Here is a 115277-nt window from a genome sequence, read left to right as displayed (position 1 = left end):
AATGAACAGTAACGCTGGCCATGAGAAAACCTCAAAGCGATGATTATACATCAATTCAACTAATTGGATACATCACCTGTTGTTTCGTCAATTGCTCTTTTTCCTATTTCAGGGAATATATGATTTTCTAAATCTTTAAGGACTTTTTTAGCGTGTGGCTCACTCCATCCACGCTTTCTGGTATGCCACTCTCTGGAAACCTCTTCTAAAGAGGTTATTTTAGGCTTTATGACATGTAGGGGATCAATCCCTTTGGACAATTCAAGCAAATACGTGTCTCTGGCGCTTCTGGCTTCCACCAGGGTCATGGTCGGATAGATGCCTAAAGCCCGTGTTGTTTCTTTGCTGTTAATCACTTTGCGAAAGCGTAAGTACTTCGAGCCATTGGGAAGACGGCAAGATATAACCCATTTCCATCGCTAAGTTTCTTAATCTTATTGTGGGTTTGATCTGGCTTGGCATTTCGTACCGTGAGATCGGTAAGCTTCATTTAGTGGCCCTCTTTGACGGGTACAAATATCTATCGAACCGATTACACCCGTTTTTGTACCCGTGACAACGTGGGCTTTAGCCGTTTTTAATGGGTGCTTGTGGAATGGTGATTGATAGTTAACTTGATGAGTTTTATTAGATTTTGGTATTTAGTGGGATGCTGCGGGAAGTCGTCTTGGTGTCCCCTGCAGGAATCGAACCTGCAATTAGCCCTTAGGAGGGGCTCGTTATATCCATTTAACTAAGGAGACCTTGCGCGTTAGTGTTTTACTTCGTTTCTAACCGTGCCGATTTTACCGCATTTACTGGGTTTCTATCAATCACTTCTAATGTCAGTGTACTCACATTGTTTCAGTTTATTCCGCTTTGCTGTCACTTTGTTCATTTACCTTTGCGTACAGATTGAGTACATATTTAAAAAAACAACTGTGTACATCTCATAATATGGCTCTCAGCGACACTAAACTAAGAAACATTAACGGGAAACCCTATGACGGTCCAAGAGAAATCACGGACTCAGAAGGACTTGCCGCTAGAGTTACTCCATCCGGCACCATTGCCTTTCAATACCGATAACGGTAAAATTGACGGGCAGAGGCTATACGGCGTTTACACTCCCGCCAGTCATCTTGTAGTATTCCCTGTGAAGACCAAACGGACGATGACACAAGGAATGTATCACGATGGCCGCACTACAGTTCCCCTGCACCATATTCACCACGCAAAACCGGATGGACGACTACGGCGCTAAAGATATGCGCTGTGGGGATTTAACCGAAGCACAGTTAAAAACGCATTTTTATCTGCTGGATGTTTCCACCAGAGCCAATCCTTATACTCTGACCAGAATCACCCCCTTTACTCAGCCACAATCGATGTTTTATGGTTCACGTGAAGAAGGGGAGAAAATGACCCGTCAGCAATGCGCCAGTATCCTTTTTGATGAATTCCGTCAGTTATCGCGCCTGTTCTCGATTTATGGGCCATACCGCCACCTGATCGAACAGATGATTACGCATATGCAAAATGGCAATGGTTCACCCTTTCGCAGTATGTACTTGGACCGGGCGTTGAAGGAGCATATTCTGAATGACCGTTCAGAGAAAAACAGTACGCGCATTTTGTTAGAAAAAACATTTAAAGAAAAAATAGACTGGTCAAACAATGTCTACCCTGCTGAAAACAAAGTCCTATTAAGAGACGCGATACTTGATGGCAAACTCCCTAAGTTTGACCGTTTTCAGGATAACTTCAACGGCATGGGAATAACGGTGCATGACACCTGGGCAACGCATATTACGATTAAATCGCTCCAGATTGATAATGACCGCTACCGGGCAGTGGTGCATTACAAAGTACAAGATCACTTTGGCCTTGATGTTGACGATATTTCAAAATTTAAGTTCAACCAGTTCCGCTTTTTCCGTATCTGGTTTGTACTCCAGCGTTACAATCAGTTTGGTTTCAGGCCATTTATGACCAATATAGAAGCCACTGTAGAGATTACCGGGGGGCGTAATGAAAACAAAAAATAAGAAAACGCTTTGTGCCCTTTTATTGGTTGCAGTGGGGATTTTCAGCTACAGCCTCTGGCTACCGTTGCGTCCGGTAGACATTATCGCGGTACACCATAGAGGACATGGTTCCAGTGCTGTGTTGGTAAAAAATTTTCCGTTTACTGATAAAGGTAAAATGAGCTGGTGGTTAAAAAACAAGGATGTATTGAAGGATAAACATAAAATACCCTCTCCTGCTTCAGATGGGTCTTTCGTAGTTGTATTTTGGGATTTTGGCGATGGTTATAAAGAAACAGATGGATATGACAATCTTTGTTTCAACGATATGAAACCACCGATGAATTGTATAGAAAAAAACTCTCTCCTTATGGTGAGGAACAGTGAAAATACAGGGAGTTATTTTGTTCTGGATAGTGGAACATACCGTATGAATAATAAAGGGGATATAGTAAAGAACAAATCGGATTAGATCCGCTTCCCTCGCGTAGAGACTGCAATAAAATTATCCGTGCGACCTAACCTTGCATCAGTAAAGCGGAAGTAGCTAAATATTCAGGAGGCTAGGGGCAACCCCTACACATTAACAAAAATCACTCCCTTCAATCAGCCTCAATCTATGTTTTATAGCTCCCGTGGAGAGGGCGAGTACCGTAGAAATCACTGGAGGGCGCAATGACAGTAAAAAATAAAAAAATCTTGATTCTGGTTTTCCTGACTGGCTGTGTTCTGCTGGGTTACTGGCTTTGGCTATCACTGCGCCCAGTAGCGGTTGTTGCAGTTCATGACAACGGTAATTATAGCTATGTTTTAGTCAGGAATTTCCCGCTGACAGATAGAGAAAAAGGGGAGCTAAAGGGGGCGATAATGGATGGTAAACTCCCTAAATTTGACCGCTTTCAGGATAACTTTAACGGCATGGGTATCACTGTCCACGACACTTGGGCAACACACATTACTCTTAAATCGCTTCAGGTTGATCATGACCGTTACCGAGCGGTGGTGCATTACAAAGTCCAGGATCACTTTGGCCTTGATGTTGACGATATTTCAAAATTCAAGTTCAACCAGTTCCGCTTCTTTCGTATCTGGTTTGTGCTCCAGCGATATAATCAGTTTGGTTTTAAGCCCTTTATGACCAATATGGAAGCCACCATAAAAATTACTGGAGACCGCAAGTGAGAGTAAAAAATAAGAAAACTATGGCTTTACTCTTTCTGGCTGGCTGTGTAGTGCTAGGCTACTGGCTTGGGTTGTGTCTGCGCCCAGTTGAAATCGTCGCTGTTCATGAGGATGGTAATCATGCTTCTGTTTTAGTTAAAACCTTCCCATTTACGGATAAAGGAAAAATAAGCTGGTGGCTAGAAAATAAAAATAGGCTGAAAGAAAAATATAATATCCCTAAACCATCACCATCCGGGAACTTTACTATTATCTTCTGGAATTTTGGGGATGGATATAAAGAGGAAAGAAAATATGACAGACGTTGTTTTGATGATATCAAAACAAAAGTAAATTGCATTGAAAAGAATGCCGTATTTGCTGTCAGACAGTATCATGATGATGATGTTATTTTTGCTACTTACGAGGGTAGATACTCGTTAAAAAAAAATAGCGACATTATCAAAGTCGAATCCGATTAAAACCGCTTCCCTCGCGTAAGGACAGCAATAAAATCATCCGTTTTCCCAACCTTGCACCTGCCATTAGGAAGTAGCAGAATGCTCAGGAGGCTACCAATATAGCGAGTTACCGCTGTTCATAGCCAGATTATTGTAGAGTTTTTGGCTTAAGATGGATTTACCGATGCTGATTTCAGGGATAGCATTGTGAAGACTAAACGGACAATGACACAAGGAATGTATCACGATGGCCGCACTACAGTTCCCCTGTACGATATTCACCACGCAAAACCGGATGGACGACTACTGCGCTAAAGATATGCGCTACGGTGATCTGACCGAAGCACAGTTAACATCCCAATACCGACTGGATTACCTTTATGACCGAGTTGATCCTTACACCCTGACCCGACGTTCTTCAATGGTTCGCCCGCAGTCCATGTTCTGCTGTAATCTTCGTGGCCAAGGTGAAAAGATTACACGCCAGCAGTGCGCGGCAATCATGTTTGATGAGTTCCGCCAGCTCTCCCGCCTTTTTTCGGTATATGGATCTTATCGCCATCTGATCGAAAAGATGATCACTCACATGCAGAACGGCAAGGGAACCCCCTTCCGTGATTTGTCGCTGGATCGGGCTTTAAAGGAACAGATTTTTAATGATAAGACAAAAAACAGTACACTTTTACGAATAAGGGACACGCTTAAAAAACAAATAATACGGGAAGACAAGAATTACCCGATAAAAGATAAGGATGAATTACGAAAAACTATTCTCGAAGGCAAGCTGCCTAAATTTGACAGATTTCAGGATAATTTCAATGGCATGGGCATTACCGTTCATGGTATTTGGGCAACGCATATCAGTATAAAGTCACTGCACATCGATAATGACCGTTACCGGGCAGTAGTGCATTACAAGGTGCAGGATCACTTTGGTCTGGATAGCGATGACATTCTTAAAACAAAATTCAGCCAGTTCCATTTCTTCCGCATCTGGTTTGTTCTCCAACGGTACACTCAGTTTGGCTTTAAACCTTTTATGACCAACATAGCAGCCACCATAAAAATTACAGGAGCTCACAAATGAGAGTGAAAAATAAGAAAACTATTGTTCCGCTCTTTCTGGCTGGCTGCGTGTTACTTGGCTATTGGCTTTGGTTGTCTCTGCGTCCAGTAGAGATTATCGCTATTCACCACAGAAGTAGTGGTTTCAGTGATGTTTTAGTCACTAGCTTCCCGCCGACTGATAAAGGAAAAATTAACTGGTGGTTAAAAAATAAGGATAGACTAAAAGACAAATATGGTATTCCCAAACCTGATTCAGATGGCTACTTTTATGTCACCTTCTGGATGTTTGGAGAAGGATATAAAAAAGAAGGAAAATATGACAGGCTTTGTTTTGATGATATGAAGAAAAAAGTAAACTGCATAGAAAAGGATGCTGTTTTTTCTGTAGATAAAAGCAGAAATATGGGCGTAATGTTCACCGTATACGATGGTGATAATTATCGCCTAGACCATAATGGCGATATTATAAAAGTCGCATCCGATTAGGTTTCCCCCTCTCGGAGAGACAGCAATAAAATAATCCCCCACTCTCCTACCTTACAATCCGCAAAGCGGAGGAAGCATGACCAACATGACAGCCATCATAGAAATCACTGAAGGGCGCAATGACAGTAAAAAATAAAAAAATCTTGATTCTGGTTTTCCTGACTGGCTGTGTACTGCTGGGTTACTGGCTTTGGCTATCACTTCGCCCAGTAGAGGTTGTTGCGGTTCATGACAACGGTAATCATAGCTATGTTTTAGTCAGGAATTTCCCGCTGACAGATAAGGGGAAAATAAACTGGTGGCTCAAAAACAAAGATATACTGGAAGAAAAATATGATATCCCTAAACCATCGTCCTCTGGATATTTTACTGTTATTTTTTGGGATTTTGGCGATGGTTATAAAGAAGAAGGCAAATATGACAGGCTTTGTTTTGATGATATGAAGACAAAAGTAAACTGCATAGAAAAGGATGCTGTTTTTTCTGTAGATGAAAGCAGAAATATGGGCGTAATGTTCACCGTATACGATGGTGATAATTATCGCCTAGACCATAATGGCGATATTATAAAAGTCGCATCCGATTAGGTTTCCCCCTCTCGGAGAGACAGCAATAAAATAATCCCCCGCTCTCCTACCTTACAATCCGCAAAGCGGAGGAAGCAAAATGCATAAGAGGCAGTCTGAAAGATGCCACATGGCATATTGACGATGGACTAAGAGCGGAGAGCGTCCGCCTTACCCTCTGCCCGGAATCGGTAAAAATTGACGAGCAGAGGCTATACCGCGTTTACATTCCCGCCAGTCATCTTGTAGTATTCCCTGTGAAGACCAAACGGGCGATGACACAAGGAATGTATCACGATGGCCGCACTACAGTTCCCCTGTACGATATTCACCACGCAAAACCGGATGGACGACTACGGTGCTAAAGATATGCGCTGCGGCGATCTGACCGAAGCACAGTTAACATCCCAATACCGACTGAATTACCTTTCTGACCGAGTTGATCCTTACACCCTGACCCGGCATTCTTCAATGGATTGCCCGCAGTCCATGTTCTGCTGTAATCTTCGTAGCCAAGGTGAAAAGATTACTCGCCAGCAGTGCGCTGCAATCATGTTTGATGAGTTCCGCCAGCTCTCCCGCCTTTTTTCGGTATATGGACCTTATCGCCATCTGATCGAAAAGATGATCACTCACATGCAGAACGGCAACGGAACCCCCTTCCGTGATGTGTCGCTGGATCGGGCTTTAAAGGAACAGATTCTTAATGATAAGACAAAAAACAGTACACTTTTACGAATAAGGGACACGCTTAAAAAATACATAATATGGGAAGACAAGAATTATCCGACAAAAGATAAGGATGAATTACGAAAAACTATTCTCGAAGGGAAGCTACCTAAATTCGACAGATTTCAGGATAATTTCAATGGCATGGGCATTACCGTTCATGATACCTGGGCAACGCATATAACCATAAGATCACTACAGATTGAAAATGACAGATATCGAGCAGTAGTGCATTACAAGGTACAGGATCACTTTGGCCTCGACAGCGACGATATACTGAAAAAAAAATTTAGCCAGTTCCATTTCTTCCGCATCTGGTTTGTACTCCAGCGATACAATCAGTTCGGTTTTAAACCTTTTATGACCAACATGGAAGCCACTGTAGAGATTACCGGGGGCCGCGATGAAAGCAAAAACTAAAAAAGCGCTTTATGCTCTGTTACTGATTGGCTGCGCCCTGCTGGGCGTCTTCCTGTGGCTGTCGTTACGTTCGGTAGAGGTTGTAGCGGTTCATGAGGATGGAGAGTTTAGCTCTGTTCTTGTAAGAAAATTTCCTTTTACTGATCGGGGGAAAATAAGCTGGTGGCTCAAAAACAAGGATATTTTGAAAGTAAAATATAATATCCCAAATCCTACAAATGACGGTTTTTTCTCCATAGTATTTTGGGAATTTGGTGATGGCTACAAAGAAGAAGGAAAATATGACAGGCGTTACTTTGAAGATATGAAACCACCTAAAAATTGTATAGAAAAAAACAGAGTTTTCTCTGTTAGTGACAGTAAAAACATGGGACTTTCTTTTACTACTCATGATGAAATATATCGCATGAGGAAAAACGGGAAGATAGTAAAAGACGAGTCTGATTGAGTTTGCCGCCCTCCCGTAACCGCTTTCAGGATAACTTTAACGGCATGGGTATAACCCTGCAAGAGATGGTTTCTTCTCTATGACATTTTGGTTATTTGGTGATGGATATAAAGAAGAAGAAAAATATGACAGATAGTGTTTTGATGATATAAAAACCAAGAAAAAATGCATTGAAAAAGACGCTGTTTTTTCTGTCAGCAACAGCAAAAGCAGGGGAACTATACTTACAGTATATGATGGATCGTATCATTTAAAAAATAATGGAGAGATAATTAAGCTTAAACGTGAATAAAACCATTTATCTCGCGTAGATGACAGTAATAAAACCATCTTTCCTAGAGATAATAGTCATAAAAATCTGCTTCTTATTTAGTGCGAATACACTACATTTATAATAAATCACCCCTAAAAATAAAACCTATTATTAGGTTTACATAGAAACTCTATGAGCACTCTTCGTTATTTTAACCCCACTCAGTAACAACTCCTCACATAAAGGAAAATCACTCAGTTGCCATAGGCTAAATATCGTTCCATCAACTCTCTCTATCATCCGTAAAACATTCAATAACACTTGAATAATAATGGATTAGCCCTTTCTACAAAACGAGCTACCTCCCCTCTTACAAGTTCCATTGGAAAAAAGCATTCCTTACTGACGTCGGCAGCGTTCCGAGCATTTTTTGACTTCATCCCAGCATTTTTCCCATTTTTTTCGCCAAGTAAATGGCCGACCACAGACTATACATATCTTAGTCGGAAGCTCATTTTTTTCATCAAAATTCCTCGTTGGTATTTAGGACTGCTCATTATTTTAGTCGATTTTTGAATGGTTCATTTATTGCAAGCGTTTAATAGGCACCCTACAGGAGGCTAATCTCCTAATATTCATTAACCTTATACCTTACTTAAGAAGTTTAAAGCATAACGACTATGATTTACGGCAGCCATAAACTATGTAATAGTCATTAACTTCGGGGTACAAACAACATTGATGAGAGGTTTATTCTATGAAAAGTAATCGCTCACTTAATTCGTTGATAGGTCGAGCCACAATAGACTTGCTGAAAGACAGCCAGGCAATATCGAAAAATGACATTTTATGCTATCTCTCTCGACAGTGCGACGCATTACAAATAAGTCACGTTGAGTTTTACAATATTCGTAATATATTAAACCATATTGATATGCATTGACGAACACTCTCTAGGGCTCAATAACTAAAGTTAAAGCAAATACCTCTTATAAATAGGTCATTTATTTACCCAAAGATGAATAATAAATGACCACTAATGTTGACTATTTTGACCCCTTACCGAAGTACTCGCTGGCAAGCTTAGACATCATAATGGTATCGTGATAGCGACCTTTCTTAAATGCTGCTTGTCTCTGTGTCCCTTCAATAACAAATCCTAACCGCTTATAAAGCGCAATGGCAGCTTGATTATCGGCGAAAACACTCAATTCAACACGCTGGGCAGCTAACCAATTAAATGCGTAATCCAATCCAAATTCAATTAATTGCCGTGCAATACCGCGACGAGTGAAGTGACCGTCAACGGCAATACCGAAGGAAACGACATGTTTGAGTCTAATAACCTTCTCAGTAAATAACGTAATATTCCCCACCACCAGTCCATCCAATTCAGCCACGAAGCCGATATGTCCGACATTAGGGTAATTAATAATTTTTTGTTCCCACAGTTCAACGGAGGGACAAGGCAATTGTAATGTATTTTGCTGAGTATCCGGCTGGCCGTAAATTTCGGCTAACCGTGCAGCGTCTTCCCGAGTCACTGCACGAATGTTAACGTTCATATAAGATCCTCTTAAGAAAATCTAATCTATATCAGAGCGTTAACTTTCACACAATAGCCGTGAGCGATAATGACTTTATCGAGAGAAAGCTGAGAGCGAAATTAATTTTTCATCATAAAAACATACTTAGCAACCATTCGGCGTTTCAGGATCAATATCATAGGCTTTTTGCACTAAAGGATGACGTGAGGCCTCTGTAGTCACTTCACGAGCCCATACCTCTTGCATCTGTTGTTGCGTACCCTCAATAATCTCTGCAGGAACAACGTTACGATATTGAGTAATCTCGCCACTTACCACACGCGCGATAATGTCTGATACTTGAAAAGGATGAAACTGTTCATGAGGAAATGCAATATCTTCGTAGTCAAATACGGTATCGATTTTGTCCTCTGGCCACCAATGCGTCCACGCTTCGAACATTCTGTCATTAAAGCCCGTTAGTATCGGCCCAGGGTTGACCGTCGCCACTTGTACGCCAAACTCTTGTAATTCACTATTCAATGCTTCGGCGAACCCTTCTAAAGCATGTTTGGAAGCAGAATAAGCCCCAGCAAAAGGATCTGTTGTGAGGCCTGCTACGGATGAGATAAAAACTATTTTACCCTGCTTTTTCTCGACAAACTGACGGGCAAAAAGCTGAGTAAGTAAGATAGTCCCAAACACGTTAACTTCAAACTGACGACGTAATTTATCTTCGGGCAAATCGACAACAGCTCCTCCTTCAGAGATGCCTGCATTGTTGACCAATACGTCAATTGACCATTGCGCGGCACGTAAGCGATCGTTCTCGTCACTGATATCCAACTTTTCGACTTGAAGGGTCAATCCTAGCGCATGCGCTTCATTTTTTAGGGGTTGAATTTGAGCAACGATTTCTGTGGTAGCGATAACATCGTAACCCTTCTTCGCCAGTAGAAAGGCGGTTTCTCGGCCAAATCCACTGCCTGCACCGGTAATTAATACAGTTTTATTGCTCATATTTTATCCTAATAAAGACCAGTTCGACGCTGTCATGAGTTCAGATTGACAGCCGTTCGATAGGTGTCCGAAATACTTCTAAGGCTAGTGTACCCTCGACTATTGCGCAACTAGCCGCACAAAGTGGCTTTGTCAGCTACACTTTAACAGTGGCAAACTATCTGTTCAGTTATTCTGTAAAATTTTTAATACTTATCACCAAAATGGGAAAAGAGATGAAAATAAAAAGCTATGCTGCTCCTGCTGCCGGTAAACCCTTAGAATTTTATGAATACGACGCAGCACCACTCGGTGAAGAAGAAGTTGAAGTAACAGTCGATTATTGTGGACTGTGTCACTCAGATTTATCGATGATCGACAATGAATGGGGCATTTCAAGCTATCCGCTTGTCGCAGGCCATGAAGTATCCGGACGCGTTTCTGCCTTGGGCGAAAACGCAAAAAATAAAGGTCTTAAAATTGGCCAAGCTGTCGGAATAGGTTGGTCAGCGAAAAGCTGCTTGCATTGTGATGCCTGTATTAGAGGTAATCACTCTAACTGCGAGTCCGGTGCTACACCGACCATTTTAAATCGTGGTGGTTTCGCTGAAAAAATCAGGGCTGATTGGCAGTGGGTGATCCCTTTACCAGAAGATTTGGACCCTACACTTGCAGGTCCGCTGTTATGTGGTGGTATCACCGTATTCAAACCCCTATTAATGAGCCAAGTCAATGCCATGAGTCGTGTCGGTGTGATTGGCATTGGAGGGCTAGGACACCTTGCCGTTAAGTTACTCAAAGCATTAGGGGCAGAGGTTGTAGCCTTCAGTTCAAATCCTAGCAAGAAAGAGTCTATCCTTGAGTTAGGGGCTGATGAAGTGGTTAATAGCCGCGATGCTGAAGCATTGAAAGCACAGGCAGGACGTTTCGATTTGATCATTAGTACTGTCGCGGTGGACCTCGATTGGAAACCCTATTTTGATGCGTTGGCACCAGAAGGTAAGTTCCATACTGTGGGTGCAGTGATGAAGCCTATCCAAGTCGCTGCCTTTGATTTAATTGCTGGGGATAAATCGATTGGCGGGTCATCAACCGGTTCTCCAGGTGAATTGCGTTCACTGCTCAAACTTGCGGCGCGTAAGAAAATCACTCCGAAAATTGAATCTTTCCCAATGTCTAAAATTAACGATGCGTTGGATCATCTGCGTGAGGGTAAAGCGAATTTTCGTGTCGTCCTAAAAGCAGATTTCTAATATTCTGCGACGGGGAGGGAACCCTCCTCGTTTCTTAATCAGTACATCTGCCTCACTACATTAAACACGCTTATCAATTAAATTTTCTTTTTCACAACATAAGTTACTTGAATTTTACCTTACTTATGTCCACATTAGCCTCTGTCCTTAACTCTTTGCTAGTGGTAGATGACTGTGAAAATTGAGCCGATTACTCTTGAACAATGTTTAGATCTCCGCCAACACGTTTTGTGGCCGGACCGTCCTCGTGAATCGTTACGCTTAGCGGAAGACAATGATGATACGGCTCGGCATTTCGGCTTATTCGTTCAGGATAAGTTAATCAGCTGTGTTTCATTATTTATGACCTACGACGACTGCTGGGTGATCCGAAAATTCGCCACGTTAGAAGAGTATCAATCTCGCGGTTATGGTACCCAGCTTTTACAACAAACCTTGGCGATTGTTGACCAAGCGGGAATTAAAAAAGTGAGCCTGGATAGTCGCCGTACCGCTATCCGTTTCTATCAAAAATCAGGCTTTCAGATTTGTAGCGAACCCTTCATCAAAGATGGCGTTGAATTCGTTAAAATGCAGCGCTATACCGATTTAAGCTTACAATAAAAAAAGACTCACACTGTGTATAACGCCGATCAGTTAAGGATCGGTTGAACACTCCTCACGCAATGAGAAATCCGGAACAGACTCTGTTTTCGGATTTTTTATGTACATTTCGCAAGCGCTTAAACCGCAATATCCCTTACCCAAAATCGTTAATCGTCTTAATATTTTGCTACAGGTAAATCGTTTTTTTGTTGCGCCAAGCGCTGTTATACAAGCTAAACAGCGCTTGGGATTAGCCGTGGTTAAGCGTGTCTTCGAACAAATCAGCCAACCAGAACACAGTACCACAATGGGCAGGGCTAACTTGGCTAACCGTCGATGGTGTCATTTGGCGAACATAGAATTAGAGTTCAGATGATAAAATGGCGGCAATGTTAAGAGGTGTATCGGCCGCTTTACATAACGCTAATGATAACGAATATGCTCGGTGAATTATCCTGCGCTTCACAGGGACTACTACAAAAGCTTAAGCGCGAGACGAAAGGAGTTTTACTGCCAACAGGACGAGAACGAAGTTATCCGAGGATAGTGAAAGAAAAACCCTCGAAATATCCTACCGTAAAACGAAAAAATGCCAGTCAGTATTAACTGACTGGTATTACTCACACTATGAGTCCTTTTTTAACGGGTCATCCCTGCACTATGCATCAATAGCCAGAGGATAGCCGCTACCACACCCAGTGCCGCAATGCTAGCCAGCCAAAGTAACAGTAGCCAACGTAGTTGCGCGATTTTGCCAGAGGGCGTCGTTCCCTCTGACGTTTGCGCTGGACGCTTCTTCGCCAACTCAGTGATACCCTTCATCAGCAGAAATTTTCCCACGGAACACGTAGTAGCTCCAGAATGTATACATCAGTATCACTGGGATAATCAATAAACCACCGATTAGCATAAAGCCTTGGCTTTGTGGTGGTGAAGCCGCCTGCCAAATAGAGATCGACGGTGGAATAATATTCGGCCATAAGCTGATCCCAAGTCCCGTAAAGCCTAAGAAAATTAAGCCTAAGGTCAGTAGGAATGGCGCATAATCTGCACGGCGTTTCACCGCACGTAGGATACCGAAGCCACATATCACCACTAAAACAGGAACGGGTAAGAACCAGTAGAGATTTGGACGGGTAAACCAACGCTCCGAGATTGCATTATGAGCCAGCGGTGTCCACATACTGATGATCGCAATCACAATCAGTAACGCAATAGTAAGCGGCTTGGTTAACTGTGACATCTTGTCATGTAATGCATGTTGGGTCTTCATAATTAGCCAGCTACTGCCTAGCAGAGCATAGGCCAACACCAGCCCAACGCCACAGAATAGAGGGAACGGCGATAACCATCCCATCACGTCACCGGTAAATACACGACCCGTTACTTGGATACCATTGAGAAGGGTACCGACCGAGATACCTTGCATAAAGGTTGCTAGGAAAGAACCACCAATAAAGGCTTTGTCCCAGAATGGTCGGTGATGTTCCGTCGCTTTGAAACGGAATTCAAAGGCCACCCCACGGAAAATTAAGCCAAACAGCATTAAAGTGATGGGGATTGATAAAGCATCAGCAATCACAGCGTAAGCTAAAGGGAATGCACCATAGAGTGCTGCTCCCCCGAGAATTAGCCAGGTTTCATTACCATCCCATACCGGTGCGACAGTGTTCACCATCATGTCGCGTTCGATAGGGTCTTTAATGAATGGAAAGATTAAGCCAATCCCAAGATCGAAGCCATCCATCACGATATACATCAAAATGGCAAAAATAATGATGGTGAACCAAATAATTGAGAGATCGATACCCATGTTATTTTTTCTCCTCTGGTTTCTTAGAGGCATCTACCGCAGATAATGGACGAGCCGGCGTGTGGTGTTGACCTGGACCACCATGGATCTCTTCTCTGCCCTCACCCTCTACAGGGCCTTTCTTGATCAGGCGAATCAGATAAACATAACCAATCCCAAACACCGATGCGTAGACCACGATAAAAGCAATCAGACTGAAAGTCATTTGCAGAGCACTATGGGGAGAAACAGCATCACGTGTACGCATTACACCGTATACCACCCAAGGTTGACGACCAATTTCTGTTGTAAACCAACCTGCTAACATGGCCAGTAACCCAGAAGGCCCCATAATTAAGGTGAACCACAAGAATGGACGAGAGTCATACAGACGTTTCTTGTAACGCATCCATAGGCTAGCAACCCCTAAAAGGATCATTAGCATGCCAAGCCCCGCCATGACACGGAATGACCAGAAAACAATCGTCGAGTTAGGACGGTCTTCTTTGGGGAAAGTTTTCAGTGCAGGCACTTGCTTATCAAGACTATGTGTCAGGATTAAACTGCCTAAATAAGGAATTTCCAGCGCATATTTAGTTTTTTCCTGCTGCATATCTGGCACGCCGAAAAGAATTAGCGGAGTTGGCTCGCCAGGACGGTTTTCCCAGTGACCTTCAATCGCCGCAATTTTCGCTGGCTGGTGCTCAAGCGTGTTTAGACCATGAGCGTCGCCTAAAAATGCTTGGATAGGTGAAACGATTAATGCCATCCATAATGACATTGATAACATTTTCTTAATGGCCGGAGTTTTGTTACCGCGTAATAAATGCCAAGCCGCTGAAGCCCCAACGAAGAATGCCGTCGCCAAGAATGCTGCGGTACTCATATGCAGCAAGCGGAACGGGAACGAGGGGTTAAAGACAATTTGCATCCAGCTTTCAGGAATTACAACACCATTTTGAATGCTAAACCCTTGAGGTGTCTGCATCCAACTATTCGATGCTAAGATCCAGAAGGTTGAAAGAATGGTACCGAGTGCCACCATGCAGGTTGCAAAGAAGTGCAAGCCAGGCCCTACGCGATTCCAACCAAATAGCATCACCCCAAGAAATCCAGCTTCAAGGAAGAAAGCGGTTAGTACTTCATAGGTTAACATTGGGCCAGTGATACTCCCCGCGAATTGGGAAAATCCACTCCAGTTAGTCCCAAACTCATAGGCCATTACCAGACCTGAAACGACACCCATACCGAAGTTAACCGCGAAGGCCTTGATCCAAAAATGGTATAAATCGCGATAGGTTTCGTTTTTCGTTTTTAACCACAACCCTTCCAGCACGGCGAGAAAACTCGCTAGCCCGATCGTGATTGCCGGAAACAAAATATGGAAAGATACAGTAAACGCAAACTGTAATCTTGCCAGATGAAATGCATCAAGCCCGAACATTGCCACCTCTTACATTACAATTAAAAGACAATTAATGAAATTACTTAACAGATAATAAAATCATTTAACATATTGATTTTTATCAAACTATTTTACGCTTATCGTCTGATATGAACAGAATTAATAATGATTAATTAAGCGTTTTTAGTGGACTAACTGTTATCTATGGGCGAGCAGTAAATGGAAGGTAATTAAAGTGTAGCGGGAAAAGGAAGAAATAGAAGCTTGATAATCCATAATGTTAATTAAGTGTGAATGGCATCTACATTTAGCCAGCACCTAGCTGGCTATGAGGTCTACTTTTTAATCTGGTAATTACATTGAAACCAACGAGTGGTGTAACCGGGTAATGCACCCGCTTCCTCTGGCAAGGGATCAACTTTATCAAATCCGTCTTGCGCGCACCGATGCATGATATACGTATTGAGCGCGGCACGATTGAGCTTATGAGATTGATAACGATATTGATAAGTATGAGCGATGTTGTCATGATCGATTTGTGTAAAGCCACCCGCTTGCTGCTTCGCACATCCGACCATTAAGGTGCATACACTGAACGCTATTCCTGCCCAGACTACCTTATTGTACGACATAGATTACCTTTAATATCGAGTAGGCTCTTTAGATTTATCTACTATAACCGAGTCAACTCTACGAATTGACCTATTTTAGTGTGATACGACAATTATCAGGAGATTCTGAAGAGAAGTTACCCCATTACCATCTGACGAATAAGGTTGGCGGCTTCAGGCCGAGGTAATTTAAGGATTGTCCGGTAAAGATCAATCGACATCACACATAATTTTTGATGGTCGGTCGCTAAATCTTCAGGTTGATTAAGTTGCTGTAATTGATTGCCCCATTGAGGATAAAGCCTCTTTACCACTTCATTCAATGCATTGTGTGCAGCATTGATATCGCGCGGCCGGTCGCTGTCTTGGCTATGAAGAAAGAGTGCCTCCAAGGCTTCTTGATCAGCACGATTCATTTGTGGGCTGAGTAGCGTGCCAATATTCACACCTCCAGAAACTTGCGGATAAAGAAATCGATAACAGCTTTCTGCAGAGATCTTGTTTAACGCTTGCATCTCTTGAACAGCGACAACAATGTAGCCTATTACAGCGTCATCATCTGCCTTAACAATTCTGAGATTCACTAATTCAGTGAGCTGTCCGCGCACCTCGCCAACCGCTTGTTCTAAGGTGTGCCCTTCCGCTATTGAATGCATAAAGGACTCATTAACTTCATGCCAAAGCTGCGGCTCTTGGTGTTTAAGCAGTCGATAGCCTGGTAATGCTGCGAATTTGTCTAAGGCGTGTTGCTGGGCAAGCTGGTGCTGATCGGTAGAGGAAGAATGAAAGCGATAACCGATGATACCCAGTATCACTACGATGATAAGAATAAGAGTGGGTTTACGCACAAATAGTATCCGTCAAATCTCACTACTCCCCATGTACTATGTGTAGTGGGTCGTCTTAGAGGAAGCTTAATGGTCGATAAGCGTATCGAACTGGATAAATAACCGGTGTTATTACTTCAGTCCCTATGATTTTAGAATATAGCTGAATTTCTCGCGCGGTTAAGCCAGAAATTGTTAATCTTCGCTACAAACTCTTGGGTGTCTCCGTCGCTACGCATTATTTTGCCCTTCACTCAAATCAATTAGTACCGGACAGCTGGCTGTTTCGAGTACCGTGGCACTAACGGAACCTTTAAAAATTCGATTGAAGGGTGAAAGGTGTCTACGCCCCATGATAATCATCATGGCGGAAAGTTTTGTCGCTTGCTCTACTATAACTTGTGCCGGGTCACCACGACAGAGGAGGCCGCGAGCTGTGATTCCAGCTTGTTGAAAGGGCACCAATGCGGCGCGGACAGTCATTTCTGCACAGTTCAACGAATCTTTAGGCTGTCCACGTTGTTCTACAGTGGGGTCGATCGCACACTCAATACTCATCACCTCGCCTTCCACACTGCCTTCAGTGGGAACACAGCAAATAATGACGACTGAGGCATTTCGCAGCATAGCTTCTCGCAGCGTCAGTTGGCTAATCGTTGTGGAGAGAGTGTTTTGGTGGTCAATCGCCATTACGAGTGTATTCATCACATCATCCCTCAGTGGAAGAAATTTTACTCTACAGCTTTTCTAAATAATGTCTCAAGTCATTTAAGTAAAAAAGTACGTTAAAGGTAACTTGTTTAATGTCAGTAGAGCGTGAACGATGTTAACTCTCAGTAAGGAAATCTATCTTTTTACGTTAATTCAACGTACATTACGCGGGATCAAAATCGTGATACAAATCACGTAATACAATAGCTATGAGCTGTAACCAAGGTATTCAGCGTAATAAAATGATAATAGAGGATATCTTATGAAGTATGCATTGATGGGAATTTCTTTTTTTGTTGTGCTATGGCTAGGAACTTTCGTTCTTTTGCTTAAATAATAACAGGGCGTAAGCCCTGTTATGCCTTCGGTCTATAATACCGTTCCGAGCGTTTGACGCAAATGTGCCCCTGCCCCGAGTAGGCCAGGTTGTTCGTGAGTGATCATGTAGACTGGGATATCTTTCACATAATCACGGAATCGCCCTTTATCCTCAAAAGCAGCGCGAAAGCCAGAGGCTTTAAAGAACTCAAGGAAGCGCGGAACAATCCCACCTGCAATATAGACCCCACCGAAAGTGCCTAAGGTTAAGGCTAGGTTTCCACCAAAGCGTCCCATGATGACGCAGAAAAGTGATAACGCACGGCGGCAATCGATACAGCTATCTTCTAATGCGCGTTCACTTACTTCTCGTGGTTTTAACTCTTCAGGTTCACGATGATCAGCTTTAACGATACCGCGATAAAGATTGACTAATCCTGCACCAGAAAGTACGCGTTCCGCGGAGACGTGTCCCATCTCTTCGCGTAAGACTTCAAGAATTTGATCTTCTTCTTCACTATTGGGCGCGAAATCAACATGCCCACCTTCACCCGGTAAAGGTACCCAACGCTTATCCACGTGAACTAAGTGGCTGACACCAAGCCCAGTTCCAGCACCATAAATAGCGATAGGTTTATCGGCAATGGGTTCATCCCCTCCGAATTTCAATACGTCATTATCCCCCAACATCGGGATAGCCATTGAAACCGCCGTAAAGTCATTAATCACTTCAAAGTGTTCAAAGTGTAAATTATCTTTCATAGCTTGGATTGAAAAAGCCCAAGGATGGTTGGTCATCGCAATCCAATCGCCCTTCACTGGGCAAGCAATCGCGATACAGGCATCAACAACTTCAATATGTTGTTGGTCCAAATAGTGCCGGATAACCGCTTCGAGGCTCGGATAGTCTGATGTTGGAAAAGTATCAATCTGCGATATTAATCCGTTAGCCACATCACAAAGTGCTAACCGTGCATTGGTGCCACCCACATCGCCGACTAATGCATATTTAGTCATTATTTTAATGCTCCACTCGGGATAATTCATGTCAGGTAGCTTGGGCTACCTAAGCTAAGTTTGCAGTGAGCTCCATAACACTCGTGCAGGACAAGTGCGAACGATTGGACTCAATGATTATTAAAGAGGATAGCTATTCTTATAGCCCAAAAAAGTCGCCGAATAATAATCCGAAATTAAGACAAACAACAATCAGAATGATCCCCCATGCTGCTAACTTAATCCAGCGGGTATTAACGAGATCACCCATAATTTCAGTTCGGTTAGTAAACATCAACAATGGGATCAGAGCAAGTGCAATCCCAAAACTTAGGATAACCTGACTCAATACCAATATTTTTGTTGCATCCATTCCTGCCAAAATTACCACAAAAGAAGGCAGCATAGTAATGGCACGACGTAACCATAATGGAATACTAAAGTGAACAAAACCTTGCATCACAACCTGACCGGCTAGCGTACCCACTACGGTTGAGGAGAGTCCCGCTACGACTAAACTCAATCCAAAGACGACAGTGGCTGCATTACCTAACAGCGGTTTTAACGTCATGTAGGCTTGATCGAGCTCACTGATCCCCGTATGACCATTGAAGTGGAAAACGGCTGCGGCAGTCGCCATCATCGCTAAATTGACAAAACCTGCGATAGTCATCGCTATAGCAACATCCAGTTTCGTTGCGGCATAACGCTGCGCTTTATTTTTATCATCGCCCCGCTGCGTTAACGCTGAATGGAGATAAATAACATGTGGCATGATGGTCGCACCCAATACCCCTGCGGCCAAATAGAGTGCATTGGTATCTGGAAGTTTTGGAACCGCCATCCCCACCAGCAACCCACGTGGATCGGGTTGTGAGAAAAACAGCTCGGCAATATAGGCCCCTGCGACAAATAGTAGCATCAGCCCAATTAACCATTCTAATGGCTTTGGACCTCGGCTCTGTAACAGTAAAATGAGATATGTTGCAAAACCGGTAATCAACGCTCCTTCAAGCAAACTAACGCCGAACAACAACTTAAAGCCAAGCGCCGCACCAATGAATTCGGCCAGATCGGTTGCCATGGCAATGATCTCTGCTTGCACCCAGTAGAACCAAACTAAGGGTTTAGGAAAACGATCACGAATATGTTCAGCGAGATTTTTACCCGTCGCAATGCCTAACTTCGCTGAGAGTAGCTGGATCAACATCGCCATTATATTGGCCCAAACCACTACCCATAACAGTTGATAACCATAACTGGCACCTGCTTGGATGTTGGTGGCAAAGTTGCCGGGATCAATATAGCCGATGGCAGCAATGAAAGCTGGGCCCAATAACGACATCTTGGCTTTGCGTTGAGTCATAATAGACGTTGTCGTTTTGTGGCGATTAGACATAAATGAGTCCTGTTTAACATGATGTCCAACTCTAGGCGATCCCTTCAGTGAAAAGAAATCGGTATAAGTAATCACTCTGATAGCATTTACACTAAAGTATAGCAAAGGCTATACTTTGTAATAAGGTACCTGTTCATTTGCTCATCAGCAACCGTTTTATGACTTGATAGCACCCTAAATCGCTTAGCTGTGACTTATCATTGCCTAGCCGGTAACAAAACAGCTGATAGCGACGTATTTACAGAAAAAAATATGAGATCCATTGCTTATAATAAGCAACTTTACTCGTGTTTAGCCCGACTCTGCCCTAGAATAGGGCCCTACGATCTATCCCTTTAGTTTTAAGGCACTATGCATGTCACAAGCACTTCATTTTGTACTCGCTCTGATAGTTATAGCCGTTCTAGCGCTGATTGTAAGTAGAGACCGTAAAAGTATCGCTTATCGCTATATTTTACAGCTTTTGGTGATCGAGCTTGTTTTGGCTTGGTTTTTCCTCAACTCGAACGTGGGGTTGGGTGTAGTTCAAGGCTTTTCAAACTTTTTCTCCTTGCTCCTGAAATACGCAGCAGAAGGCACAAATTTTGTTTTCGGTGGCTTAAACGATAAAGGAATGGCTTTCTTTTTCCTGAACGTGCTGTGCCCTATTGTCTTTATTTCAGCGCTAATCGGTATTTTGCAGCATTTCAAAATTCTACCCATCGTCATCAGATTTATTGGGACAGTGCTCTCAAAAATTAACGGTATGGGCAAATTGGAATCGTTCAACGCTGTCAGCTCGCTGATCCTTGGACAATCCGAGAATTTCATCGCTTATAAAGATATTCTTGGTAAAATGTCAGAACGCCGCATGTACACTATGGCAGCAACCGCAATGTCTACTGTCTCGATGTCAATCGTTGGCGCCTACATGACAATGTTGCAACCGAAATACGTCGTAGCAGCCTTAATTCTAAACATGTTCAGTACCTTTATCGTATTATCCCTCATCAACCCTTACTCCGCTAAGCAAGAAGAAGATCTTTCGCTAAAAAACACTCACGAAGGACAAAGTTTCTTTGAGATGCTGGGCGAATATATTCTTGCAGGCTTTAAAGTGGCGATGATTGTCGCAGCAATGCTGATCGGATTTATTGCATTGATTTCCGCGATTAATGCCCTCTTTACGGCTATTTTTGGAATAAGCTTCCAAAATATTTTAGGCTATATTTTCTATCCCTTAGCTTGGGTGATCGGTGTACCCACTAATGAGGCATTACGCGTGGGAAGCATAATGGCGACAAAATTAATGTCTAATGAGTTTGTCGCGATGATCGACTTACAAAAAATGGCGGGACAATTGTCGCCACGCTCTGAGGGAATACTCTCCGTCTTCTTGGTCTCATTCGCCAATTTCTCATCCATCGGGATAATCAGTGGTGCAATTAAGGGATTAAATGAGAAACAAGGCAATGTCGTGTCCGGCTTCGGTCTAAAGCTTATCTATGGATCCACACTGGTAAGCTTACTTTCCGCGGCGATTGTCGGTGTAGTACTTTAAGCCTCTGTTCATACAAGCGACTGATTGAGCCGCTTGTATGAACTCCCCCTACCTTTCTGATCATCCACTCGCATAGAGTAACGCAAAAATATATTGTCCTAACGCAAACACGGTATGGGCAATAATCATCATCAATAATGCATTACCTTGATTCGGAATTTTTCTACCGCAGAACCCAACGCCCATCGCTGGCATAAATAACATTAGGCCTGCAAAGGTACTCAGTACGATACCCACTAAGATGATCGGTAGTAGTGTCGGGGATTGGATAAAGGGTGTTCCCCACGCAAGAACCAGTATCACTGCATAAGCAATACCCACCAAATAATGGAACGACCAGCCGCTTATTTTTTCAATTAGGGAGGGCGATTGAACATTTTGTTGAGTCGCTACCCATTCACCTTGCCTAAGGCCCATTAACCAACGGCCCACCATTCCCCAATTGGTTGGCGTTATCCCCTTCATTTTGAAGAGCAGTACCCCCCATATATCCAAAACTAATGTTGAACCAATCCCTACCATGAGACTAAAGCCAATCATTTTATTCATTTGAAACCACTTAATTGCTATTCATTCGCTTCAGCCTAGCATAGATATCGCTCACCATCAGGGCTGTTCACTTTACTACGCGCAGATATTCCTCCCATAAAGGTTAAAAAAAGAGCCCATCAATGATGAGCTCTCGGTTATCGAAAATTGATAGGGAAATCGATTATGACGATTTATCGTTACTAAGCTGTTCAGCTAATTTCGCTCTTAGGGCCTCAGTTTCATCTTTCCCTTCCGCAATAAAATCAGGATCAATCTCTTCGGCATTGTCTTGATTTTCTCGTCCAGACAGTAAATTCCAGCATGCAATAAATAAAGCAGCAATTAGTGGTCCAATCACAAACCCATTGATTCCGAAAAGTTCCATTCCCCCCAATGTTGAAATCAACACCAGGTAGTCAGGCATTCTCGTCTCTTTACCCACCAACAGCGGACGCAGGAAGTTATCAACTAAACCGACGACCACGACAAAGAATGCAATGAGGAATAATCCCTTCCAAGCCGGTCCTAGCACGAGGAAATAGATTGCAACAGGTGCCCAAATAATGGCGGACCCGACTGCTGGGATTAATGATAAGAAAGCCATTAATGCTCCCCAAAGCACACTACCCTCAACACCCAAGAACCAGAAGGCAATTCCCCCTAAAGCACCCTGTACAATGGCGACTACAACAGTGCCTTTGACGGTCGCTTTCGATACCGCAGCAAACTTTAATAACAGATGATGCTTAGCATGCTGAGTTAGCGGTACGGCATCCAGTAACAAGCTGACTAAATAAGAGCCATCCTTTAGGGTAAAAAATAGCAGATAGAGCATGATACCGAAGCCAACCGTAAAACTGAACGTTCCCTGCCCGATCATCAGTGCGCTATTGGCAAGCGTATGGCTACCTTGCATTGCCAATGCTGAGACTTTCTGTTGCAGAGTATTCACATCGGTCAATCCATAACGCTCTAGGAAGTTCTGAGCAAATGTCGGCAGATGCTGAATCAGCTGAGTAATGTCCCCCGCAAAATTTCCGCGGTTTTGAGCAACACTTTGATAAAGTTGATTACCTTCGTATGCCAGTGAAGTGGTCACTATGACTAAAGGAATAAAGACAATAAGGCAGATGACAACCAGAGTAAGGAAAGAGGCAAGCGTGTTCCTATCCCCCAACCATGCTCGTAAACGAGTTTTTAACGGATAAAACAGTACGGCTAGGATAATTGCCCAAAAAATAGACGAATAGTAGGCTTTCAGGACAAAGCAAAATGCGACAGTGGTTAATAACAATAATAAAATGAAGAAACCTTCATTGATTCCCTTAAGCTTCATGGCGTAATCTCAATTGACAAATAAAAATTCAGATATGTGTCGTAAAGCCGTCAATGGCTTACCGCGTCATTATTGCCTAATACGTAATAAATTTCACTTAACTGAACAAATAAATATGTTTAAGGGATGAAATTGAAAGGTAATTGATTAAGAATTGGTGGAGATAAGCGGGATCGAACCGCTGACCTCTTGCATGCCATGCAAGCGCTCTCCCAGCTGAGCTATACCCCCACATCTAGGAATTCATTGTTCAAACTCGAGGAGTTTGGTGGAGCTAAGCGGGATCGAACCGCTGACCTCTTGCATGCCATGCAAGCGCTCTCCCAGCTGAGCTATAGCCCCTTCAATGAAGGTGTCAGTGTTACTGACGCCGAAATAATAGGTAACTCGTTGATAACTGTCAACGCCATTTTTAACTTCCAGGTGCAACCGCTGAAAATTCCAGCAAAATGATGTTAAAGCCACCATCCACAAATTTTATTGACCTTTTCCAATTGATTAGCGGCGATAATTAGAAAAAGTATGAGTAAACGCATAATCTCTATGATTAGCGCTTTTATTTTATCCCACTTCACGTTATTTTCATAATTACGAGTTAACGTTAAACAATCAACTAGAAGGAACTGATTGTGAATAAGGAATGGATGACACCTGAAGAACTTGCGCAGGAAACGGGTTACTCGCGTCAAACGATTAATAAATGGATTAAACGCGAAGGATGGACCACGGTTGCAAAGCCGGGTGTACAAGGCGGTAAGGCACGATTGGTGCATATTGATCAGCAGGTAACCGAATTTCTGAAATCAGTGCGGCACGCTGCCGAACCGAGAAGTCATTACACTGTCCGTAAAGATCAATTGACTCAGATCTTACTCAGTTCACTCCAACAAATGAGCCCTGATGAAAAAGCGCAGCTAACCTCTCTCTTATTAAGAGAAGGTATCAGCGGTATTCTTAATCGATTAGGCATCACTTCGTAAGTGGTACCGGCAGCACACACTGCCGGTACTCATACTATTAGGCTTGGTTTTCGCGTTCGCTAATAAAGGCGAGAGCTTGGGCGATTCTTTTTACGCTACGTTGTTGGCCAATAGCCTCAACGGTGACATCTAGGGCAGGTGATTGCCCTGCTCCCGTCACTGCCACACGTAACGGCATACCCACTTTACCCATGCCTACTTCAAGCTCAGTAGCGGTTTGCTCAATGGCGTTATGGATCGCTTCGGTAGTCCACTCCGTCAGTGCCGCTAACTTCTCAGAAATAAGCTCAAGCGGCTGGCGAGCCACTGAGCGTAGATGCTTCTTCGCCGCGTCAGCGTCGAATTCGCTAAAGTCTTCGTAGAAATAACGACAAGTTTCTGCCATCTCTTTCAGCGTTTTACAACGGTCACCCAACAGCGTGACTAATTTTGCAAGTTCTGGGCCAGTACGAGTATCGATCTGTTGTTGATCAATATGCCACTGAAGTTGCGTTGCCACATATTCAGGGGCCAGCGTGGTGATATAATGATGGTTTAACCACAGTAACTTTTCAGTGTTAAACGCACTCGCCGATTTGCTCACCGCATCCAGTTGGAAAAGCTTGACCATCTCATCAATAGAGAAAATTTCTTGATCGCCATGTGCCCACCCCATTCTTACCAGGTAGTTCAAGAGCGCTTCAGGTAAGAAGCCATCATCGCGATACTGCATCACGCCGACTGCCCCATGACGCTTAGACAGTTTCTTGCCATCGTCACCTAAAATCATCGAGACGTGTGCATAAATTGGGACTTCAGCGCCAATGGCTTTAAGAATATTAATTTGACGAGGAGTATTGTTGATATGGTCTTCACCACGGATCACGTGAGTGATACCCATATCCCAATCGTCAATAACCACACAGAAGTTATAAGTTGGGGAACCATCGGTACGGCGAATAATGAGATCGTCAAGTTCTTGGTTACTGAATTCGATAGGTCCACGGATTTGGTCATCAAAAATGACCGATCCTTCTTGTGGATTACGAAAACGCACGACATGGGGTTCATCAGAGGTATGACCATGCTCAGTATCACGACAACATCCGTCATAACGCGGTTTTTCACCGGCTTCCATTTGCTGTTCACGCAGTGCCTCTAAGCGCTCGCGCGAGCAGTAACAACGGTAAGCGGTGTTCGCATCAAGCATCTGGTCAATCACTTGGTTATAGCGATCAAAACGTTTGGTCTGATAGTAAGGGCCTTCATCCCAATTTAAGCTCAGCCAGTTCATCCCGTCCATGATAGCTTCGATCGCTTCCGGCGTTGACCGCTCAAGGTCGGTATCCTCGATACGCAGAACAAAGTCACCTTGATTATGGCGGGCGTAAAGCCAAGAATATAAGGCGGTGCGAGCGCCACCAACATGGAGATAGCCTGTAGGGCTTGGTGCAAAACGTGTTTTGATTTTCATTTGAGGTTTGCCTTAACGTACATAGGGTAGAACACCCGATAAAACCTTGTGGAATCGTATTATTCTTCGCACAGTGTAACAGTTAGCGCTTTTTCCTCAATAATAAGACATGACTAATCTCGCCAAGTGATGTAATTTTTGTGGCTATTTTCATCAAATCGCTTAAATGGGCGACAGAGTGGTGAAATTTAAACCGAACAGAAAATTAAGTGATAAAAAACGTTGACTCAAAATCAACTATCCCTATAATGCGACTCCACACAGCGGGGGTGATTAGCTCAGTTGGTAGAGCATCTCCCTTACAAGGAGGGGGTCGGCGGTTCGAATCCGTCATCACCCACCACTTCGGGTCGTTAGCTCAGTTGGTAGAGCAGTTGACTTTTAATCAATTGGTCGCAGGTTCGAATCCTGCACGACCCACCAAATTCAGTAAAAAAGCACCCTCTGGGTGCTTTTTTCGTTTCTAATGCTCAACGTTAAATCGTACAGGATGAGAACCTGCGGCAGTTTCTGTTTACTCCCTCTTCACGAGTATTCCTAGCCGGATCGCACCTGAAATACTAAAAGACCTTTTAACCAATTGATAGGGTTGAATTATTTCCCCGTTCATCATATCGTTTAAATCGATCAATTAATCGCCTTTAAGCGATAGTGAGAGATGGATCGCCACAGTTGGGGTGCTTTGGCTAGATGTCAGAAGGGATAAGGAATAAAGCAGCACAACAAATCTTGTGTGCTGCGTTTATGAGAAGTACAAAAGCTACCAACGAAGATCTGAAGCAGGAAGAAATGTTACAGACCTGACTTGATCTGATGTGTCATAGCTTATCTGCATCATTGTAGGTATTAATCGGTTTTGGGCTTCATAAAGATCTGTCCAGCCAAAAACCCGCCGCATAACCACCTTCGGAGGACTGCTTCTTAATGGCACACCTATATTTTCATGAACCCATTTCCTCGACATGTTTCTCTGCAATGGCTTTGGTAATTCATTTGGAAACATCCAGTTTTTAGCCTTATCATTCTGGATTTTTACGACGATAGCCTGCAATATCCGGCCATCCCTCTTAAAGGACAAGAAAAGACCTTCTTTTGCCATATCAAGACTTAGGTCAGGGTCTCCAGATGAGCCTGTAGGAGGGCTTTTATAATTGATCAATTCATTATCAATAAGTTCCTGATATGTTTTCCCTAAACAGCTTATTAAAGCGTCAATATTCACTGTCATTTTTATAACTCCATTTCACTGTTTAGTTTATGCATTTTCGACCTTGCTGATTCTATTTGATTTTCTGTAGCCCCTTGCTCTTTTAGAGCTGGTTTAATGGCATCAAGATTACGATCAAGAGCGGCCCTGAGATTTTTTGAGTCCAGTTCAATTTGTACAGATGTGTTACGCCCACCGTAGGTTTCGCTGATTTGCTGGTGTACCTTTTTAGGTATCACTATTGCAGCGACATCTTGAGAAGCAAGCTCAATATCTTCAGGCGTCATGTCAGGATAATGTGCTTTCAGATATGCCTTAACTGCTGCTTTCGATGGCATATGATCAGCCTCATACTTGCCTTGACGAGATCTGCGCACAAAATCGCTATAAAGCTCAACTTCCAAAAACTCAACAGGCGGCTTGCTCAGGTATATATAAATCGGCGGAATATTCGATAGCGGCAATATAAGAATATAATCCGCAAAGGTCTTCTCTTCCGGTATAGGGGTAGTTGTGGCCTCAATACTACTATCTTCCGGCAGCGGATCCACAACGACCAGATTGGGTATCCTTACCGATTAAATTTTCTACATTTACTGTCATTTGTATAACCCCAGTACATTATTAATCTTATGTATTTTAGGTCTCGCTTCTTTTAGCTGTATGTCTGTATCTGAGTGGTTTTATTTTTCTATCCTGAGCCGTGCGCACCGCCGTTTTTAGCGCGTAAAGTAGGTGAGCGTGGCCATTGGCTTTGTTCATGATGGTGAGCGTGGGCGCAGGAGCGTTACGGTCGCTCCAATCAATGGCAGCGCCCGGTCTATCTACGTCAAAGCAGAGCCAGAATTGCGTATGGGGTTGGTTAAACTGAATATATTTGGCAAGGATTGCCCGCTCTTTCCCGGCAATGCGTAAACCACATTGCAGCTCGTCCGTGAAGTACGGTTTATGGGGTAATCTGTCGTTAAAAAGTTTAAGTGCTACGTCACTCAATGTGCCCAGCGCTTATGGCGGACTGTTGTGTTGCACGTCTTATGTGCTAATATCCTTTCTAGGTTTTATGCCTACGCCCCGTTAATCATGTGCGACCGCCAAGTTATAGCATGATTTCGGGGCGTTGTCTTTTCTAATGGCGTTAAAGTTACACGCAAATGACAGTTTATGTCGAGTTTACCCGTCACTTTCCCGATAAATTTTTAGTGCGCTGCCAGTACCTTAAAGTATTTAGGGTCGTCTTGTATTGTCGCTAAGACCTTTGCAGCCAGCCCTGTTGGGTTACGCCGTTTTTGCTCCCAGCTTTTGATGGTATCAAGGCTGGTCCCCAGCGCCCTTGCCATTTCTGCCTGTGAGACGTTCAGTTTTTCACGGATAGCTTTTACATCCGCCACGTCATAGCGAGTAACACGTGACGGCGAGACTGTTCCGTTTTTGATAGCGACGGCTTCTTCAAGGGATGCTTTCAGTTCGTTAAAAATACTCATGCTACACCTCACCTTTGAGTCGTTTGGTCAGTTTTTTCAGTTCTGCTTTCTCAGCCTAGGTTAGGCTTTCTTTTGCGCTTTTCGGGTAAGCCATAACCAGATAGATAATTTCGTCTGTCGCCAGAAAGTAGACCACTCTGGCGCTACCACTTTTGCCCTGATTACCGGTCGCCATTCTGATTTTTCGCAGACCACCCGTTCCCTGCATTAAGTCACCTTTATCCGGTGATTCAATAAGTTCGCTTTGTAAGTCTTTGAGCTCGTCATCCGTGGCAATCGCTTGAATTTGCCGAGTGAAAAGCGATGTCTCAATAAATTCGATCGCGTAGCTCATGTATCCCTCCCTTTAAGGATTACATAGTACCCTAAGGAGAGTATATTTCCATCCAAATTTACAGAGTCATTCCCCGGTCATTTTCTTGACGCTGGCTACGCTCTTTAGCGACTACAGTCTGGCTAAGCGATTGACTGTGTTGCTCAAGCCCTCGACTTGCCGGTTCAGCCTCGTGCAGTGATTGGCTAAGGCTTGATTCTCTTGCCGTGTTTTCTCATACATGGCTTGTAAACTCTTGAAGCTGTCGAGTAAGACTTGCTGCTGTGTCTTTGAGTCGTTCTGTAAGCGCTCTAATGCGCACAACAAGAGTTTTTCTGTCTCGGTCATGGGATTTTACCTAAGCCAGTTAAATAGTCTCTGGGAGGCTCTGGTGAGTTCTCTGGGGTTATTTGACGCTGTAGTTCACTACCGTTTGTTTCTTGTAGGGATAGGTCTGGATATCGCTAGCGCTTTTCGGTAGCAGAATGAAATACTGGCCTTGATTCTTCCCTTTGCCGGCCTCGATTACTATCCCCTTGCCGGTTTTCGAGTTCAGTACTGCCAATCTCTGCTCGTTGACCTGTATCTGGTCGAGTTGCTGATTCAGATACCAGTAGATTACCCCGATCAGACCGGCGCAAATCAAGGCGATGAATGACAGGTCAATCCACAGCCATTTCCTTACCGGCTGGTAGACGGTTTTCAGGTGCTGTTGGTGTTGTTTCGTCACGTCTTGGATAGCACTGTTGATACCCTTCACGCTTGAGTTCAGTTCCGTGCTGATAGCAGCGTTCAGCTTCTGAAATTCGGCTTTCACGTGCGTCTCGGTATGTTGCGCTTGCTGCTTCGAGTTCTCCTCGGAGGCTTTCGCTAAATCGGAAATCCCGCTCATAGAGTGCTCCTTTGAGTCTGAGGTTTTTACCGCCATCCGGTGATTCGATGCTAATGCTGGATTTGGTTTCCCGAGCAATGGTCATACCGGCAGCTTCGAGCGTGGTGATCACGTCATCGCGGTTACGTATTAGGCCTTGCATGGCAAGGTGAGAGAGGCCTGCGGTGATGGACTCCGCCGCTTTTTGGCTATTCTTCGGGAGGTCTCTATACCCCCACCCTCTGGCTACTTTTTTCATTTCTAGCTCACACTGATTTGACGTCTTTGTGCCAACTGCTGCGCTTGCTCAGCGACTAATTGCCAAATAACCTCTGCTGCTGGCGTTAATGAACGATTTCTACGACGTATTAACGTCAGTAAGCGTCCTCTCTCTGGGGTAATTTTTCTCACCACGAGCTGGCTCTCTCGCGGCAAAGGCAGTGCCAGCGCCGGTAGAATACTGATACCAATCCCTGCATCAACCATAGTGAACAACGTACTGGGGTGACCGACTTGCTGAACCACCTCTGGATGCCCGCCTTGTTGCTGAAAAATCGCATCAATCAACACGCGACTCCCTGATGCATAATCTTGTAATACACACTGGCGCTGCGCGATATCAGACCAACTGACCAATGCTTGCTGTGCTAAAGGATCATCGTCTCGACACAGTAATAGAAAAGGATCTTGCAATAGCGGTTGTGTCTCGAACTCACGCGTATTCTGCAGTTCAATCACTATGCCAAAATCAACCTCTTCCTGCCTAACCGCTTGTACGACCGATTGCTGAACACTGTCTTGCAACAACAAACGTATCTCCGGATAACGCTGCTGACATGTTGCCAGGCACTTCGGCATTAATTGCGCTGAAATAGTCTGACTGGCCGCCACTCTCACCGTGCCAGTACGTTGTTCACCATAGCTATACAGATCCTTGATCACACTATCCATATCATCGATCAGTAGCGCCATCCTTGAAGCGAGCTGTTTTCCGGCCAAGGTCAGCACCACCTCACGTGTGGTGCGGTCAATCAAACGCAGTGCTAGCGTTTGTTCCAACTCCTTTACGGCATGACTGACTGCCGACTGGCTTAGGCCGATTAACTCCCCGGCCCGACTGAAACTTTGTTGCTCGGCAACGGCCACAAAGATTCGCAACTGGCGTAAACTATAATTCATCTATTTTCTTCATATATTCATGTAATAAATCAATTATATTTCTAATCTGATTTAAAGCACAATCCAATGATTATTTATTGGATGGACACAACTATGGGCTTTCTGCGACTTGACCCGATGATGGTCAAACTTATCATTACTGTTTTATTAGCGACCTTCCTTCCTGCTCGCGGCGGGTTTGTCCCGATCGTCGAAGGGCTAACCACGGCAGCAATAGCCCTCTTATTTTTTATGCATGGCGCAAAACTTTCGCGGGAAAAAATTATCGCTGGGAGTAGCCATTGGCGCTTACATTTATGGATTATGTGTAGCACCTTTGTCGTTTTTCCCCTACTCGGCTGCTTGATGGTATGGTGGCACCCAGTCAATGTCAGTAACGACATTTATACTGGCTTTATCTATCTCTGTATCCTTCCTGCGACAGTGCAGTCGGCCATTGCCTTTACCTCTTTAGCGGGCGGTAATGTTGCCGCAGCGATCTGTAGTGCCTCCGCCTCCAGTCTGTTAGGCGTATTTGTCTCACCACTATTAGTCAATTTAGTGATGAACGTACACAGTGCAATGCCCGGAAATGGCTTTGAGCAGATAGGTAAAATCATGCTGCAGCTATTATTACCCTTTGTTCTGGGTCATATTGCTCGTCGTTGGATTGGCGGATGGGTCGAGCGTCATCGTAGTTTGATCGGTAAAACTGACCAGACCTCAATTTTACTGGTGGTGTACACCGCCTTCAGTGAGGCAGTGGTCAACGGTATTTGGCATAAAGTGGATGCCACGACCCTGGGCTGGATCGTGGTAGGCTGTATTCTATTACTGGCCATCGCGTTATTAATTAACCTGGTGGTAGCCCGCCTCTTTGGCTTTAGTCGTCCCGATGAGATTACGATTCTATTCTGTGGGTCGAAGAAGAGCTTGGCGAATGGCGTACCGATGGCAAATATCCTTTTTCCTGCGAGCATTGTCGGGATTATCGTGTTGCCATTGATGATCTTTCACCAAATTCAGTTAATGACCTGCTCATGGATAGCACAACGCTATAAAAAAGCTGGCGAGCAAGCCTCTTCCGACTCCTAGCGAGTTCCCTTTCACCCAATGGCGTTAATATTGGGTGAATTGTTTATCTCTATTCTTTACGCCAAATCGTCATATTTTATCTACACTGATAACGTGTAAACGTTGAAGACGTCACCTTTAGGTAATTTTTAGGATGGAAGATACCATGACAGACAACACGCGAGATCACCGCGAACAGGATGCAGCTGAACAAGATCAGGATGCACACTCTACTGATACAGAGAATAACGACGCCCCACCGCGACAACGTCCAGGTAAAAAACCTCTCATTATTTTAGCCATTATCGCCATCGTCCTTCTGTGTGTTGCGGTGATTTTTTGGTTAATGAACCGAGGTATAGAATCCACTGATGACGCCTTCACCGATGGCAACGCAGCCACTATCGCCCCGAAAACGAATGGCTATGTTATCGATCTAAAGGTAAAAGATAACCAACTCGTTCATCAAGGCGATCTCTTAGTAGTGATCGATCCCCGTGATGCCACCGCACAACGCGAACAAGCGCAAGCACAACTAGGAAGCGCTCAAGCGCAACTACAACAGGCGCAAGCACAATATCAATTAGCCAAAGTGCAATATCCGGCGCAACTGCACCAAGCCCTCGCTGACCAAGCCAAAGCGAAAGCAAATTTGGCGAACGCAGAATCTGTCTATCAACGCCAACACGGTGTCGATCCCAGAGCGACCACCCAGAGTAATATCGACAGTGCCACCTCACAATATCGCGCCGCACAGGCTGATTATCAGCAGGCGCAGGCCCAAGTCGAGATTGCGTCACAGGTGCCGTTACAACTGCATCAACAAGAAACGGCTATCGCGGCCCGTCAACAACAGGTCGCGCAAGCTGCCGCACAATTAGCAACTGCAAAGCTGAACCTTTCCTATACCGAAGTGCGTGCCCCTTATGAGGGTTATATCACTAAGCGAAACGTCCAAGTCGGGAGTTTAGTACAAGCGGGGTCGGCGCTGTTTTCATTGGTTTCACCGCAAATTTGGGTGACCGCTAACTTTAAAGAGTCACAACTTGAACATATGCATCCGGGTAATAAAGTTAGCCTCACCGTCGATGCTTGGCCTGACCTAAGACTCGAAGGTCACGTTGATAGCATTCAAATGGGCTCAGGTTCACACTTCTCGGCCTTCCCTGCAGAGAATGCCACCGGTAACTTTGTTAAAATTGTGCAACGTGTTCCAGTAAAAATTATTATTGATAAGGGCCTTGACCCTCAACATCCTCTGCCCTTAGGCCTATCGGTAGAGCCTGAGGTCCATGTTGATGACTGATGCACAACGCTGGCAACCTCGCTGTAATCCTTGGCTGGTTGCCCTCACTGTCACCCTAGCGGTATTTATGGAGGTGTTGGACTCCACTATCGTTAACGTTGCCCTTCCCCATGTAGCCGGTTCCCTTTCATCTAGTTATGATGAAGCGACGTGGGTGCTGACCTCCTATTTGGTCGCCAATGGTATTGTCCTGCCCATCTCTGCTTTTTTTAGTCGCCTATTTGGTCGTAAAAATTATTTTTTAATCTGCGTGGTCATGTTTACGATCTGTTCCTTTCTCTGCGGTATTGCAACGGAACTTTGGCAACTGATTCTGTTTCGAATTTTGCAGGGATTCTTCGGTGGTGGATTACAACCCGTACAACAATCGGTCTTACTCGATTATTTTAGCAAGCAAGATCGGGGCAAAGCCTTTGGACTCTCTTCCATTGCCATTATTGTCGCGCCGGTTATTGGCCCGACTCTGGGGGGATGGATTACGGATAATTACAGCTGGCGTTGGATTTTCTTTATCAACATCCCCGTGGGTATCCTCACTGCATTAGCCATCTATCAACTGCTTGAAGATCCCCCTTGGGAACGTAAGGCTAAAAAAGGCCAGCTTCGCATCGATTATATTGGCATTAGCCTTATCACCCTTGGATTAGGCTGCTTGCAGGTCTTCTTAGACCGTGGGGAAGATGCAGATTGGTTCAACTCTTCCTTTATCATTACCTTTGCTGTACTGGCCGTCGTCGGCTTAGTCGGGACAGTTTATTGGCTGATATACGCCCGCCGTCCGGTGGTCGATATACTGGTTATGCGTGATCGTAACTTCTGGGTTGCTGGGTTGCTGATGGCCGCAATGGCCTTTATTTTGTACGGCAGTTCGGTCGTGATCCCGCAGTTGGCACAACAAGACTTAGGGTATACGGCAACACTGGCCGGCCTAGTCCTCACCCCGGGCGCGTTCTTTATCATCTTAACCATCCCGTTAGTGCTAAAGTTAATGCCGATTGTTCAAACCCGCTTTATTATCATGTTTGGCTTCTTCTGCTTGACGGCCTCTTTCCTGTATTCAGGTTTCCAGATGACCCCAACCCTGGATTTTACGTCTTTGGTCATTATGCGCAGCTTACAGTCGATCGGATTAGGCTTTTTATTTGTTCCCTTGACCACCATCGCCTTCATCACTATCCCACAGCAATTAAATGCGGATGCGTCAGCACTCTTCACCATGTTTCGTAATGTGGCGGGATCAATCGGAATTTCTCTGTCAACTGCGGCTATTACTGAGCGCCAACAAGCGCGTTCTGCTTATTTATCTGATCATACCACTCAGCTTAATGAACCGTTCTCCCAAGCGATTCAAAAAATGAGTGTTGCAATAGAGAACTTCACAACATTAGTCGGGAACAGTACCCAACTGGCTTCAGCACAACTCTATAAACAGATGATCAGCCAAGCCCGTATCTTAGCCTACATCGATGTCTTCACGGGGCTTTGCGTAATCGCCCTCGTCATGATCCCCTTCTGTCTTTTACTCGCCCCGGTGAAGAGTGAAGGCAGCGCAGGAGGCCATTAAATGAAAGGAAACCTCATGAAATCACAGCGATTATTTTTATCGATGCTGGTCCTCACCCTCTCGGGATGTGCGGTCGGCCCCGATTATCATGTCCCCGAAAACCACTTAACAGGTTCTTGGCACGCGGGCGAAAAAGATCAAGCCTCTCACCCGTTAACAACCGATACGCAAGTTAGCTGGTGGAAAAATTTTAATGACCCGCAACTCAATAGCCTGATTCAACGGGCGACAGAAGGTAATCTAAGCTTACAGCAGAGCGTATTACGCATTTCAGGCGCGCGCGAGCAAGTGTCTAGCGCGCAAGGCGGATTGTTCCCGACCCTGAATGGACAAGCCTCTTATTCTCGACAACAGCTCGGGCTGAAAGGAGAATTACAATCGCAGGGACTTTATGACGCATTACCCGACGATATCGCTAATCACGCCACGGGCAGTGTTGGTTTCTATCAAGGCGGGTTTGACGCGAGTTGGGAACTGGATTTATGGGGAAAAACCCGCAGACAGGTCGAACTGGCGCGTGCCAGCGAGCAGCAGCAGGTCGAACAGCATAATGATGCTCTCGTCTCGCTTGAGGCCGAGGTTACGCGCACCTATCTCCAATTACGTGCAGCACAGGCCACCGAAGCTTCACTCAGCCAACAGATCGCTATCGCGCAACAGAGTCTGGAATTAACCCAGAGTCAGATGCGAAATGGGCTGGCACCGAGCAGCGATGTTGAAAGTGCTACGGCTCAGTTGAGCGCATTACAGGCTCAATTACCTCAATCTCAATCGCAAATTTCCCAAGCGAAAAATGCCCTCGCCGTGCTGCTTGGATTAACACCTGGCGCCTTGGATAATGAACTTTCGGCGGCGAAGTCGCTGCCAACATTGCCCCAACTGGTTGCCGTAGGCATCCCCTCTCAACTGACTCGACGTCGACCGGATATTCGGGCGGCAGAAGCAAATTTACATGCACAAACCGCCAATATTGGTGTCTCTATAGCGCAATTATTCCCAAGCCTGTCGTTAACCGGTCAATTAGGTGTGCGTAACAGTGATATCAGTTACATGGATAATTGGAGTAGCCACTTTTACAGTATTGGGCCTGGAATTAATTTGCCGATTTTTGAGGGCGGACGCCTCGTCGCCAATGTGAAATTAGCACGGGCTCAACAAGCGGCCGCGGCACTTAATTATCGTCAAACTGTGTTGACTGCTTTGCAAGAAGTGGAAAATGCATTGGTAAGCTACCGCACAGGGCAACAGCAAGACACGGCGATAAAACAATCGCGGAATGCGCTTGAACGGGCTTTCCAACTTGCTTCGGAAAACTATAAGAAAGGCTTTATTACCTATATCACTGTGTTAGATGCACAGCGTCAATTAGCGCAAACCGAGCAGCAAGCGATTCAAGCACAAGCGCAAACCGCGGTGGATTTAGTCACGCTATATAAAGCATTGGGCGGCGGCTGGGAGCAGCAATCCAGGGTGACTCTGCCACATTACACTGTTTTTGGCGATGTCGACAAAACCGCAGTCACTTCCCCCTGATAATATTTCGCCCCGCTATCGGGGCGAAAGCGTTAAACCTTAAGGGGGGTCACTAAGTGCTCAAGCCCTTCAATCCGTATGGCTAAAGCAAGCTGCAGTAACTGCCCAAGGTGCCCTTCTGGAAAAGCTTCTTTGCGGGCAAACCACAACAGATACTCTTCGGGTAAGTCGATAAGTCGTCTTCCCTGATATTTACCAAAAGGCATACGCCAGTTTGCCAGTTCAACCAGTTGCTCTTTATCCGGCATTACGCCTCCAACATTACGATGAGTTGCTGCTCATCAATCACCGCAATACCCAATGCCTGCGCTTTCTCAAGCTTAGAGCCGGCCGCTTCCCCTGCAATCAGCAGGTCAGTTTTCTTCGAGACACTCCCTGTCACCTTAGCACCGCGTTGCAATAGCTGCGCCTTCGCCTCGTCACGTGTCATTTGGTACAAGGTCCCGGTAAGCACCACTGTTTTGCCATTGAATGCCGACTCCGTTGCCTGAGCGACCACCGCGGCTGGCCAATGGATCTGTGCGTCATCGACCAATTGGCGAATAACGTCGCGATTACTCTCTTCATCCATAAAATGCCGAATATGAGTAGCCACTACCGTGCCAACATCGTCCACAGCGATAAGGTCATCCATTGAGGCTGCCATGAGAGCGTCTAACGTTGTAAAGTGGGTCGCTAAGGCGAGAGCGGTTGCCTCACCGACTTCGCGAATACCTAATGCATAGATAAAGCGTGCTAACGTCGTCTTGCGTGATTTCTCTAGCGCTTGAATAATATTTTGTGCCGATTTAGGTCCCATCCTTTCCAAGCCGGTTAATTTCCCAGCCGTTAAGCGGAAAAGATCGGCTGGGGTGGTGACGTACTCCTTATCGACTAATTGCTCGATTAATTTGTCGCCAAGACCGTCCACATCGAGCGCTTTACGCGAAACAAAATGTTTTAATGCCTCTTTACGCTGCGCGCCACAAATTAACCCACCAGTACAACGTAATACCGCTTCACCTTCAACCCGTTCGGTGTCTGATCCACAGACCGGACAATGGCTTGGAAACTCCACCTCGTGTGCATCGGTAGGCCGTTCTGCCTCGATAACGCTGACTATTTGTGGGATTACATCTCCCGCGCGTCTTACCACCACTCGATCACCGATTTTCAGCCCTAGGCGTTCGACTTCATCAGCGTTGTGCAAAGTCGCATTACTGACCCACACACCGGCGACTTGTACCGGCTCTAAACGCGCTACGGGGGTGATAGCCCCCGTACGGCCCACTTGAAACTCAACGTCGCGAACATGAGTAAGCTGCTCTTGTGCGGGGAACTTAAAGGCAGTGGCCCAGCGAGGGGCACGCGCAACAAACCCGAGCTGCTGTTGCTGCGCTAAGGCATTGACCTTAATAACTACACCGTCAATATCGAAGCCAAGCTGCTCACGTTGTTCAATAACCTGATGATAAAACGCCATCACCTGCTCAGCAGATTGACAGACCGTCACATGCGGTTCCATCGGTAACCCCCAGTCACGCAGTTGGGTCAAGCGCTCGAAATGGGTCTGGGCGAGCTCGCCCCCCTCATGAACGCCGATACCATAGCAATAGAAGCTTAGCGGACGCTGCTGGGTGATGCTCGGATCGAGTTGACGTAATGATCCTGCCGCCGCATTACGCGGATTCGCAAAGACTTTTCCGCCTTTTTGTCGTGCTTTGTCATTAAGGGCTTCAAACCCTTTTTGTCGCATAAAAACCTCGCCACGTACTTCAAGTCGACGAGGAAGGTTTTCACCCGACAGAGAAAGAGGGATAGACTTAATGGTACGGATATTTTGGGTAATATTTTCCCCTGTTGCACCGTCCCCTCGGGTAGCAGCACGCACAAGAATCCCCTCTTCGTACAATAAACTAACGGCTAATCCATCCAGTTTTAATTCACAGCAATAGTCGATCGCAGTCGCGGCGGATAAACGCTCATTAACGCGACGAATAAAGGCCAGAAAACTGCTCTCATCGAATACATTATCCAAGGAGAGCATGGGGACTTCATGTTGGACTGAATCAAAAGCACTGAGTGGCATTGCACCCACCCGCTGCGTCGGCGAATCACTGGTCACTAATTCGGGGTGATTAGCCTCAATCTGACGCAACTGTTGCATTAAACGGTCGTATTCCGCATCGGGTACTTCAGGCGCGTCTAAGACATGATATTGATATTCGTGATGACGAAGTTCCCGACGTAAGCGGTCTACTTGTTGTTGAAGGTTAGCCATAATGCACCATGATAAAAAACCCCCGACAGGCGGGGGTTGATAGTCTGACAGAAGCGATGAGTTATGAGTGACTGATCACTTCACGAATACGAGCTTTATACACTTCAACTTTTTGAGGGGTCAACATATGACGTTCATCATCCATTACAACTCCCCCAACATCATCGGCAATACGTTGCGCGGATTGAAGCATTAATTTGAAGTTTTGAAGCGCATCGCCATAACAAGGGACCATCATAAAGATAGAAACACTTGGGGTCGTAAATTCGGACATCGTATCAGGGTCGAAAGACCCCGGTTTTACGCTGTTCGCTAAACTGAAGAGGACTGGGCCACTTCCGGTCGGGCTAAGATGGCGATGGAAGATATTCATCTCACCAAATTGAAAACCTGCCTGTAAAATAGCTTGCAGCAGAGGCTCACCATTAAGTTCACTACCTGCGTGCGCGGCCACATGAAACACTAAAACCGTTTCAGTTAATCGTTTTTCAGCAGGGGCAGCTTGGCTTTCAACCGGCTCAGCATCAGGTTTTTCCTGAACAGCTGTCGCGGGGGTAGCTTTAGGTGCGTTATTTTCTGTCGGTTGAAGAGGCTTATCTTCTTGAGGTGTATTGGGTGCTGCTGCCGGCTGAATAACGGGGTCAGCCACGTCTTCAGCGTAAGTCGGAGCACTAGGCGCTATAGGTTTTTGTTCCACCTGTTCGCCACCCAATAATGGATCACCTTGCAGCGCAATACCTTCGCGTAACGAGGCGTTCTTCGCTGGAGTCTGTTGACGCTTTTCAACTGATACCTCGGGAATACTTGCACTGCGCTGAGCAGGGGCTGCATCACGAGGCGGTGAAGGTTGTGGCGATTGAACAGGAGGTTTTTCCTGAGCAGGAGCCGTCACTTCGTCTTCGTCGAGACTCTCATCACGACGTTGCATGAAGTGCTTATGAGGTCGATCACGGAAGACGCTAGACCGCTCTTTACGATTAGTCCATAAACCGTGCGCCAATAACGCGATAATCGCGATAGCACCAACAACTATTAAGATCAGACGCAAATCCTGCATCACTATATTCTCTGTTGTTCAAACACTTTGCCTATAAAAGGCACCTATATATCACTAAATGTATTGGTCAGCGCGAATAAGTGCAAGCATACACTGCCAATTATCTTGAATAATATCACTAATCTGGTGTGATTGATTAAATTAACAGCAGTGAGCGGTACACCAAGACGAAAAAAACGTTACTATGGATAGGTTATTATTATTGTGAGTATTCGGATATGTCACAGCGTCAACAGCCTCTCCCCTCTTCCGGTTTTACCTATGTCAAAATAGGGTGCCATCTCGTTTGTCTAACGGGTATTCGGCGTTATGTCATTGTTCCTTTACTGATTAACATCCTTCTGCTTGGCTCCTCGTTCTATTGTCTGTTCACTAAGCTCCATCAGTGGATACCACAATTAATGAGCTATGTTCCCCATTGGCTGGCTTGGCTGAATTTCGTGCTCTGGCCGCTAGCGGTGATCTCCATCGTCTTAGTCTTTGGTTATTTCTTTTCAACTATAGTCAGCTGGATAGCCGCCCCTTTTTTCGGTTTACTCGCTGAACAGCTCGAACAGCGTCTGACCGGTCATGCGCCCAATGAAATGAGTTGGTGGTCCCTGATTGCCGACTTGCCTAGAATCATGAAACGAGAGTGGTTAAAGCTGTGCTATTACCTGCCGAGAGCCATCGGCTTATTGCTCATTCACTTTATTCCTGGGTTTGGTCAACTTCTTGCACCCATTTTATGGTTTATCTTTGGGGCATGGATGATGGCCATCCAATATTGCGATTATCCTTTCGATAACCATAAAGTCTCTTTTGAAAGCATGCGCAGAAATCTTGCCCGAGATCGCAAACTTCATCTAGAATTTGGTGGACTTATTAGCTTGCTCACCATGATCCCCATTGTTAATTTGGTGATTATGCCGATTGCCGTATGCGGCGCCACCGCAATATGGGTTGATCGCTATCGTCAGACATCCATCCAGTAATTGCTGAATGCAGTTATTGCACTCTGACATATCGATATATCATTTCGTCACTTCACTGCGACCGTATAAAGCGTATTCTCACTAGGTTCCCCAAAATTCAAAGAGTTAAGGAAAGGATATGAGTAAGATTTACGAAGATAACTCGTTAACAATTGGCCACACTCCTTTAGTAAGGTTAAATCGCCTAGGTAATGGACGTATCCTTGCCAAAGTAGAGTCCCGTAATCCGAGCTTTAGCGTAAAATGCCGGATCGGTGCGAATATGATTTGGGACGCCGAAGAAAAGGGGTTACTGAAAGCGGGTGTTGAACTCGTCGAACCCACTAGCGGTAATACCGGTATTGCCTTAGCCTACGTGGCCGCTGCGCGGGGCTATAAATTAACGCTGACCATGCCTGATACGATGTCAGTGGAACGCCGTAAGCTGCTCAAAGCCTTAGGTGCAAACCTAGTGTTGACTGAAGGCGCTAAAGGGATGAAAGGCGCGATTGCCAAGGCTGAAGAGATTGTCGCCAGTAATCCCGCGAAATACCTGATGCTCCAGCAATTTAGTAACCCCGCTAACCCTGAAATTCATGAAAAAACAACCGGCCCTGAAATCTGGGAAGATACTGACGGCGAAGTCGATGTACTAATTTCTGGTGTAGGGACAGGCGGAACGTTGACAGGGACTGCTCGCTACTTAAAACATACACAAGGCAAAACCAGTCTGTATGCGGTGGCGGTCGAACCAACGGACTCTCCCGTTATTTCACAAACTCTCGCTGGCGAAGAAATAACGCCTGGTCCCCACAAAATTCAAGGTATCGGTGCGGGGTTCATTCCTGAAAACTTAGATCTGAGCTTAGTTGATAGAGTCATTACTATCACCAACGATGAGGCGATCAATACTGCGCGTCATTTAATGGAGTCGGAAGGGATCTTGGCAGGTATTTCATCCGGTGCTGCGGTAGCCGCGGCACTCAAACTGCAACAAGAGCCGGATTTTGCCGATAAAAATATCGTTGTTATCCTGCCCTCTTCGGGTGAGCGTTACTTATCAACAGCGCTCTTTGCAGACCTATTCACAGAAAAAGAGAATGGTTAGCAGACTTTCTTCTTGCTTTTAAAAAAGCTGTTTATAAAAAGCACCCTCGGGTGCTATTTTTGTGCAGTAGATCCCAATTTTGCTTAGTTCACATTTGCTTTATTCCCCCCTATTCTGGTATCAACGATGAGATTTATTTCGAGCCAAAAAATAATGCTCTAGATTTTTTGCTTATGATCAACATCACTCTGCAAAAACGATAGGGTATTCTTCGCAATTGAAGTATAACTTTTAGTTGAACCGTCATCTCAGATAGGCTCAATACGACCACAACATTTGAATAATCACGGTTAGTCACAAACCTTTTGATTATCTTGGGGAAAAATATGTTTCAGCAAGAAGTAACGATTACTGCACCAAATGGTTTACATACCCGCCCCGCGGCACAATTCGTCAAAGAAGCTAAAGGGTTTCAGTCCGACATTACGGTCACCTCTCAAGGCAAAACTGCCAGCGCGAAAAGCCTATTCAAACTGCAAACCTTGGGGTTAACACAGGGAACCGTTGTCACGCTAAGCGCTGAGGGCGATGATGAACAACAAGCGATTGAACATTTAGTTAAGTTAATGGCTGAACTTGAATAATTGGTCTGCAATACGATAAGCCCATTGATTATTGGTCAAGCGTAGCTTTACACTCAATAGCTCCACTGAGCCGCTACACTTGGGCGCTTACTTCCAGTATTTACACATAAGCATCGTTGATTTAAAGGTAAGATTATGATTTCTGGTATCCCTGCGTCACCCGGTATTGCATTCGGTAAAGCACTCCTTCTGAAAGAAGATGATATTGTCATCAATAGCCACAAAATCGATCCGAGCCAAGTTGATCAAGAAATTAATCGTTTTCTTGAAAGCCGCAAAAAAGCCTCTGCACAATTAGAGACGATCAAAACGAAAGCAGGCGAAACTTTTGGCACGGAAAAAGAGGCTATCTTCGAGGGGCATATCATGCTGCTGGAAGATGAAGAGCTTGAACAGGAAATCATCGATCTTATCCGTAAAAATCATCAAACCGCCGACGCAGCAGTTTATGCCGTTATTGAAGACCAAGCCTCTGCGCTCGAAGAGTTGGACGATGAATACTTAAAAGAACGTGCGGCAGATGTGCGTGATATTGGTAAGCGTCTGCTACAAAATATTTTGGGTCTAGCCATTGTTGATCTCAGTGCGATTGCCGAAGAGTCGATTCTCGTGGCCAAAGACCTGACCCCTTCCGAAACCGCGCAGCTTAACCTTGAAAAAGTATTGGGCTTTATCACCAATTTAGGGGGCAGAACTTCTCATACCTCTATTATGGCTCGCTCTTTAGAACTGCCAGCCATCGTGGGTATTGGTAATATCACCCAATCCGTAAAAAATGGTGACTTCCTCATTCTGGATGCCGTCAATAACCAAGTCTTAATCAACCCTTCTGACGAAGAGATTACTGAATTACGTGAGATTCAGACCGCTTGGTTGGACGAAAAACATGAAATGGCCAAGCTTAAAGACTTACCGGCCATTACCTTAGACGGTCACCATGTAGAAGTCTGTGCCAATATAGGTACTGTGCGTGATGTGGCTGGCGCTGAGCGTAATGGCGCAGAAGGTGTGGGCCTCTATCGCACGGAATTCTTGTTTATGGATCGCGAATCGTTGCCTTCTGAACAAGAACAGTTTGAAGCGTATAAGGCAGTCGCCGAAGCGGTGGGGGCACAAGCCGTCATCATTCGTACCATGGACATTGGTGGCGACAAAGATCTCCCTTATATGAACCTCCCTAAAGAAGATAACCCCTTCTTAGGCTGGCGCGCGATCCGTATTGGTATGGATCGTAAAGAAGTTCTCCACACACAGTTACGGGCTATTCTTCGCGCTTCCGCATACGGTAAATTGCGTATTATGTTTCCGATGATTATCTCTGTGGAAGAAGTCCGTACCTTAAAAGCTGAACTCGATATGCTGAAAGCACAGCTGACCGAGGAAGGAAAAACATTCGATCAGGATATTGAAGTCGGTATCATGGTGGAAACCCCTGCATCAGCAACTATTGCCCACCACTTAGCGAAAGAAGTCGATTTCTTCAGTATCGGTACAAATGACCTGACCCAATATACCCTAGCGGTTGACCGGGGTAACGAGCGTATTTCTCATTTATACAACCCAATGAGCCCTTCAGTACTGCTTTTAATCAAGCAAGTTATTGACGCATCTCACGCTGTTGGAAAATGGACAGGGATGTGTGGTGAGTTAGCTGGCGATGAACGTGCTACACTATTACTATTAGGCATGGGATTAGATGAATTTAGTATGAGCTCTATTTCTATCCCTAGAATTAAAAAAATTATTCGTAACACTAACTTTGAAGATGTTAAAGCTTTAGCTGCTGAAGCCCTAGCGCAGCCTACCGCTGAAGCATTAACGAGTATCGTTGATAAGTTTATTAAAGAAAAAACACTTTGCTAGCTTGTCATGAGTGTTTCGACGTTATTGCTTAGGAGAAGATCATGGGATTGTTTTCTAAACTTTTTGGCGACAAATCGGATAGCGATTCTAGCAACATTGAAATTGTAGCACCGCTTTCGGGCGAAATTGTCAATATCGAAGATGTGCCAGATGTTGTTTTCGCGGAAAAAATCGTTGGCGATGGTATTGCTATTCGCCCTAACGGTAACCAAATTGTAGCCCCGGTTGAGGGAACAATAGGTAAAATTTTCGAAACTAACCACGCCTTCTCTATCGAGTCGGATAATGGCATTGAATTGTTTGTACACTTCGGTATCGATACGGTTGAGTTAAAAGGCGAAGGCTTCAAGCGTCTTGCGGAAGAAGGACAAAAGGTTAAAAAAGGTGATCCAATCATCGAATTCGACCTTGCCTTCCTCGAAGAGAAAGCTAAATCGACACTGACACCGGTCGTCATTTCCAACATGGATGAAATCAAGTCTCTGTCCAAGCTATCGGGTCATGTGACTGTCGGTGAAACCCCGATTATGCGAATTCAGAAATAGTCACAAAAAAGCTCATCCTTGGATGAGCTTTTTTTTACTCTGGCCAACGTGGCAAGCGGATAGCAATGTTAAGCCCCCCTTCCTGACGGTTAGTTGCCGAGACTTGGCCGTGATGTGCAGTAATCACTTTGCGTACTATCGCCAATCCTAATCCATATCCTTTCCCAGAATACGGTGATTGCAGACGAACAAAGGGATCAAAAATACTCGAAATTTTTTCTTCAGCCACACCTGGACCGCTATCACAAATGTTGAGTAATAACGTATCCCGATCGACCTCCAAGTTGACCACAATAGCTTGTCCCTGTGAAGAATAACGTAACGCATTACGCAAAACATTCTCAATAGCGCGACGAATAAGCTCTGCATTACCCCGGACCGTTACCGATTTAAGGCTATCATAATGGGCGACCACATCGACCTCAGGTTGCTGCGCTTCATAGCGAACATCAACCAAAATAGCGTCTAATAGCGCAATGAAATCGAAGTACTGATCGATATCGATACCCTCATGCTCTGCTCGAGACAGGGTGAGCAGTTCACCGATCATTTTATCGAGCCTTTCCGTTTCAAGATCAATACGATCAAGCGATTGTGGGATATTCAATTCACTTTGCCGGGCAAGGCCTACCGCTAATTGAACGCGTGCCAACGGCGTGCGTAACTCATGAGAGATATCATGCAGTAGCGCTTCTCGCGCTCTAACTAAAACGTCGATACGTTCGACCATCGCATCAAAATCTTTCGCCACAATAGATAATTCGTCATAACGACGCTTCATTGAAGGAAATAGCCGAACAGAAAGATCGCCTCGTGATACCTTGTCAAATCCTTCGCGTAGCTGTCTTATTGGGCGTGTCATATTCCATGCTAAAAGTAGGCTAAAGAATATTCCCAAGAAAGGCGCAAAAAACATAATCGGCTTGGGAATATGTAACGAATCGTGCCACGAACGATGGCCTCGTTCATCAAAGTGTTTCAATCCTTTGTAATCCAACACTACCTGATAGTGATTACCGGCCTTGTCTCCTACCTGTCGGGAGATAATAGTTGGCACACCGCGTTCATCTTCTTGGTCTTCAAAAGCTTTTATCGAGGAAGGAGAAATAGTGACTTGCGGCCTTACGTCAGGATCCCAGCTTTCGACAAGTGATCGGGCTATGACGGGCCCTGATTGCGTCAGTAATTCGCTTAAGGATGCAAGTTGTACCTGTTGCAAACTGCGCTGTTGTTTAGAAAAAGGCGAATCATCATGGACAAAAAGCGAAAATCCTAACCAGATAACTTGGCTTATCAACAGAAATACCAATAGAAAAGCCACCAACATTTTGGTGAATAATCGCCTTGGATAACGTTGATTCATCGAATTTTGTAACCAATACTACGCACAGTTTCGATAAGGATTTGATCGTTGGTTGTTTTTGCGATTTTTTGACGAATATTACTGATATGTACATCGACACTGCGGTCATAAGCTTCACGCGTGCGACCTAAGGCTTTCTCCGACAGTTCGTCTTTAGAGACCACGCGATCCCCTGCCACTAATAACAGTTCGATAAGATTAAATTCAGACGCCGTTAAATCGATCGCCTTCTGCTGCCAGGTCACGGAGCGCATGGCAGGGTTGAGAACCAACTCTTTTAAAACTAGCGGTTGATTATTATTGGGGGGCGTGGGGATCTCTTCAAAACGACGCATCACCGAGCGCAGGCGGGCAACTAATTCTCTTGGGTAGCACGGCTTGGGCATATAATCATCAGCCCCCATCTCTAAGCCAATGACCCGGTCAATATTCTCACCCTTAGCCGTTAACATGATGATCGGCAACCGATGGTGTTGACGTACCTGACGTAGAACTTCAATTCCGCTGATGTCAGGTAGCATGATATCTAAAATTATCGCATCATAGTGCGTCTGATTGATCACTTCCAAAGCTCGCTTACCGTGACTGATCACGTCGGCATTTATCCCTTCGCCAGCCAAATATTGGCTAAGCATCTGTCCTAACTCTTGATCGTCTTCAACTAATAAAATTTTCATGCTATGACCTCTGGCTCACTCTGCGTATAATGACGTCTTTTCTTGCGAGAATCTGTTAGATTTACACAACAATTACGCTTTAGCAGGCCGATTTATTAAAAACTCCCGTCGACAGATAGCGGTCACCGCGATCACAAACTATTGCCACGACCACCCGTTCAGGATGCGATTCCGCTAGACTTAGCGCTGCCGATACCGCTGCTCCAGAACTTATACCGCCAAAGATGCCTTCCTGCTGTGCGAGCGCACGAGCTGCTTGCTCCGCCCTCTCTTGGGTCATCATCACAATGTCATTCACCCATTGCGGCTGATAGATACTCGGCTGGTAGGCCCCTTCCCAATGACGAATACCGGCTATTTGGCTTCCGGCTGCGGGCTGCAAACCAATTACCTGGATCTCTCTATTTAGCTGTTTCAGATAACGACCCGTTCCGCTGATGGTACCAGTGGTCCCCATACTGGAGACAAAATGCGTAATACGTCCAGCGGTCTGCTGCCAAATCTCTGGGCCCGTAGTCTGGTAGTGGGCCAACGCATTATCAGGATTATTAAATTGGTCTAATACCACACCCGCGCCTTGCGCAGCCAAGCGCTGAGCGTAATCACGCGCATATTCCATGCCCTGTGCCTGATCGATCAGGATTAGCTCAGCCCCGTAAGCTTGCATCGCTGCTTGACGCTCAATACTCATATTATCCGGCATCAATAACTTCAGCTTGTAGCCCAGTAATGCGCAAATCATTGCTAAAGCAATTCCGGTATTGCCACTGGTTGCTTCAATTAATGTATCACCCGGTTTAATGATGCCCCGACGTTCCGCTTGCCGTACCATTGACCAAGCAGCGCGATCTTTTACCGAACCCGCGGGGTTATTTCCTTCCAGTTTGACCCACACTTCACCCGCACCGGCCGCGGGCAGACGCTGCAATCGAACTAAGGGCGTGTTACCTATCGTGCTTTCTAGGGTGGTCACGTTTTTTTCCTATCGCTTAAACGCCATCAGCCTAGGTAAAAACCTAGGCTGATGGCAATGCTAACCTTGAAATTATCAGTACAGTTAATCAAAGGCAAGTGGCGTTAAGAGATTGTCTTGTTGATAAACACGTGCTTGTGCCAAATTAAGATAGACCGTCGTACCGCGATCAGGCGCGACCACCGTTTGACTAATGGCGGAGAGTGGATCTAGCGCCATTCCCTCGACATCTAAACTGAGTTGCCAAAAATGGCCACGAGGTGTCACTTCAAGTACTTTAGCCGGTAATCGATGCAACGTGTCGGGGTGAGCTGACCAAGTTAACTCCCAAGGGCGAAGAAACAGATCGATATTACCTTGTACGCCGTAGGGTTGACTGAGTTCCCACTGCTGATGTCCGACGTGTAACGATTGTCCGGATACTGTGGCGGGGAGTCGGTTAATCTCTCCTAAAAACTCGAGCACAAAGCGGCTTTCTGGCTTCTGCCACACTTGCTGAGGCGTACCGTGTTGCTCAATGTTACCTTGGCTCATCACAACGATATGATCAGCTACATCCATGGCTTCTTCTTGGTCGTGCGTGACAAACACGCTCGTAAATTTCAGCTCATCATGCAGCTGGCGTAACCAACGACGTAACTCTTTTCGCACTTGTGCATCCAGTGCGCCAAAAGGCTCATCAAGTAGTAATATCGCAGGTTCAACCGCTAAGGCGCGGGCTAATGCCACTCGCTGCTTTTGCCCGCCGGAAAGTTGTGCAGGATAACGCTTAGCGAACTCCTTAAGCTGCACCATCTCTAATAATTTCATCACCTTCTCACGGATCACCGCTTTACTTGGCCGTGATTTACGTGGCATCACTGTGAGTCCGAAGGCGATATTATCGAATACATTCATGTGTCGAAACAGTGCATAATGTTGGAAGACAAACCCCACCTGCCGATCGCGTGCATGGACTTGGCTGACATCACGTCCGTGAAATAAAATCTCCCCAGAATTCTGATTTTCTAACCCCGCGATAATTCGCAGTAGCGTGGTTTTACCTGACCCGGAGGGCCCGAGTAATGCCACCATCTCGCCAGAAGGAATATCGAGACTAATTTGGTTAAGCACCTGGGTGTCACCAAAGGATTTAGAAATCTGGTTAATATTAATGCTCATTTTCGCCTGCCTGTGCGCCGTGCTGCTGACGTTCTAAGCGCCATTGCAGTACACTTTTTAAACATAAGGTGACCATCGCCATCATGGCTAATAATGCCGCAGCAGTGAAAGCCCCGACGGTATTGTAATCTTGGTTCAGCAGTTCTACTTGTAACGGTAAGGTATATGTTTCACCCCGTATCGCACCGGACACCACCGATACTGCCCCAAACTCACCAATGGCTCGCGCATTGGTTAAGACGACGCCATACAGTAACGCCCAGCGGATATTGGGCAACGTCACTCGGCGAAACATCTGCCAGCCATTGGCACCAAGAAGTATCGCTGCTTCATCTTCTTGGCTACCTTGGCTTAACATCACCGGTACTAACTCTCGGATAACGAAAGGACAGGTAACGAAAATAGTGACCAGTACCATTCCTGGCCAGGTAAACATCACTTGGATATTGTGCGCGTCTAACCAGCTACCAGCAGGCCCATTTATCCCCCAAAAGAGAAGGTATAGCAAGCCTACTACTACCGGTGAAATCGCAAAGGGAATATCGTACAAGGTCAACAAAAATTGCCGGCCCGGAAAATTAAAGCGACTCACTAACCACGCCAGTAACGTACCAAAAATAAGATTAACCGGTACGGTAATCAGCGCGATAAGTACCGTAAGCCAGATAGCATGCAACATATCACCGTCGCGCAGATTATGTAACGCAACCCCTACCCCTTCGCTAAGGGCCTGCCAGAAAATATAGACTAATGGCACCAACAGAAATAGTGCAGCACTAAGAAGCGCCAGTGTGATGAGTATCCACTTCGTCCAAGGGCGTGTCGAGATAGCCATTATTTACCCCCTAAACGACGCCCGTAGCGACTCTGTAATGTATTGATAGTAAACAGCAGAACTAAGGATGCCCCCATAATGACCGAGGCAATGGCGCTGGATGCTGGGAAATCAAACTCTTGCTGGCGAACAAAAATGAGTAATGAAATGACTTCTGTCTTCCATGCAATATTACCGGCAATAAAGATGACCGCCCCGAATTCCCCAAGACTACGGGTGAAGGAGAGCGCGGTACCGGCTAATAATGAGGGCGCAATCTCTGGTAAAATGACCTTGAAGAAGGCTTGTCTAGGACGCGCGCCTAAGGTCTCCGCTGCCTCTTCATACTCTGGACCTAGCTCTTCCAATACCGGTTGGACCGTACGGATAACAAAGGGAATACTGGTAAAGGCCATCGCGACGGCAATACCTAACCAAGTGTAAGTCACCTTGATGCCATATTCGGCCAGCCAATGTCCGTACCAGCCATTTGACGAGAACAAACCTGCTAGCGTTAAACCGGCGACGGCAGTCGGTAACGCAAAAGGCAGATCCATCAAACCATCCAGAAATGTACGACCTGGAAAGCGATAGCGCGTTAATACCCACGCCATCAAGGTCCCAAACACGGCGTTAAACAGTGACGCAATCGCGGCCGATAACAGCGTTATTTTGTAGGCGGCCACCAATTGGGGATCGCTAATTACCCGCCAATATTCTGCCCAAGTCATATGCGATAACTGCATCAATAAGGCGCTGACCGGTAATAATAGAATTAAGCAGGTAAAAAATAAGCTCGTGCCGAGACTCAAGCCAAACCCTGGTAAAACACGACGTTGACGTGAAAAAATCATAATGATGATCCTGCTGCCTGCAATGTATCGAACTCCCCTTGCGGTGCAAATTGTGACTGCATAGCCTGCTGCCATGAGCCAAATTGCTGTTCAACCGTGAAAAAATGAACGGACGCAAAATGTTGCTGTGCCACAGTGTTGGGCGTCGCGTGATAAGTGCGGTAATAAAAACGCGTTAAGATATTTTGCGCCTCAGGTTGATAAAGAAAATTAAGGTAAGCTTTTGCCACGGTCGTCGAATGATCCCGCTCGGTATTGCGATCAAGCCAAGTCACCGGGAACTCCGCTTTTATATTAGTGGAAGGAATAATGACTTGGTAATGTTCGCCAGGATAATGCTGCTGCAACGCACGAGCCTCAGCTTCAAAAGTGATCAGCACATCTCCCAACTTCTTATTAACAAAACTTTGTGTTGCCCCACGTCCACCAATATCTGCCACTTGCGTGTTTTTGACCCATTGGCGCATAGCGTTACGCACCGCAGACTCGTCTTGACCGTGAGTAATGCGTAACGCTCCCCATGCCGCCAACCACGCATAGCGTCCATTACCTGAAGTTTTAGGATTAGGGTAAATTAGCTTAACGCCAGGCTTGACCAGATCCTCCCACCCTGCAATATGCAATGGATTACCACGGCGCACGACCAAGGCCATGGTTGAATAGTACGGTGAACTATTATTGGCTAAACGCTGTTGCCAATCACCGGGAATCAGCGGCCCTTTATCGTGCAGGATCTGTACATCGGGAACCTGATTAAAGGTCACAACGTCCGCACGCATACCTTGCAGTAATGCTAATGCTTGTTTGGAAGAGCCGCCATGTGATTGACGAATTTGCAGTCTATCCTGCGGATGTTGGGCATCCCATTGCTGAATAAACACAGGATTCAATTGTTCGTATAGCTCGCGTGATACATCATACGAGCTGTTAAGTAACTGAGCTGGATAGGCAGACGGTGCGGCAAGCATCAACATGCCCACCACCGATGGTGTATAGCGTCTCTTCATACCTGAAAATTCCAATCTCAACCTCAGTCAATCTAGAAGTTCTCAGTGTATTAATAAGGATAAAAAAGCAGTAATAGTTTTATATACCGATTACTGCTGTGTAATTGCTAAAAAATATATAACGATTAGGCGTGCCAGAGGATTTCAGATAACGTCCACTGCTTAAGCGTATCATCGGCAGGCATGATGCCAGTTGGCCCACTGAACTCGCCTTGGTAGATAACCTCAAGATGTTGGCTATTCGGCACTTTACATTGTACGTGCTGGCTATCACGGCCCGGTTGGCAGTTACCATAGGCTTTTTGGAACAACGCTGAGAACGGTGCACCGAAAGCAATTCCCTTAGGGGTCTGCACACCGTTGTCCGACACATTGATTTTTTTGACTGTGCTATCGCCATAGAACGTCATCGTAATCTGTTGATCTTTCATCGCTTGGAAATAGCTTTCAATCTGGCCGTTGCGCGTTCCCATGCCTTGACGTATCCGGTAATCACTGCCAATACCTTGGCTGATCGCTTCAGCATTAAAGGGAGTTAAGCGAGTGATTTTTCCCACTCCTTGCTCGCTCACCGTCACAGAGGAACCAAACCAGTTCCAAGGCAATGCGGATGACCAGGTGTAGCTCAATGGGTTCCACCAATGGACGCTACTGCTAGCAGTTTCAGTCTGGTGACTGGAACCGGCACAGCCGCTGAGCAATACGACACTGGCAAGCAGTGCACAGGATAACGCTTTCATTTCAATTCCTCTTGCATTTCTGTTCAGTGCAACTAGGAGTGATCGTCGAGTAAAAAGTTTACTTTACTACCGTTTTTTGTTGCGTGAAACACCGTTTTAGACGGGGCATAGTCAACAATGCTACTTCGGTTAACAGATCAAAAAGGGTTAATATCAGTAAAACTGGCGAGGCTTCCAAGTCGACTCTATTCCACTGACTCAGTTGCCATCCACAGAGCAACGCACCGCTGAATAATAAGCAGAGTCGACTTAAGCGCCAGCAGCGTGGAAAACGCTGGCGATAGCCACTTAGGATCATGCAAATAAGCGCCGGTAACCCCATGGCTAAGCCAATATAGAAGGTCGATATCTCGGGAACAAAAAGACGCAACAGCGCATCACCTTGTTGTCGTGATGCCGCCGCCATGATCAACAATAACCACGCCCGCGCTTGATAGAGTAGGATCACCCAAAGTAAAAATGGCAGAGGGGCCGCTATCTCTTCACCTTCAGGATCAAAAGATTCCATCATCTGCTTTATTTAGTATTCACGGTCTTCAATTAAACGCTTTCCAAGACTAGTCACTTCGTTGATTTCGTAGTCCAATTTTTCATAGAAACCCAGTGCGAGATCATTATCATCGCGGATTTGTAAATTAAGCTTCGGACAGCCTCGAGCAATCAACTTTTTCTCTAACCGATTCATTAACGCATTGGCAAAACCACGGCCTTGATAATCAGGGTGTACCGCGAGATAGTAAGCTGAGCCGCGGTGACCGTCGTACCCGCCCATTACGCTACCGACAATTTGTCCAGAAAGCACAACGACAAGGAAAAGATCCGCGTCGTGTCGTAATTTACGTTCAATATCAAGTTCGGGATCGTTCCAAGGACGTAGCAAGTCACAACGCTCCCACAGCGTAATGACTTCATCGATATCTTGTTGTTCGAAAACACGAATTTCCATTTATTGGCCTCCCCTTGGTGGAAACGAACTATTATGCGTCTGAGTAAGGGTGTTAGAAAAGGCAATACTCAGTAAAAGGCTGAAATATTTCAATGTTAGCAATATCGCTAATGTTATTATATAACCTGATTAGTAATAGTAATTCTCATTAACTCTTCACGGATCTGAATCTAATGAAAAAATTGGCCTCTCTGAAACAATTAGTCAATCGCCGCCAATTACTCTTTTCTGGTCTCGCGCTGGCGGTGCTGTCACCGCGTGCAGTATTGGCCGAAGAGTCGCGGATTTCGGTGTCTCGTCAACATCATTCGGCAGCAAAAAAGAGTCATTCGGGTAAATTTATTGTAATGCTCGATCCCGGCCACGGGGGCATCGACTCTGGTGCAGTCGGTGAAGAAGGCTCGATGGAAAAGCATGTCGTGCTGGAAATTGCCAACACGGTACGTCAATTATTAAGCAGCCACCCGCATATCGAAGCACGGTTAACTCGTGACAGTGATCACTTTATTCCACTTTATCAACGTGTCGAAATCGCTTCTCAGCATGGAGCGTCACTCTTTATGTCAATACATGCCGACGGCTATACCGATCCGACAGCGCGTGGGGCATCAGTGTTTGCCTTATCTAACCGCGGTGCAAGCAGCGCGATGGCTCGCTACCTTTCAGATCGTGAGAATGCTGCCGATGCGGTAGGTGGTCTAAAAGTTCAGCAAAAAGACCAATATCTACAGCAAATTTTATTCGACTTAGTCCAAACCGATACTATTAAAAATAGCCTGACACTGGGTAAACACGTCTTAGACACCATTCGTCCGGTGCACCATCTACACAGCCAACATACTGAGCAAGCAGCCTTTGCAGTATTAAAGTCCCCCTCTATCCCCTCTGTACTAGTAGAAACCTCGTTTATTACTAATCCAGGTGAGGAACGACTGCTAGGTACCACCGCTTTTCGTAAAAAAATTGCTGGGGCGATTTCTGGTGGTATCGTCAATTTTTATAATGAACAACAACGTCGTAGCCGCCGAGTCAGTTGATTCACTTAATGTTCAACGAAGGTTGTAGAAATAGATCATGAGTACGCAAACAATCGAGAAAGTAAAGCAGTTCTTCCTGTCCTTGCAGGACACCCTTTGTCAACAATTGACCGAACTCGATGGTCAAGCCTCTTTCCTTGAAGATGACTGGATTCGAGAAGCTGGCGGCGGCGGTCGCACACGCGTCTTGAGGCAAGGCAAGGTTTTCGAGCAAGCTGGTGTTAATTTTTCCCACGTCCATGGTAGCGAAATGCCGGCCTCAGCTACCGCCCATCGCCCTGAACTGGCAGGACGTAGCTTTCAAGCGATGGGCGTGTCATTAGTGATACACCCTAATAACCCCTATGTGCCGACCAGCCATGCCAATGTCCGTTTTTTTATCGCTGAAAAACCCGGAGCAGAACCTGTTTGGTGGTTTGGCGGCGGCTTTGATTTAACGCCATTTTACGGATTTGAACAAGACGCCCAACATTGGCATAAAACTGCTGAAGCATTGTGCCGTCCATTCGGAGAAGAGGTCTATCCACGCTATAAAAAATGGTGTGACGAGTACTTCACCTTACGTCATCGTAACGAGCAACGTGGTATCGGCGGATTGTTTTTTGATGATCTCAATACCCCAAACTTCGAACACTGTTTTGCTTTCACTCAGGCAGTCGGATTAGGCTTTTTAGATGCTTATCTGCCAATTGTTGAGCGACGTCACGCTACACCATACGGTGAGAGAGAGCGGCAATTCCAGCTGTATCGACGTGGACGCTATGTTGAATTCAATCTGTTATGGGATCGGGGCACCTTATTCGGTATTCAGAGTGGTGGCCGTACTGAGTCGATATTGATGTCGATGCCTCCTCTTGTCCGCTTCGAATATGATTATCACGCACCCGCCGGTACACCTGAAGCGCAACTTACCGAACAATTTTTGACGGTTCGTGACTGGCTATAATGTTGATGACTCGGCGTAACATACCGAGTCAAATCACATCGTTGCTTATAAAAAGAAACATAATAATTCATCCTTTTTCTAATAAGCGCAGTGTAAAACAGCTATTATCATCAATTACTTTTTGCCCATGTGTATGGATCTCTCTCCCTTGAAAAAACTGACTTTACCCCTCGTTGCGACGCTCCTTATCTCTGCAACCAGTACCAGCTTTGCTGCCCCGAGAGTGGCTCCGCAAGTTAGCGCCGATATCGTACAGCGCTATGCACAACAGATTTATCAACAAACCGCTGCCGCCAGTATGACGATGGTGGTCATTGATGGGAACCAGCACTACTTTACCAGTGCAGGAGAAACACGCCGGGGAAGCGGTGTTCGCCCGACGAAAGAGAGCCTCTTTCGTCTAGCGTCTATCAGTAAACTCTTTACCAGTGAAACCTTAGTCAAATTAGACCAACAGGGAGCCGTGAAGCTTTCAGATCCCTTGAGCAAATATTCGCCTAAAGGCATGACAGTACCGTCTTTTCGGGGCTACACCATTAAGTTACAAAATCTTGCCACACACACTGCGGGGCTTCCTCGCGAAATGCCGGGCGGACGTGCAAATCGCCCTGTCTTTGTCTGGCCAGAAAAATCAACACGCTGGCAGTGGCTACAGCATGCCAAATTGAAATCGATCCCCGGTACAGTCGCGGCCTATTCAAATTTAGGATTCGATTATTTGGCCGATGCGCTATCGCGCGCCAGTGGCAAGCCCTATCCGCAGTTAGTGCAATCGTTGATTACACGCCCACTGGGTATGAAAGATACAACCTTTACCCCCTCTCCTGATCAGTGTCGGCGGCTAATTATTCCGCGCGACCACGCAAGCCCTTGTAACAATACACTCGCCGCGATCGGTAGTGGTGGACTGTATTCGACCGCGGATGATATGGAACGCTGGATGCAACAATTTCTTTCCAGTTCAATCAAACCTCGCTCGCCGCTGGCCAGCACTTTGCAGCGCGTCGTTTATCCGCGTAGCCAGCTAGTACGAATGAATGGTATGGATGTCGCAGGCCCTGCTAGTGGGCTAGGGCTAGGCTGGGTGCATATGAATGCGGTAGGAAGCCAGCCAGCTCTGGTTGAAAAAACCGGGGGTGGGGGTGGGTTCATGACCTATATTGTTATGGATCCACGCAGTAATGTCGGTGTCTTTATTGCTGTTGCCCGTGCACCAGGTAGCCATTTCACCCCGATGAGCCAAGGTGCTAACCAGTTAGTCACGGCCTTAGTCAATAACCGCTAATCTTACGTAAAAAAAACGGTGTCGTACAAGACGACACCGTTCAACTTCTCTTACTGGCAAGGGATCATCCCCTCTCACCACTATTCTTCGTGATGCGCTGACATATGCTGCTGCTCACGTAACGAGACTTCGTGAACTCGCTTACGCACACCAAACCAGCCAATGATCAACAGAATAATAATCAGTGGTACTGAGGCAATAGTGTAGGTTCCGTTAGGATAATCAAATGCCATTAGCACCAACACACTGGCTAAGAACAACAAGGTTAACCAGGATGTAAAAGGAGCGCCCGGTAGCTTGAAGGAGACATCTTCAGCTTTACCTTCACGAATCGCTTTACGTAAACGAAGTTGGCACAGCACGATAAACGCCCACGAGCAGATAATCCCTAAGGATGCAAAGTTTAGAACGATTTCGAATACTTGGCTTGGGACATAATAGTTCAGTACCACCCCAAAGATATAGATCACAATCGTGGCTAAAATCCCGGCATAAGGCACCTGCTGGCGACTCATTTTCGACATAAAGCGTGGTGCTGAACCGCCCATCGACATTGAACGCAAGATCCGTCCGGTGGAGTACAGTCCAGAGTTGAGGCTCGATAATGCCGCCGTCAATACGACGATATTCATGATACTTCCGATATACGGTACACCTAGTTTACTAAAGAAGGTCACGAAAGGACTTTGACCCGCTTGATAAGCATTCCAAGGAAGTAACAGAACGAGTAACACTACTGATCCGACATAGAACAGACCAATTCGCCAGATCACGCTATTAATCGCTTTGGGGACCATGATTTTAGGATTTTTACATTCCCCTGCTGCGGTACCCACTAACTCTATTGAGGCAAAGGCGAACACCACCCCTTGCACCAAAACAAAGGCAGCCATTATCCCATGTGGGAAAAAGCCTCCGTTATCTGAGATTAAATGAAAACCTGTCGTGCTACCGTCAAGTGCTTTACCGCTTCCTAAGAATACCACTCCAACCACTAAGAAGATTACGATAGCCAAAACCTTGATTAACGAGAACCAAAACTCCATCTCCGCAAACCATTTGACCCCGACCATATTCATGGTACCCACAATCGCTAGCGCCCCTAATGCAATCACCCATTGTGGGATATCGCCAAAGGCTCCCCAATAGTGCATATAGAGCGCGACGGCGGTGATATCCACGATGCCAGTCATCGCCCAGTTTACGAAGTACATCCAGCCTGCGACATAAGAAGCTTTCTCACCCATAAATTCACGCGCGTAGGAAACGAAACTGCCGCTTGAAGGACGATGCAGAACGAGCTCTCCCAATGCACGTAAGATAAAAAATGAGAAGATGCCACAGACCAAATAGACTAAGGCTAGGGCTGGACCTGCGAGTTGTAAACGAGCCCCTGCGCCGAGAAAAAGCCCGGTACCAATAGCTCCGCCAATTGCTATCATCTGTACTTGACGGTTTCCCATCTCCTTACGATATCCGGAGTCATGGGAGTTTAACCACTTACGTCTGGCGTGCTGTAAATCAGCCGCTGTTTTTTTTGTATTTTTCATAGGTTTCCTGTTTGTCCACTTCTACAGCAAATCCCCTCTAGCGCATTAGCACAGGTAAAAATTGGCGAATTTATCTAGAGGGTGATGAATCCTACCTGTAAGTCATTGAATTGGTAAAGCCCTGTAAAGAATTAATCTACGTTAACGTTTGCCTTTTTCCCTAAAATAAGGATTATCACATTGATATATAACTCTTTTTATTTCGAAGAAGGATTATATAAATTCATGATATTGTTCACAGTTCACCTACTGGCGTCAAAACCCCCAGCGATAATTGTTATCAACCTTGCAGAAGGGTAGATAATGCTGGCTAAATCCGGCATTATCCTTGATTAACCGTGATCTTTTGACTTAATAATTAGGTAGTACTGTCTCATGACTCAAGTAACCGCGCCGACCCTTACCCTCTATGGCATTAAAACCTGTGACACTGTAAGAAAAGCACGCAAATACCTCTCTGAAAATCATATCGTTACCACTTACCATGATTTCCGCCAACAGGGCCTAGACGAAACCTTGCTGGATCAACTGATCCAAGGTCTAGGCACCAAGGCATTGCTTAACACGCGTGGCACCACTTGGCGTACGCTCTCTGACGAGCAAAAGCAGAGTGCTAGCGACCCGGCGGCGGCCCGTCAGATCATGCTTGAGCACCCTGCTGTCATTAAACGCCCTGTGCTAGTAAGGGCTGATGGAGAGATGTTGGTGGGTTTTGATACCGCCGTGTGGTCAACCTTTATCCAAGGAGATCACTAATATGTTTTGCCCGGTTATCGAGCTTGCCCAACAACTTATTCGCTTCCCGTCATTAAGCCCCGACGATGCGGGCTGCCAAACGTTATTGATTTCTCGACTTAAAGCGATTGGCTTTCATATCGAACCCATGAATTTTGGCGACACCCAGAATTTCTGGGCTACCCGTGGTCAAGGCCAAACTCTAGCTTTTGCGGGTCATACCGACGTCGTACCCGTGGGCGATGAACGCCACTGGATTAACCCTCCTTTCGAACCCGCTATCCGTGATGGCCTACTTTTTGGCCGCGGTGCGGCCGATATGAAAGGCTCCTTAGCCGCCATGGTGGTGGCGGCTGAACGCTTCGTTGAGCAACATCCTCACCATACGGGACGGCTCGCCTTTTTGATCACCTCCGACGAAGAGGCAAGTGGTATCAATGGTACGGTTAAAGTCGTTGAGCAATTGATGGCACGACAAGAGCGCGTGGAGTACTGCTTAGTGGGTGAACCCTCAAGTACTGAGCGCGTCGGCGATGTCGTCAAAAACGGCCGCCGTGGGTCGATCACCGCGAACTTGATCGTGCATGGCGTACAAGGACATGTCGCGTATCCTCACCTTGCGGATAACCCTGTTCATCGTGCGCTCCCTGCACTACAGGAATTAGCGGCAACTGAATGGGATCAAGGAAATGAATTTTTCCCGCCGACCAGTATGCAAATCGCCAATATTCAGGCCGGTACGGGTAGTAATAACGTGATCCCGGGCGACTTATTCGTGCAATTCAATTTCCGTTTTAGTACCGAATTAACCGACCAGCAAATTCGCGAAGCCGTCGCCAGCCTGCTTGATCGCCACCAACTTCGCTACACCTTGGAGTGGAATTTATCCGGTCAACCCTTCCTTACCCCAAAAGGCGCTCTCGTTGATGCTGTTATCGACGCGGTTCAGCACTATAATGAAATTAAACCAGAGTTACTCACCAATGGGGGAACCTCTGATGGACGTTTTATTGCCAGAATGGGAACTCAAGTGGTTGAGTTAGGACCGGTCAATGCCACTATTCATAAAATTAATGAATGTGTTAGTGCGGCGGATCTACAAACACTAAGCCGAATGTATCAACGGATTATGCAGTTACTGCTGACCTAAGGAGCCGTATATGGAATGGGTAAAAGAGCATTGGTGGATATTAATCATCCTGTTTATGGTAGGATTATTGGTCAATGTGTATAAGGATTTAAAACGCGTTGATGTCAAAAAATACTTAGATAACAAACCCAAATTACCGCCTCATCGTGATTTTAACGATAAGTGGGATGACGAAGAGGATGATTGGCCGAAGAAAAAATAGGCCATCATCGTTGGGCTGCGGAATAACCGCAGTCCATTTTCGTTAGATCATTGGGATCACATCGTCGTTATCTGGCGCTTCCCCTTGCGAGACTTGATCAAAATAACGCTGTGGGATGGTCTCTTTTAAATGCTTTAACGCGATTGCAATGCCCTGCTCATCAATGGCATGGGGTAATTCATCGATGATATCAAGCGTTACATCTCCCCCCGCTTCATTTAGCCACTGCTCGGCATTCACCGCATGAATTAATGGGATCTGCTCGTCATCATCACCATGGATCAGGTGAATGGTCGTGTTCAGGGAGGCCACTTCCGGGGCGCTGTTATAGCGGCCACTAAAAATAATGGCACGCCCTGCCAGTAATTCATCAGTTTTCAGCGCTTCGAGGATCATCATGCTGCCTTGCGAAAATCCAATTAATGCCGTGGCCTCTGGGCTAACTCCACACTGTTTTTGGCATTCACGGATCGTTTGCGTAAACAACGGCATAATTTGATCGATTTTCTGTTGTGTCTTTGTGGTCGAAGCCGCAGGTTCTTCATCAATAAACCAAGCACTGCCTCCCTGTGCCAGTGGAATCGGCGCCCCTACTGACACCACAAAGGCGGCAGGAAAATCTTTGGCAAACCATTGACCAATTTCAGCCATAGAACGGGGGTCATCACCGCTTCGATGGAATAACACAAAAAGTTGTGGTTGGGGTCCGCTTCCTTGTTGAACCATTACATAATCGATATGTGCCATAAATAACCTCTCACTACCGGTAAACCTGAGTCATTTAAGGTGACCACTCAGGTAAAAGTGTTAAAAATGCTGCCGTTTCACGGCGTAATTGTACCAGCCACTGTTTACGACTCCAGCCAGCGGGAAGCTGTGGAGAGTGTAAACAATGCTGTAAAGATTGCCCACACAGTAAGTGGGGATAGCATTGCCGCGCCCGCCAGAGTGCAGGAAAACTTACACTTAACGGGCGATGTGCTTGCGCGAACCCAACCAGTTCCTGATAATCGTCTGGAGAAAATAAGGGATCTACACTGGATTGTTCACTTAGCGAGAGCTCTGGCGAGTAACGCGCTTGCTGGATCGGCCAGTCTCGCTGAAAATGGGCCACGGCCTGTGCACATAACTGCTGGCCTGCCTCGGTAAGCGGAGCGATCGCCATTGCAGCATAACATCCACTGCTCGCTTCACGTTGAGTCCCCATTCTCACCAGCTGAAAACCACAACGCTGCCAAAATTGCCACAGTTCTGGCGTATAACCAAAGCTGACAGAAATAAAATCCTTATCTTGGCTGTTTTGCAATAAGGCGTTGACCAGGCGCCGACCAACCCCTTCACGGCGCAGCGACTCACTCACCGCAATACGGCTAATACGTCGGCTAGCCAATACCATTGCTTGCGGAAATCGGCTATGGGCGGCTAATGACTGAGCCACTAGGTTACCCCGAGGGCGTCTTTCACCACGCCACACTGCCTGGGCAAGTTCGACGGATTGCTCGCCTTCATCTACCCACCCCAACGCGCCATAACAGCACTCATCGTCGACCATTTGCCAGTAACCGCACTGTGGAGCATCCATCATACGGCGTAAATCAATAGGGGTCGTGCGATAGTGCGCGGATTGTAACAGTTGAAATGTCGCAGTAGCTAACATAGGGTGCTGCTGCCAATCTTCTGGCTGATACACGCGTAGGCACAGCTCGGGGGATTGTTTCGCAACCGATGCGGGAAGATCGCGTAACACCAATAATCGTTCGATAAAGCTTTCCAGTGGATCGCGAGCCGAATAGCGCTGTGGGGTCGTCAATGTATAATGCTTCGTCATCGCTCCCGATGTACCAAACTTCAATAAAAAACCCTGTCCGGTACCTTCGTACCCTTCCGTCGTTGTCAGTAATAAACACCGAGGAAAGCGGGCGATCAAGGCTTGTAGCTGGGGGGTCGGTAGCGATGCCGCTTCATCGATAATCAGCCACTGCCACGTTCCTGTATCTTCTGCCGCTAAGATGGCGTCAGGCGCCTGAAAATGGTAGTGCTCTCCCGCATGACGCGCCATCACAGCAGTCGCCACTTTTGCAGGTCCCGTGATCAGGCAAGGAGGTTCTAAGGCGGCTAACATCCCCCCTAAGGCGGATTTTCCGCGGCCCCGTGGGGCCGTCACACTGTAGTTGCCAGCGGGTAACCGTCGTAACTCATCAATAATCGCTTGTTGCGATTGCCCACCTTGCGGCGTCCAATCGGGCATCGTTAACGGTGAGTCGTATGGTGCTGGCTCGCCCTCACGCCAGATGAGATGGGAAGTATCGCTGAGTAGTTGACGCCAAAGATGGCGATAAAAGATCGGTGTTGCAATCGGGTGTTCGCACTCGGCCCAACGCAGGCTATCGACGTCGATCAGCGGCTGTTGTGCAGAGGATTGAGGTAACAGTAGAACAAGCCAACTGCCTGCCACTAAGGTGCCCGCCAGCGCCGCGAGCGTCTCTAGATGAAGACCTTGCGACGCATCGTAAATGGCATGCAGCCATTCCTGACCGAGAAACTGCTGCGCACGCAGGGCGAGATACTCGTCAGCATGGCCTGTGGCCGCTGTCGCAACGCGTAGCCAGTCACCAGGATACGCCGATTGCCACTGTAGAGTCGCCCTGTCGCGAAACGGCTCTGAACCGCTTATAACACAAATGCGCCGCAACCCCTTGCGACGCATTTGTTCAGCGATAAACGCAGACTGCACGTTAACTATCCTGCGAAAGTATTACATTGGCCCGGTTCGCCACTGTCAAATCCACGTTTAAACCAACTGTAACGTTGCTGCGATGTTCCATGAGTAAAGCTGTCTGGCACAACACGTCCTTGGCTTTGCTGTTGTAGCTTGTCATCACCAATCGCTTGTGCAGCGTTTAACGCTTCTTGTAGATCGCCCGTTTCAAGCACCTCTTTTTGCTGCATGTAATGGCCCCATACCCCAGCAAAGCAGTCTGCTTGAAGTTCTAACTTAACTGAGAGGTGGTTAGCATCGCTCTGCGAGCCTTGCTGCATTTGTTGACGAACCTTGCTTTCAATCCCGAGAAGATTTTGAACGTGGTGGCCGACTTCGTGGGCGACCACATAACCTTGTGCAAAATCTCCGTCCGCACCCAGCTTGTTCTTCATCTCATCATAGAAAGAGAGATCGATATAGACTGTTTTATCGGCGGGACAGTAGAAAGGCCCCATTACTGATTGACCCGTTCCGCAGCCAGTTCGGGTAGCGTTACGGTACATCACTAATTTCGGGGCTTGGTATTGCTTACCCATTTTTTGAAAAATTTCGCTCCATGTATCCTCGGTCGAAGCGAGGATCACTGAGGTGAATTTAGCAGCTTGCGCATCATCACTACTTTGTGGTGCGGGCGTGTGCGACTGGCTCACAGAGGTGCTTTGCCCGCCACCACCACCGAGGAGGGGTGTTAAGTCGTAACCATAGTAGCCTGCTACCACAACCACGATTAAGAGTACAATCCCGCCCTTACCTGCTGGAATGCGAAAACCTGATCCACCGCCAGTCGGCGTTGAACTATCGCCACGACGGTCTTCAACATTGTCACTCTCTCTACGTCCTTGCCAACGCATAGCACACCTCTCCATCTCGATTATCGTATAATGATAAATAGTAATCGCAGTACGCGGAGATAACCAGTAGAAAAACTAAAGTTGCTGCAGGATAACGAATGGGTAAGACAGCACTCGCTATAAGTTAGCGAGTGCAATAAGTCATTAATCTAAGGTTACACCAAGACGCTGAGCAACCATTTCATAGGCTTCAACAACCCCCCCCAGACTTTGGCGAAAGCGGTCTTTATCCATTTTATCTAATGTTTCTTTGTCCCACAGGCGTGCGCCGTCTGGAGAAAACTCATCCCCCAGCACCACTTCGCCATTGAAGAGTCCAAACTCAAGCTTGAAATCGACGAGAATAAGGCCAGCTTGGTCAAATAAAGCGCTGAGAACCTGATTCGCTTTAAGGGTTAATTCACGCATCCGCGCAAGATGTTCGCTACTCACCCAGCCAAAGGTGACGCAATAAGATTCATTGATCATCGGATCATGATGGGCATCATCTTTTAGAAAGAGGTCGAATAGCGGCGGATGTAATACCATCCCCTCCTCAACCCCTAAGCGCTTCACGAGCGAGCCCGCTGCACGGTTACGGACAACACATTCAACAGGCACCATATCGAGTTTTTTCACCAGGGCTTCAGTGTCTGATAACAACGCTTCCATTTGCGTTGGGATGCCAGCTTGTGCCAATTTTTCCATGATGAAATGGTTAAATTTATTATTGACCATTCCTTTGCGGTCAAACTGCTCAATACGCGCTCCGTCTCCGGCTGATGTATCATTACGGAATTCCAGAATTAGCAGGTCCGGGTTCTCGGTGCTATACACTGTTTTTGCTTTTCCGCGATACAGCTCAGCTTGCTTTTGCATCTTGTTAACTCCACTCATCGTCGACTCTGAAAATTACTCTGCATAGCGTCAGAATTAACCACTACGCAATCGTTTACCTAGCTGGGTGCTATTATGCCAAAATAAAATAAAAAAGGCCGGAAATTTCCGGCCTGTGAATAATTTATTTATTTAACGCGGCTTGTAAGACAGCGACCAGCGCATCATTTTGCGATTGCGTCAGGATATGACCCTTAGGATCAATAAACTGTAGACTACTACGGTTATCAAGATCACCGACTTGCAGTTTATATTTACCTTCTGCTAATTCAGGATCTTTTGCACCGAGTGCCGCCCATTGGCTGCTGCTCAGATTACTGTAACTCAACTGCAAGCTACCGTCTGCACGGTTACTGTCAGAAACCGTCATCCCTGCAAGCGGTAAAGCTTTAGGTAGGCGCTGCCACGTCACATCAAAAGGTGCACGCACGATTAAGTTTGGAAGACCTGTATCATCAGCACCGCTCTGCACGTCAACGGTGCCAGTGCGATTTACTACTGCCGTATTTTGACGATCGGTTTCTGCGGTATTCAGCTGAGCCGAGATATCATTAAGCAGCTGAGCGGTATAACGCTGAATTTCCGTGTTACTGGTCACCGCTTGGCCTTTTTGTTCTAAGGCAATAGGTTTAACCATTAAGGTCTGCTCATACCCTTGCGCTACAACAGCCACTTGGTAACGACCGCGATATTGATGATCTTCATCTTGGCGATTCCAAGAAATCCAATCTGTGGTTAGTTGCTGACGTGCGTCATCTTGTTGCGCAATAGCAAACTTATTCGCCTGTAAGGCAGCGACGGTTTGTCCCCATAATGACGATCCTGTGTTAGCAATCTGAAGCAGTCCGGTGGTGCCTTGGAACTGCGCACGGCTACCATTAAGCAAAGACAGTGCCTGTACAGGTGGGCGAATATCTAATTGCTTACCGACTGCTCCTTGCGCACGTCCTTGCGGGACGGCATAGTTTGCGGATTCGAGCGGCAGAATCATTCCTTGAGGAACGTTCATTTGGCTCAGTGCTGGCGCATCGAGGTACTCTTCATTGCCGTTGACTTCGCGCTTGTAGTGTTGATCATGCGAACAACCCGCTAATAACATTGCAACGGATAATCCAGCAACTTTTACTACCGCCGAATGTTTAACTGAGTAAGCCATTAAATCTCCCTAACTTATCGCAGTCCTGCATCACGAATTGCCTGTAACAGTACCGGTTCTGAAGCCGCCGATAAAGGTGTCATAGGCAGACGCAAGGTATCATTTGCGATCAATCCCAGCTGTTTAGCCACCCATTTCACTGGGATAGGATTTGGTTCATAAAATAAGTGCTGATGAAGCGCCATGAGTCGCTGGTTTAAGGCACGAGCCTCAGTAAATTGTCCTGCGGCGGCCAGTGCACAAAGCTGTGCCATTTCACGGGCTGCCACATTCGAGGTTACTGAAATAACGCCCTCCCCCCCCAACTGCATAAAGTCTAACGCTGTTTCATCATCACCACTAAGTAAAATAAAATCTTCTTTGGTCAACGCTTGGATCTGACTAACGCGGGATAAGTTCCCTGTCGCCTCTTTAATTCCGATAATATTTTTTATTTCGGCGAGACGCGCGACGGTTTCTGGCAACATATCACAGCCTGTCCGTCCGGGCACATTATAAAGTAATTGCGGTAAATCGGTACTCTCTGCAATCGCTTTAAAATGCTGGAACATTCCCTCTTGTGTCGGGCGATTATAATAAGGCACAACGCTTAAACAGCCAACCACGCCACTTTTATCTAAACGCTGTGTCAGAGCAATACCTTCAGCAGTAGCATTCGTACCGGTTCCAGCAATGACTGGGATACGTCCGGCAGCTAATTCGACGGTACGCAAGACAACATCAATGTGCTCGTCGTGGGTTAAGGTTGCCGATTCACCTGTCGTGCCAACGGCAACGATTGCAGAAGTGCCACTGTCAATGTGGTAATCAATTAATTTTTTAAGGCTGCTCTCACAAACTTGCCCGTTTTCGTCCATCGGTGTGACGAGTGCAACAATACTTCCGGTAAACATAGCTATCCCCTCATTTCCCAAGGTCTTCATGGTAAGGTGTCAATCATACTAAAAGCAAGACAGTGAATGCACTCAACCGCTTGTCAGCAGTTTTTTTTATGTTTACCTTAAGATAATTAGTAAAACACTGGGAAACATCACATTGTCATCCTCACCTGTGCATTTAGTGATTACTGCGCTCGGCAGCGACCGTGCGGGAATCGTCAATACTATCACCCGACACGTTAGCCAGTGTGGGTGTAACATCGAAGATAGCCGACTGGCATTACTGGGCGGGGAATTCACTTTTGTGATGCTGCTTTCGGGGTCTGCTAACGCGATCAATATGATTGAATCGACCCTGCCGATAAAAGGCGCTGAGCTTGAACTTTTAATTGTGATGAAGCGCACACCTACTGGTTCAACACCTGTCCGTCATGAAGGGTTCTCATTGGCGGTTGAAGTGCCGGACTCGCCACGCATTATTGAACGGTTCACCGCGCTACTCACGCATCATCGTATGCATATTGCTGAGTTAATGACACGCGCCCAGCCAGGAACACCCGCAATGTTATCGATTCGGATTCATGCCTATGGCAGTTCTGCTAAAGACTTAGCCGATTTGGAGAAAAATTTTCAGCATCTTTGCGTTGAATTATCGGCACAGGGCACACTGCAAGCCGATGGTCGACAAGAGACCGAACGGTTATAAGTCCACCATTCTTCTATGACACGTATAATTAACTTGAAAGCAAATAAAATTAGGCTCTATCCTTACGATTGAAAAAACAGTTTTCCGCCGTAATCTATGTTGGAATAGAAACTGATCGCTAACATCAGTATTAGGCAAAAAATAATTGGAGATAACGTATGGCCCTTTTAACTGTAGGCGATGCTGCGCCGCAATTTACTTTACTCGACCAAGATGGCGAAGAGGTGAGTTTATCTGACTTCAGTGGAGAGCGTGTTCTCGTCTACTTTTATCCTAAGGCAATGACACCGGGTTGTACCGTGCAAGCCTGTGGCCTGCGTGACAACATGTCATCATTAAAAAGTGCTGGGGTGCAGGTATTGGGCATTAGCACGGATAAGCCAGAAAAACTGTCGCGCTTTGCCGAGAAAGAATTGCTGAACTTCACCCTACTTTCTGACGAAGATCACGCGGTGTGTGAAGCCTTTGGTGTCTGGGGAGAAAAAAAATTCATGGGAAAAACTTACGACGGTATTCACCGCGTAAGCTTCTTGATCGATGGTAAAGGACAGGTCGAAAAGGTATTTGATAATTTCAAAACCTCTAATCACCATGATATCGTTTTAGACTACGTACAAACGCATTAATGACGTTGTTCCAGCGAGGGGGCACGGTGGCTTTAATCAATAAGAGGCTAGTCACAATAGTGATCGCAGCGTCACTCGGCTGGAACAGTATCGCTTTTGCGGATGTCACCGATACCTTACCCGATATGGGGACTACTGCCGGCGAAACTCTGTCCATTAATCAAGAATTGCAAATGGGCGACTTTTACGTCCGTCAATTACGCGGCAGTGCCCCGTTAATTGATGATCCACTGCTTACCCAATATATCAATGGATTAGGCCAGCGATTAGTGGCTCATGCCTGGTCAGTAAAGACCCCTTTCCATTTTTTTCTTATTCAAAATGATGAGCTAAATGCCTTTGCCTTCTTTGGCGGCAATGTGGTGTTACACTCAGCCCTATTTCGCTACACCGATAACGAAAGTCAATTAGCCTCGGTGATGGCTCATGAAATTTCGCACGTCACGCAACGGCATCTGGCCCGGGCGATGGCCGATCAAAAAACTAATGCTCCGTTAACCTGGGTAGGCGCTTTAGGCTCGATTCTGTTGGCCATGGCTAACCCACAGGTCGGTATGGCGGCGTTGACCGGTACCCTCGCCGGTACACAGCAGGGTATGATCAGTTTTACCCAAGAAAATGAACGGGAAGCCGATCGTATTGGCTTACAGGTTTTACAGCGTGCTGGCTTCGATCCACAAGCTATGCCAGATTTCCTTCAGAAACTGGCCGATCAAACGCGCTATTCAACCACACCTCCCGAGATATTATTAACGCACCCGCTGCCTGATAGCCGACTGGCTGATGCACGAAATCGCGCCAGCCAAATGCCGCACCCAATACTGCAATCTTCTCAAGAGTTCTACTTTGCGAAAGTGAGGATCCTCGCTATGTACGCTTCAGAACAGGAGAGCAGGTCATTAGATGATTTATTAAATCAATACGAAAAAGGCAATAATCGCGAGAAATTAGCCGCCACTTATGGTCGTGCGGTGATGTTTATGCAAGCCAAAAGTTTTGATAATGCACATCGCTTAGTCACTCAGTTACTCAGCCAGCAACCGGCTAACCCTTGGTTCCTCGATTTAGCGACCGATATTGATATTGGCCTCAAACAACCGAATCAAGCCATTAGTTTACTAACTGGCACGCCTGGATACCTGTCTAGTCCTGTGGTTAGAGTAAATTTAACCAATGCCTACATCGAAGCGAAACGTCCCGCAGAAGCGTTAAAGATGCTAAATCGCTACACCTGGGATTATCCAGATGACCCCATCGGTTGGGATCTAATGATAAAAGCCACGGGCGATCTGGGTATGACGAACGAACAGCGTTTTGCTCAGGCCCAAGGTTTAGCGCTAAATGGACAAATTGATCAAGCGATTAGAGCCTTAAGCGATGCCAGTGCTCAAGAGAAGACTGGAAGCTTAGCGCAACAACGCTACGACGCGCGCATCGATCAACTACGCTTATTACAGCAGCGCTTTAGGCAATATCAGAAAGGGTAATACTATGCAGGTGCAGATTTATCATCATCCCCGCTGCTCAAAGAGTCGTGAAACCCTTAAATTATTACACTATCTGGGTATCGAACCTGAGGTCATTCTCTATTTACAGGATATCCCAGATATCGAAACGTTACGCACCCTCTATCGTCAGCTGGGGTTTCACGATGTACGCGATATGATGCGCCGCAAAGATGCACTCTATAAAGCGTTAAAGATAGAGGATCAGGAATACGAAAAAGAGAGTTGTTTGAGTCTGCTCACTCAATATCCGCAACTGCTTGAACGACCCATCGTGGTTTACGGTGATAAAGCAAAACTCGGTAGGCCGCCAGAGCAAGTATTAACGCTTTTTTCAGCGTTAAAGCCCTAGCGCCTCTTTAACAAAAGGAATGGTTAACTTGCGTTGCAGACGGATAGAGGCCTGATCAAGCTGATCAAGGGTTTCGAAGAGTGTGCGCATTTCACGGTCCAGACGCTTGATCAGGAAGCGCCCGACATCTTCTGGCAGCTCAAACCCTCGAATCCCTGCACGCTTCTGTAATGCGAGAACTTTTTCATCGTCATTAAGCGGTTGTAACCAGTAAATCTGCCCCCAGTCTAGACGAGACGCCAAATCGGGAAGTTGAAGTTCGAGCTGGCGAGGCGGTGCATTGCCACTGATCAAAAGACGCGTTTTACCCACTTCAAGGATACGGTTGTAGAGATTAAAAATCGCCATTTCCCACGCTTCATCCCCAGCAATACAGTGAATATTATCAATGCATACCAAGGCAAGTTGTTCCATCCCTTCGAGCACTTCTGGCGAAAACCACGTCCGCTTATCTAAAGGTACATATCCCACTGCCTGCTCTCGTGCTGACAATTCACTGCAGGCGGCATGCATTAAATGACTGCGTCCCGCACCCTCCCGCGACCAGAAGTAGATATAGCCTCCCTGAGGCTGATTCAATACCGTGTTGATAGACGCGAGTAAAGCGGAGTTTGACCCGGGCCAAAAACTGGAAAAGGTTTCATCATCAGGTAAATAGAGTGGTAAAGAGAGTTGCGCTGGCGTGTTCAGAATAACCTCAATAATGGGAGCCAGTTAAAATCTTAGCCAGTTTAGCATAAATTCTTCGAAGTGTTGAATGAGTGAGATCACTCTTCAATCTAAGGCTTATCGGGGGAAGTGAATAACCTCCCCCGTCCAGTTCTATTCCTCTACAGCCGCTTCAGGCAGCCAACGCTCAATAACATAAAAAATAAGGCTTAAAGTAACCCCGACAACCGTTGCCAACGCCATTCCTTTCAGTTCAGCCGCCCCAATATGAACGGACGCGCCGCTAACACCAACGATAAGGATAATGGCGGTAAGGATTAAATTTTTCGCCTTGCTGTAATCGACTTTCGCATCAATCAAAACCCGAATACCGGATGCTCCAATCACCCCATAGAGCAGTAAAGAGACGCCGCCCATCACGGGTACTGGGATTGCTTGAATAATCGCGGCAAGTTTCCCTACACAAGATAACGCAATCGCCATTATGGCCGCCCCACCAATCACCCAAGTACTGTAGACCCGAGTAATCGCCATCACGCCGATATTCTCGCCATAAGTCGTATTAGGGGTTGAACCGAAGAAACCTGAAAACAGCGTTGATAAACCGTTGGCCAGCATGGAGCGGTGTAACCCCGGGTCGCGAATCAGATCCCGTTTCACAATATTGGCCGTTACCACTAAATGTCCAACGTGTTCGGCGATCACCACCAGTGCCGCCGGGAGTATGGTTAAAATCGCTACCCATTCGAAACGAGGATGATAAAAAGTCGGCAAAGCAAACCACGCCGCCTGTTGAACCGGGAGCCAATTGACCATACCCAAACTGGCCGCCACGGCATAACCGGCGACCACCCCAATCAAAATTGGAATAATGGCAAAAAAACCTCGGAACAGTACCGCGCCGAAAACCGTGACGCCAAGGGTGATCATTGAAACGACTAGTGTGTGGCTATCACTCACTGTACCGGCTTCGGTTACCAAACCGGCCATTTTTGCCGCAACGCCCGCTAATTCAAGACCAATCACGGCAATAATCGCACCCATGGCGGCGGGAGGGAATAAAACGTCTAACCATCGCGTTCCCGCAAACTTAACGATAAGTCCTACTAAGCAGAATAGCGCACCACAGGCAATAAAGCCCCCCAGCGCCACCTCATATCCTTGAGGAAGTAGCAGTAATACCGGAGAGATAAAGGCAAAACTCGACCCGAGATACGCCGGTATTTTACCCTTACAGATAAAAAGATAGAGCAGTGTTCCTATGCCATTAAACAGCAGAATTGTCGCAGGATTAACATGAAATAACACAGGAACCAAAACGGTAGAGCCAAACATCGCAAAGAGATGCTGTAGGCTAAGGGGAAGCGTTTGGTGCAGCGGCAAACGCTCATCGACTGCTATAGTACGACGACGCATAGTAACTCCCTGAATGAGGCATAAAAAAACCGACCATTGGGTCGGTATTAAAGAAAAGTGCGCTTATTTGGTACCAAAAATTTTATCGCCTGCGTCACCCAGCCCTGGAATGATGTAGCCATGCGCATCCAGGCCTTGATCAATCGACGCAGTGTACAATTCAACATCGGGATGTGCCGCTTCCAATGCTGCAATACCTTCCGGTGCCGCCACCAGGACTAACACCTTAATCGCTTGGCAGCCCGACTGTTTAAGTAAGTCGATCGTCGCAATCATCGATCCACCTGTCGCCAGCATCGGGTCGACCACCAACGCCATCCGCTCATCCATATTTGACGCTAATTTTTGGAAGTAAGGGACTGGCTCAAGGGTTTTTTCGTCACGGTACACGCCGACAACACTGATCCGAGCGCTAGGCACATGCTCAAGTACCCCTTCCATCATGCCAAGACCGGCACGCAAGATTGGCACAACGGTAATTTTTTTACCCTTAATTTGATCAATCTCGACTGGCCCATTCCAACCGTCAACCGTCACCACTTCCGTTTCTAAGGTGGCCGTCGCTTCATAGGTTAATAAGCTACCCACTTCTGATGCGAGCTCGCGAAAACGCTTAGTGCTAATCTCATTCTCGCGCATTAACCCGAGTTTATGCCTAACCAGTGGATGTTTCACTTCAACGACTTTCATACTTTCTCCCCCCGAGAAAAAAACAAACTGCTAAAAAATCGCCGGATTATACCGCTTTTTAGCTGATGGCGGTATGGTTGAGGGCAAAATTTGACAGTTTCTCTAACAGGAGATTCTACTCTTCCTCACTTCTCACGCTTCAAGCTAAACTGAGGCTCGCAAACGTTTGCGACGACTGTTAGAATAGCCCCGCTCTCATTTTACTACCAACCGCAAATCGCGTGGGGATTCTGCAGTGACCGATAAAACCACTCTTAGTTATAAAGACGCCGGTGTTGATATTGATGCTGGAAATGCACTGGTTGATCGAATTAAAGGTGTTGTGAAAAAGACTCGTCGTCCTGAAGTTATGGGCGGATTAGGCGGATTTGGTGCGCTGTGCTCACTGCCTACTAAGTACCGCGAGCCGGTATTAGTCTCTGGAACCGATGGCGTGGGAACCAAACTGCGCCTAGCGATGGACTTAGGCCGTCACGATACTATCGGTATTGATCTGGTCGCGATGTGCGTCAACGACCTGGTGGTACAAGGGGCTGAACCGCTATTTTTCTTAGATTACTACGCTACCGGTAAACTCGATGTGGAGACTGCAGCGTCGGTCATCACCGGTATTGCTGAAGGGTGCCAACAATCAGGCTGCGCACTGGTTGGCGGAGAAACGGCTGAGATGCCTGGTATGTATCACGGTGATGATTACGACGTCGCTGGATTTTGTGTCGGTGTCGTTGAAAAATCAGAAATTATCGATGGCAGTAAAGTCGGTGCCGGTGACGTACTGATCGCCTTAGGATCGAGCGGTCCACACTCTAATGGCTATTCGTTGGTTAGAAAAATTCTTGAAGTCAGCCAGACTGATCCGCTGACCGAACAACTGAACGGAAAATCATTAGCCGATCACCTTTTAGCGCCAACGCGTATTTACGTCAAAAATACCCTCGCGTTAATCGAGAAATTCGATATTCACGCCATTGCGCATCTGACGGGTGGCGGCTTCTGGGAAAATATTCCTCGTGTGTTACCCGAAAATACACAAGCGGTGATTGATGAAAGCAGCTGGCAATGGCCTGCAGTCTTTGAATGGTTACAAAAAGCGGGTAATGTGAGTCGCCACGAAATGTACCGTACCTTTAACTGTGGTGTCGGGATGATTATCGCTCTGCCAGAATCAGCAGCAGACGACGCACTTGCCCTACTCACCGAGTTAGGCGAGAAAGCGTGGAAGATCGGCCATATTACCGAAGGCGGTGACACTGAGCAGGTCGTTATTGCATGAAACGAATTGTTGTCCTGATCTCAGGGTCAGGCTCCAACTTGCAAGCCATCATTGATGCCTGCCAACTCGGCAGGCTCAAGGCAGAGATTGTCGCGGTCTTGAGTAATAAAGCGGATGCTTTCGGTTTACAGCGTGCGCAAAAAGCGGGTATTGCAGCGGAAAGCCTCGCCATTGGCGACTATGCTGATCGTGAGGCCTTCGACCACGCATTACAACAGAAGATCGATAGTCATCAGCCAGACTTAGTGGTATTGGCGGGCTATATGCGTATCTTAAGTGGTCCCTTTGTCACGCACTATCGAGGAAGGCTGATCAATATCCACCCCTCCTTATTACCCAAATACCCTGGCCTGCATACTCATCGTCGGGCGTTGGAGAATGGGGACAGCGAACACGGTGCCAGCGTCCATTTTGTTACCGAGCAACTCGATGGTGGGCCGGTTATTCTGCAAGCCTCCATCCCTATTCTGCCTAACGATACTGAACAGGATCTCGCTAAACGTCTGCTGAGCAAAGAACACCTGATCTATCCACGGGTTATTCAGTGGTGGGTTGAGGGACGTTTAGAATTAAGAGAGGATCGGGCTTGGCTTGATGGACAACCGCTTGGGGCATCGGGAGCTGATTTTGCGCTTGATGAGCTCGACACTTAGTTCCATCTCATCAATAAGGCTGCACAGGATACACTGCACCTCAAAGTTGACGACTCGCTTTGGGGTGTTTTTTATGGCGAAGGACTTCGCATAATTTATATTGGAACTCGTCAATTTCAGTCCTTGAGGTTTACCTTGATGCCAAGCGACGTCACGCTTAATAAATTGAGATTTCTGGTAAAGACTGATGGCTACAACAGGTCCACCTAAATCGCCGGCCAAGCTAGATGAACATAAATTCCCTAAGGGTTAAAACGGAAGTCGAGCACTTAGCCAGGCAAGATAAGCTTATCCCAGCGCAATTAAGGAAAAAGCACGTTTTACTGAAACTCAGATCGTTACTATCCTGAAGCTTACGGATTCATGATACCTGGGCAACACATATTACCCTAAAATCACTGCATATTGAAAATAACCGGTATCGGGCAATGGTGCATTACAAAGTACAGGATCATTTTGGCCTTGATAGTGACGATATACTGAAAATAAAATTCAGCCAATTTTATTTCTTTCGCATCTGGTTTATTCTCCAGCGGTGCAATCAGTTTGGCTTCAAGCCATTTATGACCCATATGGAAGCCACTGTAGAAATTAACGGGGGCCGTGGTGAAAGTTAACTATAAGACGACTCTATTCGCGCTGTTATTCTTCGCTTGCCTGCTTTTATCCTGCGTACTCTGGCTGTCACTCCGTACAGTAGAAATCGTCGCCGTACACGAAAATGATAATCATAGCTATATTTTAGTGAAAAACTTTCCATTAACAGAGCAAGGAAAAATTAATTGGTGGTTGAAAAATAAAAAAATGCTCAGCGTTACATACAACATCCCCAAGCCAACACAGGATGGTTTTTTTACTGTCATTTTTTGGGATTTTGGTGATGGATATAAAGAAACTGATGGTTACGACAGACTGTGTTTTGAAGATATGAAGCCACCAAGGAACTGTATTGATAAAAATTCGCTAATGAGCGTGGTATCCAGTAAAAACACAGGTTTATATTTTCGACTGGATAGCGGAAAATATTATATAAAGGAAAGCGGTAATATGGAAAAAAGAAAATACGAATAAATTCGTGTCCCTCGCGTAGAAAGGATCTGATCTTACATGATGGCGACGGGCTTTTTATGACAGTAAAACTACCGAAAAACACTTTAGCGCTGTCTTTATCAGCGGCCAGTCATCCGATTACCTCCATAACCAGCAACGCTATCAGCATTGCATTCCGTCAGGTTTCTCTACCTGTAGACGTGCGGATTGACAATATTTAGATCCATCACGATTAACCAATTGTCAAAAACACTGGCCTTACCGGAGAACGCGTTTACTTATGCATGACGACCAATCACAGGGAGATGATTATCTAATTGTTTTTTTTAACTATGCAAGAGGAAGGTAAGGGATAACTATCCTTCTAACTAAATTAATCTTAAGCTTCGAAGGAAAGAAAAATCTCACTTAGCGAAAAAAGAACTGAGCCCTACAAACAGAACTCAGTCCTTACTTACAAAAATCACCCACTTATCGCCGGTAATTTACTCGTGCAGGCCTTTAAAGGCTACTTCGCAAGATTCACAAAACGAATATGTGTCGGCGTGCCGATTTGCAAGGTCGCTCCGGTCGGAGAAAGCTCACCGGTCTCAAGATCACGTGCAAACTCCACCACATTATTCGAATAGACGTTCGCCACAAATAAGTAGCGGCCTGTGGCATCAAAGGTGAAGTCACGCGGTTCTACACCACCCGCTGAATAGGTTTTGGACGCAGAGAGTTTACCTGAAGCCTTATCCACTGCGTAGCGAACGATTTGATTCTTCTCACCACGGTTTCCAACATATAAGAAACGCCCATCAGGAGAGAGTGAAAGGCCTGCACCACTCATATCATCAGGTTTAGTCGAATCGGTTAATTTCTCAGACTGTAATAGCGCCGTTTTGCCTTGGTTAAAAGAGTAAACCTTAACCTGTGCCGACATTTCCGTCGTGATATAGAGGTATTTACCGTCTGCAGAGAATAAGCTATGACGCGGACCGTCGCCTTCTGGGAAGGTAATAGTCTTATCAGCCAGCAAGCTGAAAGGCTCTTTAGCCTTCGCATCATAGTGATAGACATGAATCTTATCTGCGCCTAGGTCGGCAGCCAGCACATACTGCCCATCGATACTAAAGGTGACGGAGTGTGCATGCCCTGAGGATTGACGCTCAGCCACTTTATTACTGCCTTGATTATAAGGGAAGAATTGTTGCGTCTTTCCTAAACGGCCATCGTGCTGTACGGGAATAGCACTCACGCCGGCTTGTCCATCTTTCGCCGAGTAGTTAGCCACTAACAAATAACGCCCATCGCGGCTTAATGCAGAATGCGTAGGGTGCATTCCGCTACTGTCGACAGTATTTAATAAGGTTAACTCACCATTTTTTTCTAAATGATAAGCACTCACTTTACCGTCATCGACTTCATTGACCACATAAACACGTTGGTGCGGCGCATCAATCGTTAGCCAAGAAGGACTTTGGGCTGGCGTTAACGCAATCGGCATCATGCTGCCATTAGCCGATAGACGCACGGTATAAATACCTTGACTAGGATAAAAAGCCTTTTGTACGCGAGCGCCCTGCGCTTCGCCCGTCCAAGAGCCAACTAAAAACGTTTGTTCAGCCACAGCAGGTTGTTGGTTTAATAATCGCGCTTCGTCGGCGCTGGCCGCGTGGTTGAAAATCAGTGCTGCGGTAATCCCTAGGTATTTTTTCATTAATATTTCCTAACAATTAAACAAGACTTAAGAGTGGCGTAACTCATGGCAATTGGCAAATAAAAACCACTTATTAATCATCCATAGACAAATGCGGTGATTGATCGCCATAATGGAGACGAGAAACTGCAGTCTGCGTTCTGTTATCACCAACGGAGTCAGGATGGGTCAAGAAAAGCTGTATCGAGATAAAGAAATCAGTTGGTTAGCCTTTAATGAGCGCGTGTTACAGGAAGCCGCTGATAAACGCAATCCGCTTATTGAACGTATGCGCTTTTTAGGGATCTACTCCAGTAATTTAGAAGAATTCTATAAAGTCCGTTTCGCTGATCTGAAACGGAGAATTTTGATTGGTGAAGAGCAAGGAAGCCATAACGTTCCCCGCCATCTGTTAAAAAAAATCCAACAACGTGTAGTGGTGGCCGACCAGGAATTCGACATTCTCTATAACGATTTACTGTTGGAGATGGCAAGAAACCAAATATTCCTTATTAATGAACGCCAACTCTCTGCCAACCAACAACATTGGTTGAAGATCTACTTCAATCAAGAATTGCGTCAACATGTCACCCCAATCGTCCTCAATGCCGAAACCGATTTAACCCAATTTTTGAAGGATGACTACACCTATCTCGCGGTTGAAATCATTCATCAGCAAGCACGTCAATATGCCTTATTGGAAATCCCGTCAGATAAAGTCCCGCGTTTTATCGATCTCCCTGCTGAGCCGCCAAGACGCCGCAAGCCGATGATCCTGCTTGATAACATCATGCGCTACTGCCTGGACGATATTTTTAAAGGCTTTTTTGATTATGACCAGCTTAATGCGTACTCAATGAAAATGACGCGTGATGCGGAATATGATCTGGTGACTGAGATGGAATCGAGTTTGCTGGAAGTAATGTCGTCCAGCCTTAAACAACGTCTTACTGCTGAGCCAGTACGTTTTGTTTATCAACGTGATATGCCATCGGAAATGGTCTCACTACTGTGTGAAAAGCTCTCGATCACTAACTTCGACTCGATCTTACCCGGCGGGCGCTATCATAATTTTAAAGATTTTATTAAATTTCCTAATGTCGGAAAATCGAATCTCGAAAATAAAGCGCTCCCTCCTATTCGCCATAAAGGGTTTAACCCGTTTCGTAATGGTTTTGATGCGATACGTGACCGCGATATTTTACTCTACTACCCCTATCACACCTTTGAACATGTGTTGGAGTTCCTACGCCAAGCCTCGTTCGATCCCAGCGTATTAGCCATAAAAATTAATATTTACCGCGTTGCGAAAGACTCCCGCATTATGGACGCGATGATTCATGCTGCACACAACGGCAAAAAAGTAACGGTCGTGGTCGAGTTACAAGCGCGCTTCGATGAAGAAGCCAACATCTATTGGGCCAAACGTCTTACCGAAGCAGGTGTGCACGTTATTTTCTCCGCTCCCGGTTTGAAAATTCATGCCAAACTCTTCTTAATCACTCGTCGAGAAGGTGACAAAGTGATCCGTTATGCGCACATAGGCACTGGTAACTTTAATGAGCGAACGGCAAGAGCCTATACCGATTACTCCTTACTCTCTAGTGATGCACGGATCACCAATGAAGTCCGCCGCGTCTTCAACTTTATCGAAAACCCTTATCGGCCGGTCAATTTTGAGTATTTAATGGTTTCGCCGCAGAACACGCGACAGACACTTTATCGACTGATCGATACCGAAATTGCCCATGCACAACAAGGGCTACCGGCGGCAATTACCCTCAAAATTAATAATTTAGTCGATAACGGATTAATTGACCGTCTCTATGCCGCCTCAGGGGCTGGCGTAAAAATCAATCTGTTGATACGCGGCATGTGCGCATTGATCCCTAATATTGAAGGGATTAGCGAGAATATTCATATCTACAGTATTATTGACCGCTATCTTGAGCATGACCGCGTATATGTGTTCGAAAATAATGGTGACCCGAAAGTCTTCCTCTCGTCTGCAGATTGGATGACGCGAAACATTGATAACCGTATCGAAGTGGCGGTCACAATTCTCGATCCTAAGGTCAAACAGCAAATTTTAGAGATCATGGCGATCCTATTTAGTGACACGGTTAAAGCAAGAATTATTGATAAAGAGTTAACAAACCGTTATCGTCCGCGCGGTAACCGCCGTAAGGTTCGGGCACAAATTGCCATTTATAATTACATTAATACCATTGAAAACACCGACTAACTTATGCCTATAAGCCAAAATAGCCCTGAAAAACCTCAAGAATTTGCAGCCATTGATTTGGGATCGAATAGCTTCCACATGGTCATCGCACGCGTTGTTGATGGTGCAATTCAAGTTCTAGGCCGTTTAAAACAACGCGTCCATCTCGCTGATGAGATTACCCTTGATAATCAACTCACCGAAGAAGGTATTGAGCGTGGATTAAGCGTACTTACTCTCTTTGCGGAACGACTACAGGGCTTTGATCCCGCCAATGTATCGATTGTCGGCACACATACTTTGCGGGTCGTCGATAATGCAGAAGAGTTCCTCAAGCGCGCTGCCGACGTGATCCCTTACCCGATCGATGTGATTTCCGGTAACGAAGAAGCGCGTCTTATTTTTATGGGGGTAGAACATACCCAGCCGGAGAAAGGCCGGAAATTAGTCATTGATATTGGCGGTGGATCGACCGAACTCGTGATTGGTGAAGATTTCGAGCCGCATCTGATCGAAAGTCGTCGCATGGGATGCGTGAGTTTCAGTAAACTTTACTTCCCCGGTGGCAAAATTAGTCATGATAATTTCCGTCGTGCTCGCTTAGCCGCAGTCCATAAATTAGAGACCCTAGCCTGCCAATACCGTCAAGCGGGGTGGCAAGTCGCAATGGGCGCTTCCGGCAGCATTAAAGCGGCCTGCGAAGTACTGGCTGCGCTCGGTGAAAAAGAGAAAATCATTACCCGTGATAGCCTCGTGCTACTCTGGGAGAAAATTAGCCATTTCGACTCAATGGATGAGCTGGACTTACCCGGTTTATCGGATGATCGAAAATCGGTATTTGTACCAGGGCTGGCAATCCTCAGCGGTATTTTTGATGCGCTACAAATTAAAGAGCTACTCTATTCAGATGGTGCCCTACGTGAAGGCGTTCTCTATGAGATGGAAGGTCGCTTTCGTCATCAAGATATCCGTAAACGCACTGCTTTGAGTCTGGCTGAACATTATGTCGTTGACCGGGATCAAGCTAAACAAGTATTAGAAACCACCCGTTTGCTCCACCGTCAGTGGGAAAAACAGAATCCGAAGCTGGCCAACAAGGCCCTTACCGCTCTGCTGGAATGGGGAGCCATGTTGCACGAAGTGGGATTAACCATCAATCACAGTGCCATGCAGCGCCATTCTGCTTATATTTTACAACATTCGAATATGCCGGGCTTTAGCCAACAGCAACAACTGTTACTCGCAACGTTGGTACGTTTTCATCGTAAAGGGATCAAAACCGATGATGTGCCGCGTTTCACAGCGTTCAAACGTAAACAATTTTTACCGTTAATTTTTCTATTACGTTTAGCCATCTTATTAAATAATCAGCGCCAGGCCACGACTCGCCCCGATAAACTGCTATTGCATACCGACGAGGGTCACTGGACGTTGATCTTCCCAAAAGAGTATTTCAATCAAAATGCCCTCGTTCAACTGGATTTGGAACGCGAACAGGTCTATTGGTCTGAAGTCACGGGTTGGCAGTTGAACTTAAGCGAAGAAAAATAGCGCCTTGCGGTGAGGTAAGCATGACAACACTTCCTAAAGCAGATCATCAACACCATTACGGGGTGGCTTCTCCCCACCCCGAAGTCGTCTCACTATTGCCCCGTCTGGTCGAGGGAGAGATTTTAGATATTGGCTGTGGCACGGGCCGGCATGCCCTCTACCTTCAGCAGCACGGTTTTCCCGTTACCGCATGGGATAATGACCTTGAGGCAGTGCAAAGACTCAAGCAGATAAACGCTCAAGCCTCGCTCCCCGGCATTACCGTCGCATCGCATGACCTTAATCATCATCGTTTTAATGGTCAGTACCACGCTATTATTGCGGTGGATACTTTGATGTACTTGGATCCGGCCACAATTAGTCAGCTAATTGCTGATATGCAAGCAGCAACCTGTAAAGGTGGGTACAATCTTATCGTCTGCGCGATGCACGACGAGCATCAACTAAGCGCCGTCGAGTTCCCCTTTGCCTTGAGTTCCGGCGAATTAAGCCATTACTATCGACGTTGGCATATTGTTCACTATCACGAACAGATCGAGACATGGTTGCCGCCCTCTTCACAGGCTGAACCCGTCACCCTACGCTTTGCAACTTTGTTGGCGCAAAAAATCTCTATTAAAGAACTGTGATATCTCGGGGGGAACGCTGATGAGTTCCCCCTATTACCTAATCATGGAACCTATTTGATGAATAGCGCTCCCTTAGGTTGTTAGAAAAAGAAAACCGGATCCTTGATTCGAATTGTCGTCGAGTTAAGTCTAGTATTACTGATAGCATGACTGCTTTGGGTCCTGCCTGCTGCGCTCGATCATCGCTGGGCAAAACACGATGGAACTCAATCTGGAACGGGAGCGGACCCCAAAGTCTCAGCAACCCCCCGGCTAAGCCTAGCCCCTAATTTAAGCCAGTAAGGACACCTTGGCCCTGCTGAGAATCACAAAGGTGTAATATGTCAGAAGTTTATAGTCAGTTACTGGCCCAACGCCGCCAGAATATTTTAGAGCTAGTCCTTAATAACCCGTTATTGGTTGATAGCCTGCTAGAACCTGAAAAAAATCTTAACGACTCACAAGTTGAACAGGTCGCACAGCAAAAGCAGTTACTGGTTGACACAATACTGATCCTTCATGCTGCGGATATCGCGGATATTTTGGAATCACTGCCTGAAGAAGCGCGGCAAGCCGTGTGGCAAATCATTCCTGTAGAGAGTCGTGGGCGAATCTTAGTTGAAGCCTCTGAAACGGTCTGGGAAAGCCTGATTGAGTGCATGAGTGATAAGCAAACTCTGCAAGCTATCGCTCCCCTCGACCTTGATGATCAGGCCTGGTTATCGCGTTTTTTATCCCGCGACCTGACCGGTAAATTATTGACGGGCCTAGAGCCTAAGCAGCGCGCGCGTGTCTTACAGTTAATTGGTAAAGATCGCGGCGGCGTAGCGCAGGTGATGGACTTTAACATTATCACTGTTCGGCCAAATGTGACCTTAGGAGTCGTACAGCGCTATTTACGCCATCTGAAAAAGATCCAGAGTGGTACGGATAAAATTTTTATTATCGATAACCAAAATCAGTTACTGGGCGAACTCCTACTCACCGATATTCTCCTGCATCCCCCCCATGCGCAGGTACTGGATATCATGAATCCGCATCCTGTCACTTTCCAACTTGACGAACAGGCTGAAAATGCAGCCAGTGCATTTGAACGGTATAACCTCATCTCAGCGGCAGTGACTGACGGTGAAGGCAAGCTGATTGGACGGATTGCGATTGAAGACATTATCGACTTGGTTAACCAAGAGAATGAAAGCAATATTCGTAAAATGGGGGGGATCCGCGAAGAAGAAGACGTTTTCGCCCCAGTCGCCAAATCGGTAAGAAATCGTTGGGCATGGTTAGCCCTAAACCTATGTACAGCCTTTGTCGCGTCGCGCGTTATCGGCTTGTTTGAAAATACCATTGCTCACTTAGTTGCCTTAGCCACCTTAATGCCGATTGTCGCGGGAATTGGTGGCAACACCGGTAATCAGACCATCACCATGATTGTACGCGCCTTAGCCTTGCACCAGATTGAGCCAAGCAACTTCTCTTTTCTTTTTTTACGGGAAATAGGGGTTGCGCTGATTAACGGTATTCTGTGGGGCGGTGTGATGGGTGGTATCACCTACCTGATGTATCACAATCTCGCGCTCAGTGGCGTGATGATGCTGGCAATGGTTCTCAACCTACTGCTCGCCGCCTTTATGGGGGTAATGATCCCGCTGATTATGACCAAACTTAAACGTGACCCGGCGATCGGTTCAAGCGTTTTAATTACCGCGACCACCGATACTGGCGGCTTCTTTATTTTCTTAGGGCTAGCCACGCTATTTTTACTGCACTGATCACAATTGGCACGGTATGCGCCGTGCCTCCTCCTCCCCTCCTGCCAATAGATTTTTATTCACTGAATCATGGAACCGTTTTTCGATTGACCATCAGAACCATTGCTGTGCTTGGAAGTAAAAAATTTCTCACAATTTAATTATTCAAATAAATGAATAATTAAACCAAATCAGGTCAACTAATCATTGCCCCCCCACAAAAAAGGCTCTATATTGGCCGCGCTTTTTTTAGCACACACTTTTAATTATTTTATTTAATCAATTGAGACTGAACACAGTCTTGGTTGTGGGAGAGATATGATGACGGATAAGGTCCGTATTGAAACTTTAGATGCCACCTCCTTCAAGGGGAACAACGATCAATTCTTAGCGCGTCAAGCAGAGTTTGAATCGAATGTCAGAAGTTATCCACGTAAGTTACCTTTAGCCATCGCTAAAGCTAACGGCGTCTGGATCACCGACGTTGAGAATAAAGATTATCTTGACTGTCTGGCTGGAGCAGGAACCTTAGCATTAGGACACAATCATCCTGATGTCCTGCAAAGCATCCAAAATGTTATAAGCAGCGGCTTACCGTTACACACTCTTGATCTAACGACTCCGTTAAAAGATCAATTCTCAGAATATCTCCTCTCTTTGCTCCCTCACCAGGGTAAAGATTATTGTCTACAATTCACCGGCCCAACCGGTGCAGATGCGGTAGAAGCTGCCCTCAAACTGGCGAAAAAGACCACGGGTAGAAATAGCGTTATCAGTTTCTCTGGCGGTTATCATGGTATGACCCATGGCGCGCTATCTGTCACCGGAAATCTAGGACCGAAAGAAGCGACAAGCGGCATGATGACTGAAGTCCAGTTTATGCCCTATCCACACCTCTATCGTTGTCCTCTCGGGATTGGCGGCCAAGCCGGTATTGATGCATTAAGCTACTACTTCGAAAATCTGATTAATGATGTCGAAAGTGGTGTGCGTAAGCCTGCGGCGGTGATCTTAGAAGCCGTACAAGGCGAAGGTGGCGTTAACCCAGCACCGATCGAATGGTTACAACGTATTCGTAAAGTCACTCAAGAACACGGCATTTTATTAATTCTCGATGAAGTTCAAGCGGGCTTTGCCCGTACCGGAAAATTCTTTGCCTTTGAACACGCGGGTATTGAACCGGATATTATCGTGATGTCAAAAGCGGTAGGCGGTGGTTTACCGCTCGCAGTTCTCGGCATCAAAAAAGAGTTTGATGCATGGTCACCGGGCCACCACAGCGGAACCTTCCGTGGCAACCAACTGGCTATGGCTACCGGCCTCACCACGCTAAAAATCTTGAAAGAACAAGATATTGCAGGCCAAGTTGCGGTGAAAGGCGAGTGGTTAAAAGCGCAGTTAACACAATTGCAAAAACGCTTCCCACAAATCGGTCATATCCGTGGCTTAGGCTTGATGATCGGTATGGAAATTGTGAAACCACAAGCGCCAACCGATCACTTAGGTTGCTACCCTGCCGATCCTGAATTAGCCGTATTGCTGCAGAAAAAATGTTTCGATGCGGGTCTGATCTTAGAACGTGGTGGACGACACGGTTGCGTCTTACGCTTACTGCCGTCACTGCTGATCAGCCAAGTTGAATTGACCTTATTCCTCGAAAAATTCGAGCAAGCGCTGTTAAGCGCTGGCCTTCAACCTCAGGGATAAGACAACGATGTCAACGACCAACACTATTCTGACGGGCACGCCTGAAAGCCTTCAGGCCTACCAGGAAGTGATGACCCAGAGCCAGCAAGCGGTCGCCGCTTGGCTGCAACAGCCGGAAATGTATCAAGGAAAATCCGTGGCAGAACTACGCGAGCGGATCGTCTTACACTTCACGGCTGAAGGGTTAGGTAATAAAGAAGCCATTGATCGTGCTGTAGAATACTTCTTAAAAGACAGCCTAGCCGTCCATCACCCACAATGTGTGGCGCATTTACACTGCCCGAGTTTGGTGATTAGCCAAGCGGCGGAAGTGTTTATTAACGCGACTAACCAAAGTATGGACTCTTGGGATCAAAGCCCGTCTGCGACCATTATGGAAGTGAAACTGGTTGAATGGCTTCGCAGCCGAATCGGCTACCCGGCGGGTGACGCCGGGGTATTCACCAGTGGGGGTACACAGAGCAATATGATGGGATTGATGTTAGCCCGTGATGCGTTTTTCGCACGTCGTGGCCACTCAATCCAACAAGACGGCTTACCTAATAACCTGCGTAACTATAAAGTTTTCTGCTCTGAGCATGCGCATTTCTCTGTGCAGAAAAATATGGCCCTGATGGGACATGGTTACCAGTCGGTCGTGCAGATCAAAACCGATGACTATTCGCGTATCGATCTGAATGATTTATTGGAAAAGCTGGCAACAGCGAAAAGCCAAGGTGAAGAAGTGATGGCTATCGTCGCCACCGCGGGGACGACCGATGCGGGTGCAATCGATAATCTCACCGCAATCACCACCTTAGCGGCTGAGCAAGATATCTGGGTACACGTCGATGCAGCCTGGGGCGGAGCCTTACTGCTGTCGGAGAAATATCGTCACTGGCTAGCCGGTTTAGAACAGGCTGATTCAGTCACCTTAGATTTCCATAAGCAATATTTCCAAACCATCAGTTGCGGTGCCTTCTTACTGAAAGATCCTAAGCACTACGAGTTGATGCGCTATCAAGCGGCGTACCTCAACTCTGAGTTTGATGAAGCGCAAGGTGTCCCTAACCTGGTGTCTAAATCACTGCAAACTACCCGTCGTTTCGATGCACTGAAACTGTGGATGGGACTCGAAGCGCTGGGACAAAAACAGTATGCCGCGATCATTGATAATGGCGTCAGCTTAGCACAAGACGTTGCAGCCTATGTTGAGAGCATGACTGATGTTGAATTGGTGATGAAACCTCAGCTGGCGAGTGTTCTGTTCCGTGTTCGCCGTGAAGGCTTGGACGACCAGCAGATTGCACTGTTTAACCAGAAAATTGGCGATGCACTGCTTGATTCAGGACGGGCGAACGTCGGTGTCACCGAGCATAACGGTGTGACGTGTTTGAAACTGACCTTACTGAATCCTACTGTCACCTTAGACGATATCAAAACGCTGTTAGCGTTGGTGCTCCAAACGGCAGAGATCATTCGTTAATGACTCAGCAAGGCCCCTCTCAAAAGGGGCCTTTTTCTTATCCTGCGGTAAAAATGCACCGATGAGTTCCTGACTTAAAGTAAGGGCGGCTGCCTGTTCGGGCCAAGCGCCTCCCCCACTGATAGCTTCGCCTTTAGGCTTGCTTAAAACTCCACACTCGCCGACAAGCTCACATTCCGCGTCTGCCCTTCTTCAACCCGAAGATTACCGCCACTTGAGGTGTAGTAGTGCTTATTAAACAGGTTATTAAGATTCAGCTGTAGCTGTGTTTTTTGCCCTAAGAAGCGATGGTTCCAGCGTAAGAAGCTATCGGCCACAATATAATGCGGCAAGGTAAAGTTATTATCGGGATCCCCCGCGCGACTCCCCACATATTGCACCCCCCCGCCAACGGTCCATTGACCCGGTAAAGCCGGTAAGGTCAGAGAGTGACTTAAGTAAGTGGATGCCGAGTGTTTCGGCGCATTTTGTAATGCATTCCCTTTATTCGCCGGATTGATACTGTCACGGGTAACGGTCGCTTGGTTATAGCTATATTGCGTGCTTAACTGCCAGTCTTTCGCGATTTCACCATTCAGTTCAACCTCAACACCGCGTGAACGTGCACGATCCACCTCGTAGGTATCGCCGTTTAACGACAGCGCAATATTCCGCTCATCAATAGTATACAGCGCAACACTGGCTAACAGCGCGGGGGATATTTGCCACTTACTGCCGACCTCATAGGTGGTTCCCTGCTCTGGGCTGCCAACATGGCCATTGTCATCTACTGTGGTGGACGGTGTGAAGGATTTACTCCAAGACCCATATAACGAGACCTCTGGGGTCAGATTATAGATCAGCCCCATTTGCGGTAAAAACTTATCGCCGCTGTTAGTATAGTTGGTGACTTTAGGCACACCGCTACTCTGGTTTTGGGTAAAGCGCTGCATACGTCCCCGCACGACCATCGTCCATTTTGGGGCTAATGTAATACTGTCTTTGGCGTAGACCGAGCGGCTATAAATACGGTTAAGCAAGTGCTTACCGCTGGCTTTCTCCGTTGAAGCATTGGTCACCGTTGCTAATCCATATTGGGGATTATCTATCCTGAACGCAGTATTATTCTTGCCAGTGTAGGCATGAGCCCGGTAAGTCTGGTTCATCTCATAGTCAACGCCCAGCGTAATCGCATGTTGCCGATGCGCAATTTCAGGCGTTCCGCTAAGATTCCAGGCTAAATAGTGAGTTTGATGGTTAAAGCCGCGATTGGCATCCGCTCGCCGCGTCACGACGCCTGTCGTCGTATTCACTGCCGTGACACGAACTTCGTTGTTACTGTATTTGCGCTGATTCCACCCCGCGGCAATGCCGGTATTCCAGGTATCGTTCAGTTGATAGTCCCAGTGGCTGCTTAAAGATTGGTTGATCCCCCATGCATAATTAGAGCTATCATCTAAACGCGTTTTATACCCTACATTGATGGGTTTACCATCAATAAAAGCAGTACCGCGGTCATAGGGGATTTCGTATTGATAATGCTCGTAATTAAGCGAGAAACTCGCTTTCTCTCCGTACCACTGTAAGGAAGGGGCAATTAAATTATGGGTGTTGTGCCCGTCATTACGCCAGTATTGCTCATGCTGTTTTTCGGCAATCAAACGAAAAGCAAAACCACCACCAAGCGGCCCTGTTACATCAATGCCCCCGGATCCGCCGCCTGCGCTTTTGGCCTGACCAAATAGTCGCGTCTTCCACTGATACTCCGGTTTTTTACTCACGACATTAATGACCCCACCTGGGTTTTGAATGCCATAGAGTAAGGAAGACGATCCTTTTAATACCTCGACATGATCCGTGGTGGCATCGAGGTTTAGCCCCGCACTGCTGCGCATCCCATCACGATAGATCGAGCCATCACTGTTGCCACCAAAACCGCGGCGGACAATACCATCTTCGGTGCCCGCCAAGGTGTTACCCTGAGAAACACCACTGACAAAGCGCATCGCATCCGCTAACGAGTCCGTCGAGTAGTCAGTGAGTTGTTGCGGTGTCACGACACTGATAGATTGCGCTTCCGCTAACCGCGAAACCGGCTTTAAACTACCGATACTGGCCTCTGGCTGGCTGTAACCGGATGTGGCGTTGTCGGCATTTTTACCGACTACGACAATCGGTGTCTCTTCTGCCGCCATACTCAGCGGTGAAACTAACGATCCGCCAAATAAGCTAAGCGTAATGAGATTACGTCGCCGCGATGATAAAAAAGGAGTCTTGGTGTTGTGCATAAGTCATGTCTCTGGCGAAAAAGCGGGGTTCACTTTAGCGATAGTTATAATAATGAGAATTATTCAAGCATGAAGTAATGTAGTAGTATAGTTATTTTGCAAATAATTCACTACATTCCACCAATCGCTAAAAAAGGCTAAAAAAACCGATTCCATCACTTTTCAATGCAAAAAAAGCGATATTTCGCCGCTAATCAATAGCCATCGAATACTTAACCTTCAATTACATCTTGACTACTACAACTATTATTCTCAAAATCACTACAAAGAGAATGAGAGTCATTCTTAGTTAAATAGAGTAGATGCATTAATGTCAGTTCCGCTTGCCACCGAACATCTCTGCGCCGGTTATGATAAACATCAGGTCATTCATGATGTTACGCTCACTATTCCCGCACAAAAAACCACCATTATTGTCGGTGCCAACGGCTCTGGAAAATCGACGTTGCTGCATACCCTCGCTCGCCTCAATCCGATTCAGTCTGGAAAGGTTTTTCTTGAGGGGACGGATTTATCGCAACGTAAACGCCGAGATGTTGCCAAGAGAATGAGTTTTTTAGCGCAATCCTCGCCAATCCCTGACAATATTAGCGTGTCAGCCTTAGTGGCCCGCGGGCGTTACCCATGGCAAAGTCTGCTTTACCAATGGTCGCAACAGGATGAAAACGCAGTGAATGAGGCGTTACAGGTGACAGGTTTAATCGCCTTTAAGGATCATCCTGTCGCAACACTTTCCGGTGGACAACGCCAGCGTTGCTGGATTGCGATGACACTCGCACAACAAACGCCTATTCTGCTGTTGGATGAGCCGACCACCTATCTCGATTTACGCTATCAAGTCGATATTCTGACCCTGTTGCAAACACTCACTCAGCAACATAATAAAACTGTCGTCATGGTACTGCATGACCTCAATTTTGCCCTGCATTTTGCGGATAAACTCTTATTCGTTAAAGACGGCAAGGTCATCGCACAACTTGATGATGCCAACGACTGTTCCGCCGCGTTGATCGAAGAAACCTTTGGTGTGCGAACCCATTTGGTCACTGATCCTCACACCCATAAGCCAATCGTCGTTCCCCATTGGTCAGCCGATGAAAGCTAAATCGTTGCCCTTACCTTGGGTAGGTGTCACTTTACTTCTATTGATGACCTTATTGGTGTTGGCCGAATTAAGCTTTGGGTCTGTAAAATTTTCTTTAGACATGATCCTACATGCGGTATTCGATTTTCAGCCTACGGTATTCAGTGATCGTATTATTGTTGATATTCGCCTATTACATGTGGTGGTCGCCGTGGTGGTGGGTGCCTGTTTAGCGATGGCCGGGCACTTATTACAGACGATTATTGGTAATCCCTTGGGTGAACCCCATATTTTTGGACTTAATGCAGGGGCATCACTGACCGTCGTCGCCTGCAGTGCCATGGGCAATGCACTATTACTTTCTCCTTTTTTACGTCCGTTGATTGCGGCAATCGGCGGCGGAACACTCTTTAGCCTAGTGTTATTAGCCTCCTTCCTCGGTCAACGAGGCTTGGCGATCGTGACCACCACACTCTGTGGTATTACAATCTCTGCCTTTGCCGCCTCCCTGACCTCACTACTCTTGCTATTTGATGAGCAGACGTTGCAATCTACCCTTCTCTGGCTGAATGGGGATATTTCCGGCTTGAGTTGGCCCGCGGTTTACGCCATTTTGCCCCCCTTTACGCTAGCCCTGATTGTCGCGCTAGTGGTTTCCCCAGCGCTCTCAGTGCTGAGTCTGGGCGAACAGGTCGCCGAGGGACTCGGGGTTCAAGTGCTACGTGCTCGCATCATGGGACTTTGCGCTATTGCGCTGTTCTGCGGCATAGCGGTTTCATTGGCCGGTCCGATTGGTTTTATCGGCTTAATTGTCCCGAATATCGTGCGACAGCTTATCACCGTCCGGGCGCGAAGTGCCTTATGGGTGAATGGACTGATGGGCGCTGTACTGTTGTTGGCGGCGGATCTCTGTGCGCAACATCTCCTTGAGAGCCAATCCTTGGCAACCGGGACGGTAACAGCACTGCTTGGCGCGCCGGTTTTTGTGTTCTTAGCGGTAAGGTACTTTCGATGAGAGCCTTTTTTACGCGTCTGGCAGTAAAACCTCTGCGCTGGCGAGGAAGGAGCATACTGCTCTCCCCTCACGCCCTATTGGTTGGCGGTTTAATCGCTATGGTGATTGTGCTGATCTTTATTTTCTCCCTAACTCAGGGAGAGCTTCCGTTGACGCTGAGTGAGGTCTATCACCAGCTCACCCATGCGCAAGACCCTGCATCGCTCGCCCAGACGATATTTTGGCAAATGCGCCTACCGCGCAGCGTGATAGCGATCATTGCCGGAGGCGTCCTTGGCGCAGCAGGAGCGGTGATGCAATCCACCACACGTAACGGCCTTGCCGATCCATCGCTACTGGGGATCAAAGAGGCGGCCTGCTTAGTGGTCTGGATCGAACTACTGTTTTTCCCGACGCTCTCACCCGTTTGGCGCCCCATCTCTGCAATGATTGCCGGCTTGCTGGTCACTGGTGCGGTCATGCAGCTTGCCAAAGGGGCCTCCACGTCAAAGTTTATCTTGATTGGTATCGGCATCAGTTGGGGACTCAATGCACTACTCGGTGTGATCCTCACCACCCTCGATCCGAAACAGGCTCAACAATTAATGCTGTGGATGGCCGGTAGCCTCCAACAAGCCACACTCGGCACGGCGCAGTTTATGCTGGTTATCGCACTACCTCTTTTTGCGTTGCTACTCTATACCTGTCGCGCCAGTAATATTCTTCAGCTTGGCAACGCGACAGCAACCTCCCTTGGGGTCAATCCCTTACCACTGAATAGGCTACGCGTCGTCTGTGCCGTTATTTTAACCGCGCTAACGGTGTCAACCGTCGGTAGCATTGGTTTTATTGGCTTAATGGCTCCTCATATTACCCGACGTATTGTGAGAGGGGGGCAAAGCTATTTGTTGTGTGGCAGTGCCTTAGTCGGCGCCCTATTATTGCTGTTAGCCGATAGTTGTGGACGCTTAGCGTTTGCGCTCACTCAAATTCCAGCGGGTGTCGTCGTCGCATTACTCGGCGGTCCATTCTTATTAATTTTATTATGGAAACGCGCCACTCGCCTTTAATCACCAGGAGTTCACGATGCGCTTATTGATTTTACTCTTAGGGTTTTGTTTTAGTGTCGTCTCATCGGCGGCCTCACCCCAAACACGCCATTTTGTGGATGATGCGCACCGCGATGTGGTGATCCCGCAACAGCCTTTGCGTATTGTCTCTCTGCATGACTTAGATATTACGATTCCTTTGCTTGAGTTAGGGGTAATGCCCGTCGGCAGCCACGGTCGGTTATCTGCGCAAGGTAAACCTTATTTACGATCAGCGAAACGCTTAACCGGTCTCGATTTTGATAACACTCATATTCACTATTTAGGGACTGCGGAGATTAATCTCGAGAAGATCGCGGCATTGCATCCGGACCTAATTATTACCGAACCAAGCCGCACGACAGACCTTCAACAGTTACAGAAAATTGCGCCGACCGTCAGTATCGATAATCGCCAAGGGGGGCCAGTTAGGCTTTATCAACGTTTAGCCGATCTTACGCATACCCAACCGAAATATCAGCAACTAGTGAGCCGCTATCATGCGGAAATTCTGGAATTAGAGCGTTTACGCCATGGCCGTACAGTGACCGTTTCAGTATTACAAGCGAACAATGGTAAGGTAAATATCCTGCACACTTATCATGCCCTAGGCCAAGTGTTACGCGATGCTGGGTTTACCTTTCCGAAACTTATCGACCAATTACCCGAAGAGGGGCGTGCAAACTTGAATGCTGAACAGTTACCGGCGCTGGATGCCGATATCGTCTTCGATACCTGGCGAGGTGATGGTGACTTAACGGCTCAGGATGAGCGCAAAGCCATGGATGCGGTACTACCGGGCTGGTGCCAATTTATGCAAGCCTGTCAACGAGGGCATTGGGTTATGGTGTCACGCGAGGATGCGATCGTGAACAGTTTTGCCTCGCTCTCAAAAATGGCCGCCGTGGTAGAGACCAGTTTAGCGGGAGTAATCTTGCCCCCGACCAATCATTAAGGGAATGCTATTTCCATGCGACATGACCTGTTTTCCGAACGCTTGCGCGCACGTATTGATGGCCTCTCTTTGGGGCTACAGCAGGTGCTGCTTTATATTGACCAACACCGCGCATTAGTCATTGAGAGCACGGCGTTAGAGATTGCCGCGGCGACTCACACCTCCGATGCGACCGTCGTTCGAGCCATTCAAGCCATCGGCTTCAGCGGCTTACGGGAATTAAAATCGGTACTTGAGCAGTGGTTTGACCCGCCTTTAAACTCAGCCGATAAAATGGACAGTACCTTGAGCCATCTGGCGGAAGATGTAAACCAATCTATCGATTATGTGGTAGAGGGTCATCTCAATGCCGCCCAAGCGCTAAGTGGCAGTGAGAATCGTCAAGCCATTGCCCAGGCGGTTTCATTGTTAGTGAATGCCCGTCAGTTAGCGATCTTTGGGATTAATGCCTCAGGGATCTTAGCTGAATATGCTGCCCGCCTCTTTCATCGAAATGGGTTGCCCGCACTCCCGCTGAACCGCTCTGGGATAGGCTTGGCTGAACAGTTACTCTCCCTTCAACGTGGTGACGTACTGATCATGATGGCGCAAAAATCCGCGCATCGTGAAGGAATGACTACGCTACGCGAAGCGAAGCGCTTAGGTGTCCCTGTCATTTTATTGACTAACGCAAAAGAGTCTACATTTGTGCAGCAGGCTGATGTGGTGATTGACGTGCCACGGGGGACAGTACAAGGCAATATGCCGTTACACGGCCCTGTTCTGGCTTGCCTTGAAATCTTGGTGGTCGCCACTGCCGCCTCGATGTCACAACGCGCAGTCAAATCGATGAAAAGACTGCAAGAATTACACCGAGGACTTAAAAATACCTCGTCAAAGAAATAGGGCGATTCCTAGCAAATAAGCCATACGGTTTTGAGGGCTGAACTATACTCAAGCTTTCTCTTTAATAATAATAATGCTTCATCAGGGATAAGTAATGCCTAAACCACCCACGTCTAGCGACGAAAAAATCGTTTCTTCGGATACGATTAAACAACGACTGTTCTTTATTGTACTGGTAGCCACCATGGGTGCACTCGCCTTTGGCTATGACACTGGGATTATCTCCGGCGCGTTACCCTTTATGACGCAACCCCTCGATCAGGGTGGACTCAACCTTACCCCCTTCACCGAAGGGCTAGTAACGTCGGCGTTGATCTTTGGTGCCGCAATCGGAGCCTTTATCAGCGGCTTCGTTTCCGACCGTTTCGGCCGACGCGTTACCTTACGAACCTTGGCGCTAATTTTCGTCTTGGGCGCATTGGGTACCACGCTTGCGCCTGATGTTCACATCATGGTCGTAATGCGATTTTTACTGGGGATTGCCGTGGGCGGTGGCTCATCCACCGTACCGGTCTTTATTGCTGAAATTGCCGGGCCCCGCCACCGTGCGCCATTGGTCAGCCGTAATGAGCTGATGATCGTCGCAGGACAATTGACCGCTTATATCGTCAGCGCCTTAATGAGCGTGTTATTACATGATAACCATCTGTGGCGTTATATGTTGGCATTAGCCACTATTCCCGGTTTATTACTTTTTGTCGGGACCTTCTTCGTCCCCGGCTCCCCGCACTGGTTAGTGGCCGAAGGTCGATTACGAGAAGCCGTCCGCATCATGCGCAAGCTACGTCGCTCGCGCAAGGAAGTCCGTAAAGAGATCAACCAAATGCGTGAACAAGCTAAAGCGTCACGCGAAGGGCCGTCGACTAAAGAGTTATTAAAGGAACGCTGGGTCGTACGTCTGCTATTACTCGGTATTGGTGTGGGAGCTGTGGCGCAATTTACCGGGGTTAACGCTTTTATGTACTACACCCCGATTATTTTAAAGACCACGGGGATGGGCACCAATGCCTCGCTGACCGCCACCATTGGTAATGGTGTCGTCGCAGTCATTGCAGCCTTAATCGCATTGAAAGCCGTCTCCCATGTCAAACGCCGTTCAATGCTGATTTTTGGCTTAGCCGCAGTGATCTTGATGCAGGTAGCCTTAGGCTCAGTATTAATCTTCTTACCGAAAGATCTGACACAAAGCTATTTAGCCTTAGCTTGCATCCTTCTCTTCTTGTTCTTTATGCAGATGTGCGTTGCGCCGATTTATTGGCTGTTAATGTCTGAGCTTTTCCCAATGAAGCTACGCGGTGCATTGACGGGCATAGCGGTAGCTTGCCAATGGGTGTGTAATGCGGCGGTAGCCTTTGCCTTCCCACCGATGTTATCGGCAATGGGTAACCAGACGTTCTATGTCTTTGCCGCGGTGAACCTCGTATCGCTTATTTTCATTTGCTGTTGTTTACCTGAAACAAAAGATAAATCTTTGGAAGAGATCGAAGTCATGATGCGCAAGCGTTACAGTAAGGAAGATGCTGTCCCCTCCACCATTAAAAGTGCCTAATGCAGAAAACGCCCAGCTTTGGGCGTTTTATTGCCATATTTTTGACATATTTTTCTGTTGTACTCTCTCTGATCCATGACAAGTGAGGTGTACCATGCAACGTCTCTGTGCTTACCTACTCTCTGCGAAGTATCCAAAATATATAAAACGTGTGGCATTTCGTCTTGCCCTATGGCACGCACACACACATCGCTGAGCTTTCTCAGGGGGGGAAACCCCCTTAATTTCCCCAGCTAGCTTTTCTCAATAACCTCATCTACCCCACCCATTAGGCTTAATCCCTATCAATTTTCGCTGTTAACTTGACAGAATAGCGATCTAGGTCACATATTTTAAGAGGCCTTACCTTTTTATCTCACACAGGAGCGCACGATGAAGATGACTTCTCCTTCGCAGTTTTCTCGACGCAACTTCTGCCAATTATTACTTGCAGCCTCGACCATGCCGTTAAGCAGCTATGCGCAATCTCAGTCAGCATCTCCCCACGTTGCTATCCAGCCACTCTCTTTAACGAAAGTGGTGAATGGTGTGCCGAACGATAAATTACCGTTACTGATTTATCAGCAAGCCGTTCCCGCTTCGGTTTCACGTGCTGACGATTATCTGAGCGAGCTTTTCGCTAAGAATGGCTGGCCGGTACAGTGGCGCTACCAAATATTTCCCTTTACCCACTATCACTCCAACACCCATGAGCTGTTAGGGGTTAGTCAAGGCAATGCCAAGGTTCAACTCGGGGGCGAGACCGGGCCGACAGTCACGGTCAAACAAGGTGATGTGATTCTGATCCCAGCAGGCGTCGGCCATAAACAGCTATCCGCCAGCGACGACTTCCAAGTGCTTGGGGCCTACCCCAAAGGCTTAAGCCCAGACCTTTATCATGATGACCCCAGTAAATTGGCCGAAGCCCAACAGCATATTGCCACTATCACTATGCCAACCACTGATCCGGTGACCGGCAAACAAGGTGGAATTTTAACGCTCTGGAAAGCTTAATTTTTGGTTCACTACTGGAACCGATACCATTATAATGAGGATACTATGTTTGCTAAAAAACTAACCTGTCTTGCAACGCTTCTTCTCGCGGCAACAGTGGGCAGCCACACTGCGCTGGCTGCAACGCCGTCGTCTGCGTCAACCGTCCATAATATTGGTATTGTGGGGGCAGGTAATATGGGAGAGACCCTAGGAAAACTTTGGGCCGATGCGGGTTATCATGTGATGCTCGCGTCACGCCACCCCGATAGTTTACGCTCAACTGCCAACGAAATCGGTCATGGAACGCAAGTGGGGACAGCAGAGCAAGCCAGCCAATTTGGCGATGTCGTGGTGATAGCAGTGCCCTATGGTGCACTCCCCCAACTTGGTCAAGGCCTTCATCAGCAACTTGCCGGTAAAACCGTCATTGATGTTAGCAATCCTTATCCGGGGCGCGACGGTGCAACGGCGGCAAAAGCCCTCAGTCTTGGCAGTGGCAAGGCGTCAGCACAATACTTGTCGGGGGCACACGTGGTTCGCGCCTTTAACTCCTTGGCGGCCACCGCGATTGCCTCGAATGCTCACCACTCACCGCTGATCGCTATCCCTTATGCCGGCGATAACTCGAAAGCGCTGGCACAGGCGAAAGTCCTGATCCAACAGGCGGGTTTTGCAGCGGTCAATACCGGCGATTTAGCCACAGCTACCCGTTTCCAACCAGGATCGTCACTGTTCTTGCAGGTGTTAGATGAGCAAGCGCTGCGCGCTCAGCTGGCCGACGAACGGTAAATGACGATGACTGACCACTCTACGTCGCCGTTACTCGGGCGCTTTCAGCGCCTCGTATCGATTAAGCAAGAAGAGCTGGCCCCATTATGTTGGGGCTGGTTATATATTTTCTCGCTGCTGTGCGCCTACTATATTTTGCGTCCGATCCGCGATACGGTCAGCACCCTTACGGGCGCTCATTCACTGCCTTGGTTGTTTACGGCCGTGTTGGTCACCATGCTGCTGTTACAGTGGCCTTATAACAGGCTCTCTCAGCGGTTACCTCGAGAGCGGTTTATCAGCTATAGCTACCAAGCCTGTGCCGTCATTCTCTGTGGATTCGCATTCGGTTTTGCTCGTACCGGCGGACTGCACGATCTGTTCTTGGGCCGCGCCTTTTTTATCTGGGTTTCGGTATTTAATCTGTTTGCTGTGTCTGTCTTCTGGGCACTGATCGTCGATATTTTTGATAGTGAGCGGGGAAAACGGCTGTTTGGGTTATTAGCGGCCGCCGCCACGCTCGGTGCAATTGGCGGTTCTGGCTTAATCAGTTTAGTCGCCAATCATCTCTCTACCCCAGTGCTGCTGGTGATCGCCGTAGGACTTATCCAAGTGTCGGTCTTTAGCGCCAGACGCTTATCACGCTGTGGTCGTCAATTGTCGCACCATTCGACTGAAGGCAAGCCTCGCCAACCTTCGGGTGGCGGGTTAACGCCATTGTTGATCGGTATTCGTCAGACGATAGCCTCCCCCTATTTATTAGGTATTTGCGGCTATATCCTCTTTTATTCAGTGACCTCAACCCTACTCTATTTTCAGCAAGCCGCTATCGTGCAACACGCCTTTACCCAACCCGCACAACGCACAACCTTTTTCGCCAATGTTGATCTGGCGATTAACCTCTTAACCCTGATTTGCCAGTTAACGGCTAGCGGTAAAATACTCTCGCGATGGGGTGTGGCAGTGAGTTTAACGCTGCTGCCGTTGGTCAGTGTTGTGGGTTTTGGTTGGTTGGGTGCAGCACCAAGCTTATCGGTGCTGGTCGGCTTTACCATTGTGCGACGGGCAATTAATTTTGCGCTGGCGCGTCCCAGTCGAGAAATCTTATTCACCGTGGTGCCCACCTCAGAGAAATATCACGCTAAGGTGTTTATCGATACCTTAGTCTATCGTGTGGGCGATCAAGTTGGGGCATGGAGTTATCAAGCCGTAGGCCTGCTGGGTGTTGCCGCCCTGCCCTTGACGCTATTTAGTATGCTATTAGCAGCAGGCTGGGCAGGATTGAGCTTAGCCTTGGGACGCGCACAGCGGCGTAAGGCCCGTGAACTGCCCCAAGAGCCACCCTCCTCCTCTTCGCGGCAGTGAGTTAACTAAAATGAGCATTCACCCTAGGCCTAATGGATTAGCCACAAAGATACCCGAGGCTTAGCAGCACAATCCTATTGAGAAAGACAATCCGTGGATAAGGCACGCTCAGTCGGTAATAGGTGTCCAGCTCAGCCTCTTTAAAATATTTTTGTAAAAACCTTAAGAATAGCGGTGAAAAAAGGGATAAGGTCTTAAACACTTGAGATAGTCTGGTAAGTGTCGTAAAAATAACCTTCTATTCTTGATTAGGGTTGGAGTTATTATGGTGCCTCGTTTAGAAACTGCTCGTCTTGTTCTCGCCCCCTTGACCCTAGAAGATGCACCACAAATTCAACAGGCTTTCCCACGTTGGGAGATTGTAAAATACCTGACGCGTAAAGTGCCTTGGCCCTATCCCGCCAATGGCGCTGAAATTTTTTGTGCCATGACTCTGAACGCTATGCAACAAGGGACGGAATGGGTATGGACGATACGACCTCAATCTAACGTCTCGCAATTTATCGGCCTTATCCGCCTCGCTCTAGAAGTGGACAATAACCGAGGATTTTGGTTAGTGCCGGAATCGCAAGGTCAAGGCTATATGCGCGAAGCGTGCCACGCCACGACGGAATTTTGGTTCAATCAATTACAGCAACCCGTTTTGCGGGCCCCAAAAGCCAAAGAGAACCATCGTTCACAAAAAATTTCAGAGCAGAGTGGTATGCGAATGATCCGTGAGGGGATCGGGGAATACCATATTGGGGATGTCCCTTCGACTTTATGGGAGATTACCCGCGAAGAGTGGAATGGGCGTAAGGTCTTGCTAACTAATTAATTTTGTTCTGATTCGAACAAAGTACTGAGGAAATACCCAATTATTTTATTCAAACAATGGTGGTGACTCCAACTTATTGATAGTGTTTTATTGTCATATAGTGGCCAATAACCTTGTTATGCAGTTCCACTGATTTGGAGAGTGACAGTGTTTTTCGCCGAGGATGGACTTATGTTAAATCTAACCTGAACCTCTTTCTGGATGATTTTTATGACGAACAGAATCCTAGCCCATTGCCATTGCAAATCAGTTATTTTTTCAGTTGAGTTATCGAATGGATTTGAAACGATTAGACGGTGTAATTGTTCTTTTTGCCGGATGAGAGGAGCAGTTGCTGTATCTGCTGAATTATCTGGGATTGAAGTCATGAGTGGGCGAGAGTTTTTAACTGAATATCGCTTTAATTCAAAGCAAGCTGTCCATTATTTTTGCAGTAAATGTGGGATTTATACATTCCATCAGCGGCGATCAAACCCTAATCAATATGGTGTTAATATTGCTTGCTTAGAGGGTGTGTCTCCATTTGATTTTAAAAAAATTGAGGTTATGGATGGGGTTCATCATCCAAAGGATGGTGGAGGTGGTGTTATTGGCGTTCTTACCTACCAACCAGTTGATTCGTAAAACAGCCTGATGTTAAATCAGATTGATTATCAGCTCACCAATGTTTATTATGTGTATACAAACGTACCTACATGGAGCTATGTATGGCAACAATGAATATTCGTATTGATGATGATCTAAAGGCTCGCTCTGGAGCGGCTCTGGATGCTTTGGGTGTAACAGCATCAGAAGCTGTTCGTCTCGTTCTTGAATATGTCGCACAAAATAACCGATTACCAGTTCAAGTCGCATTACTGGCTGATGAGGATGCAGATATCATTGAATTAGCCCGTGCTCGTCTGGCTTCCCCAGCAAAACGGATACGTGTGAAGCTTGATGAGCTATGAAATTGAATTCTATGAAGCGGCTTTAAACGAATGGAAGCGCCTAGATGCTGGTATTCGTGAGCAGCTAAAAAAGAAATTATCTAAATTGGTTGAAGAACCACATAGACCAGCCAGTCGTCTTCGTAGTCTTGAAGGCTGTTATAAAATTAAGCTGAGATCAGCAGGAATCCGCTTGGTTTATAAGGTCGAGGATGGTGAGTTAATTATTTTGGTTATCGCTGTTGGCAAGCGAGATAAGAATGCTGTTTATGATACAGCATTAGAGCGTTTATCTGATGACTAGAAGCCCGCAGTAGCGGGCTTATTCTTATGTCAAGGCTCAGTAGAAATGTCGGTGATGTATCCAATTAGTTGAATCGATATATAATCATCGCTTTGAGGTTTTCTCATGGCCAGCGTTAGTGTTCATTGTCCCCGTTGTCAGTCTGCTCAGGTTTACCGTCATGGGCAGAACCCTAAAGGCCGTGACCGGTTTCGCTGTCGTGAGTGCCACCGCGTGTTTCTGCTCACCTATACTTATCAAGCCCGCAAGGACGCTAAAAATAGGCATTAACACCGTCATCCGCACCTTAAAAAACTCGCCCCGAAGCGAATAACTTCCTCTCCGGTCGCTCATGCAGATGTGGCGCTTATTTGCGAACTCGATGAGCAATGGAGCTTTGTCGGCAGTAAAGCCCGGCAGCACTGGCTTTGGTACGCATACAATACCAAAACAGGCGGCATTCTGGCTTATACATTCGGACCACGGACGGATGATACCTGTCGTGAACTACTGGCCCTGCTCACTCCGTTTAATATCGGCATGGTAACAAGTGATGACTGGGGAAGTTATGCCAGAGAAGTACCAAAGGAGAAGCATCTAACAGGCAAAATATTCACTCAGCGTAGTGAGCGTAACAATCTGACGCTAAGAACCCGCATCAAGCGTTTAGCCCGAAAAACAATCTGCTTCTCACGCACAATAGAGCGACATGAAAAAGTCATCGGGGCCTTCATTGAAAAATATATGTTCTACTAATTGGAGTCATTACCCATTCTTACATCTCAGTAAAAGGGGGTATAGAGCTGGCTCGAGAAAAGACAGTCAGTGCCAAGCTCCGCCTAGTAAATAAGTGGCTTATAGTATCATACCCATATTTCAAAATAGTCTTACGCAAATCCCCCAATCGTCCTCCAGACAGTCGTCCACGATAGAGCAGTGCCCTTGTGGGATAAGCCCAAAATGGTAAAAGTAGTGACGCTGGACTTGTTACGCCCCTGCTTCTGACCACTGAATGCAGGGAAAGTGACACTCCCACAACAGGTCAGCAACGACATCAACTTACCGTTTAGGAAGAGGAAGCTTGAGCGTTATAGCGATCGCACCAGGGATTATGGGGCTAACCAAAAGAGACAGTTTGCCTCGACTAATAAGACCACTCCCCTACATGCGTTATTGGCAATCTCGCTGAAACATACCGTCAATGATCGCTGACCAACCCTGCTATCGTTAACGTGATTGAATAATGGTTAATCAGCGTGCTCCCGTTATTTCAACTGGTCACTCAGTTTTTTCGAATCATAATAATCGCCCTGATAGGTAATCTTGCCCTGTGACACCTTAATAAAACTTACGCCATCAAAATGGATCTTTTTATGTGTGGCAGGAGTACCGGCCCAAGCCCCATCGTTCGTCCCAGTAAAACGCCATTGGAAAGCGATAGTATCGCCGTTATAGACCGGTTTGCTGGTCATCACCCAGTGTAAATCGGGCACGGCATCAACAAAGGCTTTCACCACCTGTTGCGTGGCCTGTTGCTTACCGATGACAGGTTCACCTACCGAGGCATCGTAATAACTGACTTTTTCCGCAAAAAAAGTCCCCGCTTTAGTGCTGTCGTGCTGATTCCACGCCTGCATATATTGCGTAACTACTGTCAGCGGCGTGGTTTGTGCATAGCTTAATCCGCTCGCTAGGCAGAGTGTTAGCAGAGAGTAGGTGCCGAATTGACCCATTAGAACCTCGCTTATTCTTGCTCTAGATCGATCATCACATGTTTCACACGGGTATATTCCTCAAGCGCATAAGCGGAGAGATCTTTACCATAGCCTGATTTTTTAAAGCCACCGTGCGGCATCTCCGCACACAGCGGAATATGGTTATTGACCCAGACGGTGCCAAAATCGAGATCGCGCGTCAGTCGATGCGCCTTTGCTACCGAGCCGGTCCACACACTGGCCGCTAATCCATATTCCACATCATTGGCTTTGGCAAGCGCATCGGCCTCATCCTCAAAGGGCTGTAAGGTCATCACTGGGCCAAACACTTCTTGTTGAATTGCTTCATCATCCTGCTTTAACCCAGAGATTATGGTCGCGGGGAAATAAAACCCTTCCCCTTGTGCCGCGCTGCCACCAATTTCAACTTTGGCGTGGGCGGGTAACCGTTGCATAAAGCCTTCGACTTGTGCCAGCTGATTGGCGCTATTCAGCGCACCAAATAACGCGTCGGTATCGTCAGGCTTTCCAAAACGGATCTGTTGGGTCTTGGCGACTAACTGCTGCAAGAAGGTTGGATAGATCGAGGCCTCGACTAAAATACGTGTCGCCGCGGTGCAGTCCTGCCCCGCATTAAAAAAGCCGGCAGTAGTAATACCTTCAATGGCCTTCTCAATATTTGCATCGGCGAAAACGATGGCTGGGGCTTTTCCGCCCAATTCTAAATGGGCTTTGGTCAGATTTGCTGCAGCCGAGGTGGCGACCTGAATACCGGCGCGTACTGACCCGGTGATAGAGACCAGCGAAGCATTAGGGTTAGACACCACCAGCGATCCGGTTTCCGCTTGCCCTAAGATCACATTAAAGGCACCTTTAGGGAAAAAGTCTACTGCGAGCTCAGCCAGTAATAAAGTGCTCATTGGCGTGGTATCACTCGGTTTGAGTACCACGGTATTACCTGCCGCCAAAGCTGGCGCTATCTTCCAAATCGCCATCATAAACGGATAATTCCAAGGGGTGACTTGACCGACAATCCCTAAAGGTTCGCGACGAATACTGGAGGTAAAACCGTCCATATATTCATAGCTGGCACGCCCCTCTAAATGACGTGCGGCACCGGCAAAGAAACGCAATGCATCACAGGAGGCAGCGACCTCTTCCTTCTCTATAAAGTGTTTCAATTGCCCGGTTTCTCGGCATTGCAGATCGACAAAGCGTTGCGTATTGGCCTCAACCGCGTCTGCCAGCTGGAGCAGAGCTTTTTGCCTTTGGGAGGGCGTGGATCGTCGCCATTGCTTAAAGGCGCGAGTGGCGGCTTGATAAGCGAGCGTCACCTCAGTGGCTTTCCCTTTCGGGCTCTGGGCATAGCATGTGCCATCGACTGGGCTAATTAAATCAAAGTAGTCCGTTGACGCCGTATCAAAGTATTGACCATCAATAAAATGTTTCAGTCGTTGCATCGTTTTATCCTTGATTAGTTCACTAAAAACCTAAGAAAAATGCGTTCGCCTCGGTTTCTATCTCTGGGGGTGGCGGAGCGCTTTGAAAAATATCGTGGGTGTGGTAAGACTGTTTTCCTTATGGATAACCGGTGAAAGCATAACGATGATGACGCATGCGATAATATTCGCGCCAATCGGACAGGCAAGTAGAGCGGAACAAATTGTCACCCGCCTTGCGAATGCCATCATGACAGGGCTGTTGCAGGCTCATGAACAGCTGCCCAATGAGGCGGAATTGGCCAAAATGCTCGGTGTTTCGCATATCACCGTACGCGAGGCGTTGAACACCCTGCGCGCTAAAGAGCTGATTTACACCAGCCGAGGCCGCCACGGTGGCAGTTTTATCTGTGACAATATTGAAAGTCGTGCCCATAATTACCATCCTCTCAATTTATTGAGCAGTGATTATTTGCTTGATCTCGGTGAGATGCACTGCGCCATACTGGCGCACAGTGCGCAACTCGCCGCCAAACGCATGAGCCAAAGCGAACAACTCACCTTTTCATCCTTTATTGACGATTTTCAGCAAGCCACTAGCGCGGAGTCGCGCGCTCAAGCGGATATGCGCTGTTTACTCTTTTTATCCGCCAGTTCACAATCGGCACGCTTAGCCAATAGCGAGTTAACGTTACAAACTGAGTGGGCCTCGTTTATTGCCCTGCTTTATGGTGATGACTCATTGCATCAGCAATGTGTGCAACACTATCGAGAAATCATGGAAGCCATATCTCAACAATGTACTGAAACTGCTGCAAAAGCGGTCAGTGACCTTATTCTATTTTTAGCTGAACAGCTTGTTGACTGTAAGCTCAACACCAATGCCTCAATGTCAGGGAGAATGTCATAAGTGAACTCATCCGCCTCGCTACAAGCGGTCATCGCGCCACTTGAACACCTATTTTCGCAGTGCTCACACTCGAGCCAGCAGTTAGCTCAGCAACTCACTCAATTACTCACCCCACTGGTGAGTGCCGCCGCCCCTGCTGAGCTGGCATCCAATGCCTTTCCGAAAACGACGATTGAGAACCTTATTAATCGTACACTCTCTGATAGCAGCTTCTGTTCTGGCGCAGGCTTTGCCTATCACGCTGATGCCCCGTTAAATCCTCAGGCGAAATGGTCGCTGTATTGGATTTATAAGGATGCGAGTCATGACACTGCGCTCGAACTTACACCTTTGACACATCAGCACCTCGATTTTCGAACCTTTGAGTGGTTTCTGAAAACGAAATCCCTAAAAGGCCCCTACTTCCACGGTCCCTATGTCGACTACATCTGTAATACGTCGTACACCATGACCTCTGCCGCCCCAATTTTTATTCAAGAGTGCTTTTATGGGGTCGCCGCCGTTGATATTTTGGTAAGTCGGATCGAGGATGAAATATTAAAATTTCTCCCTCAGCCTCGGCTAAAAATGGTCTTAACCAATGCCTTTGGTCGGATCATTTTTTCGACTCTCTCAGGCTATCGCGTTGGCGATATCTTACGAAGTGATGCGCTGGCGGTTGCCCACCAGCACCCTCTTTTTTCGCTCTACTTACCTGCGTAACGCGTCTTGACTGCGCATCGCTCTTAATGCGTTAGCATGTTCAATCGCATCATTCTCGGGTGCGCTTGATTTACCGTAAGGGCGTTGGATAAGCATATAAAGTAAGCCAATCACCAACACTACTGCCAAGCCAATCAGTACGGTCCATTTATCAATGAAATTCGGGCTATCCGCCGGTTGGGCCAGTAAATAGATTCCAACAATCCCATAGGCTAAAGCGAGTACATTAGTGACGAGACCGAAAGCGCCAATATGCCACTCTCCAGCGGGTCTCCAGCCTTTTAACCGTTGGCGTAGTGCAGCCAACACCACCATTTGAAATGAAAGATAAATTCCAATCACCGCAAAAGCGGTTATCCGCGCAAGGTTATCGGGTTGGAAATAGACCCAGATACAGAAGATAACGGGCAATAAGCAGCTAATGATCATCGCATTATCGGGAACATTATGAGTCGAGATCTTCGCCATCCAACGGCTTCCAGGTAACATTTGGTCACGAGAGAAAGAGAAAATCAGGCGGCTAAGCGCAGCTTGTAAGGAGAGTATGCAAGAGAGCATGGCAACAACCGCAATCACAATAAATACTTTCGCGCCGACTGGCCCCAAGGCCTCATTGAGAATCGCCGGAATAGGATCACTCACTTTACCGCTGACGATATTGCGTAAATTCGGTGAGGAAAGTAAATAGCCTAATACCGAGATAATGGCCGAGATCGCGCCGAAAACAATACTTAAAATCATCGCGACAGGAATTTTGCGACTGGCATCTTGTACTTCTTCCGCTACATTACCGCAGGCTTCAAAGCCGAAGAACATAAACAGCCCCATCAGTGACGCCGCCATAAAGGCCCCGACGTAGCTTCCGCTACTCGATAAAATCCCCATCGAATCGAAAATCACTGAGAAAGGTTGAGAACGATGAAAAATTAATAGATAGATACCTAGCGCAATCACACTGACAATTTCACACCAGAATCCAATCCTGGCGACTCGGGCGAGATTTTTAGTCCCTGATAGATTTACCCCCATCATAACGGCCAGCAAAATCACCGAGGTCATCAAGAGATGAAGCGGCGTTGCACTAAACGAGACTAAACTTGCCACGAAGGTCGAGGTATATTCAGCAATGGAAGTAATAGTCACGACCAAGGCCCATAAATAGACCCACGCCGCAATCCAGGCATATTTTTTGCCCCATAACCGGCGAGCCCAAGGGTATAATCCACCGGTAATCGGATATTGCGAGGCGACCTCACCAAACACTAAGGCCACTAACAGTTGACCCACGGCCGCAATCACGATCCACCAGATAGCCGGGGGACCCGCCAAGGTAATGGCCAGCGCAAACAGAGAATACACTGCAGTGAGCGGTGAAAGATAAGTAAAGCCTAATGAGAAGTTGGAGATAAGCCCAATAGAACGTTGGAATTGCTCTTTACCCGCTTCCGGTTCCCCTAGTAAGGGGGATTGCGTTGATTTATCCATTGTCGAGTCTCTCGCTGGCACAATACATTCAAAAAAGTGAACTCATTTATAAAACATAAAGGATTGTATTTATAATGATTAAGCTCACAGTTTCCGAAAAATAATTTAAAGAGCCTAAGAAACAATAGGTTATTAGCTATATGTTTTTCTTATTGAAGTCAGAAAGTGATTATTTAGATTAATAACATTGATGGATTAATGGTACGAATGGCGATTAACCAGTGATAACCTTGGAGAGATAATACTAAGACAGACGGCTATTTAGCGCTGGCGAAGCCGTCTTAATACTCATTTCGCCAATTACCGTAATTGGCTGTCTTTACTACCGCGGCGATTGATAGCGCTAGCGGTTGACTGTTGCCTGTCCCGCTCCTGCTGGCAGTTTATGCAGTAAATTACCCCTGGCAACGCCTGCTGACGCGCGAGTGGAATAGGCTCATCGCACTCGACACAAAATTCCGCGCTTTCACCATGATGAAGCTGACTTCTCGCCTGCGCTATCGCATCGTCGACGGTATCATCGATCTGCTTTTGTACTGCGCCATCTTCAACCCATCCCCCTGCCATAGTGCCTCCTCAATCACTCACGCAAACACGTAGTATAGGTGAAGAGTTGCCGGTCTGCTGACAAGCGCGTCACCTGATAACTTACTTTTTATGGATCAGGAGGGCCGTCATATGGACTCCATTATTGAAATGCGATTCCGTAATTTTGTAAGAGGCCCCCGCTTCCTTAGCTTGAGCAGCAACCAGTGCTTCGGCATCGTCAATCGTCGATGCACAGGCGGTCACGCTTTGTGCAGAGGATGCGAAGGAAACCAGCGTAAACGTAATAACTGCGACAAATTTTTTGACTGCTTTCATGGGTGTATTCCTTAATTTTTTGATATCTATAAAGAGGTTCTTATATGATTGGCCATTTTAAAGGGTGTGGCAGCGATTGAATATCGAAAACAATTGCCAATCTTATTCAAATATTTAGATTAAAAATCAAGAGTAGGTATCTACTCCCCCTGTCAGCAAAGCACTTTGCTAGTAGGTAATGAAACGAGTCATTCTGAAAAGCGGATACATAAATGGGGAAAGCTGCTTATTATAAAGTCCACTTCACCTTAACAGCAGGATCGCTTATCCTCCCTACCTTTACGAACCCTAACCTCTGAGACCTCTATAGTGAGCATTATTGATACCTTTATCGCCCCGCCCTGCGAAGCCACTATCGAGATTTTGTATCAGGATGATGCACTGTTGGTCATTAATAAGCCCAGTGGGTTATTGAGCCTTTCCGGAAAAAATCCACTGAATTGGGATTCAGTCCATCATCGTCTGGTTCAGCAGTTCCCTGGCTGTACCTTAGTCCATCGCCTCGATTTCGGTACTTCAGGTCTAATGCTGATCGCATTAAATAAAGCGATTAATGCCGCCCTTTGCCAGCAATTTAGTCAGCGCACCGTCGGTAAAACCTACCATGCACTGCTTTGTGGTCATCTTTTCGAGGATAGCGGCATTATTGATGCGCCCATCGCAAAAGATCCGGCCAATTTCCCGCTAATGCGCATAGACTCCACCACCGGCAAACCGGCGCAATCTCGTTTTCAAGTGGAACAACGCACTGGATACACGTTAGCCAGTGGAGTCAAACTGCCTGTGACTCGGGTGAAGTTATCCCCGCTAACAGGTCGCACGCATCAATTACGACTCCACTGTCACTATTTCGGTTATCCGATCTTGGGGTGTGATCTGTACGGTGGGCGTGAACTTTCAGAAAAGGGCTCACACCCGCGTTTAATGCTACATGCCAGTACTTTGAGCTTTTACCACCCACTCAGCGGCGCCCCCATGACGATAAAGAGCCCACTCCCCTTTTAACCACCTTGTCGACAACGGAATAAATGTTGCGGTCGCCTATAAAGAACAGCAAGATTTCCCCGATCAACCCAGTACCTTGCGCTGTTCAACCTTAGTCTTAACCCATGAACAGAGGCTGCTGCGTTGGTTATTTTTGCACGAGACATTATTGCCTTAAGAAGACCTTCAGTCAGTGAGGTTGGCTGAACGCCTAATTTATCAATGTCTATCAGTGCGGATAGACAAGTGATACTCATCCCTTTAAAAGGCTTAGCCCCCTTTCACCGCTGACTCTATTCAGCTCTACGCATCATCAAGCCCGCACTTGATCTCTACTGAATGATGATCACCCTCTGCGATTGATGAATATATTTTATAAACCCTAGCTCATTAATCCCCCTTATCAGATAAATCATTCAGCGCTATGCTCATAAAATTCACTTGTAAAAGGGTAAGGTAATGCAAACGACCATACTTAATAACGGTATTGAGATACCACTTCTAGGCTTTGGCGTGTTTCAAATATCAGATCCTGCCGAATGTGAGAAAGCGGTTATCGATGCCATCGACACGGGCTATCGCCTGATTGATACTGCCGCCTCCTACCAAAATGAAAGCCAAGTGGGTAATGCCTTAAAACAGAGTGGTATCGCACGGGACGAACTTTTCGTCACGACTAAACTTTGGCTGCAAGATACCCATTACGAGGGGGCAAAAGCCCAATTCGAACGTTCACTCAATCGTTTACAGCTCGATTATGTCGATCAGTATCTCATTCGCCAACCCTATGGTGATGTCCACCGAGCATGGCGGGCCATGGAGGAGCTATACCAAGCAGGTAAAATTCGTGCGATTGGTGTCAGCAATTTTCACCCTGATCGTCTTGCCGACCTCATCGCATTTAACAAGATAATCCCTGCCGTCAACCAGATCGAGGTTAATCCCTTCAACCAACAACTCCATGCTGCGCCGTGGATGCAGAGCCATGGTATTCAGCCACAAGCGTGGGCACCCTTTGCCGAAGGTAAAAATGGTCTATTTGACCAGCCAGTGCTCTCCACTATCGGTAAGAAATATGGCAAAAGTGTTGGCCAAGTTGTCTTACGCTGGATCTATCAACGCGGTATTGTTTCGCTTGCTAAGTCAGTACGTAAGGCTCGTATGGAAGAGAATAGGCATATCCTCGACTTCGAGCTGACGACTGCAGAGATGCTGCAAATTACCGCTTTGGATACCGCTACCAGTGCATTCTTCTCCCATCGTGACCCAGCAATGGTCGAATGGCTGACAGCACGTAAACTGGACGTATAATTATTCTTCAAGGGGATGACGAGCATGCAAAAACGTTCTTTGGGAACATCTGAACTGAAAGTTTCTGCACTAGGACTAGGCTGTATGGGGCTCAGTCATGGTTATGACCCGGCTACAAGCACTGCAGAGGCGGTCGCGCTGATTCGTACTGCGGTGGAACGTGGCGTCACTTTTTTTGATACCGCTGAAGTCTATGGCCCTTATCTTAACGAATCAGTGGTTGGAGAAGCGTTAAAACCTTTTCGTGACCAGGTGGTGATTGCCACTAAATTTGGCTTTACCTTTGGCAACGATAATAAACAGCAGATCTTGAATAGCCGCCCCGAACATATACGGCAAGCCGTCGAGGGCTCTTTACGCCGTCTTAAGACGGATGTGATCGATCTCCTCTATCAGCACCGCGTCGATCCTGATGTCCCTATCGAGGATGTCGCGGGGACGGTACAAACGCTGATTGCCGAAGGTAAAGTGAAACATTTCGGACTTTCAGAAGCCGGCCCTCAAACGATTCACCGCGCTCATGCCGTTCAACCTCTGACAGCGTTACAAAGCGAATATTCATTATGGTGGCGTGAGCCAGAGCAAGAGATTCTACCGTTGTTAGAAGAGCTAGGGATTGGTTTTGTTCCCTTTAGTCCATTGGGTAAAGGCTTTCTTACCGGGAAGATTACTGCTGACACGGTCTTTGATAAAAATGACTATCGCAATTCAGTGCCACGCTTTACCGCTCAAGCCATTGAGGCAAATAAAAACCTGGTCTCAGTCTTAACACAGTTAGCCACAGAAAAAGGGATGACTTCAGCACAAATCGCCCTAGCTTGGCTTTTGGCGCAAAAACCTTGGATTGTCCCGATTCCGGGCACCACCAAGATGGATCGTCTGCAGGAAAATCTAAGCGCTAGTGCTCTCACCTTAACGCAACAGGATCTTCAACAGATAAGCACCGCACTCGAGGGAATAGCAATTGTCGGTGATAGGTACTCGCCTGAACATCAAGCTCGCGTGGGCCGCTAATGGATAAGGGTTCGCTCGTAGAGTGAACCCTTTGCTGATCCCTCAATCATTAATCCAAAGGCAGGTCGATGCTGTTTAGGACTTGGATAATAGAGATAATACCCAGAAAACGCTGGACGCCCATCGTCTAAAACCCGAATAAGCTCTCCGGAGCTCACACAGGCTTGCACCCAATCTTCAGGAATACCGGCCCCGCTTAGCCAAATATGGATGTAATGCCTTACATCTTTATTACAGGTTATAAATAGAGAACCATCACTGCATAAACGTTATGCGTGATTGACTGCTTTCCGTTCTCATCGTACCGATTTCCCTCAGTAAATAATCTCTATCATTATCGCTTAAAATAGAAGAGATAATTTTTTCGGTTAATGTCAAAAACCGAATATACATTGCATGTAATTGATAATCGGTAGGGGTTTCCACTCCATGGAGCAAATTTCTTCTACTTTTTTTTAAATAGTTCAATTCGAGTGACTCTTCCCGAGTGATGATTTGCTTAGACACTAAAAACTCAAATTTTGCGGTAGCAAATTTTTTATTCTGCCGAGAATTATCATTCTGGATTAACGACACAGCCTTCTCTAACAAAATCCATGCTTTGATAAACAGCTCAAAACCCGAGACATCTCTATTTTCACCCAGCGAATACTTCAAGTAATTCGAAAGATTTAAATTATTTTCACTACTTTTATAAGAATCATTAATAATCATCAAAAGTAATTGATCAGTGATTGTCTCATTTTCATCTTGGTTAATTTTATTCAAATAATCAGCAAGCTCGTTAGCGCTTATACTAGAATTATCCTTGAGGTAATTAAATAAAATCTTTGTATCACCTAACTTGAGTTTGCTTATGTAACTGTTATTAAGTGAGCTCGTTATAAAACTTGTTAATTGATATCTGTTTGAGATATTGTCTTTCTCTTTAGTTCTTTTTGTGATCGCTTTCTGTAGTCTTTCAAGTGCGATTTCTCCGATCAGTACTAACCCATTAATCTCATCTAAAATGGCAAGTTCCTCTTCAGATAAATCACCTGCAAGAGGCTTATAAACAAGGTCGTGTTCGACTTCCGACCATGCATGCATAAGAACCGAAGCGACTTGAATTTCAAACAAGACACTTTCATAACGTTTAGTATTTTGGCTAGTATTTTGTAAATTAACTCGATAATGGGACGCCCAGTAGCCTGAAAATCTTTTTTCAAATTTTGGCTGATATGATTGTTGAGGGAAATTATTCTTTTTTCTTACTAAAAATAAAAAGTTGATAATTTCATCTACAACCTCTCTATCTTTAGGGAAGTATAAAGCGACCCTCACGCCAGCAAGATCAACAATATCTTCATAAATATTAATAACGTCTTTATATGCTGACTTTTCATTTCTTCGTTTGAGTTTTTCATCTAAACGATCTGGCCGCTTAGCCCTAAATGAAACGATAGCTTTAATTCCCCTCCTCTCTAATTCCTGCTCAAGTAAATTTGCACCCGTTTCTGCCAACTCAGAATAGTAATCATATTGTTTACTATATTGTTCTAAGAATTCTTTTATAACACTCATAGCGAACAATGACCCTTGGTATGAGAATGCTAAATAAAGCGATAGAGAAAATCGGAAAATATTAAATAACGTTATGATTAGCCAGGAATTTTTATTACTGAACTAGGTAGATGATGATAGTTAATACTCTACCGAACTCACTATAACACGTTCTGCATGCGAATATTTATAAATGACGAGTCATTATCTTTTTCTGGGCTTCGTTGAATAAATCAGATTTCGGTAGCTATCTCCCTAGCCAGTAATGTTCTCAGAGGATACTCACGCTTTCTGCCATGTCTCCTTTTGTCATTTTGCTCAACATCCACACCACATGGCCAAAGCCTCTGCTACCTTACCCTCCTCGTCTCGCAGCATCAGTGAAACCACCGATATCGCCGTTTCCGCTATCGAGCGACCATTGTTGCCGGATGATTTATGATCGGATCCTTCAACTCATCAATAGTTCGATTTATTCAACTAAGCCGTCCCCTTCATCAATATGACAAGATAATCCCAAATTTCAAACATTCGCTCAGTATTGCAATGGCACAGTAAATTTTGCCAGATGATAAAAGATAATATTCTAACCTCAACGGTCACGGCGACTAGCCCGTCGCCAAGGAAGGCTAAATTAATAGTGAAAAGTGACATTATCAAATTGCAGTAACATGAGAGGTGAGTAAAAAGTCTTATGTTAAATTTAACGTGCGAGCAGGTATATATTCACTTTAAATAATAAATTTTTACCTTCCGTTGAAATTTCTGCTTATACCCTGTACATGAAGATACGTAATCGAGTGTCCGTGGGGAAAAGCCACTCAACAAAGATATTCTAAAGCAATAGAATTTTTAATAGGTATACAACCTTAACAATCAATAAAAGGACTTATTATGTTACCTACACATTTTCAGGATTTACTCAGTAAACTTGAACGCCCCCAGGACGATACAGCTCTACACTGGGTAGCTTCTCAAAATCATAGCACTATAGAAAGATTCGCGCAGAGTCGGCGTTTTCAGCAAACACAGGAAGCTATCCTAACGTCGTTAAATGATAAATCGAACATTCCTTGGGGGGACCTCTATCACGATACCGTTTACAATTTCTGGCAGGATGATAATCATCCTCGTGGAATCTGGCGACGGACTGATGAAGCATCGTATTTGACCACAACCCCACAATGGGAAACAGTGCTTGATATTGATCGCCTGAATGAAGATGAAAGTGCAAATTGGAGCTTCGGGGGGGCCGATCTACTTTATCCTCATTTCACGCGGGCACTGGTTTTTTTATCAAGCGGTGGAGATGCCTGCGAAATCCGAGAGTTCGATCTACTAAGCAAGACCTTTATAGCGGATGGTTTCTTTCTCCCTGAGAGTAAAAGCGAAATTACCTGGCTTGATATAAATACCTTATTACTGGCATTGGATGCGGGGGGAGACTCGCTCACCACATCAGGTTATCCACGTTGTATTCGGCGATGGCAGCGAGGCACTTCACCCCGAGATGCTCCTTTGATTTACTCTGGCAAAACTAGCGATTTGACGGTTTCAGCCTCGCATGATCATACGCCGGGTTTCGAAAAAAATCTGGTACATTGCAGTCAGGATTTTTACCGTAGCTGCACATACCTACTGACTGAACACAATAAGCTGGAAGCCATCGATATCCCGGACACTGCATCCTGCGGATTTTTCGACAACTGGCTGCTTATTACACTCACCGCCACATGGCAAATAGAGGATAAAATTTATCCAGCTGGGGCTTTGCTGGCTATTGATTTTAATACTTTTCAACAAGGTCAGCGCGACTTCAGCACTCTGTTCACGCCTGATATCCATACTACATTACTGAGTTACAGTTCGACCCGTGATTATCTTCTCCTCAACGTGAGCCGAGATGTTGTAGGAAGCGTGGATATTTTAAAAATAGAAAATGGACAGTGGAGCCGTGTTCAGACACTGACATTACCGGACTTTACAATGATTACAGCGTCAGGCATTAACGTGATGAGCAACCGTTATCAGCTGATCAGTTATGGTTTTTTACAATCCTACAGCCTGAGTTATGGTGATCTGGATAACAAAACACTCAATGTGGTAAAGCAGGCACCTGAGTGTTTTGATAAAACCAATTTTCAGGTTACTCAGCATTTTGCCCAATCATTGGATGGTACACGAATCCCTTATTTTCAAATAGCGATTAAAGATCTCGCGCTTACTGGTCTACATCCTACTTTATTGTATGGCTATGGCGGTTTTGAAGTATCGTTAACGCCCGAATATCTGGGTACGACAGGGATCACATGGTTGCAAAAAGGGGGAGTCTATGTCGTAGCCAATATTCGAGGAGGGGGGGAATATGGTCCAGAATGGCACCAAGCAGCACTTAAGCAGTATCGATATCGTGCCTATGAAGATTTTGCGTCAGTGGCTGACGATTTGATTCGTCGCGGTGTAACCTGTCCATCCAAACTTGCAGCGCAAGGTGGCAGTAATGGGGGATTACTGATTGGTAACATGCTAACAGATTACCCCTCACTATTTGGTGCTCTGGTATGTGAAGTTCCACTTCTGGATATGACTAACTACCATCGCTGGCTGGCGGGCTCTTCATGGATTGCTGAATATGGAGACCCGGATATCGATGAAGAGAAAAAATGGCTACAGCGTTATTCACCGTTCGACAAAGTCTCTCCTGACGAAAGCTATCCGTCAGTTTT

At 46.5% G+C, this 115277-nt stretch carries 116 protein-coding genes, 5 tRNA genes and 7 pseudogenes (1 of these 128 only partly in view); 70 read left to right on the top strand and 58 right to left on the bottom strand.

Features of this window, described 5'->3' with window-relative positions; all coding sequences use genetic code 11:
* Positions 1–59: 59 nt before the first annotated feature.
* Positions 60–404 carry an integrase arm-type DNA-binding domain-containing protein gene (locus tag HH682_RS05805; protein ID WP_420826184.1) on the bottom strand — a complete coding sequence of 115 codons (345 nt, stop codon included), beginning with the start codon at positions 402–404 and terminating at the stop codon, positions 60–62.
* A gap of 264 nt (positions 405–668) precedes the next feature.
* A tRNA-Arg gene (locus HH682_RS05800) sits at positions 669–743 on the bottom strand.
* A 239-nt stretch (positions 744–982) separates the two neighbouring features.
* Between HH682_RS05800 and HH682_RS16100 the strand changes: the two genes are divergently transcribed.
* From HH682_RS16100 to HH682_RS15765, 12 genes and pseudogenes are all read left to right on the top strand, one after another.
* The gene (locus HH682_RS16100; RefSeq protein WP_214236648.1) at positions 983–1243 is read left to right on the top strand and encodes a hypothetical protein; all 261 of its coding nucleotides are present in this window, start codon (positions 983–985) and stop codon (positions 1241–1243) included.
* Positions 1176–2027, top strand: coding sequence for a YPO3983 family protein (locus HH682_RS05790; protein ID WP_214236647.1), 852 nt, complete (start codon positions 1176–1178; stop codon positions 2025–2027). Before HH682_RS16100 ends, HH682_RS05790 begins: the two co-directional genes overlap by 68 nt.
* Positions 2011–2478: a DUF943 family protein gene (locus tag HH682_RS05785; protein WP_214236646.1), complete on the top strand. Its 468-nt coding sequence runs from the start codon at positions 2011–2013 to the stop codon at positions 2476–2478. The genes HH682_RS05790 and HH682_RS05785 overlap by 17 nt, the downstream gene beginning before the upstream one ends.
* Before the next feature lie 203 nt (positions 2479–2681).
* A pseudogene (locus tag HH682_RS16095) lies at positions 2682–2792 on the top strand (DUF943 family protein); the annotation flags it as partial.
* Positions 2793–2870: 78 nt separating this feature from the next.
* Positions 2871–3201: pseudogene (locus tag HH682_RS16090) on the top strand (YPO3983 family protein); the annotation flags it as partial.
* The gene (locus HH682_RS05775) at positions 3185–3649 is read left to right on the top strand and encodes a DUF943 family protein (protein WP_214236644.1); all 465 of its coding nucleotides are present in this window, start codon (positions 3185–3187) and stop codon (positions 3647–3649) included. The pseudogene HH682_RS16090 and the gene HH682_RS05775, both read left to right, overlap by 17 nt.
* A 226-nt stretch (positions 3650–3875) precedes the next feature.
* Positions 3876–4715 carry a YPO3983 family protein gene (locus HH682_RS05770; protein ID WP_214236643.1) on the top strand — a complete coding sequence of 280 codons (840 nt, stop codon included), beginning with the start codon at positions 3876–3878 and terminating at the stop codon, positions 4713–4715.
* Positions 4712–5182 carry a DUF943 family protein gene (locus HH682_RS05765; RefSeq protein WP_214236642.1) on the top strand — a complete coding sequence of 157 codons (471 nt, stop codon included), beginning with the start codon at positions 4712–4714 and terminating at the stop codon, positions 5180–5182. The genes HH682_RS05770 and HH682_RS05765 overlap by 4 nt, the downstream gene beginning before the upstream one ends.
* Positions 5183–5301: 119 nt before the next feature.
* Positions 5302–5769 carry a DUF943 family protein gene (locus HH682_RS05760; RefSeq protein WP_214236641.1) on the top strand — a complete coding sequence of 156 codons (468 nt, stop codon included), beginning with the start codon at positions 5302–5304 and terminating at the stop codon, positions 5767–5769.
* A 276-nt stretch (positions 5770–6045) separates the two neighbouring features.
* Positions 6046–6897, top strand: a complete 852-nt coding sequence (locus HH682_RS05755; RefSeq protein ID WP_214236640.1) for a YPO3983 family protein — start codon at positions 6046–6048, stop codon at positions 6895–6897.
* Positions 6881–7345, top strand: a complete 465-nt coding sequence (locus tag HH682_RS05750; RefSeq protein ID WP_214236639.1) for a DUF943 family protein — start codon at positions 6881–6883, stop codon at positions 7343–7345. Before HH682_RS05755 ends, HH682_RS05750 begins: the two co-directional genes overlap by 17 nt.
* A gap of 55 nt (positions 7346–7400) precedes the next feature.
* Positions 7401–7637: pseudogene (locus HH682_RS15765) on the top strand (DUF943 family protein); the annotation flags it as partial.
* A 360-nt stretch (positions 7638–7997) separates the two neighbouring features.
* Here the strand turns inward: HH682_RS15765 and HH682_RS05735 are convergent.
* The 3 genes from HH682_RS05735 to HH682_RS05725 all read right to left on the bottom strand — a co-directional run bounded on the left by HH682_RS05735 (position 7998) and on the right by HH682_RS05725 (position 10144).
* Positions 7998–8141, bottom strand: a complete 144-nt coding sequence (locus HH682_RS05735) for a DUF2256 domain-containing protein (protein WP_214236660.1) — start codon at positions 8139–8141, stop codon at positions 7998–8000.
* Between the two features lie 503 nt (positions 8142–8644).
* Entirely contained in the window at positions 8645–9163 is a 519-nt protein-coding gene (locus tag HH682_RS05730) for a GNAT family N-acetyltransferase (RefSeq protein ID WP_214236638.1), read from the bottom strand.
* 126 nt (positions 9164–9289) lie between these two features.
* Positions 9290–10144, bottom strand: a complete 855-nt coding sequence (locus HH682_RS05725; RefSeq protein ID WP_214236637.1) for an SDR family oxidoreductase — start codon at positions 10142–10144, stop codon at positions 9290–9292.
* Positions 10145–10359: 215 nt separating this feature from the next.
* Here HH682_RS05725 and ahr point away from each other — a divergent pair, with 215 nt between their 5' ends.
* The 3 genes from ahr (at position 10360) to HH682_RS05710 (ending at position 12337) form a co-directional block, all read left to right on the top strand.
* Positions 10360–11376 carry an NADPH-dependent aldehyde reductase Ahr gene (gene ahr / locus HH682_RS05720; protein ID WP_214236636.1) on the top strand — a complete coding sequence of 339 codons (1017 nt, stop codon included), beginning with the start codon at positions 10360–10362 and terminating at the stop codon, positions 11374–11376.
* A gap of 168 nt (positions 11377–11544) precedes the next feature.
* Positions 11545–11979 carry a GNAT family N-acetyltransferase gene (locus tag HH682_RS05715; RefSeq protein ID WP_214236635.1) on the top strand — a complete coding sequence of 145 codons (435 nt, stop codon included), beginning with the start codon at positions 11545–11547 and terminating at the stop codon, positions 11977–11979.
* A 100-nt stretch (positions 11980–12079) separates the two neighbouring features.
* On the top strand, positions 12080–12337 hold the full coding sequence (locus HH682_RS05710) for a transposase domain-containing protein (RefSeq protein WP_214236634.1): 258 nt from the start codon (positions 12080–12082) through the stop codon (positions 12335–12337).
* A gap of 263 nt (positions 12338–12600) precedes the next feature.
* Here the strand turns inward: HH682_RS05710 and HH682_RS05705 are convergent, their stop codons facing one another.
* The 6 genes from HH682_RS05705 to HH682_RS05680 all read right to left on the bottom strand — a co-directional run bounded on the left by HH682_RS05705 (position 12601) and on the right by HH682_RS05680 (position 17301).
* Positions 12601–12783: a DUF2474 family protein gene (locus HH682_RS05705; RefSeq protein ID WP_214236633.1), complete on the bottom strand. Its 183-nt coding sequence runs from the start codon at positions 12781–12783 to the stop codon at positions 12601–12603.
* Entirely contained in the window at positions 12767–13774 is a 1008-nt protein-coding gene (gene cydB, locus HH682_RS05700) for a cytochrome d ubiquinol oxidase subunit II (protein ID WP_214236632.1), read from the bottom strand. Before cydB ends, HH682_RS05705 begins: the two co-directional genes overlap by 17 nt.
* Before the next feature lies 1 nt (position 13775).
* Positions 13776–15197 carry a cytochrome ubiquinol oxidase subunit I gene (locus tag HH682_RS05695; protein ID WP_214236631.1) on the bottom strand — a complete coding sequence of 474 codons (1422 nt, stop codon included), beginning with the start codon at positions 15195–15197 and terminating at the stop codon, positions 13776–13778.
* A gap of 296 nt (positions 15198–15493) precedes the next feature.
* Positions 15494–15790 (bottom strand): hypothetical protein, encoded by a 297-nt coding sequence (locus HH682_RS05690; protein ID WP_214236630.1) that lies wholly within the window; start codon positions 15788–15790, stop codon positions 15494–15496.
* Between the two features lie 116 nt (positions 15791–15906).
* Positions 15907–16617 carry a hypothetical protein gene (locus HH682_RS05685; protein ID WP_214236629.1) on the bottom strand — a complete coding sequence of 237 codons (711 nt, stop codon included), beginning with the start codon at positions 16615–16617 and terminating at the stop codon, positions 15907–15909.
* A gap of 210 nt (positions 16618–16827) precedes the next feature.
* Positions 16828–17301 (bottom strand): universal stress protein, encoded by a 474-nt coding sequence (locus tag HH682_RS05680; protein ID WP_214236628.1) that lies wholly within the window; start codon positions 17299–17301, stop codon positions 16828–16830.
* Between the two features lie 268 nt (positions 17302–17569).
* On the opposite strand from HH682_RS05680, the gene ypdK reads away from it, so the two are divergent.
* Positions 17570–17644, top strand: a complete 75-nt coding sequence (ypdK, locus tag HH682_RS05675; RefSeq protein WP_143056412.1) for a membrane protein YpdK — start codon at positions 17570–17572, stop codon at positions 17642–17644.
* 32 nt (positions 17645–17676) lie between these two features.
* Here the strand turns inward: ypdK and glk are convergent, their stop codons facing one another.
* On the bottom strand, positions 17677–18642 hold the full coding sequence (glk, locus tag HH682_RS05670) for a glucokinase (RefSeq protein ID WP_214236627.1): 966 nt from the start codon (positions 18640–18642) through the stop codon (positions 17677–17679).
* Positions 18643–18781: 139 nt separating this feature from the next.
* Positions 18782–20020: an Nramp family divalent metal transporter gene (locus HH682_RS05665; protein ID WP_214236626.1), complete on the bottom strand. Its 1239-nt coding sequence runs from the start codon at positions 20018–20020 to the stop codon at positions 18782–18784.
* Positions 20021–20375: 355 nt separating this feature from the next.
* Between HH682_RS05665 and HH682_RS05660 the strand changes: the two genes are divergently transcribed.
* A complete protein-coding gene (locus HH682_RS05660; protein ID WP_214236625.1) occupies positions 20376–21560 on the top strand; it encodes a NupC/NupG family nucleoside CNT transporter in 1185 nt (394 codons plus the stop codon).
* A 60-nt stretch (positions 21561–21620) separates the two neighbouring features.
* Here HH682_RS05660 and HH682_RS05655 read toward each other — a convergent pair whose 3' ends face one another.
* From HH682_RS05655 to HH682_RS05640, 4 genes are all read right to left on the bottom strand, one after another.
* Complete coding sequence (locus HH682_RS05655; protein ID WP_214236624.1) at positions 21621–22109, bottom strand: DUF2938 family protein; 489 nt, start codon at positions 22107–22109, stop codon at positions 21621–21623.
* A gap of 163 nt (positions 22110–22272) precedes the next feature.
* Complete coding sequence (locus HH682_RS05650; protein WP_214236623.1) at positions 22273–23427, bottom strand: AI-2E family transporter; 1155 nt, start codon at positions 23425–23427, stop codon at positions 22273–22275.
* A gap of 155 nt (positions 23428–23582) precedes the next feature.
* A tRNA-Ala gene (locus HH682_RS05645) sits at positions 23583–23658 on the bottom strand.
* Positions 23659–23693: 35 nt separating this feature from the next.
* Positions 23694–23769, bottom strand: a tRNA-Ala gene (locus HH682_RS05640).
* Between the two features lie 287 nt (positions 23770–24056).
* On the opposite strand from HH682_RS05640, the gene HH682_RS05635 reads away from it, so the two are divergent.
* Complete coding sequence (locus HH682_RS05635; protein WP_214236622.1) at positions 24057–24407, top strand: YfeC-like transcriptional regulator; 351 nt, start codon at positions 24057–24059, stop codon at positions 24405–24407.
* A 37-nt stretch (positions 24408–24444) separates the two neighbouring features.
* Here HH682_RS05635 and gltX read toward each other — a convergent pair whose 3' ends face one another.
* Positions 24445–25860, bottom strand: coding sequence for a glutamate--tRNA ligase (gene gltX / locus HH682_RS05630; protein WP_214236621.1), 1416 nt, complete (start codon positions 25858–25860; stop codon positions 24445–24447).
* A gap of 267 nt (positions 25861–26127) precedes the next feature.
* Here gltX and HH682_RS05625 point away from each other — a divergent pair.
* Together HH682_RS05625 and HH682_RS05620 are read left to right on the top strand one after the other, a co-directional pair.
* Positions 26128–26203: transfer RNA gene (locus tag HH682_RS05625), tRNA-Val, on the top strand.
* Between the two features lie 4 nt (positions 26204–26207).
* Positions 26208–26283, top strand: a tRNA-Lys gene (locus HH682_RS05620).
* Positions 26284–26620: 337 nt separating this feature from the next.
* Here the strand turns inward: HH682_RS05620 and HH682_RS05615 are convergent.
* From HH682_RS05615 to HH682_RS05580, 8 genes and pseudogenes are all read right to left on the bottom strand, one after another.
* The gene (locus tag HH682_RS05615) at positions 26621–27088 is read right to left on the bottom strand and encodes a DUF6392 family protein (protein WP_214236620.1); all 468 of its coding nucleotides are present in this window, start codon (positions 27086–27088) and stop codon (positions 26621–26623) included.
* Positions 27089–27090: 2 nt separating this feature from the next.
* Positions 27091–27618, bottom strand: coding sequence for an S-type pyocin domain-containing protein (locus tag HH682_RS05610; RefSeq protein ID WP_338049313.1), 528 nt, complete (start codon positions 27616–27618; stop codon positions 27091–27093).
* 118 nt (positions 27619–27736) lie between these two features.
* Positions 27737–28060 (bottom strand): annotated as a pseudogene (locus HH682_RS05605) (replication initiation protein); the annotation flags it as partial.
* Positions 28061–28263: 203 nt separating this feature from the next.
* On the bottom strand, positions 28264–28548 hold the full coding sequence (gene nadS, locus HH682_RS05600; RefSeq protein ID WP_214236619.1) for a NadS family protein: 285 nt from the start codon (positions 28546–28548) through the stop codon (positions 28264–28266).
* Between the two features lie 55 nt (positions 28549–28603).
* Entirely contained in the window at positions 28604–28882 is a 279-nt protein-coding gene (locus HH682_RS05595) for a type II toxin-antitoxin system RelE/ParE family toxin (protein ID WP_214236618.1), read from the bottom strand.
* A 111-nt stretch (positions 28883–28993) separates the two neighbouring features.
* Positions 28994–29209 (bottom strand): MbeD family mobilization/exclusion protein, encoded by a 216-nt coding sequence (locus HH682_RS05590; RefSeq protein WP_214236617.1) that lies wholly within the window; start codon positions 29207–29209, stop codon positions 28994–28996.
* Between the two features lie 58 nt (positions 29210–29267).
* The gene (locus tag HH682_RS05585) at positions 29268–29753 is read right to left on the bottom strand and encodes an MbeB family mobilization protein (RefSeq protein ID WP_214236616.1); all 486 of its coding nucleotides are present in this window, start codon (positions 29751–29753) and stop codon (positions 29268–29270) included.
* A gap of 240 nt (positions 29754–29993) precedes the next feature.
* Complete coding sequence (locus tag HH682_RS05580; RefSeq protein ID WP_214236615.1) at positions 29994–30911, bottom strand: LysR family transcriptional regulator; 918 nt, start codon at positions 30909–30911, stop codon at positions 29994–29996.
* Positions 30912–31004: 93 nt separating this feature from the next.
* Here HH682_RS05580 and HH682_RS05575 point away from each other — a divergent pair, with 93 nt between their 5' ends.
* The 4 genes from HH682_RS05575 (at position 31005) to HH682_RS05560 (ending at position 36367) form a co-directional block, all read left to right on the top strand.
* On the top strand, positions 31005–31985 hold the full coding sequence (locus HH682_RS05575) for a bile acid:sodium symporter family protein (protein ID WP_214236614.1): 981 nt from the start codon (positions 31005–31007) through the stop codon (positions 31983–31985).
* A gap of 145 nt (positions 31986–32130) precedes the next feature.
* Positions 32131–33270: an HlyD family secretion protein gene (locus tag HH682_RS05570; protein ID WP_214236613.1), complete on the top strand. Its 1140-nt coding sequence runs from the start codon at positions 32131–32133 to the stop codon at positions 33268–33270.
* Entirely contained in the window at positions 33263–34834 is a 1572-nt protein-coding gene (locus tag HH682_RS05565) for a DHA2 family efflux MFS transporter permease subunit (protein ID WP_214236612.1), read from the top strand. Before HH682_RS05570 ends, HH682_RS05565 begins: the two co-directional genes overlap by 8 nt.
* Positions 34835–36367: an efflux transporter outer membrane subunit gene (locus tag HH682_RS05560; RefSeq protein WP_214236611.1), complete on the top strand. Its 1533-nt coding sequence runs from the start codon at positions 34835–34837 to the stop codon at positions 36365–36367.
* A 32-nt stretch (positions 36368–36399) separates the two neighbouring features.
* On the opposite strand, the gene HH682_RS05555 is transcribed toward HH682_RS05560, so the two are convergent.
* The 3 genes from HH682_RS05555 to zipA all read right to left on the bottom strand — a co-directional run bounded on the left by HH682_RS05555 (position 36400) and on the right by zipA (position 39687).
* Complete coding sequence (locus tag HH682_RS05555) at positions 36400–36615, bottom strand: DUF3820 family protein (RefSeq protein ID WP_092676067.1); 216 nt, start codon at positions 36613–36615, stop codon at positions 36400–36402.
* A complete protein-coding gene (gene ligA, locus HH682_RS05550; protein WP_214236610.1) occupies positions 36615–38627 on the bottom strand; it encodes an NAD-dependent DNA ligase LigA in 2013 nt (670 codons plus the stop codon). Before ligA ends, HH682_RS05555 begins: the two co-directional genes overlap by 1 nt.
* Positions 38628–38688: 61 nt before the next feature.
* The gene (gene zipA, locus HH682_RS05545) at positions 38689–39687 is read right to left on the bottom strand and encodes a cell division protein ZipA (protein ID WP_214236609.1); all 999 of its coding nucleotides are present in this window, start codon (positions 39685–39687) and stop codon (positions 38689–38691) included.
* A 215-nt stretch (positions 39688–39902) separates the two neighbouring features.
* Here zipA and cysZ point away from each other — a divergent pair, with 215 nt between their 5' ends.
* The 5 genes from cysZ (at position 39903) to crr (ending at position 44737) form a co-directional block, all read left to right on the top strand.
* Positions 39903–40658: a sulfate transporter CysZ gene (cysZ, locus tag HH682_RS05540; RefSeq protein ID WP_214236608.1), complete on the top strand. Its 756-nt coding sequence runs from the start codon at positions 39903–39905 to the stop codon at positions 40656–40658.
* Between the two features lie 118 nt (positions 40659–40776).
* Positions 40777–41745, top strand: coding sequence for a cysteine synthase A (gene cysK, locus HH682_RS05535; RefSeq protein ID WP_214236607.1), 969 nt, complete (start codon positions 40777–40779; stop codon positions 41743–41745).
* Between the two features lie 326 nt (positions 41746–42071).
* Positions 42072–42329: a phosphocarrier protein Hpr gene (ptsH, locus tag HH682_RS05530; protein ID WP_214236606.1), complete on the top strand. Its 258-nt coding sequence runs from the start codon at positions 42072–42074 to the stop codon at positions 42327–42329.
* 135 nt (positions 42330–42464) lie between these two features.
* On the top strand, positions 42465–44192 hold the full coding sequence (gene ptsI, locus HH682_RS05525; RefSeq protein WP_214236605.1) for a phosphoenolpyruvate-protein phosphotransferase PtsI: 1728 nt from the start codon (positions 42465–42467) through the stop codon (positions 44190–44192).
* 41 nt (positions 44193–44233) lie between these two features.
* A complete protein-coding gene (gene crr / locus HH682_RS05520; RefSeq protein ID WP_048912386.1) occupies positions 44234–44737 on the top strand; it encodes a PTS glucose transporter subunit IIA in 504 nt (167 codons plus the stop codon).
* 34 nt (positions 44738–44771) lie between these two features.
* Here crr and HH682_RS05515 read toward each other — a convergent pair whose 3' ends face one another.
* The 10 genes from HH682_RS05515 to HH682_RS05470 all read right to left on the bottom strand — a co-directional run bounded on the left by HH682_RS05515 (position 44772) and on the right by HH682_RS05470 (position 53272).
* Positions 44772–46100, bottom strand: coding sequence for an ATP-binding protein (locus tag HH682_RS05515; RefSeq protein WP_214236604.1), 1329 nt, complete (start codon positions 46098–46100; stop codon positions 44772–44774).
* Positions 46097–46777 (bottom strand): response regulator transcription factor, encoded by a 681-nt coding sequence (locus tag HH682_RS05510; RefSeq protein ID WP_214236603.1) that lies wholly within the window; start codon positions 46775–46777, stop codon positions 46097–46099. The genes HH682_RS05515 and HH682_RS05510 overlap by 4 nt, the downstream gene beginning before the upstream one ends.
* Before the next feature lie 79 nt (positions 46778–46856).
* Positions 46857–47750 carry a cysteine synthase CysM gene (gene cysM, locus HH682_RS05505; RefSeq protein ID WP_214236602.1) on the bottom strand — a complete coding sequence of 298 codons (894 nt, stop codon included), beginning with the start codon at positions 47748–47750 and terminating at the stop codon, positions 46857–46859.
* Between the two features lie 84 nt (positions 47751–47834).
* Positions 47835–48911, bottom strand: a complete 1077-nt coding sequence (cysA, locus tag HH682_RS05500; RefSeq protein WP_214236601.1) for a sulfate/thiosulfate ABC transporter ATP-binding protein CysA — start codon at positions 48909–48911, stop codon at positions 47835–47837.
* Positions 48901–49746 carry a sulfate/thiosulfate ABC transporter permease CysW gene (gene cysW, locus HH682_RS05495; RefSeq protein ID WP_214236600.1) on the bottom strand — a complete coding sequence of 282 codons (846 nt, stop codon included), beginning with the start codon at positions 49744–49746 and terminating at the stop codon, positions 48901–48903. The genes cysA and cysW overlap by 11 nt, the downstream gene beginning before the upstream one ends.
* The gene (gene cysT, locus HH682_RS05490) at positions 49746–50579 is read right to left on the bottom strand and encodes a sulfate/thiosulfate ABC transporter permease CysT (RefSeq protein ID WP_214236599.1); all 834 of its coding nucleotides are present in this window, start codon (positions 50577–50579) and stop codon (positions 49746–49748) included. The genes cysW and cysT overlap by 1 nt, the downstream gene beginning before the upstream one ends.
* On the bottom strand, positions 50576–51586 hold the full coding sequence (gene cysP, locus HH682_RS05485) for a thiosulfate ABC transporter substrate-binding protein CysP (protein WP_214236598.1): 1011 nt from the start codon (positions 51584–51586) through the stop codon (positions 50576–50578). Before cysP ends, cysT begins: the two co-directional genes overlap by 4 nt.
* A 125-nt stretch (positions 51587–51711) precedes the next feature.
* Positions 51712–52326 (bottom strand): RpoE-regulated lipoprotein, encoded by a 615-nt coding sequence (locus HH682_RS05480; protein WP_214236597.1) that lies wholly within the window; start codon positions 52324–52326, stop codon positions 51712–51714.
* Between the two features lie 58 nt (positions 52327–52384).
* Entirely contained in the window at positions 52385–52837 is a 453-nt protein-coding gene (locus tag HH682_RS05475) for a DUF2919 family protein (RefSeq protein WP_214236596.1), read from the bottom strand.
* A 9-nt stretch (positions 52838–52846) separates the two neighbouring features.
* Positions 52847–53272, bottom strand: a complete 426-nt coding sequence (locus HH682_RS05470) for a GNAT family acetyltransferase (protein WP_214236595.1) — start codon at positions 53270–53272, stop codon at positions 52847–52849.
* Between the two features lie 173 nt (positions 53273–53445).
* On the opposite strand from HH682_RS05470, the gene amiA reads away from it, so the two are divergent.
* The 3 genes from amiA to ampH all read left to right on the top strand — a co-directional run bounded on the left by amiA (position 53446) and on the right by ampH (position 56540).
* On the top strand, positions 53446–54309 hold the full coding sequence (gene amiA, locus HH682_RS05465; RefSeq protein WP_214236594.1) for an N-acetylmuramoyl-L-alanine amidase AmiA: 864 nt from the start codon (positions 53446–53448) through the stop codon (positions 54307–54309).
* A 37-nt stretch (positions 54310–54346) separates the two neighbouring features.
* Positions 54347–55255: an oxygen-dependent coproporphyrinogen oxidase gene (gene hemF, locus HH682_RS05460; protein ID WP_214236593.1), complete on the top strand. Its 909-nt coding sequence runs from the start codon at positions 54347–54349 to the stop codon at positions 55253–55255.
* Positions 55256–55388: 133 nt separating this feature from the next.
* Positions 55389–56540 carry a D-alanyl-D-alanine-carboxypeptidase/endopeptidase AmpH gene (ampH, locus tag HH682_RS05455; protein ID WP_214236592.1) on the top strand — a complete coding sequence of 384 codons (1152 nt, stop codon included), beginning with the start codon at positions 55389–55391 and terminating at the stop codon, positions 56538–56540.
* An 80-nt stretch (positions 56541–56620) separates the two neighbouring features.
* On the opposite strand, the gene ansP is transcribed toward ampH, so the two are convergent.
* On the bottom strand, positions 56621–58090 hold the full coding sequence (ansP, locus tag HH682_RS05450) for an L-asparagine permease (protein ID WP_214236591.1): 1470 nt from the start codon (positions 58088–58090) through the stop codon (positions 56621–56623).
* A gap of 375 nt (positions 58091–58465) precedes the next feature.
* Between ansP and HH682_RS05445 the strand changes: the two genes are divergently transcribed.
* Genes HH682_RS05445 through HH682_RS05435 form a run of 3 tightly spaced genes read left to right on the top strand, consistent with a single transcriptional unit; the run spans position 58466 to position 60177 of the window.
* The gene (locus tag HH682_RS05445; protein ID WP_214236590.1) at positions 58466–58846 is read left to right on the top strand and encodes an ArsC family reductase; all 381 of its coding nucleotides are present in this window, start codon (positions 58466–58468) and stop codon (positions 58844–58846) included.
* Between the two features lies 1 nt (position 58847).
* On the top strand, positions 58848–59975 hold the full coding sequence (gene dapE, locus HH682_RS05440; protein ID WP_214236589.1) for a succinyl-diaminopimelate desuccinylase: 1128 nt from the start codon (positions 58848–58850) through the stop codon (positions 59973–59975).
* Positions 59976–59985: 10 nt separating this feature from the next.
* On the top strand, positions 59986–60177 hold the full coding sequence (locus HH682_RS05435) for a YpfN family protein (RefSeq protein ID WP_214236588.1): 192 nt from the start codon (positions 59986–59988) through the stop codon (positions 60175–60177).
* Positions 60178–60219: 42 nt separating this feature from the next.
* On the opposite strand, the gene ypfH is transcribed toward HH682_RS05435, so the two are convergent.
* The 6 genes from ypfH to dapA all read right to left on the bottom strand — a co-directional run bounded on the left by ypfH (position 60220) and on the right by dapA (position 66714).
* The gene (ypfH, locus tag HH682_RS05430; protein ID WP_214236587.1) at positions 60220–60924 is read right to left on the bottom strand and encodes an esterase; all 705 of its coding nucleotides are present in this window, start codon (positions 60922–60924) and stop codon (positions 60220–60222) included.
* Positions 60925–60958: 34 nt separating this feature from the next.
* Positions 60959–62911: a tRNA(Met) cytidine acetyltransferase TmcA gene (locus tag HH682_RS05425; RefSeq protein WP_214236586.1), complete on the bottom strand. Its 1953-nt coding sequence runs from the start codon at positions 62909–62911 to the stop codon at positions 60959–60961.
* Between the two features lie 5 nt (positions 62912–62916).
* Positions 62917–63789 (bottom strand): KPN_02809 family neutral zinc metallopeptidase, encoded by an 873-nt coding sequence (gene ypfJ, locus HH682_RS05420; protein WP_214236585.1) that lies wholly within the window; start codon positions 63787–63789, stop codon positions 62917–62919.
* A 144-nt stretch (positions 63790–63933) separates the two neighbouring features.
* Positions 63934–64647 carry a phosphoribosylaminoimidazolesuccinocarboxamide synthase gene (gene purC / locus HH682_RS05415; RefSeq protein ID WP_214236584.1) on the bottom strand — a complete coding sequence of 238 codons (714 nt, stop codon included), beginning with the start codon at positions 64645–64647 and terminating at the stop codon, positions 63934–63936.
* Positions 64648–64789: 142 nt separating this feature from the next.
* Positions 64790–65821, bottom strand: coding sequence for an outer membrane protein assembly factor BamC (gene bamC, locus HH682_RS05410; RefSeq protein WP_214236583.1), 1032 nt, complete (start codon positions 65819–65821; stop codon positions 64790–64792).
* A gap of 14 nt (positions 65822–65835) precedes the next feature.
* The gene (gene dapA, locus HH682_RS05405) at positions 65836–66714 is read right to left on the bottom strand and encodes a 4-hydroxy-tetrahydrodipicolinate synthase (RefSeq protein WP_214236582.1); all 879 of its coding nucleotides are present in this window, start codon (positions 66712–66714) and stop codon (positions 65836–65838) included.
* A 142-nt stretch (positions 66715–66856) separates the two neighbouring features.
* Between dapA and HH682_RS05400 the strand changes: the two genes are divergently transcribed.
* From HH682_RS05400 to arsC, 4 genes are all read left to right on the top strand, one after another.
* On the top strand, positions 66857–67405 hold the full coding sequence (locus HH682_RS05400) for an ACT domain-containing protein (RefSeq protein WP_214236581.1): 549 nt from the start codon (positions 66857–66859) through the stop codon (positions 67403–67405).
* 158 nt (positions 67406–67563) lie between these two features.
* Entirely contained in the window at positions 67564–68031 is a 468-nt protein-coding gene (gene bcp / locus HH682_RS05395; RefSeq protein ID WP_214236580.1) for a thioredoxin-dependent thiol peroxidase, read from the top strand.
* On the top strand, positions 68031–69518 hold the full coding sequence (gene bepA / locus HH682_RS05390) for a beta-barrel assembly-enhancing protease (RefSeq protein ID WP_214236579.1): 1488 nt from the start codon (positions 68031–68033) through the stop codon (positions 69516–69518). The genes bcp and bepA overlap by 1 nt, the downstream gene beginning before the upstream one ends.
* Positions 69519–69522: 4 nt before the next feature.
* Positions 69523–69888, top strand: a complete 366-nt coding sequence (gene arsC / locus HH682_RS05385) for an arsenate reductase (glutaredoxin) (protein ID WP_214236578.1) — start codon at positions 69523–69525, stop codon at positions 69886–69888.
* Here the strand turns inward: arsC and hda are convergent.
* From hda to upp, 3 genes are all read right to left on the bottom strand, one after another.
* The gene (gene hda, locus HH682_RS05380; RefSeq protein WP_338049315.1) at positions 69877–70593 is read right to left on the bottom strand and encodes a DnaA inactivator Hda; all 717 of its coding nucleotides are present in this window, start codon (positions 70591–70593) and stop codon (positions 69877–69879) included. The genes arsC and hda overlap by 12 nt on opposite strands.
* Positions 70594–70710: 117 nt before the next feature.
* Positions 70711–71973 carry a uracil permease gene (uraA, locus tag HH682_RS05375; RefSeq protein ID WP_214236577.1) on the bottom strand — a complete coding sequence of 421 codons (1263 nt, stop codon included), beginning with the start codon at positions 71971–71973 and terminating at the stop codon, positions 70711–70713.
* A gap of 63 nt (positions 71974–72036) precedes the next feature.
* The gene (upp, locus tag HH682_RS05370) at positions 72037–72663 is read right to left on the bottom strand and encodes a uracil phosphoribosyltransferase (RefSeq protein ID WP_214236576.1); all 627 of its coding nucleotides are present in this window, start codon (positions 72661–72663) and stop codon (positions 72037–72039) included.
* Positions 72664–72898: 235 nt separating this feature from the next.
* Here upp and purM point away from each other — a divergent pair, with 235 nt between their 5' ends.
* From purM to HH682_RS05350, 4 genes and pseudogenes are all read left to right on the top strand, one after another.
* Positions 72899–73936 carry a phosphoribosylformylglycinamidine cyclo-ligase gene (purM, locus tag HH682_RS05365; protein WP_214236575.1) on the top strand — a complete coding sequence of 346 codons (1038 nt, stop codon included), beginning with the start codon at positions 72899–72901 and terminating at the stop codon, positions 73934–73936.
* A complete protein-coding gene (gene purN, locus HH682_RS05360; protein WP_214236574.1) occupies positions 73933–74589 on the top strand; it encodes a phosphoribosylglycinamide formyltransferase in 657 nt (218 codons plus the stop codon). The genes purM and purN overlap by 4 nt, the downstream gene beginning before the upstream one ends.
* A 353-nt stretch (positions 74590–74942) precedes the next feature.
* Positions 74943–75206, top strand: a pseudogene (locus HH682_RS05355) (DUF3289 family protein); the annotation flags it as partial.
* On the top strand, positions 75196–75660 hold the full coding sequence (locus HH682_RS05350) for a DUF943 family protein (RefSeq protein WP_214236573.1): 465 nt from the start codon (positions 75196–75198) through the stop codon (positions 75658–75660). The pseudogene HH682_RS05355 and the gene HH682_RS05350, both read left to right, overlap by 11 nt.
* A 487-nt stretch (positions 75661–76147) precedes the next feature.
* Here the strand turns inward: HH682_RS05350 and HH682_RS05345 are convergent, their stop codons facing one another.
* Entirely contained in the window at positions 76148–77341 is a 1194-nt protein-coding gene (locus HH682_RS05345) for a lactonase family protein (RefSeq protein WP_214236572.1), read from the bottom strand.
* Between the two features lie 163 nt (positions 77342–77504).
* Between HH682_RS05345 and ppk1 the strand changes: the two genes are divergently transcribed.
* From ppk1 to HH682_RS05315, 6 genes are all read left to right on the top strand, one after another.
* Positions 77505–79565, top strand: coding sequence for a polyphosphate kinase 1 (ppk1, locus tag HH682_RS05340; protein ID WP_214236571.1), 2061 nt, complete (start codon positions 77505–77507; stop codon positions 79563–79565).
* 3 nt (positions 79566–79568) lie between these two features.
* Positions 79569–81095, top strand: coding sequence for an exopolyphosphatase (locus HH682_RS05335; RefSeq protein ID WP_214236570.1), 1527 nt, complete (start codon positions 79569–79571; stop codon positions 81093–81095).
* A gap of 20 nt (positions 81096–81115) precedes the next feature.
* On the top strand, positions 81116–81724 hold the full coding sequence (locus tag HH682_RS05330; protein ID WP_214236569.1) for a methyltransferase domain-containing protein: 609 nt from the start codon (positions 81116–81118) through the stop codon (positions 81722–81724).
* A gap of 320 nt (positions 81725–82044) precedes the next feature.
* Entirely contained in the window at positions 82045–83475 is a 1431-nt protein-coding gene (locus tag HH682_RS05325; protein WP_214236568.1) for a magnesium transporter, read from the top strand.
* Positions 83476–83772: 297 nt separating this feature from the next.
* Entirely contained in the window at positions 83773–85161 is a 1389-nt protein-coding gene (locus HH682_RS05320) for a diaminobutyrate--2-oxoglutarate transaminase (RefSeq protein WP_214236567.1), read from the top strand.
* Positions 85162–85168: 7 nt separating this feature from the next.
* Positions 85169–86626 carry a pyridoxal phosphate-dependent decarboxylase family protein gene (locus tag HH682_RS05315; RefSeq protein ID WP_214236566.1) on the top strand — a complete coding sequence of 486 codons (1458 nt, stop codon included), beginning with the start codon at positions 85169–85171 and terminating at the stop codon, positions 86624–86626.
* Positions 86627–86769: 143 nt separating this feature from the next.
* Here the strand turns inward: HH682_RS05315 and HH682_RS05310 are convergent, their stop codons facing one another.
* Complete coding sequence (locus HH682_RS05310; protein WP_214236565.1) at positions 86770–88893, bottom strand: TonB-dependent siderophore receptor; 2124 nt, start codon at positions 88891–88893, stop codon at positions 86770–86772.
* Positions 88894–89203: 310 nt separating this feature from the next.
* Here HH682_RS05310 and HH682_RS05305 point away from each other — a divergent pair, with 310 nt between their 5' ends.
* The 10 genes from HH682_RS05305 to HH682_RS05260 all read left to right on the top strand — a co-directional run bounded on the left by HH682_RS05305 (position 89204) and on the right by HH682_RS05260 (position 99373).
* Positions 89204–89998 (top strand): ABC transporter ATP-binding protein, encoded by a 795-nt coding sequence (locus HH682_RS05305; RefSeq protein ID WP_214236564.1) that lies wholly within the window; start codon positions 89204–89206, stop codon positions 89996–89998.
* Complete coding sequence (locus tag HH682_RS05300) at positions 89988–90992, top strand: FecCD family ABC transporter permease (RefSeq protein WP_214236563.1); 1005 nt, start codon at positions 89988–89990, stop codon at positions 90990–90992. The genes HH682_RS05305 and HH682_RS05300 overlap by 11 nt, the downstream gene beginning before the upstream one ends.
* A complete protein-coding gene (locus HH682_RS05295) occupies positions 90989–92041 on the top strand; it encodes a FecCD family ABC transporter permease (RefSeq protein WP_214236562.1) in 1053 nt (350 codons plus the stop codon). Before HH682_RS05300 ends, HH682_RS05295 begins: the two co-directional genes overlap by 4 nt.
* A gap of 16 nt (positions 92042–92057) precedes the next feature.
* Positions 92058–93014, top strand: coding sequence for an ABC transporter substrate-binding protein (locus tag HH682_RS05290; RefSeq protein WP_214236561.1), 957 nt, complete (start codon positions 92058–92060; stop codon positions 93012–93014).
* A 15-nt stretch (positions 93015–93029) separates the two neighbouring features.
* Positions 93030–93899: a MurR/RpiR family transcriptional regulator gene (locus tag HH682_RS05285; protein ID WP_214236560.1), complete on the top strand. Its 870-nt coding sequence runs from the start codon at positions 93030–93032 to the stop codon at positions 93897–93899.
* A gap of 94 nt (positions 93900–93993) precedes the next feature.
* A complete protein-coding gene (locus tag HH682_RS05280; protein WP_214236559.1) occupies positions 93994–95448 on the top strand; it encodes a sugar porter family MFS transporter in 1455 nt (484 codons plus the stop codon).
* Positions 95449–95820: 372 nt separating this feature from the next.
* Positions 95821–96441, top strand: coding sequence for a cupin domain-containing protein (locus tag HH682_RS05275; RefSeq protein ID WP_214236558.1), 621 nt, complete (start codon positions 95821–95823; stop codon positions 96439–96441).
* Positions 96442–96486: 45 nt separating this feature from the next.
* The gene (locus tag HH682_RS05270; protein ID WP_214236557.1) at positions 96487–97212 is read left to right on the top strand and encodes an NADPH-dependent F420 reductase; all 726 of its coding nucleotides are present in this window, start codon (positions 96487–96489) and stop codon (positions 97210–97212) included.
* Positions 97213–98556, top strand: a complete 1344-nt coding sequence (locus HH682_RS05265) for an NTP/NDP exchange transporter (protein ID WP_250318566.1) — start codon at positions 97213–97215, stop codon at positions 98554–98556. It begins immediately after the preceding gene.
* A gap of 265 nt (positions 98557–98821) precedes the next feature.
* The gene (locus HH682_RS05260; RefSeq protein ID WP_250318565.1) at positions 98822–99373 is read left to right on the top strand and encodes a GNAT family N-acetyltransferase; all 552 of its coding nucleotides are present in this window, start codon (positions 98822–98824) and stop codon (positions 99371–99373) included.
* A 73-nt stretch (positions 99374–99446) separates the two neighbouring features.
* Here HH682_RS05260 and HH682_RS05255 read toward each other — a convergent pair.
* A pseudogene (locus tag HH682_RS05255) lies at positions 99447–99530 on the bottom strand (IS1 family transposase); the annotation flags it as partial.
* 53 nt (positions 99531–99583) lie between these two features.
* Here HH682_RS05255 and HH682_RS05250 point away from each other — a divergent pair.
* The 5 genes and pseudogenes from HH682_RS05250 to HH682_RS05230 all read left to right on the top strand — a co-directional run bounded on the left by HH682_RS05250 (position 99584) and on the right by HH682_RS05230 (position 101797).
* A complete protein-coding gene (locus tag HH682_RS05250) occupies positions 99584–99997 on the top strand; it encodes a GFA family protein (RefSeq protein WP_214236556.1) in 414 nt (137 codons plus the stop codon).
* An 83-nt stretch (positions 99998–100080) separates the two neighbouring features.
* On the top strand, positions 100081–100323 hold the full coding sequence (locus tag HH682_RS05245) for a type II toxin-antitoxin system RelB/DinJ family antitoxin (RefSeq protein ID WP_214236555.1): 243 nt from the start codon (positions 100081–100083) through the stop codon (positions 100321–100323).
* Positions 100313–100606 (top strand): type II toxin-antitoxin system RelE family toxin, encoded by a 294-nt coding sequence (locus tag HH682_RS05240; protein ID WP_214236554.1) that lies wholly within the window; start codon positions 100313–100315, stop codon positions 100604–100606. The genes HH682_RS05245 and HH682_RS05240 overlap by 11 nt, the downstream gene beginning before the upstream one ends.
* Before the next feature lie 105 nt (positions 100607–100711).
* Positions 100712–101341, top strand: a pseudogene (locus tag HH682_RS05235) (IS1 family transposase).
* A 267-nt stretch (positions 101342–101608) separates the two neighbouring features.
* Positions 101609–101797 (top strand): hypothetical protein, encoded by a 189-nt coding sequence (locus HH682_RS05230; RefSeq protein WP_214236553.1) that lies wholly within the window; start codon positions 101609–101611, stop codon positions 101795–101797.
* Positions 101798–101850: 53 nt separating this feature from the next.
* Here the strand turns inward: HH682_RS05230 and HH682_RS05225 are convergent, their stop codons facing one another.
* Together HH682_RS05225 and HH682_RS05220 are read right to left on the bottom strand one after the other, a co-directional pair.
* Positions 101851–102318, bottom strand: coding sequence for an ester cyclase (locus HH682_RS05225; RefSeq protein ID WP_214236552.1), 468 nt, complete (start codon positions 102316–102318; stop codon positions 101851–101853).
* Between the two features lie 11 nt (positions 102319–102329).
* Positions 102330–103760 (bottom strand): gamma-aminobutyraldehyde dehydrogenase, encoded by a 1431-nt coding sequence (locus HH682_RS05220; RefSeq protein ID WP_214236551.1) that lies wholly within the window; start codon positions 103758–103760, stop codon positions 102330–102332.
* 145 nt (positions 103761–103905) lie between these two features.
* Between HH682_RS05220 and HH682_RS05215 the strand changes: the two genes are divergently transcribed.
* Both HH682_RS05215 and HH682_RS05210 read left to right on the top strand, forming a co-directional pair.
* The gene (locus HH682_RS05215) at positions 103906–104649 is read left to right on the top strand and encodes a FadR/GntR family transcriptional regulator (protein ID WP_214236654.1); all 744 of its coding nucleotides are present in this window, start codon (positions 103906–103908) and stop codon (positions 104647–104649) included.
* On the top strand, positions 104650–105351 hold the full coding sequence (locus tag HH682_RS05210; protein ID WP_214236550.1) for a cache domain-containing protein: 702 nt from the start codon (positions 104650–104652) through the stop codon (positions 105349–105351). It begins immediately after the preceding gene.
* Here HH682_RS05210 and HH682_RS05205 read toward each other — a convergent pair.
* From HH682_RS05205 to HH682_RS05195, 3 genes are all read right to left on the bottom strand, one after another.
* Positions 105340–106836 carry an APC family permease gene (locus tag HH682_RS05205; protein WP_214236549.1) on the bottom strand — a complete coding sequence of 499 codons (1497 nt, stop codon included), beginning with the start codon at positions 106834–106836 and terminating at the stop codon, positions 105340–105342. The two genes, HH682_RS05210 and HH682_RS05205, sit on opposite strands and share 12 nt — an antisense overlap.
* 300 nt (positions 106837–107136) lie before the next feature.
* On the bottom strand, positions 107137–107403 hold the full coding sequence (locus HH682_RS05200; protein ID WP_214236548.1) for a DksA/TraR family C4-type zinc finger protein: 267 nt from the start codon (positions 107401–107403) through the stop codon (positions 107137–107139).
* 81 nt (positions 107404–107484) lie between these two features.
* Positions 107485–107700, bottom strand: coding sequence for a YdgH/BhsA/McbA family protein (locus tag HH682_RS05195; RefSeq protein ID WP_214236547.1), 216 nt, complete (start codon positions 107698–107700; stop codon positions 107485–107487).
* 306 nt (positions 107701–108006) lie between these two features.
* On the opposite strand from HH682_RS05195, the gene HH682_RS05190 reads away from it, so the two are divergent.
* From HH682_RS05190 to HH682_RS05180, 3 genes are all read left to right on the top strand, one after another.
* Positions 108007–108705, top strand: coding sequence for an RluA family pseudouridine synthase (locus tag HH682_RS05190; protein WP_214236653.1), 699 nt, complete (start codon positions 108007–108009; stop codon positions 108703–108705).
* Between the two features lie 438 nt (positions 108706–109143).
* Entirely contained in the window at positions 109144–109995 is an 852-nt protein-coding gene (locus HH682_RS05185; RefSeq protein ID WP_214236546.1) for an aldo/keto reductase, read from the top strand.
* A 24-nt stretch (positions 109996–110019) separates the two neighbouring features.
* Positions 110020–111009 carry an aldo/keto reductase gene (locus HH682_RS05180; protein WP_214236545.1) on the top strand — a complete coding sequence of 330 codons (990 nt, stop codon included), beginning with the start codon at positions 110020–110022 and terminating at the stop codon, positions 111007–111009.
* Between the two features lie 255 nt (positions 111010–111264).
* On the opposite strand, the gene HH682_RS05175 is transcribed toward HH682_RS05180, so the two are convergent.
* Positions 111265–112572, bottom strand: coding sequence for a GTP pyrophosphokinase (locus tag HH682_RS05175; RefSeq protein ID WP_214236544.1), 1308 nt, complete (start codon positions 112570–112572; stop codon positions 111265–111267).
* 873 nt (positions 112573–113445) lie between these two features.
* Here HH682_RS05175 and HH682_RS05170 point away from each other — a divergent pair.
* Positions 113446–115277: the 5' portion of a prolyl oligopeptidase family serine peptidase gene (locus HH682_RS05170; protein ID WP_214236543.1), read on the top strand. It continues 205 nt past the right edge of the window; 1832 of the gene's 2037 nt are visible here — the first part of the coding sequence; its start codon is at positions 113446–113448; its stop codon lies off the right edge, out of view.

The sequence above is a fragment of the Rosenbergiella gaditana genome (assembly GCF_018494065.1).
Lineage (GTDB): Bacteria > Pseudomonadota > Gammaproteobacteria > Enterobacterales > Enterobacteriaceae > Rosenbergiella > Rosenbergiella gaditana.
This window is presented reverse-complemented; position numbering and strand designations above follow the sequence as displayed.

Excerpts from the sequence above, each read along its gene's own strand:
- HH682_RS05555 (WP_092676067.1), bottom strand. The coding sequence starts at position 36,615 with ATGCCGGATAAAGAGCAACTGGTTGAACTGGCAAACTGGCGTATGCCT.
- gltX (WP_214236621.1), bottom strand. The coding sequence starts at position 25,860 with ATGAAAATCAAAACACGTTTTGCACCAAGCCCTACAGGCTATCTCCAT.
- HH682_RS05270 (WP_214236557.1), top strand. The coding sequence starts at position 96,487 with ATGTTTGCTAAAAAACTAACCTGTCTTGCAACGCTTCTTCTCGCGGCA.
- HH682_RS05785 (WP_214236646.1), top strand. The coding sequence starts at position 2,011 with ATGAAAACAAAAAATAAGAAAACGCTTTGTGCCCTTTTATTGGTTGCA.
- cysK (WP_214236607.1), top strand. The coding sequence starts at position 40,777 with ATGAGTAAGATTTACGAAGATAACTCGTTAACAATTGGCCACACTCCT.
- purN (WP_214236574.1), top strand. The coding sequence starts at position 73,933 with ATGAAACGAATTGTTGTCCTGATCTCAGGGTCAGGCTCCAACTTGCAA.
- uraA (WP_214236577.1), bottom strand. The coding sequence starts at position 71,973 with ATGCGTCGTCGTACTATAGCAGTCGATGAGCGTTTGCCGCTGCACCAA.
- HH682_RS05650 (WP_214236623.1), bottom strand. The coding sequence starts at position 23,427 with ATGAAGCTTAAGGGAATCAATGAAGGTTTCTTCATTTTATTATTGTTA.
- HH682_RS05205 (WP_214236549.1), bottom strand. The coding sequence starts at position 106,836 with ATGGATAAATCAACGCAATCCCCCTTACTAGGGGAACCGGAAGCGGGT.
- cydB (WP_214236632.1), bottom strand. The coding sequence starts at position 13,774 with ATGGGTATCGATCTCTCAATTATTTGGTTCACCATCATTATTTTTGCC.
- HH682_RS05325 (WP_214236568.1), top strand. The coding sequence starts at position 82,045 with ATGTCAGAAGTTTATAGTCAGTTACTGGCCCAACGCCGCCAGAATATT.
- HH682_RS05680 (WP_214236628.1), bottom strand. The coding sequence starts at position 17,301 with ATGAATACACTCGTAATGGCGATTGACCACCAAAACACTCTCTCCACA.
- HH682_RS05225 (WP_214236552.1), bottom strand. The coding sequence starts at position 102,318 with ATGGGTCAATTCGGCACCTACTCTCTGCTAACACTCTGCCTAGCGAGC.
- dapA (WP_214236582.1), bottom strand. The coding sequence starts at position 66,714 with ATGTTTACCGGAAGTATTGTTGCACTCGTCACACCGATGGACGAAAAC.
- ligA (WP_214236610.1), bottom strand. The coding sequence starts at position 38,627 with ATGGCTAACCTTCAACAACAAGTAGACCGCTTACGTCGGGAACTTCGT.
- HH682_RS05260 (WP_250318565.1), top strand. The coding sequence starts at position 98,822 with ATGGTGCCTCGTTTAGAAACTGCTCGTCTTGTTCTCGCCCCCTTGACC.
- HH682_RS05730 (WP_214236638.1), bottom strand. The coding sequence starts at position 9,163 with ATGAACGTTAACATTCGTGCAGTGACTCGGGAAGACGCTGCACGGTTA.
- amiA (WP_214236594.1), top strand. The coding sequence starts at position 53,446 with ATGAAAAAATTGGCCTCTCTGAAACAATTAGTCAATCGCCGCCAATTA.
- HH682_RS05315 (WP_214236566.1), top strand. The coding sequence starts at position 85,169 with ATGTCAACGACCAACACTATTCTGACGGGCACGCCTGAAAGCCTTCAG.
- HH682_RS05250 (WP_214236556.1), top strand. The coding sequence starts at position 99,584 with ATGACGAACAGAATCCTAGCCCATTGCCATTGCAAATCAGTTATTTTT.
- HH682_RS05320 (WP_214236567.1), top strand. The coding sequence starts at position 83,773 with ATGATGACGGATAAGGTCCGTATTGAAACTTTAGATGCCACCTCCTTC.
- HH682_RS05725 (WP_214236637.1), bottom strand. The coding sequence starts at position 10,144 with ATGAGCAATAAAACTGTATTAATTACCGGTGCAGGCAGTGGATTTGGC.
- cysT (WP_214236599.1), bottom strand. The coding sequence starts at position 50,579 with ATGATTTTTTCACGTCAACGTCGTGTTTTACCAGGGTTTGGCTTGAGT.
- HH682_RS05665 (WP_214236626.1), bottom strand. The coding sequence starts at position 20,020 with ATGTCTAATCGCCACAAAACGACAACGTCTATTATGACTCAACGCAAA.
- cysZ (WP_214236608.1), top strand. The coding sequence starts at position 39,903 with ATGTCACAGCGTCAACAGCCTCTCCCCTCTTCCGGTTTTACCTATGTC.
- ampH (WP_214236592.1), top strand. The coding sequence starts at position 55,389 with ATGGATCTCTCTCCCTTGAAAAAACTGACTTTACCCCTCGTTGCGACG.
- HH682_RS05660 (WP_214236625.1), top strand. The coding sequence starts at position 20,376 with ATGTCACAAGCACTTCATTTTGTACTCGCTCTGATAGTTATAGCCGTT.
- HH682_RS05435 (WP_214236588.1), top strand. The coding sequence starts at position 59,986 with ATGGAATGGGTAAAAGAGCATTGGTGGATATTAATCATCCTGTTTATG.
- HH682_RS05565 (WP_214236612.1), top strand. The coding sequence starts at position 33,263 with ATGACTGATGCACAACGCTGGCAACCTCGCTGTAATCCTTGGCTGGTT.
- HH682_RS05765 (WP_214236642.1), top strand. The coding sequence starts at position 4,712 with ATGAGAGTGAAAAATAAGAAAACTATTGTTCCGCTCTTTCTGGCTGGC.
- arsC (WP_214236578.1), top strand. The coding sequence starts at position 69,523 with ATGCAGGTGCAGATTTATCATCATCCCCGCTGCTCAAAGAGTCGTGAA.
- HH682_RS05305 (WP_214236564.1), top strand. The coding sequence starts at position 89,204 with ATGTCAGTTCCGCTTGCCACCGAACATCTCTGCGCCGGTTATGATAAA.
- ansP (WP_214236591.1), bottom strand. The coding sequence starts at position 58,090 with ATGAAAAATACAAAAAAAACAGCGGCTGATTTACAGCACGCCAGACGT.
- HH682_RS05175 (WP_214236544.1), bottom strand. The coding sequence starts at position 112,572 with ATGAGTGTTATAAAAGAATTCTTAGAACAATATAGTAAACAATATGAT.
- ppk1 (WP_214236571.1), top strand. The coding sequence starts at position 77,505 with ATGGGTCAAGAAAAGCTGTATCGAGATAAAGAAATCAGTTGGTTAGCC.
- bepA (WP_214236579.1), top strand. The coding sequence starts at position 68,031 with ATGACGTTGTTCCAGCGAGGGGGCACGGTGGCTTTAATCAATAAGAGG.
- crr (WP_048912386.1), top strand. The coding sequence starts at position 44,234 with ATGGGATTGTTTTCTAAACTTTTTGGCGACAAATCGGATAGCGATTCT.
- purC (WP_214236584.1), bottom strand. The coding sequence starts at position 64,647 with ATGCAAAAGCAAGCTGAGCTGTATCGCGGAAAAGCAAAAACAGTGTAT.
- HH682_RS05445 (WP_214236590.1), top strand. The coding sequence starts at position 58,466 with ATGACTCAAGTAACCGCGCCGACCCTTACCCTCTATGGCATTAAAACC.
- HH682_RS05515 (WP_214236604.1), bottom strand. The coding sequence starts at position 46,100 with ATGAATCAACGTTATCCAAGGCGATTATTCACCAAAATGTTGGTGGCT.
- HH682_RS05580 (WP_214236615.1), bottom strand. The coding sequence starts at position 30,911 with ATGAATTATAGTTTACGCCAGTTGCGAATCTTTGTGGCCGTTGCCGAG.
- HH682_RS05245 (WP_214236555.1), top strand. The coding sequence starts at position 100,081 with ATGGCAACAATGAATATTCGTATTGATGATGATCTAAAGGCTCGCTCT.
- HH682_RS05480 (WP_214236597.1), bottom strand. The coding sequence starts at position 52,326 with ATGAAAGCGTTATCCTGTGCACTGCTTGCCAGTGTCGTATTGCTCAGC.
- HH682_RS05215 (WP_214236654.1), top strand. The coding sequence starts at position 103,906 with ATGATGACGCATGCGATAATATTCGCGCCAATCGGACAGGCAAGTAGA.
- HH682_RS05185 (WP_214236546.1), top strand. The coding sequence starts at position 109,144 with ATGCAAACGACCATACTTAATAACGGTATTGAGATACCACTTCTAGGC.
- HH682_RS05585 (WP_214236616.1), bottom strand. The coding sequence starts at position 29,753 with ATGAGCGGGATTTCCGATTTAGCGAAAGCCTCCGAGGAGAACTCGAAG.
- HH682_RS05510 (WP_214236603.1), bottom strand. The coding sequence starts at position 46,777 with ATGAAAATTTTATTAGTTGAAGACGATCAAGAGTTAGGACAGATGCTT.
- HH682_RS05180 (WP_214236545.1), top strand. The coding sequence starts at position 110,020 with ATGCAAAAACGTTCTTTGGGAACATCTGAACTGAAAGTTTCTGCACTA.
- HH682_RS05335 (WP_214236570.1), top strand. The coding sequence starts at position 79,569 with ATGCCTATAAGCCAAAATAGCCCTGAAAAACCTCAAGAATTTGCAGCC.
- HH682_RS05280 (WP_214236559.1), top strand. The coding sequence starts at position 93,994 with ATGCCTAAACCACCCACGTCTAGCGACGAAAAAATCGTTTCTTCGGAT.
- HH682_RS05750 (WP_214236639.1), top strand. The coding sequence starts at position 6,881 with ATGAAAGCAAAAACTAAAAAAGCGCTTTATGCTCTGTTACTGATTGGC.
- HH682_RS05655 (WP_214236624.1), bottom strand. The coding sequence starts at position 22,109 with ATGAATAAAATGATTGGCTTTAGTCTCATGGTAGGGATTGGTTCAACA.
- HH682_RS05715 (WP_214236635.1), top strand. The coding sequence starts at position 11,545 with ATGACTGTGAAAATTGAGCCGATTACTCTTGAACAATGTTTAGATCTC.
- HH682_RS05195 (WP_214236547.1), bottom strand. The coding sequence starts at position 107,700 with ATGAAAGCAGTCAAAAAATTTGTCGCAGTTATTACGTTTACGCTGGTT.
- HH682_RS05595 (WP_214236618.1), bottom strand. The coding sequence starts at position 28,882 with ATGAGCTACGCGATCGAATTTATTGAGACATCGCTTTTCACTCGGCAA.
- HH682_RS05220 (WP_214236551.1), bottom strand. The coding sequence starts at position 103,760 with ATGCAACGACTGAAACATTTTATTGATGGTCAATACTTTGATACGGCG.
- HH682_RS05310 (WP_214236565.1), bottom strand. The coding sequence starts at position 88,893 with ATGCACAACACCAAGACTCCTTTTTTATCATCGCGGCGACGTAATCTC.
- HH682_RS05275 (WP_214236558.1), top strand. The coding sequence starts at position 95,821 with ATGAAGATGACTTCTCCTTCGCAGTTTTCTCGACGCAACTTCTGCCAA.
- HH682_RS05295 (WP_214236562.1), top strand. The coding sequence starts at position 90,989 with ATGAGAGCCTTTTTTACGCGTCTGGCAGTAAAACCTCTGCGCTGGCGA.
- nadS (WP_214236619.1), bottom strand. The coding sequence starts at position 28,548 with ATGAGTATTTTTAACGAACTGAAAGCATCCCTTGAAGAAGCCGTCGCT.
- HH682_RS05760 (WP_214236641.1), top strand. The coding sequence starts at position 5,302 with ATGACAGTAAAAAATAAAAAAATCTTGATTCTGGTTTTCCTGACTGGC.
- HH682_RS05590 (WP_214236617.1), bottom strand. The coding sequence starts at position 29,209 with ATGACCGAGACAGAAAAACTCTTGTTGTGCGCATTAGAGCGCTTACAG.
- HH682_RS05200 (WP_214236548.1), bottom strand. The coding sequence starts at position 107,403 with ATGGCAGGGGGATGGGTTGAAGATGGCGCAGTACAAAAGCAGATCGAT.
- dapE (WP_214236589.1), top strand. The coding sequence starts at position 58,848 with ATGTTTTGCCCGGTTATCGAGCTTGCCCAACAACTTATTCGCTTCCCG.
- HH682_RS05690 (WP_214236630.1), bottom strand. The coding sequence starts at position 15,790 with ATGTCGTACAATAAGGTAGTCTGGGCAGGAATAGCGTTCAGTGTATGC.
- upp (WP_214236576.1), bottom strand. The coding sequence starts at position 72,663 with ATGAAAGTCGTTGAAGTGAAACATCCACTGGTTAGGCATAAACTCGGG.
- HH682_RS05285 (WP_214236560.1), top strand. The coding sequence starts at position 93,030 with ATGCGACATGACCTGTTTTCCGAACGCTTGCGCGCACGTATTGATGGC.
- HH682_RS05240 (WP_214236554.1), top strand. The coding sequence starts at position 100,313 with ATGAGCTATGAAATTGAATTCTATGAAGCGGCTTTAAACGAATGGAAG.
- HH682_RS05770 (WP_214236643.1), top strand. The coding sequence starts at position 3,876 with ATGGCCGCACTACAGTTCCCCTGTACGATATTCACCACGCAAAACCGG.
- HH682_RS05710 (WP_214236634.1), top strand. The coding sequence starts at position 12,080 with ATGTACATTTCGCAAGCGCTTAAACCGCAATATCCCTTACCCAAAATC.
- HH682_RS05755 (WP_214236640.1), top strand. The coding sequence starts at position 6,046 with ATGGCCGCACTACAGTTCCCCTGTACGATATTCACCACGCAAAACCGG.
- ptsI (WP_214236605.1), top strand. The coding sequence starts at position 42,465 with ATGATTTCTGGTATCCCTGCGTCACCCGGTATTGCATTCGGTAAAGCA.
- HH682_RS05790 (WP_214236647.1), top strand. The coding sequence starts at position 1,176 with ATGGCCGCACTACAGTTCCCCTGCACCATATTCACCACGCAAAACCGG.
- HH682_RS05265 (WP_250318566.1), top strand. The coding sequence starts at position 97,213 with ATGACGATGACTGACCACTCTACGTCGCCGTTACTCGGGCGCTTTCAG.
- cysP (WP_214236598.1), bottom strand. The coding sequence starts at position 51,586 with ATGAAGAGACGCTATACACCATCGGTGGTGGGCATGTTGATGCTTGCC.
- hemF (WP_214236593.1), top strand. The coding sequence starts at position 54,347 with ATGAGTACGCAAACAATCGAGAAAGTAAAGCAGTTCTTCCTGTCCTTG.
- cysA (WP_214236601.1), bottom strand. The coding sequence starts at position 48,911 with ATGAGCATTAATATTAACCAGATTTCTAAATCCTTTGGTGACACCCAG.
- ptsH (WP_214236606.1), top strand. The coding sequence starts at position 42,072 with ATGTTTCAGCAAGAAGTAACGATTACTGCACCAAATGGTTTACATACC.
- HH682_RS05695 (WP_214236631.1), bottom strand. The coding sequence starts at position 15,197 with ATGTTCGGGCTTGATGCATTTCATCTGGCAAGATTACAGTTTGCGTTT.
- HH682_RS05475 (WP_214236596.1), bottom strand. The coding sequence starts at position 52,837 with ATGATGGAATCTTTTGATCCTGAAGGTGAAGAGATAGCGGCCCCTCTG.
- HH682_RS05570 (WP_214236613.1), top strand. The coding sequence starts at position 32,131 with ATGACAGACAACACGCGAGATCACCGCGAACAGGATGCAGCTGAACAA.
- HH682_RS05290 (WP_214236561.1), top strand. The coding sequence starts at position 92,058 with ATGCGCTTATTGATTTTACTCTTAGGGTTTTGTTTTAGTGTCGTCTCA.
- ypfH (WP_214236587.1), bottom strand. The coding sequence starts at position 60,924 with ATGGCACATATCGATTATGTAATGGTTCAACAAGGAAGCGGACCCCAA.
- HH682_RS05345 (WP_214236572.1), bottom strand. The coding sequence starts at position 77,341 with ATGAAAAAATACCTAGGGATTACCGCAGCACTGATTTTCAACCACGCG.
- HH682_RS16100 (WP_214236648.1), top strand. The coding sequence starts at position 983 with ATGACGGTCCAAGAGAAATCACGGACTCAGAAGGACTTGCCGCTAGAG.
- bamC (WP_214236583.1), bottom strand. The coding sequence starts at position 65,821 with ATGGCTTACTCAGTTAAACATTCGGCGGTAGTAAAAGTTGCTGGATTA.
- ypfJ (WP_214236585.1), bottom strand. The coding sequence starts at position 63,789 with ATGCGTTGGCAAGGACGTAGAGAGAGTGACAATGTTGAAGACCGTCGT.
- HH682_RS05615 (WP_214236620.1), bottom strand. The coding sequence starts at position 27,088 with ATGACAGTGAATATTGACGCTTTAATAAGCTGTTTAGGGAAAACATAT.
- HH682_RS05300 (WP_214236563.1), top strand. The coding sequence starts at position 89,988 with ATGAAAGCTAAATCGTTGCCCTTACCTTGGGTAGGTGTCACTTTACTT.
- HH682_RS05575 (WP_214236614.1), top strand. The coding sequence starts at position 31,005 with ATGGGCTTTCTGCGACTTGACCCGATGATGGTCAAACTTATCATTACT.
- HH682_RS05705 (WP_214236633.1), bottom strand. The coding sequence starts at position 12,783 with ATGAAGGGTATCACTGAGTTGGCGAAGAAGCGTCCAGCGCAAACGTCA.
- HH682_RS05330 (WP_214236569.1), top strand. The coding sequence starts at position 81,116 with ATGACAACACTTCCTAAAGCAGATCATCAACACCATTACGGGGTGGCT.
- bcp (WP_214236580.1), top strand. The coding sequence starts at position 67,564 with ATGGCCCTTTTAACTGTAGGCGATGCTGCGCCGCAATTTACTTTACTC.
- HH682_RS05470 (WP_214236595.1), bottom strand. The coding sequence starts at position 53,272 with ATGGAAATTCGTGTTTTCGAACAACAAGATATCGATGAAGTCATTACG.
- HH682_RS05560 (WP_214236611.1), top strand. The coding sequence starts at position 34,835 with ATGAAAGGAAACCTCATGAAATCACAGCGATTATTTTTATCGATGCTG.
- cysW (WP_214236600.1), bottom strand. The coding sequence starts at position 49,746 with ATGGCTATCTCGACACGCCCTTGGACGAAGTGGATACTCATCACACTG.
- ahr (WP_214236636.1), top strand. The coding sequence starts at position 10,360 with ATGAAAATAAAAAGCTATGCTGCTCCTGCTGCCGGTAAACCCTTAGAA.
- glk (WP_214236627.1), bottom strand. The coding sequence starts at position 18,642 with ATGACTAAATATGCATTAGTCGGCGATGTGGGTGGCACCAATGCACGG.